The organism is Actinobaculum massiliense (assembly GCF_001457435.1).
GTDB lineage: Bacteria > Actinomycetota > Actinomycetes > Actinomycetales > Actinomycetaceae > Actinobaculum > Actinobaculum massiliense.
This window is the reverse complement of the sequence record NZ_LN881717.1, coordinates 862,785-978,127: the sequence shown is the minus strand read 5'-3', so window position 1 is coordinate 978,127 and position 115,343 is coordinate 862,785. Positions and strand designations below refer to the sequence as shown.

Sequence of the window (115,343 nt, the reverse complement as noted above, 5' to 3'; positions counted from 1 at the left end):
GGTCTCGCGGGCGGCGTGGCCTTGCGCAACGCTCGTCGCGAGCGCGAGAACGCCTAAAGGAAATCCGGCGCGGTAGCTCAACCCCGATCCCAATTTCGTGTTCGGGCCGGGGCTGAGCTACCCGGGAGGGGCGCTGAACGCGGCGCCCCTCCCCGGAAATCCCTTATTTGACTTTGCCTTCCGGCCCCTCCCCTGGCCCTCCAAGACGCATGAGGCGGTGTTCTTTGAAAACTGCGCAGCGGCTGTTCCCGAATTACCTCACCGGTTTTCTGGTTCTGCTCGGGGTGGGGCTGCTTATCTACCCGCAGGCGGCGGCCTGGTTCGCCCAACTCAACCAAACCGAGTTGACGGTGGAGTACAACAAGGCAATCGAAAACGCGGTTCCCAATGCGCGCGAGCAATTAGCGGCCGCGCGGGCCTATAACGATGCGTTGACCACCGGCACGCTCATCCCAGCCAATGAGCGCCTACCGCGCTTGGCTGGTGAAAGCTCCGATACGGTCGAGGTAAACGGCCGCACGTGGACGTACGAAGAACTGCTGAGCACCAAGGGATCGCCAATTATGGCGCGCCTGCGAATTCCCAAAATCGACGTCGATCTTCCCGTCTATCACGGAACTTCGGACGAAACCCTGCTCAAAGGCGCCGGCCACCTGGAAGGCACGGCCCTGCCGGTAGGCGGAGCTTCAACCCGGTCCGTTATCACCGCCCATCGCGGATTGGCCGAGGCCACCATGTTCACGAATCTGGACAAAGTGGAACCCGGTGACCGATTCACGGTGGAGGTGTTCGGTGAGGTCCTCACGTACGAGGTGAGAGACGTCGTCGTCGTCGAACCGGAAGAAACAGAACACCTCTCCGTCGAGGCGGGGCGGGACCTGGTGACGCTGGTGACGTGTACGCCTCTGGGAATCAACTCGCACCGAATTTTGGTGACGGGGGAGCGGGTGGTGCCGACGCCGGCGGAGGATCTGGCGAAGGCGGGCGCGAAATCTGACCTGCCGCGATTCCCGTTCTGGGCGGTCATCGGGTCGGTCACTCTTCTCCTCGTCACCGTGGCTCTCGGCCACCGCACCTACCGTGAGATTCAGAGTAATAAGGCGCGACGGGCTAACTTCTATGGCGCTGACAAAGCGTGGATATCGGAAGAGTTGCGGATATCCAAAATATCGTGCGATCCGGCGAGTAAAAGCTAGCCGCACTACTCGCTATCTAAACAAACAGCTTTACTAACTGGAGGTCCGGCTATGTTCGGAGATTTGAAAAACTGCCTGGCAAAGCGGGTCGGCGCTGTGGCCCTCGCCCTCGCCTGCGGGTTTCAAATGTTGCCAGTGCCCGCGTATTCGGCTCCCCTAGCTGGCTCCGAGGCGTCGCAGGAAAGCGACGCCGCCGCCGCTGTCGCCGGCGAATCCGGCACGGCCGAGGGGGAAGCCGCTAGTACCGGCCGGGAAGCGCCCGAGGGCTCGCAGCCCGCCGCTCCCGCAACGGACGCGAGCGAGGCCGCCCGGGCTGGCGGGAGTGGTAGCTCCGAGGTGGATGCGGACTCAGATGCGGAAATCGACGCGCGGATGATGGAACGGTCCGCCGAGCCAAGTTTTTCCGAAGACCTTTTGCGCGATGCGGTCAATGCTTCCGCGGCAACGATGCCGGTGTGCCCTGCAAATCACGGCTTTTACACCATCGGTTCGGGCGTGGGCGAGATCCACGAAATCGGGACCGGCAACCCGAACGCGCTCTCCGATAATAAATGGCACGGCAATATCGAATGGCGCGACCGAAATGTTTCTACCGTAAACCTAGGCTACGACGCACTCGGCATCGCACCTGACGGCACCATGTGGCACACCGAATTGGCCGGGCTTACCACCCCGGGTGCCAATCCGCAGACCTGGATTATGCACGGGCGAATGGACAGGGTTGGCAAGGGTGGCTATACCCCAAACGAGGGATTCGAACTGCAAAACCCGCGAATGCCGATTAAGGGTGGCACCATTGATCCGCAAGGGCGTTACCTCATGGTGGGCGACGCCCAGAATAAGGGCGCGAACCGTAAGCCCTATGAAGCTAAGCTCAAACTCCTCGCCTATGACCCGACCTCTCGGCAGGTGATTCGTCTTGGGTATATCAGCGATCCGGGGCAAGTTTCGTCTACGGTTTTCTCAGACATGTTCTTCGATGCGCAGGGAAACTTTTACATCCTCTCAATGGCGCAAGAAGGGACCATTCACAGCGGTGGTAACACGACCACGCGCATCAAGGTGTACCGCTTGACCGCTCAGCAATACGAGCAAGCCGTGCAGAACGGTCGGCGCTTCAATCCTGGTGCGACGGTGGTTCACCCCAAGCGGAAGGGCATGAGAGTCCCCCGGTTCAATATAAATGAGAATATTGACCAGGTGCCGGCGTTGAATCCGGTTCTGTTTCGTAGCGTTGATGCGGTCACTCCCCGCTTCACCCCCGCGGGCGGCGTAGCTCCTGTGCGCGGCGGGAAGATCTATGTTTCCGGATTCTTCTCTGGGCCTGGTGGCGACCGAGGAGTGATTTATTCGCTCGATCTAACGACCGGGAAGTTTGCAAATGGGGGGAATCCTGTCTTTACGAGCCCGGCTCCATCAGCGTTCGCGGCGGGTGCCGATAAGAATAATTGGAAGTGGGGAGACTCAAAGATTGTCGACCTCGAAGGTTGCCCGCAGAGCGTATCAACCCTGGCCGTGCAAAAGAATATTGAGAAGCGTATTGACGCGCGCGATCAATTCACGGTGACCGTGCGCGACGCGCAGGGTGCGGCTGGATTGACTCCGGAAGGCCAGAGAACCTCGGTGACGACGTCGGGAACCTCGACCACTTCGGGAGAATCGACCGCCATCTTGCGTCAGGATGGACGCACCTATGTGGTGGAAGAAAAGATGGCAGCAGGTTCGGCGTCGAAATTGGAAGATTACGAGCCGGTCGTGCAGTGCAGTAACGCGGATAAAAGTACGGTTGCTGTTTCAGGCGGGAAGATAAAGGACGGTGTTTTCAGTGCCCAGTTTGTTGCTCCAGAAACTTCCGGGCAACTCACCTGCACGGTAACGAACAAACCCGCGGTGAAAACGAAGCCCGTTACCTTCCTTAAATACGACGCGGACGCCTGGAGCCCTGCGCAGAGCGGAGACATTAACGTTCCGAACAGTGCGCGGCTAAAGGACGTTACCCTGCGGGTGTGCGCGGATGAAAACGCCGACAGTAAGTGCGACGGCGCTTTTGTTCCCGTACGTCAGAATGCTTCCGTAGATTCGGCAAAGACGGATCAGCGGGGCGAGGCGACCTGGGAGGCGCTAGAGGTTGGTAAGACCTACCTGGTCCAGGAGACGCCTCTCTGGGGCTATCGCGCTCCCGAGAAGCCGTTACGCTTCCAGGTAGCTGAGGATACCAAGACTGTTCTGGTAGCTAATCACCGCAAGCCGCGCACGGTAACCTGGGAAAAGACGGATTCCTCGGATAGGCACTTGGCGGGTTCTGAATGGAAGCTCGAGCTCGTGAGCGGCGGCGCGAATGGTGCCGCGGGTACCAACGGAGGCGATCCCATGGCGGGGCTAGACGCGATTGCCGACTGCGAGGCTACATCGGCTACCGAGTGCACCGGGTCTGATAAGGACCCGCGCGGTGGGTTCTTCCGGGTGGAAAATCTTCCGTGGGGTTCCTACAAGCTCAGCGAGAAGAAAGCGCCGGCTGGCTACCGCCTGACCGATGAATCCAAGTACTTTGTCGCTGATGCGAAGTACTACCTCGATGACCGCGCGAAGAATCAGTTCGCGGCCATCACCCTCGGTGGCATTATCAACTACCGCCAGGAAGGGCCGGCTTTGCCCCTCACTGGCGGGCTTGGGGAAGACATCTTCCGCTACGGGGGAGGAGCTACGCTTCTAGCGGCTACGGCCTTGGGGATCTCCCTCTGGCTGAGGAAACAGCGGCGGCGTCGTAACGCGATCGTCTAGCAGCGATCTGATCATCGAACAGTTCTGAGTGCGGGGCGGGTAAACCGTCCCGCACTCTCCTTTTGGGGAGCGCGAAGCGGCGTAGCCATTGTAGATTCCGAGTAGCCGATGAGGCTCAGGATGATTGGCCAATGCGCTTAGACATTGAGTGGCTGGCGAAAGTTAGGGTAGTTAGCCGCCGTGCCCGGATGTCGAGCGGTAGAGGAGCCTTAGGCGATCGGGCAGATAAAACAAAAAACCCGCGATTTCTCGCGGGTTTTCCAGTGGCTCCGACCGGCGTCGATCCGGTGACCTTCTGTTCTTCAGACAGACGCTCTCCCAACTGAGCTACAGAGCCAGAGAGAGAAAAACCCGGTTTCCCGGGATTTTCGTCGCGACCCTGACGGGACTTGAACCCGCGACCTCCGCCGTGACAGGGCGGCGCGCTAACCAACTGCGCTACAGGGCCATGTGCAGAAGCACCATATTACAGAAGCCGAAGCTCCTTTGCAAGACGAATCTTGCAGTACCCCCAACGGGATTCGAACCCGTGTTACCGGAGTGAAAGTCCAGCGTCCTAGGCCTCTAGACGATGGGGGCTCCACGAACCTAAGTTCGCATGTTTCCTGTCGAGGGAACGGGTAATAGCTTACGGAGAAAACTGCCGGGCGCGCAAACTTTTGCGGCGTGTTGTCCATCACCAGGCGCTGGCCCTTTATCGCCGCCAGCGACATCGCCAAATTCGTATCGGAGCGACCACCTACCATAGGGATATGCACGCAGGACTCATTTCAATGCTCAGCGGCTCAGCGGGGAGCCTGGCTTCTTTGGAGGCGGGGCCGCGAGCGGCGGTGCCCGTTTCCCTTCCGTTGCGTCAAGTGCTGGCAGAGACCCCGTCTCCTTCGGATTCTCCCAGCGCTAGCGATCTCGAGACGGCCGCGGCGGCCGCGGTAGAGAACACCGTGGAGTTCGGCCAGGTCGTCGCGGTGGTGGCGATTGGTGTAGCCGTGGGCTTGCTTCTGGCGGTTGTGATTGTTTCGATCCTGCGAGTGGCTCTGCGGCGAAGTACCGCAATGCTCATGACCGTCAAAGGTGCGCGCGTGCCGATGTTCGTCACGCTGGCGATCCTGGGCGGTTGGCTTTCGCTACGCCTCTACGGTCGGGGCCTGACGGATGCCGAACAGCCAAGCTATTACGACGGCCTCTCTCACCTCCTCCTCATCTCGCTCATCCTCAGCATTGGCTGGCTCGCGGTGGGAGCCGTCAACGGCTTTTCCCACGGCTATCTGCAACTCATTAAAGAGGTTGCCGAAACTCGCTATCGGCGCGTGCAAACTCAGCTCCAGATTCTGCGGCGGCTGATCAACGTCATCATCGTGGTGATCGCGATTTCGGCGGCGCTTCTCACCTTCCCGACGGCGCGGGCCTTTGGCGCTTCGCTCCTCGCCTCCGCCGGCCTGATCTCGGTGATCGCCGGTATTGCCGCCCAGTCCACCCTGGGCAATGTATTCGCGGGCCTGCAACTCGCCTTTTCCGATTCTCTCCGCGTCAATGACCTCATCGTCTGGAAAGAAATTACGGCAACCGTTGAAGAGATCACCCTAACCTACGTGGTGCTCAAGGTGTGGAATGGTCGCCGCCTCATTGTGCCGTCGTCGCAAATGACGACGACGACTTTCGAAAACTGGACCCGTCGCGTGCCGGAAATGACGGGCACGGTGCAATTCGATCTGGATTGGCAAGCTCCGATTAATGCCATCCGCGCGGAGCTCAATGCCATTCTGCAATCCACGGACCTGTGGAATGGCGAAACTGGGGTTCTCCAGGTGACAAGCGTGGACAACGGCATTATCAAGGTCAGCGCTCAGGTTTCCGCCAATAGTGCTGGCGAAATGTTTGATCTGCAGTTCTACGTGCGTGAGCAGCTGTTGCGGTGGTTGCAGGAGCATTCGCCAGAGTCAATGCCGCGCCAGCGTTTCTATGTGAGCGAAGGGGCGCGGCCGCGCAGTGCTGAGGAAGCGGACCACAGCCAGGAGATCTATGTACTCCACTCTGGCGAGGTGGCAGGTGAAGGGGCGGACCGAGCTGAGGTAGCCGGCGTGCTCGGCACCGGTGCGGCCGAAGGCGGGTTGGCGGGCGGCCCGGCGGACGGGTCTCTTAGTGCTTCAGCGGGTGAGCCGGCCGGCGTAGCGGAGGAAGGCCCGGCTGTGGAAGACGGCCTTGATCCTTCGTGGCGGAGGAAGATCTGGCTTTCCAGCGATGATGAGGATGAGTTGGATCTCGATACCACCGATATTGGCCTGGGCGCGGATGTCGAAGCCGTCGAGCGGCATCGGCGCTCAAAGTCCCGGCGGAAGAACGCCGCGCGCGGCAAATCAGGGCGCGGGAAGAACGCCGCCCGTAGTGCGGGCCGTAAAGCCGCCGATGGGAAGCGTAGGGGCAAGCAAGGCCAAGTAGCGCGCGAGAACCGGAAACCGCGCGGAAGGGCTGAAGAATCCCGGAGTGGCGGCAGCGCGGAGGGAGCCCGGCTCACCGCGGAAACCAAGCTCATGCGACCCTCCGAGATCATGGCCACGGCTCCTAAGCGGATCCCGATTGCCGAGCGTCACCTGCCGAGGTCTTATACGCCAGGTGAAAAGCCGCGGACCGAAGCCGAACACCAGCGCCGCCCGGAGCCAGGGCGTGCCTATGAGCTCGAGCAAGAGAACCCGCAAGGCGTGCATCCGGATTTGCGGGTTGAGGACGCCACGGCGCGCCCGGTGGCTGGCGGCCAGCCCGGATCGGAAACTCGGGCGGGAGCGTCGGGCGTGAATCAGGTGGACGCGGCAGATACCGGCCAACCGGCGGTAAAGACCGCTCCTACCGATACCCAGGTCAAGGCCGGCCACGAGGCCTCCTTGTTTACCGGATCGGAGAAGAACGAGAGCCGCGGGCGCGAGTACGCGGGTCCGGGCGAAGAAGTGCTGGAAGAGCGCGAACGCACCGCTGCGCGGCATAATGGTTTGATAGATGAATCCGGCGAGGGATTAGGCGGCCGCACCGCGGTGATGGACGCGGTGGAGCCGGAAGAGAAAAAGTAGCGCCCCGGGCGCGTGGCCTTGGGCGCGTGGCCGCGGGCAAAACTCTGGGCAGGCTTATGAATCGGCCTACCCGGGCATACCAAACCGTAGACGAGGAAGAAAGAGAGGCAAGAAATGGCAGATATGTTGCCGCAGACCGACGAGGAGTGGGCGCGGGTTCTGGCACCGGCCGAATTTGACGTATTGCGTAAAGCAGGCACGGAAGCCCCCTGGTCGGGTGAACTGCTTGAGGAGAATCGTGAGGGCGTGTACTCGTGCAAGGCGTGCGGTGCGGAGCTCTTCCGCTCGCAGACGAAGTTTGATTCTGGGTGCGGCTGGCCGAGCTTTTACGATCCTTCCAGTTCGGATGCCGTGACCACCGATGTGGACTACAAGCTGGGCTACCCCCGGGTGGAGGTGCGATGCGCCAAGTGTCAGTCGCATCTGGGGCACGTCTTCCCAGACGCCCCGCAAACCCCCACCGGCCAGCGGTACTGCATGAACTCGGTCGCGCTCTCTTTCGCGCCTAACGAGGAAAAGTAGCCGGCCATACCTGGCCGTCTTGGGCCTCCGTGAAGAATATCCGGAGCTACAAGCGGCACTACCCCGGTTTTCGGGGACGAATCGGTGCGGTCTCCTCGCTGAATTGGTCGGGTGCCCGGGTAGTTTATGAGAAAATAAACCAAATGCATCGATAGGGCGGGCTGCGCACCGCGCGGCCCGAGTTTTAAGGATGATGAGGAATGGCGAGCATTCACGTTGTTACCGCGAATCTCCAGAAGGGCACGCCGACGGCGAAAGCCCCGGGAGGAATGCACAAGGTTGCCTGGCAACGCGAACAGGTATCCTCGGCCGCGCGCGTGCTCGGGCGTCTCAACGCCGATATCCTCGCCCTGCAGGAAGTCAAAGAGCCCGTGGCCTCCGGCTCCCTCGTCAACCCCATCGTTGCGCTGGGTAAATTCACCGATGTGATCTTCCTGCCTCTCCGTGGCGGCAAAACGCTGACGGGCCAGCCGAAAAACGACGTCGACCTGAAGGGCAACGGGATCGCCCTAGCCTCCCGCTACCCCATCGGGGCGAGGGAAATGATCGAGCTTCCACTCCAAGACCCGAACGGCTCGTGGCTGAAAACCTTGCGCACCAAGATCGGCTTGGGAGAAATGCCACGGCGAGCAATTTTGGCAGAGATCCTCAGCCCCGACGGGCCGATTCTGGTGGCCGCAACCCATATCGCGTTCACTCCGGTGCTACAGGATTCCCAGTTGCGGACTGTCTCCGGGACGCTTGACGGCTTCGCGCGCCGGAACGGGAAAATGCAGGCACCGCGGCTGATCCTTGGCGATCTCAATATTCGCGGGGAGCGACCGCTCGCTCTGACCGGCTACGACTCAATGGCCGAGGCGGACACCTATCCCGCCACCGCCCCGACCGCTCAGATTGACCACATCCTCGTGCAAGGCGGCCAAGCCCGTAGCGCCGAGGCCGTATATATGGGGATTTCCGACCATCGAGCTCTACGCGCCAACGTCGTTTTCTAACCCTTGACTTGGCTCTCCGCTTGCCGTGCGATCGGCGCTGGCGTTTGGGCTCGGCGCATTTGCGGGCAGGTGCGGCGTTTCGCCACTAATTGAGATCTATTAGCTCGATCTTTAGCGCATTTGCGGGGGATATAACCGCCCAAAAGTCACCGGGCAAGTCTAGACTTTGCCGAGTATGACGAGTGCGTTGTTATCCTTCTGGATCATTATTTTCTGTATTCTCACGGGCTACCTGCTTGCCAGAGTAAAAGTGGTGCAGCCTGGGGTAGATCGCACCCTGACGCAGATCGCCTTCAATTCCACCCTGCCGGCGCTCCTCTTCATGACGGTTGGAGAATCCGACCCGAGTATGTTCTTTAGCCGCGGCTCGTTGGCAAATATTCTTTCCGCGACCCTCATTGCCTGTCTCTACGGCGTCGTTGGACGCTACCTCCTCAACATCCGCGGCACGAAACTCACTATCGGCACCCTCGCCGCCTCCTATACGAACGTCGGAAACCTCGGCATCGCCCTGCTTTTGGCGATCACGAACGACGCCTCCACCGCCGCCCCCATCTTGCTTTTCCAGATCGTGGTGATGGTTCCGGTCTTCTTCGCGATCCTCGACCACCAAACCGGTCGCGAAGGCGCGGGCATTTGGCGCACGCTCCTCACCCGCCTGAGAAATCCGCTTCTCCTGGCCGTTCTCGCCGGCCTCGTCGTGTCGGTAGCGGGTTGGACGATTCCCGACGTCGTTGCCGGGCCGGCGCGAATGCTCGGCCAAGCGAATGTGCCGATCATCCTCATGGCCATGGGGATCTCAATTCGCGGTGCCCATGTGCCGCGCCTCGGGCGAGAATCCGGCGCGCTTTTCCTCGCCGTCGCGCTTCGCTGCCTGGCCGGGCCGCTTACGGTTTTCCTCCTCGGCAGCGCTATGGGAGTTACCGGCCACCATCTGCTCTCCATCACCATCGTGGGAGCATTCCCCACGGCAAATAATATTTTTGTCTACGCGCATCGCTACAACTCTGACGTGGACCTCGCTCGCGACTCGATACTTATCACCACCGGGCTGTGCCTGGCAGTCATGCTGGTTATTTCCACCCTTTTCCGGGCCGCGGGGGTTGTGTAGAGATGGGCGAAGTTGACGTGACCGGGCAAAAGCGCCCCTGGCAAGCGAAATGGGCGCCAGCAATGTTCCTCGGCGAAGGGCTGGTGGAATATATCGGGGCCGGGATTGCCGTTACCCTGTTCGCTACCGCCGGATCGTTTTCTGTGGCCTGGGGGAGAATCGCGCTTTCGGCCCTCATCCTCTTGCTGTGGCGCCGCCCGCGCCCGCGGGGAGCGGATGGCCGAATTGACTGGCACTTCATCCGGAGTGCTTCGATTTTCGGGATCGTCCTGGGCGGCATGAACATGGTTTTCTATGCGGCCTTGGAACATATTCCGCTCGGAACAGCAGTTTCGCTTGAATACTTGGGGCCGGTGGTCCTTGCCGTGGTGGCCGGGCGCGGCTGGCGCACCTGGCTGGGGAGCGTTTTTGCGCTACTCGGTGTTTTCTCGATTTCCTGGGCGGGTGTGGATTTGACCGAAAAATCGGTGCAAATCGGAGTGGGATGCGCTTTGCTTTCCGGGGTATTTTGGGCCGGGTACATAGGGCTCGGCCGGCGCGGTGCGGCGCAGGGGAACGGGCTCAATCGCCTCGCTATCGGTATGGCGGCGGCGACGATCGTCTACGCTCCGATTGGTATTCCGGGCTTTGCGCCCCTGGCTACCGATGCGAAAGCCGCCGGGACGCTGGTGCTCGTGGCCCTGATGTCTTCCGTGATCCCCTTTGCTATTGAGCAGGTGATCCTCGCCGGAGTCTCCGCCTCGATGTTCTCACTCCTCGCGGCGCTACTTCCCGCCACCTCGATGCTCGCTGGCCTAATCACCCTGGGGCAGGTCCCCAATGTGGGCCAGCTTGCCGGCTTGACGTGTATTTCAGTGGCGGTGGCCCTGGCTTCACTTCCTAGCTCGCTTAGGCGCAAGGGTGAGCGGCGTCGTCGGCGAGGAAGGGCGAGCAGCGGCGGCGAGGAACTTTAACAAACCCGTGCGGCCGTGGATACGGGCGCCGCGCGGGTGTACACAACGTAGGATGTGAGCAGAAATGAGGTGCACTATGGGGATTTTTTCACGCGTCAAGAACGCGGTTACGCGGACCGATTCCGAGCAAGACAAGCGCGACTTCGAGCCGCAAACCTCCGCTATGGCCGCGCCGAACGCGGCTCCGGTAACCCACGTAGAAATTGGGTTTAAGGGTGTCCAGCCGGTGCTGGTCTCGTGGGGCGTCTCTGCGATTCTGCTGATTGCGGTCGGCATTGCGATCTGGGGAATCTTCCACATGGCCTCGGCGGTGCAGTGGGTGCTGGTGGCGGTGTTCCTCGCCGGTGTTATCACGGCGCTGTTGAATCCGCTGGTGCGCGGGCTGTCGCGAATTATGCCGCGCGGAGCTGCCACCGGAATCTCGCTAATTGGCTTCCTGGCGCTTTTCCTGGGCATTATCACCTGGATCGTGACCTCGGTGGCGGCGCAGTGGGAATCCATGGCGGAGCAGATGAGCCGCGGCCTGCAGGGGATCTTAGAGTGGGTGGCGGACGGCCCCTTGCCGGTGGACGCCACCGCGGAAGAGCTCTCCCAGGAGATGGACGCCCTCATTGACCGCGGCATTGAATGGTTGCAAACCAATGCGGGGACTATCGCCACCAGCGCGCTGTCCCAGGCCTCCGCGGTCTTCCTCTTCTTTACCCTCCTGGCGCTGGCGATTTTCTGCTCCGTCTTCTTTATGGCAACCGGCCGAAATATGTGGCTTTGGTTCATCAACCTGCTCCCCTCCTCGGTGCGCCTGCGCACTCACGCCGCCGCCTCGGCGGGCTGGTACACGTTCTCCGGCTACGCGCGCGGGACGATTATTATTGGCTTCTGCGACGGCGTGCTCGCCTTCATCTTGCTTCTGGCCTGCGGCGTTCCGCTGGCCGCGCCGCTGGCTGTGCTGGTCTTTATCGGCGCGTTTATTCCGATTATCGGTGCGCCGCTGGCCATGATCGTCGCCGCACTGGTTGCTCTCGCTACCCAGGGCCCCGTTATTGCCCTGGTGGTTTTGCTGGGCGTGGCGCTTATTGGGCAGGTCGAAGGCCACTTGCTTCAGCCCATCATTATGGGTCACCAGGTTTCCCTCCACCCGGTGGTGATTGCCTTGGCCGTTACCGGGGCGACTTTCGTTGCCGGCATCCTGGGCGCGATCCTCGTTATCCCGCTTATCTCGATTATTTGGGAGGTGTACAAGGTTCTTCGCCCGACGCCGGATCAAGCCCTCAAAGCGCTTCCGCGCCTGGAGCTGCGAAATATCCCGGGTACCTCGCTGGCCAAGCAGCTGGTGGACAAGGCCTCGAAGGACCTCAATGAGGCGGCGGAAGAGGCGGTTTCGCCCGTCACCGCTCGGCCGGCAAGCGAGATGCTGGGAGGTACCGGAGCGGGAGTTTCACTGGAGGGAACCGTGGAATTTGAACCGATGCATCCCGATAGCGATGCGGATGACCCGAGCGTTTCGCAAACCGACGGTATCGAGATTGGCGGTTTGGGCGGCCCCGGAACGCGGGGCGTGGCCGGATTTGAAGACGAAAGCGATGGCACCGGAATCTCGGCGCCGCCGCGCGAGGTCAAGGGCAATCGGATCGGCAACGAGGATTAGAGCTAATCGGTAGAGGTGCAAAACCGGCCGGAGTAGAGGCGAGGCCTCCACTCCGGCCGGTATGTATTTAAATCCGAAAATGCGGGCGAGCAGGGAGCAGGGCCGGCTGGCGGTTAATTGCCGCTGCCCAAAAAGTCCGGGCGAGCCGGGCGCGGGGCTGGCCCGCGGTTAATTGCCGCTACCTAAGGCTAGAGTTCTAGCGAGCCGGGCGCGGCCCCGGCCGGGCCGAGCGGCAAAATCACGGAAGCCTGCTGGTTTCCGGTGGATTCGGGGCCGGGGTCGTTATTGGAGAAACCGCCGAACATTCGAATGATGAGCGTCAGGCAGACGATTCCGAACAGCACCATGATGATGATCATGCTCCAGTGCATCGACCGCCCGCGCCCTTCGGGCGAGGGCGGTGGGCCCCAATAGGACTTGCCGCTGGAGGGATCAGTGTGCCAGCCGTAGCCGGAGATCCAGCCTTCGCCTACGCCTTCTTCGTTGTGATCTTCCTGCATGGCTCCTTCTCTCCTTGGCCGGTTGTGCCCCACTGTGAGGCTGCCAATACGCAGCTACCAACTGCAATGCACGGTTGTGCCCTCAGTTGGAGGCTAGGCAAAAAATGCCAGGTTGGGAAGCGGTTAACTAATCTTCGGTGAGGTGGCGGATCTCGTCGTCAATCCAGTCGCCGAGTTTGCCGTCGCGGATTGCGGCGTCCAGATCGTCTTGGGTGGACGGCTCCTCAATATCAATGAGGAGATTTTGCGAGGGGCTGAGCGCGGCCGCAATGACCTCGCCGTCCTCGCTACCTGCCCACCAGAATTCCGGCTGCAGATTGCGTTTTTCAAGCTCGCGCACCACTGCCTGCGCGCGGGTCTCGTATTCCTCCGTGAAACGGCCTACCGGGGTATGCCAGGCATCGGGTAGCCCATCGGGTACGCGGGGGAATTGCGCGCCGGAGTCCTCGCGATCCGCCAGTTCGGCGGGGATGACTCGCGGGATCGATCGCGCTTCGATCAAACCGGGCCGCACCGGAACGGCCTGCAGTACCGTGCCGTCGAATTTATCCGCGCGGAAACGTGCGCTTCCCAGGGCAAAAATGGCGTCTGCGAGGAAGGCCAAAGAAATCTGCTGGCCCGATTCGGGGGCGTCCGCTTCGGCGTCGTCGAAGAAACCGAGAGAAGTCTCCAGGAACGCGACCGGCAGGTCGCTCGAAAGCTCGGCGGTGTTCACCGGCGCGAGGAGAAGGCGCTGGCCGAGGTCGGTTCCGATTTCCTCAAAACCAGCGACGAGGTGGAGGTCGTTGCTAATTGTGATGGCGGGGAGCGGCGTGCTGCCCTGCGCGAGATCACGAATTTCAATGCGAGGATTGCTCATGCCGCTTAGCGTACCCGCATAACTGGCGATTCTTCCGCTGGTGGTATGCGCCGCAGGCGAGATCGCCGGCGGGCGAAAATGTTAGGGTTTCGCCCAGAGGCGTTTCCGGCCTCGCGGACGAGGGAGCAGTACCCGCACAGCGAAAAGACTGACTCGGAGCAATTTCTGCGCGAAATTGGAAAGTAATGAACTGGATCGTCCTGATTCTTTCTGGGATGCTCGAGACGGTGTGGGCGGCGGCGCTAGAGCGCTCCAAGCATTTCCGGCGCGCTTTGCCGGTGATCGTTTTCGTCGTTGCCTCAATCATTTCCGTGCTCGGGCTGGGCTATGCAATGCAAACCATCCCCACCGGCACCGCGTATGCCGTCTGGGTTGGAATAGGCGCCACCTGCACCGTGGTCTACAGCTGGGTCACCGGCCTGGAGCGTGCCAGTTGGGTGAAAGCCGCGCTCCTCGCGCTCCTCATTGGGTGCGTGGTGGGCCTGAAGGCGGTGAGCTAAATGCCCTGGGTGGTTTTATTAGCCTCGGCGGTTCTGGAAGCGGTCTGGGCTACCGCCTTGGGCCAGTCCAATGGGTTTTCGGAGTTGGCGCCGACCTTAGTGTTTGTGATTGCCATGGTCGGATCGGTCTGGGGGCTGTCCCACGCGATTCAAGAAATTCCGCTCGGCACCGCCTACGCGGTGTGGACCGGCGTTGGCGCGGCGCTGACGGTCACCTACGCGGTGATCACCCAGTCCGAAACTCTTAACCCGGCCAAAGCCGTGTTCCTCGCCGGAATTATCCTCGCCGTGGTGGGTCTGCAGCTGGCGGACCGTGGGAAACAACCAAAGGATGGCGAGCGGCGCGGCTAGAAACGCTGGAAGCTAAGCCACGTTGCCACAAAATGGTTTCGTTGGGCAAGGCTGGGGCAACGAGGAGGTCGAGAGCGAATCTCTAGGTACAACCTAAGCACTGCCTAGGCAGTCAGCACTTTTCAATGCCATGTATATGGCATGCAAATGTCATGCGGCGAAGCGCTCGCGGGTTTGACTGCCTCATTGTTGTCCCCTTTTTGTCCCCTCGGAAAGAGGCTGATTTCCGCCGTTTAAAGGCGTTTTTCCGCGGTTTCCGGAGTCCTGGTGTCTTGCTCCACATACGTTCCACGCCGGCCTTAAATGTTTTCGCCCGGAAGCACTTTTCGTTGTGTTTCCGGGCGAAAGCCTGGTAGGCCCCGTGGGATTCGAACCCACAACCCATGGATTAAAAGTCCAGTGCTCTACCATTGGAGCTAGAGGCCCACCGGACAGTTTAGCTTCTGTTCACCCGACTGTGAAAAATGTGAAGGGTTGAACCGGTCTCATTTTACGTGCACGCGAGCCGCGCTCGTGTTGTGTCGCGAGCGGTGCATCTGTGCGTTTGCGGGTAGCGCCCTCGCTCATGGGCGAGCCGCGTGAATCGCCACTGCAAGGCGGAGGTGTTTTCCGTAAGCGAGCTTGTTCAGAGCAAACTTTTGATACGTGACCGCGTGAAATGAGCGAGAATAGGGAGTGGCATAAGCGACAAAATCGCCGGGAGTAGCGCCGCGGCGCCGGCCCGGAGATCGAGTCGAGGACGCGCATAAAAATGGCTCCCGCCCAAGAATGGCGGGCGCCGCGAGTGAGGAGGCATCATGGCGAAGTTCCGCAGGCCGGCCCAGATCAAGCCGGATCAGCTCGAGTCGATTCAGGGCGAGGGGGACGTCGCCTACAACTCCGAGCTCGCGCACACGTCTGCGCAGGCCCTTCTGCCCTTTGAAACCACGGACGCCGACCGCGAAGTGCGCGAGCGGGTGCTCGAGCTTATCCGCGAGGAGGGTGTAGACGTCGTCGCCGAGTCCTGGATTCGCTCCCCCGAGGATTCGCTGCCGGGCGCGCTCTGGCGCGGCTATCTGCTCCGCGAGTGGATTCGCCGCTACCCGGATGAGGTGAAGCGCCGTTGGAGCGCCGCTATCGAGGCGCTGCGCGCGCAGGGAGCCGACGGCGAACAGAAGATTTCCATGACCCCTTCGCCGCAAGAGGTTGAAGAGGGCTGGAATGCGGTGTTCTCCGGTGGGTACGACGCCGACTTTGCCCAGCTCCTGGCGCAATCGGCACGGATTACCGACATGATTGGTGAAATCGATCCGGAGTGGATTGATGCGGATGGCCATCCGCTCGCTACTGATGTGACCCGCCGGGATCGGGCTCTGATTGAAACCAGCGAGGAGTTCCGCATTGCCGGCGCGCAGGCGGAGCGCGGATTGCTGGAGTAAAACCCGGGCAGAGCGAGTTGTTGGAATAAAACGCACTCCACCCCGGGAAACCGGCAAAAATTTAATACCTCCCAAAAGTTAGACTGTAGGAAGATCACGACCGCACCGAAGGGGTAAGCGATATGGAGATAGCATCCGGGCGAGTAACGCAGGATACGGCCCAGATCCTCAGGCATATAGCGAAAGAAGCCGAGGATGCGGACGGCGTGGCACCGTTCAACGAGCAAACGCTTTTGGATGTGGAGTCCCAGGCGGCCTCCTCAATGGTGTGGACGATTGGCGAGCCGGTGGCCGGAATCGCCCACCGCGGCCGCAACGGGACCGTGGAGCTGGCGGTGTTGCCGGACGCGCGCGGGCTGGGCCTGGGAACCGAGCTGGTGCGCGCGGCCAAAGACGCGGGGGAAACGGCGTTCTGGGCGCACGGTAACCTGCCGGTGGCGGAGCATATCGCGGAAAAGGAAGGGCTCGACGCCGGACGCACACTCCTGGTGCTCGAGCGCGCCCTACCCGGTGACGGCGAAGGAGCCGAACCTAGCCAAGGCGAAGAGTCCGGGGCATCGCAGTTGCCAGAACCGGAGCAAGTTCCGGGCGTCGTCGTCTCGCCGTTTAATTCGGCTACCGATTTCGCTTCTCTGGTGGATCTCAACGCGCAAGCGTTCGCGAGCCACCCGGAGCAGGGCGCACTAACGCGCGAAGATTTCGATGCACGGATGCAAGAAGATTGGTTCTCCCCGGAGCTACTCCTGGTGGCGAAGTCCGAAGGCAACCTCGTCGGTTTCGTCTGGCTCAAGCCGGCCGGCGAGGCGCTAGAGCTGTACGTGCTCGGCGTCGCCCCCGAATTCCGCGGCAAGGGCCTGGGCACCGCGCTTACTGCCCGCGCGCTCGCGACTGCCGAAAAGCAGGGATTCAAGAAATCGACCCTTTACGTGGACGCAGAAAACGAGGCCGCGGTGAAGGTGTACCAAAACGCGGGGTACACCGAGGCGCAGCGCCACGTGCTTTACGACGTCGTCGCTCCGCTCGCTGAATCGGCACGGCGGGCGAAGGCCGCCGAAGAAGAGGACGAGCCGGTGGCCGAAAGCTTCTCGGTTGCGGCCCGTCTCGGCTCGCCGGTTTCCACCAAATCGCTGACGGAAATGGCAAAGGAGGCCCGGGCGGAAGCCAAGCGCTCCGCTAAGGCCCCGGAGGAATCACGCCTTCCGGAAGGACGCTTGGCCGATCGCGAGCTCTCCTGGCTCGCCTTCAATGAGCGTGTGCTGGAGCAAGCCGAAGACCAATCGCTTCCGCTCCTGGAGCGCGCCTGGTTCCTCTCGATTTTCACTTCGAATTTGGACGAATTCTTTATGGTGCGCGTGGCGGGCCTGAAGCGCCGCATTCGCTCCGGCATTGCCGTCACCGCCGCCTCCGGCCTTACGCCGCGCCAGGTCATGGCCGGAATCGCGGCTCGCACCCACGATCTGACGGCACGCCAAGCGCGCGTTTTCCTCGACGACGTCGCCCCGAAAATGGCTGAGCAGGGCATCGAAATCGAGCACTGGGACGGCTTCTCGAAATCCGAACGCAAGCTCTTCTCGAAGTTCTTCCGCTCGAATATCTTCCCCGTGCTCACGCCCCTCGCCGTCGACCCCTCTCACCCCTTCCCGTATATTTCGGGCCTGTCGCTCAACCTCGCGGTGCGGGTGAAGAATTCTGCGGGCACCACGATGTTCGCGCGCGTGAAGGTGCCGGATATCCTGCCGCGCTTCATCGCGTTGGACGAGGACGGCCACGCCTATCAGCCTGAAACCGTGCCGGCGGAGAAGAACGGGCCCACCCGGTTCCTGCCGCTGGAGGACCTCATTGGGGAACACCTGGCCGAGCTCTTCCCGGGCATGGAGATTATTGACTACTCGACCTTCCGGGTAACTCGTAACGAGGACCTCGAGGTGGAGGAGGACGACGCCGAAAACCTGCTCACCGCGCTGGAGAAGGAGCTGATTCGGCGGCGGTTCGGGCCAGTGGTCCGGATGGAAGTGGACGAGAACATGGATCCGGGCGTCCTCAAGTTCCTCATGAAGGAAATGGACATCTCCGAGCGGGACGTTTACAAGCTTCCCACCCCGCTTGATTTGACCAGTCTGGAGCTGTTCCACGGCATGGATCGCCCGGCCCTGAAGTACCCGAAGTTTGTGCCGATTACGCCCCCGGGCCTCACCGATGCGGAGTCGGCGCATTCGGCGGATCTGTTCAAGAAGATACGCGAGCGCGAAGTACTGGTGCAGCATCCCTACGAGTCATTCTCTACCTCGGTGCAGGCCTTTATTTCCCAGGCCGCAGCCGATCCGCGGGTGCTCGCAATCAAGCAGACCCTCTACCGAACCTCCGGCGATTCGCCGATTATTGACGCGCTGATCCAAGCCGCCCGCGCTGGCAAGCAGGTGTTGGCCGTGGTGGAGATCAAGGCGCGCTTCGATGAGGAGCGCAATATTGGTTGGGCGCGCAAACTGGAGCGCTCCGGCGTACACGTGGTGTACGGCATGGTGGGCCTCAAGACTCACTGCAAACTGTGCCTGGTAGTGCGCCAGGAAGCTGACGGGTTGCGCCGCTACTGCCACGTGGGCACGGGTAATTACAATCCGAAGACGGCCCGCGGTTACGAGGATATTGGCCTGTTCACCTGCGACCGCAATGTGGGCCAGGACCTTACCCGGTTGTTCAACCAGCTTTCCGGCTACGCCCCGGCGGCCACTTTCCACCGCCTTCTGGTGGCGCCCACCGGCATTCGCTCCGGCCTGATTGAACGCATTGAGCGCGAAATCGCCAATAAGAACGCCGGCAAGCCTGCCTGGATCAAGATCAAGTGCAACTCGATTATCGATGAGACCACCATTGACGCCCTGTACCGAGCCTCGCAAGCGAGCGTGCCGGTGGATATCCAGGTGCGCGGGATTTGCGGGGTGCGCGCCGGCATCCCGGGCCTTTCCGAGAACATCAAGGTGCGCTCGATTCTGGGCCGCTACCTGGAGCACTCGCGTATCTACGCCTTCCACAACGACGGCGATACCGACGTGTGGATTGGCTCGGCGGACCTTATGCACCGCAACTTGGATCGGCGAATTGAAGCGCTGATTAAGGTGCAAGATCCGGATCATATTGACCGGCTAGTGGAGCTGATTGACGTTGCCACCGCGGATTCCACCAGCTCGTGGCGCCTCCGCCCCGATGGCTGGGTGCGCGTGAACCAAACCCGCAAGGGTCGCCCGCTAGTGGACATCCAGGAATTGCTCATGCGCCAGGCTCGTTCGAAGGTCTCCGGGTCGAAGAATTAGCCGAGCTCGACGAGCCAAAACCGGAAGATAGCCCGCTTCCGTTATCAAAAAATGAAAACGCTTCCGTATGGGGGAAAGTAGCGAAGAAGTGATCACAGCGGGGTGAACTGGCATGGGTAAGCGTAGCGACGCGGCGGGGTGCCTGGTGTGGCGCCACGGTAAGAAGCACCTTGAGTTTTTGGTGATAGAAACCGAGGCCGGCCTGGTGCTTCCTTCCGCTCGCCTGGAGCCCAATGAGGGTTTTCGCGACGCCGCCGTTCGTAGCGCGGCGGTACTGGCCGGGGTGGGCGTCGCGCTACGCCGCCCCCTCGGCTCGTTCTCGATTAAGGCCAGCGTGGCGCCGGATATAGCCGAGCGCATTGAGGGCAGCGAAGAAACCGAGGCCGCGCAGGCGGCGTCGGGCGAGGAAGAAGATACCCGGAAAGAAAGCTCGCAAAAACCCGGAAAACCGGGGAAAACCTCCACCTACTACTGGCTCGCGCAGGAGGTGGGGGAGGACCATCCCATCATTGCGCTACGCCGCGATCGGCCGCGTTATTTGAAGAACTCCAGCCCGGTGCAGGCGCGGTGGATTACCGCCGAGGATGCGCAGGAGGAACTGGCGCTGAAGGGCGAATCGAAACTGGTGGGTAAGGCCCTCAAGCTCTACAAACACGAGGAATTTTATACCCGGGCGGTGCTTTTGGTGCGCCACGCGCGGGCCCGTAAGCGGTCGGTGTGGAAGGGGCCGGAGGAGACGCGCCCGCTCACTCCGCAAGGGGCGGAACGAGCCGCCGAAATCGCCTATGACCTGGCAAATTACGGGGTGGAAGAACTGGTTTCCTCACCCTGGAAACGATGTATAGATACGCTGGCGCCCTACGCGGAGCGCACCGGTCTGGAAATCCAAATGGCGCCGGAGCTTACCGAGGCTTCCTACAAGAAGAGCTCGAAAAAAGCGGTGCGGAAGATCCACAAGCTGCTTGGCACCTCGGGGGTGCCCACCGCAGCTTCCCTACATCGGCCCACTTTGCCGGGCGTGCTTGACGCGGTGCTGGAGCATTCGAACTCCGCGGTGCAGAAGAAAATTCCCCGCAAGGATCCGTACCTGAAGACTGGCGAAATCCTGGTGATGCATCTGATTGGTTCGACGGTGGTGGCCGCCGAGCGCTATCGGCCGGTCTCACCCGATTAAGTGGGCGTGAAGCGCGCGCGAAGCAGCTGTTTGCGCGGGGCCGGGCGAATGCGTTGACCGCGCCGAGCCGGTGGGGCAAATTGGAGAGAAATTGGCGGAATTTAGCCGATGTGACAGAGGGAACAGCGTCGTTAACCAACTGTTTACTTTAAATGTCTCGGATCGTAACCCGCGCTTTTTACGGTTGCATTCAGCGAGCGCATAAACGGGCGCTCCCTGACACGCAAGGACACAACTGTGAAGATGAAGAAGTTTTCGGCACTTGCCGCCGCAACCGCTGTCGCTCTGACTCTTTCCGCCTGCGGTGGTAACGCAGACGGTAGTAAGGCGACCAACCAGGCCGCGACCGAAGCAACCTCTGCCGCTGCCAGCAATTCCGGATCCGGTGTTTCGGGCACGATCAACGGTTCCGGCGCTTCCTCGCAGGTCAACGCTCAGCAGGCGTGGCGCGACGGCTTCCAGGCCAAGGAAAGCGGCGTCACGGTCAACTACGAATCGACCGGTTCCGGCACCGGCCGCGAGCAGTTCCTCGCGGGCGATGTTTCCTACGCCGGTTCTGACTCGATCTTCAAGGCCGAAGAGCGTGCCCAGGTTGGCAAGAACAACCAGTGCGCTTCGGACGTTATGCTCGAGCTCCCGGTTTACATCTCCCCGATCGCGATTGCTTACAATCTCCCGGGTGTTGAGGAACTGAACCTCAAGTCTGAGACGGTTGCCAAGATCTTCGATCAGAAGATCACCAAGTGGAACGACGCCGAGATCGCCGAGGCTAACCCCGGCGTTGAGCTTCCGGATCTGGACATTATTCCGGTGAACCGCTCCGACGATTCCGGTACCTCTGAGAACTTCCAGCAGTACCTCGCCGAGGCCGCTCCGAGCGCCTGGACCTACGAGCCGTCTGACACCTGGCCCGTGACGGGCACCCAGTCCGGTCAGGGCACCTCCGGCGTCGTCACCCTCGCCTCCTCCACGGAAGGCGCCATCACCTACGCCGACTACTCGCAGATCAAGTCGCTGAAGGCCGCCAAGGTCTCCGTCGGTGATGACTTCGTGGGCCCGACCCCCGAGGCAGCCGCGGCCATCGTTGACGGTTCGCCCGCCACCGAGGACGCCACCGACACCCGCCTGACGGTTGAGTTGGTGCGCGACGGCTCCATCAAGGACGCCTACCCCGTGGTTATGATCTCCTACCTGGCAGCCTGCCAGCAGTACAAGGATGCCAACACCGCCAGCCTGGTGAAGGAGTTCTTCACCTACGTGGTTTCGGAAGAGGGCCAGAAGTATGCTGCTGAGGCTAACGGTGGTAACGCCCCGATTTCGGACACCCTCCGCAAGGAGGCCCAGGCCGCGATCGACACCATCAAGTAAGCGATTCGGTCAGCCAATAAGTGAATATCGATAGTCAATGACTGAACTCGATAACACTGCCGGGGAGGTTCCAGTGGCGAATACGCCCGGGGCCTCCCCGAAGGCCGAAAAAGGTAGTGGTGGTAAGGAACAGAAATCTACTGTTACCTTCGGCAGTCGGCGCGCGCGTGGCCGCGCTGACGCAACATTCAAAGGCTTTGCCTACGGAGCCGGCATCCTGATTATTCTCACCCTGGGTGCTGTCTTCATTTTCCTTCTGGTGGAGTCCTACCCCGCGTATCTCGCCACCTCGGAAGAGATTCGTAAGGGAGCCTCGTTCACGCAGGGTTTGAATTTCTGGCAGTACGCCGGGGCGGCGCTCTTTGGCACGATCCTGGCTTCGCTCATCGCCCTGCTGGTAGCGGTGCCGCTTTCCATCGGTATCGCTCTGTTTATTTCGCACTACGCCTCGCGCCGGTTCGCAACTGGCCTGGGCTACATTATCGATCTGCTGGCGGCGATCCCCTCCGTGGTGTTCGGCCTGTGGGGCATCCGCACACTGGAGCCGATGATTCGGCCAATCTTTGATTGGATTGAAAGCGCCCTGGGCCCAATCCTGCAGTGGTGGGTCGATTACGTTCCGTTCATGGGTGAAGAAAACGGTCTGGCCCGCTTCGACTGGTGGCCTTTGCAGCCCGATCTAGTGAACTTCGTACCGCCGGCACGAAACATCCTGATGGGCGGCCTGGTTCTGGCGATTATGATCATCCCGATCATCACCTCGCTGTGCCGTGAAGTCTTCTTGCAGACCCCGCGCCTGCTCGAAGAGGCAGCGCTTGGCCTGGGCGCGACGCGCTGGGAAATGATCAAGATGACGGTTCTTCCGATGGGACGCTCGGGTATTTCGTCCGCTTCCATGCTCGGTTTGGGCCGCGCACTCGGTGAAACAATGGCCCTGTTGATGGTGCTCTCGCCGGGCTTGGCCGTGAACTTCGCGATTATGTCTCCCGGCCAGCATTCGACCATCGCCTCCCAGATTGCGCTCAACTTCCCGGAGGCCGCTCCGGGTCTGCCGAGCCAGGTACTGGTAGGAATCGGCTTCCTGCTGTTCGTGCTCACATTCATCGTCAACTGGGGCGCGCGCCGAATCGTGGCGCGCACCAGCGTGAAGTAAGGAGGAACCCATGGCAAACGAAGATATTGCAAAGGGTTCGATCCCGGAATCTGAGCCAACGGCCCCCGGCCAGGGCGGTGCAATGCCCCCGGCCGGCGGAGAGCAGCCCGGTCTGCCCACCACCGCTTTGGCGGAAACGGCGGCTAACGACAAGGTGGCCACCGAATCCGAGCCGAAGCCGGCCGCGGGTAAGCGCGCGAAGGATTCCGGCAAGTCCGGTTCCGACGGCGTTGATTTCCGCACCGGCACGCTTAAGCGCCTCCCCAAGGGCTTCTCGCTCGGAGTACTTATTGCCTGCTGGCTGGTGACCTACCTCCTGTTCAAGTTCGCGTTCAAGACCGAATCACTGGTGGGCATCGCCGTCGTCGGCTACCTCATCTTCCTGGTGATTATGCGGATTGTTTCCTACCAGGTGGAAGGAAAGCGCGGCGGTAGCGACCGCATGGCGGGGATCGTCATTGCCTCCGCCTTTGTGATCGCGGTGGTCCCGCTCATCTCGCTGCTCTGGGCGGTGGTCCAAAACGCCATCCCGGCCATGAGCTACAGCTTCCTCAACAACTCGATGGTGGGTATGTCCGCCGCTGGCGCGCAACCCGGCCTCGGCCACGCGGTGGTTGGAACGCTCATCATTACGGGCACCACGGCCCTTATCGCGATTCCGCTCGGAATCCTCACGGCCGTATACCTGGTGGAGTACTACCGCGGCGGATGGTTCGGCAAGGTCGTAACGTTCCTGGTGGACATTATGACCGGTATCCCCTCGATCGTCGCCGGTTTGTTCGCGGCCGCGTTCGTGGGCGTGATTGCCCCCGGCCTCGGCCACCGCAACGGCCTGATGGGCGCCGTCGCCCTCGTGGTTCTGATGACCCCGATCGTCGTTCGTAACACGGAAGAAATGCTCCGCATTGTTTCCGACGAACTGCGTGAAGCGTCCTACGCGCTGGGCGTCACCAAGTCTCGCACGATCGTCAAGGTGGTTCTGCGTACCGCGTTGCCGGGCATTGTTTCCGGTTGCGTTATCGCGCTGGCCCGCGTGATTGGCGAGTCCGCACCGCTTATGATTACCGCATCGTCGCCGGACGGCTTCAACTACTCGCTGGTCAACGGACCGGTGATGACGCTCCCGGTGTTCGTCTACTCGATGTTCCAGCGCGGAATGATGGAGTACGCCTGGGGTGGCGCGCTCGTGCTGGTGATCATCGTCCTCGTACTCAACCTCATCGCGCGGATTATCGCGAAGGTGTTCGCCCCGAAGACTCGCTAGTTCCGAACCGGGTGGCTATGGTTTCACGACGACGCCGTAGCTCCCGGCACGGAAACGAAAGGACCAAAAGTGACTAAAGGAATCGTCGTCCGCGACGAAAATATTTACTACGGCGACTTTCTTGCCGTCGAGGGCGTGAACGTACACATTCGTCCGAACTCGATCACGGCTTTGATTGGGCCCTCCGGTTGTGGCAAGTCCACCTTCCTGCGTTCGCTCAACCGCATGCACGAAGTGCAGAACGGCGCTTACGTGACCGGCTCGGTGGAGATCGACGGCCAGGACATCTACGCTCCGAACGTTGATCCGGTTTCGGTGCGCGGGCACGTGGGCATGGTGTTCCAGCGCCCCAACCCGTTCCCCACCATGACCATCAAGGACAACGTTCTGGCTGGCTATCGCCTCAACAATGAGAAAGTGAAGAAGGCCGACGCCGAGGAAATCGTGGAGCGCTCCCTGCGCGGCGCCAACCTCTGGGAAGAGGTCAAGGATCGTCTGGATCGCCCGGGCGCCTCGCTTTCCGGTGGTCAGCAGCAGCGTCTATGCATTGCTCGCGCCATCGCGGTGGAGCCGGAAGTTCTTCTTATGGACGAGCCGTGCTCCGCGCTTGACCCGATCTCGACCCTGGCTATTGAGGACCTCATGATCGAACTCCGCAAGGACTTCACGATCGTGATCGTGACCCACAATATGCAGCAGGCCGCGCGTGTTTCGGAAATGACGGGCTTCTTCAATATTGAAGGAACCGGCAAGCCGGGCCACCTGATTGAGTTCGACGACACCGAGAAGATTTTCTCCAATCCGTCTAACTCTGAGACGGAAGATTACGTCTCGGGCCGCTTCGGCTAAAAAGCTCGGGTAGCACCCCAGCTACTCGTTTTCTCACGCCCGCGTAGAGGTAGTTGTGTCCCTGCCTCTACGTGGGCGTTTGTTAACCCGGGCGGGATGCCCAGAAGGCCAGCGCGCGCGAAACTTAGAGCAGGAAGAGGCGTAGCGCGAGGGTTACCAGCGCGGCAATTCCCGCGGCGCACGGCAGGGTGAAGACCCAGGCGGTGGCGATATTTCCGGCCGTTCCCCAGCGGACCGCGGCCTTGCTCTTGGTTGCCCCCACGCCCATAATCGCGGAGGTAATGGTCTGGGTGGTGGAAATTGGCGCGGCCCAGACGAACGCCGTCGTGTAAAGCACCGAGGCGGCCACCGTCTCCGCCACGAAACCGTGCGGCGGATCCAAATCAATGAGCTTGCTACCCAGCGTCTTCATAATGCGGAAGCCGCCGGTGGCCGTACCGGCCGAGATCGCGGTGGCCGCCACAAGCTTCACCCAGAGCGGGATTCCTCCGCCGGAGGGGTGGAAACCGCCAGCTACCATGGCCATTACGATAACGCCCATTGTTTTCTGCGCGTCCTGCAGGCCGTGGCCGAGGGCCACCGCCGCGGCGGAAATCGTTTGTGCGTAGCGGAAACGGGTCATGGTGTGCCCGTAGGAGGCCTCTTTTGCCTCGAGTGCGGCGAGCACCAGCTTCATTGCTACGTAGGCAAAAGTAAAGCCGACGATCGGCGAAAGGACCATCGGCAAAACGACTTTGTCTACAATGACGCCCCAGTGCACGGTCACCGCGGTGACCAGGCCGGCGCCCGTCAAACCGCCAATAAGTGCGTGCGAACTGGAGGACGGCAAGCCCAGCCACCAGGTAATGAGGTTCCAGCTGACGGCTCCGAAGAGGGCGCCGAGTACCAGGAGTAAGCCGTCGAGCTCCGCGGTTTCAGTAATGTCGACGATGCCTGAACCAATTGTTTCCGCCACCCCGGTACCCAGCATGGCGCCCACGAAATTCATGAGCGCGGCCATGGCCAGCGCCACTGGCGGGGTCAGGGCGCGGGTTGCAACCGAGGTTGCGATCGCATTTGCGGCGTCGTGAAAACCATTGGTGAAATCGAAGATCACGCAGGTCGCGATCACCACGAATACGAGGAAAATTAGTTCAGACACGCTTAGGACTCCTTGAGCGCAATCTGCTCGACGATATTAGCTAGCCGTTCGAAGGCGTCCATGGTTTCCTCGAGCGCGGTCGCGATCATTTGCAGGCGCATAACCTCCAAGGCCTCGGTGCGGCCGTCGAACAAATCGACGATCGTCTTGGCGTAGAGCCGGTCGGCCTGGTTTTCCAGCTGATTCATTTCGATCCAGTAGCTGCGCGCCTTTTCGTCGGTGGGGGAGAAGTGCGTCAGCGCCTGCACCGACTGCTCGGCGCATTTCTTCACCAGTCCCACCACGGCGATACACTCGCGCGGCAGATGGGAAGGCGAAAGCATGGTGATGCTGCTTCCCGCTTCATCCATCAGATCAACGCAATCGTCAATACGCGAGCTGAGCTTGTACAGGTCAGAGCGATCGAAGGGAAGAACAAAAGACTTGTTGACGAAGGTGAGGAGTTCGTGCGAAGCGTCATCGGCTTCGTTTTCCACCTGATGCAGGGCCTCGCTCTGGATCGTCTGCTCGGAAACGTCCGAAGTTACTATCTTTTCCAGGTAGTGAGCAGCGGATGCCAAGTGTTGCGCCTGGTTATCAATCAGTTGAAAGATCTTGTGCGACTTCGAGAGTCGATTAAAGATGCCCAAATTAACGCTCCGTTTCAACGAGGTAAACGGCAAATAAATGGTGCCGGGCCTAGCTTAGATGACGAAGCGGTAAAAAAGTAGGAATTTGGGCGGGTGAGCGCGAAGAAGACTGAGGGAAACGCGCGAAATAAATGGGCGTCGCTCGCGAAAAAGGGCATGAAAAAGGCATCGGACCCGAGAGCGCCTGACGGCGCGAATGCCGCTCGAAGCGGCTGTAGTTGGAGCCCGGGGCTTTCGTGGCCCGATGCCGTAGCTCAACTCTAACAGGGTTGCCGGCCAATCGCGAAAGCCTGCGGTCAATCGCGAAAGTTCGGCGCTTTTGCAAGAATGGCACCATGACACCGCAAGTAGAAACAAACAGTGACGGGCGGCCCGAGGAGGCTGTTCCGCTTCGGCGCACGATACCGGCAGACGCTCTGGCCTGCGCGCTCGTGCTCGGAATTGAACTGGTGTTTCTCTTCTCCCAGGTTCTCCCTGCCCCGCATCTATGGATGGGAGCGCTGGCGCTGATAGGTAGCGTGTTGGCGGTGTACGGAATCGTGAGCCGATCCCCGGTCCCGCACCCGCGCATGGCGCGCGGCGTCGGCCTGATAGGTTGCCTGGCAGGCGTCGGCATTGGCACCTTCGGCGCACCCATTCATTTGGCGTATGCCGCGGGCGTGGCGGTGCTCGTAGCTTTCTTCTCCGAGATGCTTCGTGCCAATCGCGAGCAACTGCTCATCCAGGTTTCAATCACCTACCTGGTGGTTTTGGTGGGTATTGCGGCGGGCTTTTGGCCGCACGTCATTCGCCTGGGCGAACCGGGCCGCACCGCCGGCCTGGCCATCGTCGCCGCCGTCCTGTGCATGGCGGTGGCGCGCCTGGTCATGGGCCGCATCTGGGGCTGGTGGCCGTTCGCGGTCGTCGCCTTCGCCGGCCTCATTGGCGGCGGACTCATGGCGTGGTCGCTCACCCGTGGCTTCGCCGCCTTCGCCCCGTTCGCCGGAGGCGTGCTAGCCCTGGTGGTGCTGTTCGCGATTGTTGATTTTTTCTTCGGCCTGCGCCCCGAGGCACATCTTCCCGACGCCGAAGAGTGGGCCGCTGAACGGCAAGACGGCGAGGGGATAGCCGGAGAGCCGCAAGCCGGAGACCAGCAGGCAGGCGAACAGCAAACTGCGGAGGAATCGGCGGGCGAAATTGCTGAAAGCCAAGCGCGCGGTCACGCTCCGGCGCTATTGGCGCTGGCTGGGCTCGAGCTTTCCGTGGTGTCAGCCGCGGGCGCGGCGGCGTTCGGGCTGGCGCTCGCGATCATCTAACCTGGGACTATGGTTTTCACGATTCCCACAAATCTTGCGCCCGAAACCTACCCGATGGCCTGGTTGGTTGATACGTGGCACGGCGCTGGCGTGCTTTCCTATGAGGGGGTTGAGGCGGCGCCTTTCCTGCAGGAGCTACGTATTGATAACGACGGCGGTGGCCCGTATCTGCGAGTGCTCTCGGATATTTGGCTTGCTAATGAAGGGCTCGACGCCGTCGACCAAGAAATGCCCGGTGGCCTGCAATATCAGCGGCTTAGTAAGGGGCAGGTATGGTCTAGCCTGGCTGGGTATCTGCGGGTATCGCCCGAACACGGCGAGGGTAAAGACGGGCAGTACGTGCTCGAGGGAATGGTCGCTCAACCTACCGGCCACGCGATGACTTTGGCCGGCGCCATTCAGGGGCCGCGGTTCCAGTTCTTGGCAGACGCCATTGCGGCCACACCCACCGCGCAGCGCTATGAGGGCGGGCGCGTTACGGGCGGTTACGTGGAATCAGAGCTTTTCTTCGCCTACGAGATGGCCGCGTTTGGTAGCGACCTGCGCGACTATATGTCCGCCCGCCTGCAGCGCGTTGGGGATGTGGAGTGGCCAGAAGCCAGCGCCTCCCCCGCCGCGGAATGAGGCGCGCGCGCAATCCGCTTCTTGCATTGAATGGAGCGGTTGAGGCCACCGACGACGGCACCCCGGATGGACGCGGCCTGGGCGTGGCCGCCCATTACGGGAATCCCCTGGCCGAGCAGCGCGAACTGGCTTGCGGGCGAGCGGTGGTGGATCTTTCGCACGCGCGAGTTGAGTGCCTCGGGAGTGGTGCGGGCCTAGCGAATAGCTCCGGCACTGCAGGTAGCCCAGGATTTGCGGATGGGACCGGCGCCGCGCGCAACCCAAGTCCCGTGAGTAGCTCCGGCATAGCGGCGGAGCAGAATGCGCGCCGCTGGAAAGATACGCGTCGTGGCAGAGGCGTGCGCCGCTGGAAAGACGTACTTGAAATTGACTCGACCGGGCGAATTCGCTACGGCTGGGTTCGTGCAGAGGCCCCGGGGTGCGCTTTCAAGGTTTCCTTCGCCAATTTCGTCGGGGAGGAAGTTCCGAGTAGCGACCAAAACTATTTTCTTGTGGGGGCTTCGGCGGCGCTCGCCAAAAAGCTCGAAACTATCGCCGCGCGAGGCCCGGGTGGCGAGCCGTTGGTATGGATTGATTCCTGGCCGGCAACGTCCTATCAGGAACGAACCGGCGAGAGCTGGCAAGCCGCTTATGCGCTGGTCACCGACAGAGAGGCGCTGGCGCACTGCCCGCGCGCGGAGCAGCCAAAGTCGGCGGAGCCAGAATCGGCAGTAGTAGGGCTCGCGGCGCTCGCCTCCGTTGGCTCGGAATACGGTGAGCCAGAGCTTGCGGCTTCAAAACCCGCCGGCGCGGAACGCGCCGGGCTAAAGCTGGCGGGGCTCAGCGCTTGGAGAGCACAAATGATCGCCGCCTGCCGGCCGGATCCTTGCCTCGCCGCGGCGGTGGGCGCTTACCCCGACGAGCTAGGTTTTCCGATTTTGGATCCGGAATATCGTGGCGGCGCGGAAATTCGAACCACCACCGAGAGGCAAAAGAGATCGCTCTGGCTGCTCTATCTTGAGGGCCCGGACCTGGCCGATTTGCCCGCCCCGAACTGCCCGATTTTCGTGGAAGCGCCGGGCGCCACCCAACCGAGCACTACCCAACCGGGCGCCACCCAACCGAGCCCCGCGGCGGGCCAAATTGTGGCCAGTGCGCGCGACTGGCAGGATGGCCCGCTGTCAGTGGCATTGCTGAACTCCGGCGTCGTTCGCCCGGAAAGCGCGCTGCGGGTCGGTGACTTTCGAGCCTTCGCGCAACCCATAGAGTTCTAGCCACCGCCCGCCGCGCCTGTATTTCTTAGCGAAAATTTGCGGTAATGGCGCCGAACCCGTGAGAATGGAGAGGTGATGTATGCAACCAGCACGTTAGCCGTCGCCCTCATTATCCGCCGCGTCCTCGGCCTGGCCGTGGCGATTTTGCTGACGGCCTTCATTTTGTGGGCGCTGGTTTCTTGCCTGCGCCAGCCGGAGCAACGCTACACCTACGCGCGAAAGCCGAAAAACTTCTGGTCTGGCGTGCTGGCGGTGAGCCTGGGCGTGGTGGTTATTCAGTATTGGGTGGGGTGGCGCCTGCCTTTTGGCGGCCTGCTTACCTGCTTCGCGCTGTTCGCGGCCGTTTACTATCTGGGCCCCGAGCGCCAGCGCATGGGTGTGGACGGCAGGCGCTCGCGCGGTTGGTGAGTTCAGTGCTGAACTAAGGTAGAAACCAAAAGTCGAGGGAGGATGCCCATGAGAGCGGTAATTCAACGAGTCAAGCGCGCGTCGGTGAGCGCCCACGGCGAGGTGCTCGGCGAAATCGGCGCCGGCCTGTGTGTGTTGGTTGGTGTAACGAACGACGACGACGCCGATCGCGCCAAAACCGTGGCGCGCAAAATTGCGCAGCTGAAACTTTTGCGCGCAGAAGATGGCACGGATGATGAAAAGAATCGGCTCTCGGCCGAGGAGGCGCAGGCGCCGGTTTTGGTAGTTTCTCAGTTCACGCTGTACGCGGATGTGCGTAAGGGCCGCAAGCCGTCCTGGTCAAAGGCGGCGCGCGGAGACGTGGCCGAGCCGCTCTACCAGGAAGTCGTGCGCGAGCTGCGCGAGGAATACGGGCTGGAAGTGGCAACCGGGGAATTCGGCGCAGATATGGACGTGGAGCTGGTCAACGATGGCCCGCTGACGATTCTGATCGAGGTGCCCGCGCGCTAGCGCTCCCGGTGGCGGCGATGTGCGCTACCGCGCGCGGGCCCGATCCGCCCAGGGTGTGAGATCCGCCTATTTAATTTACTCGCCGGAGTGGTAAGTTGAGTCGTCCCGGCGCAAGTTTGACCGCCAAAAACCATGCGAAAACCTTGGAATTACCGGAGAAAGTGGCGGGGGCCACGCCGCCGGTGATAAGGGCACGCCGCTGGCGAACAGAGAACAGTTTCTGCCGCGTACATCGTTACTCTCATAGGTAGTTTCCAACCAAGGAGTGTCATGTTTGAAAGGTTTACCGACCGCGCCCGCCGAGTGATTGTGCTCGCGCAGGAAGAGGCGCGCAACCTTAAGCACAACTACTTGGGCACCGAACACGTTTTGCTGGGCCTGATCCGAGAGGGTGAAGGGGTCGCGGCGAAGGCGCTCGAGGCTCTGGGTATCACGCTTGATGAGGTCCGCGCAGAGGTCATCGAAATCATTGGCGAAGGGCAGGAGCAGCCGTCCGGGCATATTCCGTTCACCCCGCGTGCCAAGAAAGTTATTGAATACGCCATGCGTGAGGGCCTGCAGTTGGGCCACTCGTACATCGGCACCGAGCACCTGTTGCTTGGCCTGACGCGCGAGCCCGACGGCGTTGCCGCGCAGGTTCTGCAAAAGCTCGGGGCGGATATGCCCACCGTGCGCAACCAGGTCAACCAGCTTATTTCCGGTTTCCAGGGCAAGGAAGCCGTGGGCGTAGGCGGGGGCCGGCGCGAGGGGCAGAAGGCTGGCTCCACGATTTTGGACCAGTACGGGCGCAACCTCACCCAAGCCGCGCGCGATCACAAGCTAGATCCGGTAATCGGACGGCATACCGAAACCGAGCGCGTGATGCAGGTGCTTTCGCGCCGCACCAAGAACAACCCGGTGCTGATTGGTGAACCCGGCGTGGGTAAGACCGCCGTCGTCGAAGGTCTTTCGCAGATGATCGCGGCGGACAACGTACCCGAAACGCTCAAGGGTAAGCAGCTTTATTCGCTGGATATGGGCTCGCTGGTGGCAGGTTCGCGCTACCGCGGCGATTTCGAGGAGCGGATGAAGAAAATCCTCAAGGAGATCAACACCCGTGGGGACATCATCCTCTTTATCGATGAGATCCACACCCTGGTGGGTGCCGGTGCCGCGGAGGGCGCACTCGACGCCGCCTCTCTGCTCAAGCCAATGCTGGCGCGCGGCGAGATTCAGGTGATTGGCGCGACCACGCTCGATGAGTACCGCAAGTACATTGAGAAGGATGCCGCGCTGGAGCGCCGTTTCCAGCCCATTCAGGTGGATCAGCCCACCGCCGAGCAGACGATCGAGATCCTCAAGGGTCTGCGTGATCGCTACGAGTCGTACCATCGCGTGACGATTACAGACGACGCCCTCGAGGCCGCGGCAACGCTTTCCGAGCGCTATATCAACGATCGGTTCTTGCCGGATAAGGCCATCGATTTGATTGACGAAGCCGGGGCACGCCTGGCGATTCGCAAGATGACGGCGCCGCCGGAATTACGCGAGCTCGATGAGAAGATTTCCAGCACCCGCCGGGCGAAGGAAGCAGCCATTGACGGCCAGGACTTTGAGCGCGCCGCCAAGCTCCGCGACGAAGAGCAGAGCTTGAACGCCGAGCGTGACGAGAAGGAAAAGGCCTGGAAGGACGGGGACATGGACGTTGTCTCCGTTGTGGATGAGGACCTCATTACCGAGGTGCTTTCGATGTCCACCGGCATTCCGGTGTTCAAGCTGTCCGAGGCCGAATCCGAGAAACTCCTGCGCATGGAGGACGAGCTGCACAAGCGCGTTATTGGTCAGCACGAGGCCGTTACCGCGATTTCGCAGGCCATTCGCCGCCAGCGCGCCGGGCTGAAGGATCCGAACCGCCCGGGTGGATCGTTTATTTTCGCCGGTCCCACCGGCGTCGGAAAAACTGAGCTGGCCAAGGCGCTCGCGGAGTTCCTCTTCGGGGACGAGTCGGCGCTCATTACGCTCGATATGTCTGAGTACTCGGAGAAGCACACGGTTTCACGCCTCTTCGGTGCGCCTCCGGGATATGTGGGCTACGAGGAGGGCGGCCAGCTGACCGAGGCCGTGCGCCGCAAGCCGTTCTCGGTGGTTCTTTTCGACGAAATCGAGAAGGCGCACGCGGATCTGTTCAACTCGTTGTTGCAGATTCTGGAAGAAGGGCGCCTTACCGATTCGCAGGGTCGCGTGGTGGACTTCAAGAACACCATCATTATTATGACCACGAACCTGGGAACGAAGGACATCGCCAAGGGTGTGCAGACCGGATTCCAGTTCGATCAGGACACCACCACGTCCTATGAGCGCATGAAGATGAAGGTATCGGAAGAGCTCAAGAGCCACTTCCGGCCCGAGTTCCTCAACCGCGTGGATGACGTGATCGTGTTCCCGCAGCTGGGCCGCGACGAGATTCTGCAGATCGTGGACCTGATGATCGGCAAACTCGACAAGCGCTTGCGCGGGCAGAAGCTCTCGATCGCTTTGACCAAGGACGCCAAGGAATTGCTGGCGGACCGCGGCTATGATCCGGTGCTGGGAGCCCGGCCGCTTCGCCGCGCGATTCAGCGCGATATCGAGGACGTCCTCTCGGAGAAGTTGCTTTACGGCGAGTTCGAGGACGGTCAGGTGATTGTGGTGGATGTGGATAAGAATGACATCCCCATGAGCTTCACCTTCAAAGGCCAGGACGCCAGCGAGCCGTTGCCGGCAGGAGTCGGCGAGGTGGAGGCGCCGCCAGAAATGGAGTCGCTGGTTTCCAAGACCAGTAGCTCCGGGCGCTTGGGCTCGACTTCTGGCCCGTCCGCGCCGAGCTCCGGCGGACTGCAGGCCGCTAACTAAATAAAACTCAGACCGCCCCGCTTTCGCCCTCTTTGTCGAGGGGAAAGCGGGGCGGTCGCATTTTTATATCTATCTTCTGCGGTGCTACTGACCGAGATTACGGAAAAATGTAGCCTTTTGGCTTTGTTATGTAGGTGTAGGCCAAGCGGCGCTATCGCGTGGGTGTAGGCAAGCCGCGCTTAGGGCACAAGGAAAAGTACGCAAGCCAAGGAAACCCCGGCAATAAGGATGCTCAGGATAATTCCGAGCAAGAGCGCGCGCCCGCCGGATTTGATGACATTGCGCAGGTTCACGCCCGCCCCCATGGCGCCCATGGCTACCGTGAGTAGCAAAGTAGCTACCGTTCCACCCAGGGTGGTGAACACCTGGCTGACGGAAGGTACGCCGGCAAAGATCGAGGCCAGACCCACGGCCACTAGGAATCCGAGCACGAATCCCGGAATGAGCGGCGGCTTCTTGCCCGAGCCGGTGGGCGCGAGCTCGTGGCGCACCTCCACCACGCGGCGCTCAATAATTCCGACCACGGCAACCACGATTGCCAGGCACACCACGCGCCCGAGCTTGGTTGCGGTAGCGAGATCGGAAACTGCGGGGTCGTAGATATTTGCGGCGGCCACCACCTGGCCGACCTCGTGGATGGAGGCACCCATCCATACCGCGGCCTGCATATCCGAGAGATTAAGCGCGTGGGCGGCGGCGGGGAGCGCAACCAGCGCGACGGTTCCAAAGAGCGTAACGCAGGCGATGGCGGTAGCAACGGCGTCGTCGGCATCCTCGTGACTACGCGCGGAAACCACGGGGGAGATTCCCGCAACCGCGGAGGCGCCGCAGATCGCGGTGCCCGAGGTGGTGAGGATGCCGGTGGCGTGGCTGACGCGCATGAAATACGTGAGGACGTAGCCGGCCAGCATCGTTACCGCGACCGCGCAAATGATCGTAATAATCGTGCCGGCGCCGAGCGCGGCGATGGCGGGGAGGGAGAGGCGGAAGCCGAGGAGCACGACGCCGGCGCGTAGCACGGTTTTCGCCGAGAACCCAATGCCCGGTTCACAGAGGGCCGGGATGAGCCCGGCGTTACGCACAATCACGCCCAGTACAATCGCGACGAGCATCGACGAAAGCAGCGGCACGAACATATTAACGAGCCAGGCGACCCCGGCGATCGCGCACGCGTAGAGAATTCCGGGTAGCGCGGATTTTAAGGTACTCCAAATAGTCACCTCATAGATATAACACGGATATGCAACATTTCGGTGACGCCGGCTCGAAGATTACGCAATGGTTTACCTAAACAGCAGTGGGTGGCGAGTGTGTTGTAAAACATAAAGAGCAGTGGCGTTCGCACCGCGTATCGGGAATGATGAATCCATGGGTGATACTTTCCTGGAATCCCTCGGCTACCTGCCTGATTGGGAGAAAAATGTCGAAGCGTTCCCGTGGTATGAGATGCCGTCCCTTCCCAACTATCGGCAGTTCGATCACATTTCGGTGTATCGAGATCCGTCTGGTTCGAATATTTGCCTGTACGGGATGGTGGGCGGTGGCCTGGGCGAAAGCGTTGTGGTTTTCGGTGAGAGCTGCGTCAACGTGAGTGCCTGGCAAGTGACCCCGGGGCTGGCCGAGGTGAGCATACTCGACGCGGGCGGCGAGGTGATGAATAAGCTCCTGGCAATGGTAGATGATCCGCATCTTTACCCGATGTATCCGGCTAGCGAGGTGGGCGAACCAGTTTTCCACACTAATTATCGGATGGGCGCCATTGCGGTAGATGTTGAGGTGTTCGACGACGTCGCCCTGTGGAAGGCTCAGCAGAAGCCCCTTCAAATCGACGGAAAGCGCGCCGCTGATGCCGATAAGCTTCGCGAGCAAACGGATGACTCGGTAACTGGAGGAAGTGGCGAAGAGCTTTATTTAGGCCCGCAATTTGCCACGAGCCCCTGGCTTTTTGAGTTCTACGCGGGCGAGGCGGCCGCGGAGGATCTCAGCGCGATTTCTGCGGTATGCGCGGTGTGTTACCAGGTTGATATTGAAACAAATGCGCTGACCGGCAGGCCCTGGTACAAGATCGAAGCGGATTGCGGTTTCCCTATAACTATTGGTCTACCGATTAATTCCCACCCGGCGCCAATGCCGGGGAGCGTGATCGACGGCAAAATGTTCATCACCGGAACCACGGGGTTCTGGCTTCCTGAAAATCTGGACAGCTAACGTTAGGCGAGTGCTTGCGGCTGGGTAATAATGCCCAGCCGCAAGCATGAGCGCGAAGCAGCCCCGGGCCCCTAGAACCGCGGCCCTAGAGTTCCGGGTCTGAGGCCCTCGCGGTGAGAACCATGAGGGCTGGACTTCGCGGAGCTAGAACTCCCAGTCCGAATCGGTGGTGTCCTCGTGCTCTCCCATGACGTAGGAGGAGCCGGAACCGGAGAAGAAATCGTGGTTTTCATCCGCGGCCGGGGAAAGGGCGGCTAGTACATCCGCGCTCACCTGAGTTTCTGCGGCGTCGAACAAGGCGGGATAACCAAGATTCATGAGCGCCTTGTTTGCGTTATAGCGAACAAACGTGGCCACCTGATCCATGAGCCCCACGGGTTCGTAAAGCGCACCCGAATATTGCATTTCCAGTTCGTAGAGGTGCTCAAGCAGCCCGTAAGTGAACTCTCGCATTTCCTCTTGCCGGGCGGGCGTGCACTTGGCCAAGCCGATCTGGTACTTATAGCCCGAGTAGTAGCCGTGTACAGCTTTATCGCGCAAAATCAGCCGGATCATATCAGCCGTGTTCATAAGCGTGCCCCGGCAGGAAAGGTAGAGCGGCAAGAAGAAACCCGCATACAGCAGAAGCGAGGAAAGCAAGGTGGAAGAAACCTTGCGCTTGAGCGGGTCGTCCCCGTAGTAATTACGGAGTACCGCGGTGGCGCGGCGCTGCAGAAGTTCGTTGTCGATGGCCCAGGTATAGGACTCCTCGATTTGAGCCGAGGAGGCGAGGGTGGAAAAAATTGAAGAATACGAGCGTGCGTGCACGGCCTGCATAAAGGCAATATTCGCGTAAATTGCCTGCTCGTGTTCGGTGTGAGCGTCGGGGATTTGGCTCACCTCGCCCACGCTGGCCTGCACGGTATCCAGCAAGGTAAGGCCGGTGAATACGCGCATCACCAAAGTTTGTTCTTGTTCGCTCAGGCCGCGCCAGGAAGGGATGTCGTTGGAAAGCGGAACCTTTTCTGGAAGCCAGAAGTTAGCCGTAAGACGTTTCCAAATCTCGAGGTCTTTTTCGTCCTCAAGATGGTTCCAATTCACCGGGCGGAAAGGGCCGGCAGGGAAAGTGGCGAACTGGGGTGGCGTGTAGGACCGCCGAGTGTAGTGAACAGGCATTCGCTCCTCGCTTTATTACTACATATAGTGGTTTGGTAGCGCTAAAAACGCTATATGTAGTGTGCCTGCTATCGACGACGGCGCAACTGTGACGCGCCGAAACAGTCCAAAAAGTGCGCCGGGAAGAGGCGTGAGAGCGCGCCGGGAAGGGGGCTTGGTTGGAATTGCGGCAGGCGGCGCGTAGGGCTAGGCGAGGTGCGGAAAACATTAACCAAGAAGGTGGCGGCGTGTTTCGAAAAACGCGCCGCCACCCTGAAGTGTCTGCTGGCATCAGACGAGTAGTTGGAGTTTTAAGCTTCAGTGAGAACCTTTGCAGGATTCTCAACGAGAAGCGTATGGATTTGTTCGTTTGTTACACCCTTGGTACGTAGAAGATCTACGAATACCGTGGGGACAAAGGCGAAGCCGTTTCCGCCGTTCTGCGTCCACATTTGCTTGAGGAACAGATCGTGGCTAAGCAGTATCTGGTTTACATAGCCAGCATTGATTAGGCCCGCAACGGCGTCGACCGTTTCGTTAACCGAAGGTGAAACACCCTCTTTGGGGAACGTGATATCCAGCCCGATCATGTCGAACTCGAGCCATACGCCGCGATCCAAAATCCGATGCTGATAATCCGGATCGTTACCAGAGGGATCGGAATGCGCCAGCGATACTTTATGGGCGGGAACCCCGACTTCGTTAAGAACGATGTCCAGAACCTCGTCTCCGCGCCGCTGCCAACCGGGCATGTGGATATTGAGAGCCACCGTTGGATTTTCCAACTGCGCGAGTGCACCCGCGCGGAGGGAAGTTCGCTCGCCGTCAGTAAAGCTAGGCGATACGCCGATTTCTCCGATCATGCCGGCTTTGATTCCGGTTTCACCCAAGCCTTCTTGAATATCCCGAGTAATGTCTTGGACTATTTCCTCGGAGCTACGAGTCGTAATACGCTCAGCTTCAAATTTTTCAAGGTAGGGACCAGTGGACATAACAACGTTAAGCCCGGTTGCTTCTGCAACTTCTTTGAGGCGAGAGGGGTTGCGACCAATCGCGGAGGTCCCGGTAGCGTCCACTATGGTGCGCCCACCCAGATCGGCGAATTTATTTACCTCAAAAGTGACCGCCGAGACGGGTTTTTCTGAGACATTATCGCGCGAACAATAGGGATCTTGGCGCAGACCCCACATGAGATCCGGGGATACTGGTTTTTCTAGTAATTGTTCAGAGAATCTGTAGAAGGGATCATCTACTACAGAAGAGAGGTCGTTAAAAAGATGTTCGTGCGGCAGGGTGACTCCCATTTCTTCGCCGCGAACCACGCCGTTTACTGTTTGCAGTTCACCTGATTTTAGTGCGGTCATTTCGTTTCCTCGCTTTGCTTTAATTCGTATTCTTCGGGCGTCATATATTCGTCATTTTCTGAGTATTCGGAGCCTTTCCCTATGGCGCGAGAGGGAATCATGGCGATTCCGGAGCCGAGCAACGCGACGAGTGCTCCCGCGACGGTGAGGCCGTAGACCTGATTGCCAAGTTGGGGGATCAGTAGGTCAATGAATACTGAGCCAATAAGTTGCCCGGCCGTCGAGGCGAGAGCGAGTAGCAACGTTCCTAGATGGCGAACCAGAAGGGCCATGAAAGCGATCGAGAGTAAACCAAGCGGGCCACCAAGATACATCCACCACACTCCCGGTAGCGAGAATGAAGCATTACCCGTTCCGAGCCGGATGAGGAACACGATCGTCAGAATCGAAAAGCCGATAATGAAGTTCCAGGTGATTGATACGAGCATAGAGCCGGAGATTTTTCCGATCTTGGAGTTGGCTGCGGGCTGCCAACCTGCGAGGAGGCCTGCTAAGAAAGGTAGCGCCGCGAGCCATAGCAGGTGCGGGGCTTGGAAATTGGGTAGTACAACGAGAACCGTTGCAGCGATTGCTAGCAACGCTCCCGCCAAGCGCGGCAGACTCAATGCCTGCTTGAATTCCACGCCAATCCCGAATCGATCGCACAGAATTCCGGAAATAATCATGGCGGAAACCAGAGTTGTCTGGAATGTGGCTACGCCGAGCGAATCTACTGAAACGCCTTCGGACAGCACCACCGCCGCTCCGCATATACCCGCGAAGAAATATGGCCAGGGAAGCGTTCCTTTACGCATTTCTCCAGGGATTGAAAAGAGCGCGGTGCGCAACTTCTTTTGGGGTAGCACAATGATGAGCATCACCATGAGGCCCACACCGAAGGAAATGCAGGCCGCGAGGTGTCCATCACCTAGATGTGCGCCAAGGTTACCGTTGACGGCGGACTGCATGGGGCTAAGAGTGCCCGCCAGAATTGTGAGTAGAACGAACACGCCTACCGAGGCAATGGCGGTGCGTTTCTTGGGACTACCTTGAGTGTTCTGTGACATTTTTACTCTCCTTTGAGCCAGGTCACGATATTGGAAAAGAGGGTTTGATAGTCGGACCATTCCATGAACTCCGCGGGGGCCCAGTGTGGGGAAATATCCGTCATGTAGGCAACGGTGCGGCCCTTACCGAAGCCCTGCGCAATTAGAAGCGGTTTACCATCGTCCACGGTGGCGAGAACATCGGCACCCTCGGCAACCGAAACATCCTGGTATCCGAGAATGTAAGGCCACTCCTCATCAAGGCCTGAGGTGATGGGATGGTCACTTTGAGTGACGACAGGTGAAACGCCCTCCGGAGTCTCCACGCGATCGTCCCAACGGCGCATAGTTACGGGAAGAATTTCCTCGATAGGAGTGCCCGCGTAATTAGCCTTTGCTTCGAAGCCCTGGAAGCTGAGGTATCCACCAGCCATCATGAGTCCGCCTCCATCGCGTACCCATTGCCGAAGTAACTTGAGTCGGTTAGGGAAGCGTTCTCCCTTTTCAAAAACTTGCGGGGGAAGGAGTAGCGTGTTGGAGCCGACGTCAGAGAGGATAACGACGTCGAACTTATTGAGTTCCTCGAGTGTGGAGGGGAAAAACTCAGCGACGTCGTGATTTCGCAAGTGCGATACTTCGTGCCCCGCGTCCTCGAGTGCTCGTATAAGTTCCGCGCAACCAATATGCACCTGCGTGTGGGCGAAAGGGTCGAAACCTTTGTGATCCACGACGTCACTCACCCATGATTCTCCGGCGATGAGAACTTTTACCATGTGAACCTCCTTGTTCTTTACACAACGTTGCGCAACGATGCGCACCGATGTTTCCTATAGTATTCCTGCTATAGAAAAAATCAAGGAGTCCGAGTGGGTACAGATGCGGGCAAACGTGTGCCGTCGCTAAGTGAAGTAGCGCGCGTTGCGGGCGTTTCGAAATCGACGGTTAGCCGTTATATCAAAGGGGAACTACGCATTACTCCGAGCACACAAAAGAAAATTGAGGATGCTATGCGGGCGCTCAATTGGAAGGCGCCAAAGAAAACAGCATCGGGATTTTCAGCAAGTGAGCTTGTGGTAGCGCTTTTGGTTCCCGGTTTGCAAAATCCTTTCTATTCGGAATTTGCTACCGAGCTATACAGTGCAACGAGTGGACGGCAGGTCACGCTTGGTGTGGATATAACCGGAGGGACCTTGCGGGGTGAAATTCTCAGTATTCAGCGTGCTCTGCGTAATCCGGCCGTAGACGCCATTTTATTACTGGGGTCAAATCTGCTTGGAGATTCGGTTTCCCCGGAGGCCTTCACGAAACCACTCATCCTTATTGACGAAGGTGTATTACCCACGGACGGAGAGAGTATTGGTTTCGTGGGAGCAAATTCGCGTGACGGCGGGTTCCAGGCAACTTCTGCCCTTATCGCGGCGGGACATAGGCGTATCGCACTCATTACCGGGCCTCCCGAGCTACCTACCGCGCAAGAACGTGAGCAGGGATATCGGGATGCTCTAGAAGTAGCCGGAATACCATTTTCCGGAGAGATTGTTTTCCGCGGTCCGTTTAGTGAAGCCTTCGGCGCGGCCGCGATGTCTGAAATGGTACGTTTTGCCGATCAACCTACCGCGGTATTTGTTGGAGCGGACTACGCAGCCATCGGGGTGTTGGCAGCGGCGCGGCAATTCGGGCTGGACGTTCCAGATGATATCTCTATCGTCAGTTTCGACGACGTCGCGCTGACGAACTGGCTCAATCCGCCGCTCACCAGCATCCGGCAACCTATTCGAGAAATGGCCGAAGAAGCAATCCGGATGGTGGTGGAAGCGGCGAATGGGGAAAAAGCCAGGCGGGTAGTTCTGCCCATTTCGATGTCGCAACGGTCATCGGTTGGCCCAGTGCCCGCCTTTTGATGCCATCTACTGCTCCTTAATGAGCCGTGCGCGGTAACGCGGGGCGGGCAGATCTGCCACGGTCAGGAAACCGGGCGAAGCGTTGATAACGTCCGGAAGGCGGTTGATCATGGCGCTCGTGGTCGTCATATCTCCGCGGATATCGTCAACGGCGATCTTTAGGGGCGGTCGCCCGGAAATCTCCCATACGGACTTTTCGGTTTCTCCCTCAAAAGTAGAAAGCCGGGCTGTGAATGTGGAAGAGAGGGTGACGCTCTCGCGCGTTTTCAGCTCCAGGGTAGCCGCGTTGCCGATAAGCTCGCCCACCGGAATTTCCCGATCCAAAGCCTTGGCGAAAAGCGGCTGATCGTGGGTTACCGGATCCACGCGAGTATCTTCTCCGGTTACGGTAAGGCCCAGGCGATCTGCCAGAGCATAGAGAGCAATCGCGCCCGGATCAAGGTGCTCGGTTTGCGGAGACTTCGCTGCCTCGAACTGTTCCATGGTCCAGCCGATGCGCGATTCTTCCATAACTACCGGGCCCCAGCCGTCCATAATCCCCACTGTGCTACCGGAAATGCGTTCAACACTGTGGCTGGCTCCGCTCAGAACCGCGGGAAGTAGCGCCCAAAAGACGTCCTGGATTCCGGTTCCGAGGATGGTAACTCCGGCTTTGCGTGCTTCGGCGTCGAGCTGCCCGCCCAGTTCCGGTTCGATGCGACGCCAGTAAAAAGCGTTTTCTGCCGAGGTTACAACATTCACTCCGTGGGTGATGGCGGCGCGAATATCAGCTTCCTGATCGGAAATTGCCGAAGCGTTAGCGAGCACTAGAACGTCTGGATGGGTCCGATCGAGAACGGCGTCGAGATCCTTTTCGATTTGGATTCCGAGTTCTGCGCGTCCGCAATGCGTGCCCAGATCGGCGCCAATGATTTTGTCCCAGCCGTCAACCGCTCCGACTACCTCGCCGTCGCGTTCAAGAAATTCGCTCACAAACTGCTTGCCAACGACGCCAAGCCCTTTGATAACTACACGGATAGGTTCTGCCATTTTTCCTCCCGGTTAGCCGCAAGTTGCGGCCCCTAGTAACGGTCAATGCGCGTTTTCGATCCGCGAGGTCAGAAGGGAGTCTACAAGGTTGATGCGTGATTGCGAGCGGTTACGCGCGCGAATGAAGGCTGTGGATACGCGCCGAGCGCTGATGCATATCTGCGTAGACTACGAGTGTAAAGGACTGGCCGCGGACGGGAAGAGCGGGCCGCGGGCGGGACAGTGCTCTGATGTCCCTCCTGAGCAGGTAGCTGAACCGATCATTTTGGCATACCGGTTACGTCGCAATGATTGAGTAAACAATCTGGTGCCCGCTCTTCTTCGCCGCGTAACCAACTAGGATGCCCAGTATTGGGAATGCCTGCGGGCATTCCCAATACTTTTGACTGTGAGCGGAGCGAACCGGGAAGGCAACCTTAATCTGCGGCCCGGGTTTGCGGCGCGGGCGCGTTACTGCGCGGAGCGTTCGGGTTTGGAGGAGCGGGTGCGGGAAAGTTTTGAGGTGCCGGGTAGTCGTGAGCGGGCGGCGCGGCGAGCGGCGCGTGAATTTGCTGAAAAATGGAAAAAACCGCGGTTACGAAAAAGGCGATACGCAACCTTTCTGGGTGGATCTTTTGCGCCGAGTTTACGGTGTGGACGACGCCGCAACCGTTGCCCGGTTTGAGCAGAGAACAAACGCGGGCGGATTTATCGACGTCATTATTCCCGAGGCTAAGACCCTGGTCGAACAAAAATCCCGGTCAGTTAATCTTGACGTCCCGGAAAAACGCCAAGGCGATTTTGTTACTCCCTATCAGCAGGCCAAGCGCTACGCGGATTCGCTACCTAACCGGGAGCGGCCCGATCACATTATTGTTTCGAATTTCCATACGTTCCGTATACATGACCTCAATAAGGCTGATCCGGAAAATAAATACGTGGAGTTTCAGCTGGAGGAATTACCCAAACAGCGCGCCCTCCTCGGGTTCTTGAATAGTCCAGAATCTGCCCGTGCGGTGCGGGAGAAAAAAGTTTCGGTTGAAGCCGGTAAGCTCATCGGCCAGCTATATGACGCCCTACGCGAGCAATACCTCAATCCGGATTCGCCCGAATCACAGCACTCCCTCAATGTGCTATGCGTGCGTCTAGTATTTTGCCTTTTTGCGGAGGATGCCGGGTTGTTCCGCAAGGATGCGCTGTGGTCGTATTTGCGCGAATATACGCCGTCGCAAACCCGTAGCGCTTTACTCAAGTTATTCGAGGTGCTTGATACTCCGGAAGCGAATCGCGATCCGTATCTGGCTCCGGAGCTCACCCAGTTCCCTTATGTAAACGGCGGCCTTTTCCGGGGCGTGGAAGAAATACCGAATTTTACCGAGGAAATCTGCGATCTACTCATTAATAAAGTCTCCCAAAGCACTGATTGGTCGCAAATATCGCCCACCATTTTCGGTGGCGTTTTCGAATCGACCCTTAATCCGCAAACTCGCCGCGCGGGTGGAATGCACTACACCAGCCCGGAAAACATTCACAAAGTGATCGATCCGCTTTTTTAGATGATCTGAAATCTGATCTGAATGCGGTCCTTACTAACGAGTCGCTCACTCCGCGTCAACTGCGCAACCGTCTGGTCAAATATCAAAATAGACTTACCTCCCTGGAGTTCTTTGATCCGGCCTGCGGCTCGGGAAATTTCTTAACGGAAACGTATATCGAATTGCGCCGCCTCGAAAACACGGTGATTAAGTACCTTGGAACCACGCGCATGGCAGACTCTTTCGATGAGCCAAGACAAAGGAATGCAAGCGAGGTGTCCCGTGCCAAAACCATCCGTGAGGATCTGCAGGGCTGGGGTGACGGCTTGGAAGGCGGCACCGCGCAACCAAAGCAATATGGCTCTCAGACGATGATCGGCCTGGGAGAAGCGCAGGAAAGCCAGGTAAAAGTGAGCTTAAAACAGTTCCACGGAATCGAGATCAATGATTTTGCGGTGGCGGTAGCGCGCACGGCCCTGTGGATTGCCGAGCTTCAGGCAAATATTGAAACCGAATCGATTGTGCTCACCGAATTGCCGAACCTGCCCCTACGTAAATCCGCGTGAATCCACGAAGGCAATGCCCTGCGCATGGACTGGGATCGCGTTATCTCGGCGACTGAATGCAATTATGTTATGGGGAATCCTCAGTTTCAAGGGTGATAACGGTGTCGAACAGGCCAACCTTGCGCAGGTCCTTGTGTGATCGAATCCCTGTATAGGAGAGTGACGCATCCTCGTAACGACGAAATGCGAACACAGCCTGGTTCATGTGGATCGAGTTGAAAACACCGAGATTGACAAGCAAGTGGAAATCCTCGACGGAGAGTCCTGTAACGACCTTGAAGAGATCGGGCTCTATTTTCGTAATGACATCCTGCAACGTGTTTTCCCGGAAATCCGTGAGATACATGAAAGCTGGAATTCGGGTTGCGAACTTTATGAGCTTTTCTTGAACTTGCTTGCGCTTGGATCGGTATTCCTTCTCTTCCTGCGACAGCTCTTTCTTTTCTTGCCGGGAGAGCTCTTCGCCCTTGCTCTTTCGTTTGTGAGAAACAGATTCACTCTTATTGATGATGGTTTCAAGGACGTTATTTCCGAGGGCGCGGAAACCCTCGATATTCATTATGGCTTCGAGCGCGCGCTCATTGTTGAGAATCCGTCGCAGAGTCGAATTATCGACGTTGACTAGAATTGCCGATTCCCACTTACGTGCGAGCAGAGTCGCAGAGGTTCCAGACATGGCGATATCGAGGATGCCGCCCGCATCGACTTGAGTCATATTCGCCCCGTCGTAAGCGAGAACGGGTAAGAAGTTCGTCAAATCCTCGACTGCTTTTTCTGGATTTGAAGCTTGAGGATGCAAACCGGAAGCATACTCGGCAACTTGCCTGAGGGCTCGGGTGGGGGCGAAGTCGAAAATGAAAGCGACCGGTTTGAGAACCTCTTCGCGTGAGGGATCGTCGCCGTCGGGATTCTTGATTGACCAGGGTGATTGCACGCGGAAAGCCGCTTGGAAGTACGTTTCCGGTTTTCCGAGATTGCGAAGCATGAGAATCGCTGACCACTGTTTTACAGTGACTCCGGTGGTGAGCTTGCCGCAAGTTAGAGTGATGGTATTTGTTTCGTGGCCATCACCAATTGCCTGACGAACTGGCGGGAGTGCAGCGACGCCGACGCCCGCAGCGGGCCCAGCGACTACAAGAACCTGGTAGTCGTGCCAATATGTGTTATTTCGGGATTTCAAGAGATTAGCCATGGCGTAGCAGGCTGCAACGCTTGGTAGGTACCACATCGAATGCTGAAGGTAGGGAAGGAGGCGTACATCTGCATAGGGCAAAGGCGGGCGCTCCCCAGCGCGCAAGGCGTCGAGTTGGGTTGGGGCGTGGTCGCCACGGATAAGGTCGAGCCATTTTTGTACCTCAGATGCATGTTTGAAACGTGCAGCTTTACCGGCGCCGGTAGCGGAAAAGAACTCGTTGAGGTCGAATTCGTCAAACTCCCCCTCGTTTGCCACTGAGATGATATCGTCGGGCATCTGATAGGTCATGAGCCGTAGTTCAGGGAGACTACGGTACGGATTTTGCTCCCCAGGATGGTCTACTTCCCAATGCTGTTTCGCGCGTTGTTCGTCTGTATAAGTCCAGTTGAAAATCTGTTCTTCGATGAATTCCCCTGTCGCGAGTGCTCGGAAGGGGGTGCCGGAAAGGTAGAGAAACGCCTTGGTGCCAATAGGGAGAAAATCGTTTTCCTTATTTCCAAGCTCATCTAGCTCTTCGTCGAAAGTGTCGAAGTCGGTCTCGAGCGACGAGGAAAACTCCTTTTGAATTTCCTCCGGATCTTCGCCCTCAAAGAGCTCTTTCGCAGATTCGCGCCACGCGCCGAAATGGTATTCGTCAAAGACTACGAGGTCCCAGTGAACGCGGTGTATCCAATCGTTCTTGGCCTTATATTTCCTGGTGTTTCTGTCTTTGCCAAGTAGATCTTGGAAGGATCCAAAGTAAACCACGGGGATTTCTGGGTCCATTTCTAGGAGGCCTCGTGACGACGACGCATTGCGATACTCCCATCCTTCAAAATCAACGTGGGATTCGAGATCCTCCTTCCAAGCATCCTGCACGGCTGGTTTGAATGTTGCGACAAGAACCCGCTTTGCGCGCATGCGCTTAGCGAGCTGGTAAGTCGTAAATGTTTTCCCAAAACGCATCTTCGCGTTCCACAGGAACCTGGGGGTTGCTGTTGGATCCTCTTCCCAAATTGAGCGGTAGTAGGTGAGGGTCTTTCTCACCGCAGCTTCCTGCTCTGGGCGCATCGCGAAACTCTGATAACGATGATGGGAGAGTGCTTTCCCGGATCTTAACTCAGTGATTGCACTAAGCACCGCCTCCGGAGTGGTGCGTACCCACTCCCTGGCGGATCCGAAATGAGGATTCTCGAAGCCCTTGGCAACAAGGCGGCGGATTACGTCAGTATCGCGAATGATCGATCCGTCGTTTCGTTCGGCTGGTTCGTCAATGTGAAGCGTGTAGGCTTGTTGCATCTGACCTTGCGATTCACGGATTCGATCATTGACGTTCTGCTTCGTGGTCTGCCCAATTTTGATAAGTCCCTCATACCCTGCTGGCGGATACTTGGGGGACCAAGCATATATCCGAAGTTGCGGGCTGGGTTTTGAAGGAAAAAGCACGTCGGGACTAGACATCGTTTCCTCCGTCCATTGGACGAATAGAGTTCTCGATCAGCTCGATCTCGCGAGCGTCTAAGTTATATTTCGAGTAGAGTTCCGTGTCTGTGTACATATGATCCCATTTTTGGATAGGTACGTAGCGGAATCTGCCCCGCGTGATGTGTTGTGTTGAAGTCCTGAGCGATATTAGAAAACGGGTGAACTTCGTGGTTACATAGCACAGGCAACTTTCCGCTGATTCGGGGATGTCGAAGGTGCCCAATAAAATGTACGTTTCAGTTACGGCAGTGTTGGGTTCTAGGATTCCGGTTCTTCCCAGCACTCGCCGCGTTCCGTTCTTGTCCGGCTGCCCAGCGTGGTCGTTAGAGGCGTTTGACGTAAAAACTTTCCACATATCGATTGTGTCAAGATTATTCAGAATCTCTGTTCGGGAAACCCATTGGACTCCAGTCTTACTGATAAGTCTTACGCTTTTTTGGGATGATTTTTTAGTGCTTCCATGGAAGTTTGTTGGGAAACCGAAAGGTTTCCTGGCACTAACCTGGCCCGCAAATTGGAGAGATTCTGGGAGAACTGTAAGTGCGTCCTCGAAGGGGACGGACATCTCCTTGGCGTAGATCTTCTTGAGTATGCGGATCGCCCTCTCGTCCCGTAGAAATATGTCATTTCCTGGTTCAAGAAGCGATCGCAGTGAAGTAGTCGTGGAGGTTCCCCTGTGAGTGGTTATTTCGGTATCTCCAGAGTGTGTTGCGGACCAAAGAAAATAGCAGATTCCTCCAGCGACATCTACCTCTGGAAATACGTCACGACTATCGGGGAAGTCGTGTAGCACGGCGATGCGGTCATCTCCTAGCATCTCCGCGCGGAAAGCATCTAAACCTTTTCCGCCTGAGAACCACCTAGCTGGTACGACCATACAAAGCATTTTCGGATCCAAGTTCTTCGCCTGCTCAATGAACTTATGATAAATGGGCTTGGCGCTCACCCCATGGCCGCTGTCAGAGAGTTGATATGGCGGGTTGCCGATCACAACGTCGAAATGCATCTCTTCTCCAAATATCTCGTTCAACCTGGCGACTACGTCGTCCGTGTGGATGAATTCGTAGGCGTGAGTTTCTAAATCTTCCGCGCGAGCGTATTCTGCCTCGCTCGCACCACAGAAGGAGCACCGACGATTCTTGTAAATGAATTCATCAGCTCCGCTACGGGGATTTACTCGCGCTTCGCGTGTACCACCGACCCACGTGTGATCGGTGCGGTCAAACCAAATGTGACCGCTTTCGCCATCAAACTCGGTACAGATTGAATGCTCACGATTTGCCCACTTTGAGCAGTAGACGCTGCGGCGTGAGAGCAGGGCGGTGAGATTAGTGATGGCGAGCCCAAAAACTTGGCGGGTGAGGATGTGATTTACGCGCTCTTGCAGATTGGGTATCTTACCGGCCAAGCCATCGACGAAGCGTCGAGTAATTTCGCGTAAGAAAACGCCAGATTTTGTGCAGGGATCGAGAAAAGTGACCGTAGGGTCCGCCCAGATATCTGCGCCGTCGTAATTTTGTCGCCAAGCATCCGCAACTTGATCAAGCATCTTGTTCGCAATCGTCGGTGGTGTGAACACCTCATCATTCGAAAGATTGGCGATACAGGTCAGGACATCTGGATTATGTGGGCGAAGTGGCGATTGGATCATTTAGTACGCCAGCTTTCAGCGAGATCTTCGACAGTCACGGGGCGATAGTCTGTTCTAGGGCTGAAGAATTTGGAGACTTCGCTCTCGCTTAAGTCGTCAAAAAGTGTTCCGGAGAATGAACTCCGTTCGGTGAGGTTTGTGTACTCGAAATCGCGGCGCTGAAACTTCCCTTTACCGAGATATCCCCATTCGGGAAACACCAGCGGGTTGCCCTCGGTTGTTTTCATCGTAAGCGCGTCTCCTCGGACGATATTGGTTGAAAGGACCGTTCGAATAGCGTCCGCCCAAACAGAATCATCCGGTTCATCAAGGAAATTGAGTATGATCCGCGCGAGATTATTTCGGCATACCTCCGCGTTGTCGGGGAGTATTTCAATTCCATATAGCGACATCAACCCGAGGAGTGCATAGTGACGCGACTCGAAAGAGTTCTTGCCGTAACGCGTTTTTACGGTGGTCAGTTTCCTTCGTAGTACCTCCATGAGGAAGATACCCTCGCCGCAGGCCGGTTCAAGCACTTTTGCGTCAATTCGTTCTGATTCGTCTTTAACCAAGTCAAGCATTGCTTCGACGATGTGCTTTGGGGTGAAGACCTCTCCGTGGTCGGATACTCGCTGTTTGGACTTGACCAATTTTTCGCTCGGTCGTGGAAATAGATCAGTCAAGCTCGGAGCCTCCTCATCTTTTGACTTGGCGTGTGAAGAACCATCGGCACATCTCAATAGATGTAGTTGAGATTACCGCCTGGTATACGGGTATTCTCAGTGTACCTGCGGCCCCAACTTTGAAACGTTTGGGACCGCGGTCCCAAACGTTTCAATGCCGTCAGTCTAAAAGGAGTCTCCGACACGGTTCCCATCACCACCGAAGTGAAGCCGTAGCTGCGGCACTACTTTGTCAAAACCTTCAAATGCGCCAAGATTTTCTTCCCGATTTTTCTTAGCCCGGATTCTACGAAGGCTGGGCCCATCACCGATTCCAGACCAGCAACCTGATCCGCCGTGTCCAGATGTTGCGAGATGACCACGAGGGCTTCTTCCTGGGCGATGGTCTCTCCCTGTGTGCGTAGCTCGAACTCTTCTTGCGTGCCACTGAGAATTTCTGTGGGCTGAGCTGCGCGGAAGGGAGTAAAGGCCGCCGAAAATCGCGAAAGGAGATTTTGCGGGTTTTCATCAGCGCCTAAGCGCTCAAATTCTGGAATGAACGCGAGAAGGGTCGCGTAGGGTGAATCGTGGTTCGAAGAAGCTGGGGCTGGGCGGTCGCTGTCGCCCGAAGCAGAGGATTCTGATTCGCTACCCCCGAGGGTGAAGACGAGGTCTTCTGGGTCGAGGTTCGCCTGTTCAAAAACCGCGCGCAGGAGCGCCATCTTCTGGAGAGTACTTGAGGAAGTTTGGACGAAAAGCCCGGGATCAAGCTCAACAAATTTTGCGTCCTCGGGGATTCCTTCGCGCGAGGTGCGTAACCCTTGGCGTACTTGAGCTAGCGCTAGCAAATCTATTCGATGATCCTGAATAAGTACCTTGAGCACTTCAGAGAGGGCTTCCGCCCAGGTATGAACCGGTTTTCTCACCTCGCCGTATTCGAATGCCGTCACCTTCACACCGGTGAGTCCATCAGATTCCGCCAGGGAACACGAGGGCCGTGGCGTGACCTCCGGCTCGAAGGAGGTCTCCGGGAGTGGCCAGAGTTGTAGTGCGGATTTCAGGAGTATTTGCGATCTTTCTTCGAGTTGCTCTTCGCCCCACTCGTCGCACTCCTTCACGAAACCGTTGAGCCGATAAGGGGAGGTGGCGAAACCGTTTGTGGCGTTTTTCTTGGTTGTGAAATCCCGATTTGAATACTCGGAGTTATAGCCGGTGACGGTCAGGTTCGCGACGCGGTTAGCCCAGATGGTGTGTATCTGTTCTGCTTCAGGGCCTAGATCCGCACGCCATTTGGCAGTGAGGGCTTGCGGCATTATATGTTCAATCGAGATAGCGCCCTTATCCAAGTTTCCCGCTATGTCTACGCGGTCCTTAGAGCCCTCATTTTCTAGTGCATCAAAGAAATATTGGGTGTTTCGTGGGCTCAAACGATAGAAGTTGCGCGTTGTGAAGGCGTCGGTGAACTCGGCGTCGTCGGGGAAACGTCCACTTGATCCATCGCGCCTGCGAAGCAGGTAAACCAAGATATCTGGATACGGCTCACTGTGCTTACGTAGCGAGACCAGGTCGGGATAAGCCGACGAAAAAATCTTATTGAGCGCATTGGAGCCTGCCGAAACCACCGTTCGGCGAGCCATATAGCTTTCGAGGATGCGTAAAATTCGAACAAAGTCAGAACCGGGTACCGTGCCGGCGTGAACGTCCGCCAGCACGGGCATGAGGAAGGGAAGGAAAACTCCGCCGAGGAGTGCGCGTGCGCGATGGAGGATGAGGTTTGCCTCGGCGATCCCTGTTTGCGCGGTGGTGATTTCTCGGTGATAGCGCGAATACTCGTGCATATCTTTGAGTACGCTCTCGATCGATGTGGGAGTTTCATCGGCGTGTGCCACACCGGCCCGTCCGGGCGAGAGCTCGCCGGTGCCTCCGGTTTGAGCGCTTCGTCCAACGCGGTCAGGCCCTTTCAGGTACTGCTTAAACGCTTCGTAAACCTCAGATTCTTTCGGGGTCTTGTGAGTCTTTACCACTAAGTACCAACGCACGAAACGGTCGGTTTCGAAGTTGACGTTCTTCTCAATCGGATTCCAACGAGTCTCATACAGCCGCTCCTGCGTATGGTGGTCGAGCCCCATCAGCACTAGGTTCCGGATTTTATCTGACTCTTTGAGCGCAAGGCCGGTCGAATTTAGAGACTCGAATATTCGCTGAGGTGAATCGGCAGGCTCAAGGTCAAGAACCATGACCTGTAGGTGGGTAATTCCTTTCTCCCAAAACACGTCACCCGGGATCGTCGTCTCCGTGAAGCGTTTCCGGAAGTACCGGTAATTTGCGGTGAGGTTGGACGTTTCGTCGTAGTCCGCTTCGGAGCCAAACAGATGCCGATAAGCACTGTCATCAGCTTTGACGGGCTTCAACTTGAGTTTCGTTCCGTCGCCGTCGTCGTCGATGAGGTAGTTCTTTCGCAACCGTCGGCTAAGGAGTGGGTCGTCGCACGCGAGCGTTCCAGCGTCGACGGCGTCGCACAGCGCCAAAATGAGCAGGCTAATGGTGGTGAGACGCTGTTGGCCGTCGATGATTACGCGCTCGCGGTAGCTTTCAAGTTGTTCGACGACGGAGCCAAAGAAATGCGAATCGCGCCCGGTGCCTATCATTTCCTCAATGTCATCGAAGAGTTGCGCGCATTGTTTCGTTCCCCAGTCATAGTTGCGCTGGTACACAGGAATGATGATCCGATTTCCGGAACTGTCGTAAATTCTCTGGATGTAATCGACGCTGCCCTTCATGCTTCCCTCTTTGCGCTTCGAGTATTGGGTAAAAGAACTTGCCCGCTCTGAAAAATCTAGTGATGTCAGATTAACAGCACACTCATGACACGAATCGGGATTCCGAGGGTGCCGCGGTTCGCCACTGCGTAAAGCGCGATCGCGCCCGGATCGAGATGCTCGGGTTCGCCCACCGCGGCGCGGTAAGCCTCTTCAAACTTCTCCATCGTCCAGCCAATCCGGGACTCTTCCATAACCACTGGTCCCCAGGCGTCCATAATTCCAAGGGATTGCCCTTCGATACGTTCGATGGCGTGGGTACCGCCGGTGAGCACTGCTGGCAAGAGCGTCCAAAAGACGTCTTAAATTCCAGTACCGAGGATGGTCACGTCAGCGTCCCACGCCGACGACGTCGACGCCGCGCCTCAAAACCTCATCGACAAACTGCTTGCCCACAACGCCAAGCCCTTTAATTACGACACGAATTTGATCTCGCATTTTTGCCTCCAGGCACTAAATGTGTTTGGTCTATTCGCGTTTTCGACCCGCGAGGTCAGGTCTAGGCTACAGGCTGGGCGCGATATGAATCCGATATTCATGCGTATAGCTAGACCCTCCATGCCGTACACATTCTGTGCATTGGTGAAGCGTTAAACAGAGAACCGGCGGCGCAGGAAAGGTGACTGCGACGCCGGCTTGGATTCTCTGAGATTGCGGGCGCGGGGCCCGCGGCTCTTGAAAAGCTCTACTTCTCGGTCAGACCCGAGAGAATGTAATTATTGATCGTGGCCTTGAGAGCCTCGAGCTTATCGGCCTTGACGGAGGCCAGGATATCCTCGTTCGGGATGTCGAGAGCGTACTCTTCAAGGTCAGCGAGGGAGGTTTCGCCGGCTGAGATCTTGGCGCCGATACCGGAGTCATACGAGCTGTAGCGATCCCCAACCAGGTTCTCGATGAACTTATCCTCGTGCATCTTCGCGGCGATCAGCAGACCGGCAGCGAAAGCGTCCATGCCCACGACGTGAGCGAGGAACAGATCCTCTTCGGAGAAGGAGGTGCGGCGCGGCTTGGCGTCGAAGTTCAGGCCGCCCTTCGGGCCGATCGACCCTTCGGCCAGAACCTCCCACATAACCGCAGTCGTCTCGTAGAGATCCGAGGGGAACTCGTCCAGATCCCAGCCGAGGAGCTTGTCGCCCTGGTTCGCATCCAGAGAGCCGAGCATGCCGGCGGTGCGAGCGACGCGAATCTCGTGCTGGTAGGTATGGCCAGCCAGATTGGCGTGGTTGCCCTCAAGGTTCAACTTGAAGTGGTCATCTAAGCCGTAGGTCTTCAAGAAGGCAATTGTGGTGGCGGCGTCGAAATCGTACTGGTGTGTGGTCGGCTCCTTCGGCTTCGGCTCGAGCAGGAACTGCGCGTCGAGGCCGATTTCCTCGGCGTAATCGACCGCCATCTGGAAGAAGCGAGCGATGTTGTCCTGCTCGCGCTTGTAATCGGTGTTCCAGAGGTTCTCGTAGCCTTCGCGGCCACCCCAGAAAACGTAGTTTTCAGCGCCCAGGCGCTTGGCGATTTCCAGGCTGTGCTTGAGCTGACCACCGGCGTACGCGTAGACGTCCGCGAACGGGGAAGTGGCAGCGCCGGCGAAGAAGCGCGGGTTATTGAATAAGTTGCAGGTGTTCCACAGGAGCTTGATTCCCGTTTCCTTCTGCAGCTCCTCCATGCGATCAACAACGCGATCCAAGTTCTTGTTGGATTCGCGCAGGTTATCGCCTTCGGGGGCGATATCGCGATCGTGGAAGCAGAAGTATTCCGCGCCGAGCTTCTGGTAAAACTCGAAGGAATAATCCACCTTGGCAAGCGCCAAATCCATCGGATCAGAGTACTTGCCGTCGAAGGGGCGCTGGGCCGTGCCGTCGCCAAATGGATCAACGAGGCGCTGATCGAAGGTGTGCCAGTAGGCAACGCCGAAACGTAGCCAGTCCTTCATCTTCTTGCCAGCGACGACGCGATCGGCGTCGTAGTAGCGGAAACCCAATCCCTGCTTGACGTCCTCAGTGCCGACAAAGGGGATCTTCTCTACATTCCATAGATCTGCCATGTAATTGCCTCTCAGTTCAGCGGTCCGCTCTCGCGGCCGCCCCAACGACTTTGTTGTGTAGCAATACTAAGTCTAATCCGAAGCATTGCTTTCGATCAAGGGTGGTCAAAAATCGAAATTATTTTCGACATTTGCACGGCTTTAAAGTACGGATTTCATTCCGGTTTCTCCATCCTAGTGTTGCGGGAAGGGGGCGCTGACGCCTTGGCGATAGTAATGTGAGTGAATGTTAAAAGTGTGAGGTGAATTGGGGCTTGACTCTGATGTGGCGGTGTTTTAGTTTTAGAGCTAAACAAAGGTGTTGCTTTAGGACGTCAAATAGTTTTCCTGGCGGTGGGTACGCGGAGGTGCTTCACGGGGAACTCGATTTGATAGGCGAAACCGCTCGGGCATTGGGAGAGGAACCTCGATCAGTTCACTACCTACTGGCAGTTGTTTTCGCGGCGATGGAAAGCTCTATTCTCCTTCGCCGCGTAGCAATGGCTCCTTAGGTGACTAAAGAGAGTAGGTTGCCGGAACTCTTCAGAGACTCGGTACTGCCGGATTGGAGCACCACGAAGAATACGACGAGTGCGAGGAGGCTCTCGTGAAGAAATCAATGAGGCGAATGCTGGCAGGAATTCTTGGTCTTCTGCTGGTGATGGCGACGGCGAGCGCGTGCTCGCCCGTTCGTGCGCGTGATCGCGTGGCGGGTGGCAACGCGGCATCCGGCAAGGTGGGCATTTCAATGCCCACAAAGTCCCTTGAACGCTGGGCTCGCGACGGCGCGTACCTGCAGCAGGTGCTCGAGGAAAAGGGCTACAAGACCTCGATGCAGTACGCGGATAACAAGGTCGAACAGCAAATTTCGCAAATTCAGAACATGATCAACGAGCGGCCTGACGTCATGATTGTGGCATCAATTGACGGTTCGGCACTGGGCCCGGTGCTATCGCAGGCGAAGCAGGCAGGCATCAAGGTGATCGCCTACGATCGGTTGATCCGCGATACCGACGCGCTCGATTATTACGTCACCTTCGATAACTACAAGGTGGGCCAAGCGCAGGGCCAGTACATTGAAAAGTCGCTTGCATTGCAGGGCGGCGCGGGCCCCTTCAATTTCGAGCCGTTCTCCGGTTCTCCGGACGATAACAATGCTCGCTACTTCTTCGAAGGCGCTTGGGACGTGCTCAAGCCCTACCTCGATTCGGGGCAGTTGAAGGTTCCGTCCGGGAAGATGCCGGCGAGCGTGGCCGACTGGCAGTCGATCGGCATCCAGGCATGGATGGGGCCGGCAGCCCAGGCAGAAATGGAAACGCGCTTGAACTCCTTCTATCGCGGAGGAACCAAGGTGGATGCGATTCTGGCGCCCAATGACGCTCTTGCTCTTGGAATTTCCCAGGCGCTGAAGGCGGACGGCTACACCCAAAACGACTGGCCGGTTCTCACCGGGCAGGACGCTGACCAGGCGAACGTCGCCAACATTCTGGAAGGCTTCCAGTCGATGACGGTGTGGAAGGACACCCGTAAGCTCGCCGAACAGGCAGCCACGATGACCGATCAGATCATTAAGGGTGAAGAGGTCGCTGTCAATGACACTGAGACCTATGACAACGGCGTGATGGTGGTTCCCACCTTCTTGCTCGAGCCGATCGTGATCGACGCGGAGAACGTTCAGTCGCAACTCGTTGATTCCGGGTATTACCAGGCGGCGGACCTGGGTCTGAGCTAAGCGGCGGCAAATCGAAAGGAGAGCATCATGGTGAAAACGCATGACATCCTCGAAATGCGGCATATCACGAAGGAATTTACCGGCGTCAAGGCGCTCGACGACGTCAACCTCACCGTCCGTAAGGGCGAAGTGCACGCCATTTGCGGCGAGAACGGTGCCGGAAAATCCACACTGATGAAAGTGCTTTCAGGCGTATGGCCGCACGGCACGTACGACGGCGAAATCGTCTACGAGGGCGAGAAAGTCACTTTCCGCAATATCAAGGATTCTGAAAAAGCTGGAATTGTTATTATCCACCAGGAACTTGCGCTGTCACCGTTCCTCTCGGTGGCGGAAAACATTTTCCTTGGCTCCGAAATCCAGAAGCACGGGATTATCGATTGGGATGAGACCAATGATCGTGCCCGCCTGCTCCTGGCGGAAGTTGGCCTCGACGTCGACCCCAATACGCTGGTCATGGACCTCGGCGTCGGCAAGCAACAACTCGTGGAAATCGCGAAAGCGCTGTCCAAGGACGTCAAGCTCCTCATCCTCGACGAGCCGACCGCAGCCCTGAACGACGACGATTCCGAGCATTTGCTCGAGCTGATGCGTAAGCTCCAGGGGCGCGAGGTGACCCAGGTGATCATTTCGCACAAGCTCAATGAGATTTCGGAGATCTCTGACCAGGTGACGATTATTCGTGACGGCCAGACGGTTGGCACCTACCCAATGAAGGGTGAGGAAGCGATTTCCGAGCAGGACATCATTCGTCACATGGTGGGTCGCGAGCTGTCAAACCGATACCCGGAGCATGAGTCCAACGCTGGGGACGTGCTTTTCGAGGTGGAGGATTGGAACGTTTTCCACCCGGTGGATACCGAGCGGCAGTTGGTTAAGGGTGCGTCGATCAACGTTCGCGCGGGCGAGATCGTTGGTATCGCGGGGCTGATGGGCGCCGGGCGAACCGAACTCGCCATGAGTGTGTTCGGAAAGTCCTACGGCTACAACATCTCGGGGAAGGTGAAGATGCACGGCAAGGAGGTTGATACCTCCTCTGTCCAGAAGGCGGTTTCCGCCGGGCTCGCCTATGTGCCCGAAGACCGAAAAGGTCTGGGACTGAACCTGATCCAGGATGTGCAGACGAATATCACCTCGGCCGGTTTGAAGAAACTGGTTCGCGGCGGCGTAATCGATGAAGGCGCGGAGGGCGACGTCGTCGAAAAATACCGCGGTGACCTCCGCATCAAGACGGCGAGCACGGCAACACTAGTTTCCTCGCTCTCGGGCGGAAACCAGCAGAAGGTAGTGCTCGCGAAGTGGATGTACACGGAGCCTGAGCTCCTCATCCTCGACGAACCCACGCGCGGCATCGACGTCGGCGCGAAGTACGAGATCTATCAGATCATCAACGAACTCGCTGATTCTGGGAAGGGAGTGCTGGTTATCTCCTCGGAGCTTCCCGAACTCCTCGGAATTTGCGACCGAATCTACACACTCAACGAAGGCCGTATCACCGGCTGTTTCAATGGCAAGGAAGCCAGCCAGGAAGGGCTCATGGAATACATGGCCGGCGATAAAACGGAAGGAAAAGTGGCATGAGCGGAAACGTGAATAAGAGCGTGAGCGGTGCCCACGCGGCCGGAGAAAACGCAACGCCGGAAGGTGGCGCGGCGGCCCAGGCGGCGGCAACCGCCACGCCGAAGATTTCCACCCCCAAGGGCGGGGTAGCAGGCGGTACCGGGGGGCCGGGTGGCAAGGCGAAGCGACGCGGTCCGAACCTGCGTCAGTACGGCATTCTGCTCGCGCTCGTAGCCATCGTTATCTTCTTCCAAATTGCCACCGGCGGCCTCCTCCTAGCCCCGAATAACGTAGCGAGCCTGGTGCAGCAGAACGCCTACGTATTCATCCTCGCCATTGGCATGACAATCGTGATCATAGCTCGACACATTGACCTCTCGGTTGGTTCGGTCGTGGCATTCGTAGGCGGCATCGTCGCATTACTGATGTCCGACATGAACTTCCCGTGGTACATGGCGGCTCTGGTGGGTTTGCTCATCGGCGTGGTGATCGGTTGCTGGCAGGGCTTCTGGGTTGCTTACGTGGGAATCCCCGCCTTCATCGTGACTCTGGGCGGAATGCTGATTTTCCGTGGCCTGGCGATCGTGCTGGTGGAGCAGACAATCTCCGGTTTGCCGGGAGGCTTCGTCAAGATCGCGAATGGATCGGTGCCGAACTTCCTCGGATACCTCCACGACTGCGACGCGGTAACGCTGTGGATTGGCGGCTTTGCCATTGCAGGCATGCTCTGGAGTGCCTTCAACAAGCGGCGTAAGGCGGTGAAGGCCGGGCGCTCGGTGGAGCCCCAGGGATCCTTCATCCTGCGCAATGTGCTACTCGTGGCCGGCCTCGCGCTGGTAACCTACATTCTCTCGCTTTCCGCGGGCGGCACCCCGATCATCCTGATCATTGTGGGCGTGCTGGTGCTGGTGTACTCGTTCGTCCTCAACCGCACCACCTTCGGACGGCACGTGTACGCGGTCGGCGGCAACCTCGAGGCGGCTCGGCTTTCTGGCGTAAATACCCGCCGCGTGGACTTCATGGTTTTCGTGAATATGGGTGTTTTGGCCGCTCTCGCGGGCATCGTCACCACCTCCCGCGCTGGCGCCGCGGTGGCAACCGCCGGCAATGCGTATGAGATGGACGCGATCGCCGCGGCCTTCATAGGTGGCGTTGCCGTTACCGGTGGTCGAGGCAAGATTTCTGGCGCCATTATTGGTGCTCTTATTATGGGCGTGCTCAATATGGGCCTGTCCATCCTCAACGTCGACTCCGCGTGGCAGCAGGCAATCAAGGGCCTCGTTGTTATCCTCGCGGTTGCATTCGACGTGGTGAGCAATAAGAGGAAGTAGGTAAAAGCGCGTAGCCAAATAGCGCTACAGATATTTCCGTAGTGAAGTAAACCCGGGCCCGGATGTGTATTATTGCGATATCCGGGCTCGGCGTTTTATTAAGACTCCGATTGCCTTACGCGGATATTCGGAAGGTAGGTCTGGACCGCGCTAGCAGGTGCGTCTATAGCAGCGACGTCCTGAACGGTTATTGTTGCAATGCGCTTGTGAGGACCTCAAGGGCTTCCGCGAATCCCGCGCCCGTCCCCGCGCCAAAATTGATCACGATGCCGTTCCGGGCGTGGGCGGCACTAGCGCCGCCCCAGTAGTCAGCGAGGGCGGTGAGACGAATTCCGCGGCGCGCGGCCGCGGCGACGATCTGCTCCGCTGGAGTTTCAGTATAAATTGCGGCGAGGATTCCGCCGTCGATCGGGCCGATGGATACCCCGGGCAGGGCAGTGAGCGCCGCGATGAGCGCCTCGCGGCGCCGGCGATAAACGCGGCGCAATTTCTCAACGCGGCGGCGCACCGCCCCGCGCGCTAGGTAACCGGCGAGTGCCTGCTGGGTAATGGCATTGACGGGCTGTCCAAAAATCTTCCGCCGTGCCACGAGCTGGGCTACGAGCGGCGCGGGCGCAACGATATAGCCGCAGGCAAGCGCGGGCGAAATGGTAGCGGAAAAAGACCCGAGGAGCACGCAGCGTTGAGGATCCAAAGATGCGAGTACCGGCAGAGGCATGCCGCGATAGCGAAGCTCGGCCTGAAAATCATCCTCCACCAGCAGTGCACCGCTCGCCCGCGCCCAGGCGATGAGTTCCCCGCGCCGGCCCGCCGAAAGCGAGCCACCATTCGGATATTGATGCGAAGGCGTAACCAGTAGCGCGTCCAAGCCGTCTGCTTTGCCCTCCGCGGGTAGAGCCGTAGGGTCAATCCCACCCGCATCAGCGGGAATATCGGCCAGCTCATGGCCCAGAGCGGGCACAATTTTCCGCAGGCTCGGGTAGCCGGGCGATTCCACTCCCACGCGGAGTGCTTGCGTCGTGCCGCTAGCTCGTGCCCCCATACCGCCAGCTTGTTCCGCTGCCACACCGCCATCTTGCGCTCGCGATTCGCCGTCGGAGCGCAGAGCGGAAAGTAGCAGCGTAAGCCCGTCACGCGCCCCGGCGGTGATCACAATGTTTTCTGGCGCCACCTCGAGCCCGCGCATATGGCGCAGGTGGTCGGCAATTTCGCGGCATAGTTCGGGGGCACCTTGCGGGTTATTCGACGACGCCGTTGCCAGTGCCTTATTCCAGGCGGCCCTCCACTCCGAATCCGCGAGTTTTCCGGTCGAGTTCGCGGCAGGAGTGAAATCAAACATTTCGATGCGTTCCTGGTTTACCTTGGGAGCGCCGCGGCCGAAAACCGTCCTGTCAGGGGCTTCGGATCGGTCTCCAGAGATCTGCCTGGGTTGCCTCATGCTGGCGCGCCCGCTTCGCACCCGCGCCAGTTCCGGATTGACCACCGTCCCGGATCCTTCCGCGGCCACCAAATAGCCCTCGCCAATGAGCTGGTCATAAGCCGTAACCACTGTTCCGCGCGAAACGCCCAGATGCTGCGCGAGGCTTCGCGTGCTCGGTAATTTATCGCCGGGGCTATAGGCGCCGTCGATAATATAACCGCGTAGCGCCTCGGAAATTTGCACTGGCAGGGAAATTGGGAGCCCGCGATTTACACGGAATCCGGTGGGGCTGAGCAACGCGCCGTCGACCCTCGCCGAAAGGTCGGAATTATCGGAAGCGGGGCGCGGGGTGCGAGGCATGGTTCTATTCTGCCTCGCGCTGGCCCAAGTGGTCTAATTAGAAACACGCAAAGCGGATCTAGGAATAGTCCAGTTCCGTGCTTACGGTATTCGGCATGGCAAACGAAACACAGAATCTATTGGAGCGGGCGATTGCTAAGGGGCAGCTCGCGGAGCAGTTCAAGGGCGGCGTGATCATGGACGTCGTCACCCCCGAGCAGGCGCGTATTGCCGAAGACGCCGGAGCCAGTGCGGTGATGGCCCTCGAACGCGTCCCCGCGGACATCCGCGCGCAGGGTGGAATCGCCCGTATGTCCGATCCGGACCTTATTGAATCGATTATCGAAGAAGTCAATATTCCGGTCATGGCGAAGGCGCGAATCGGGCATTTTGTGGAGGCGCAAATCTTGCAGGAAATCGGCATTGATTTTGTCGATGAATCCGAGGTTTTGAGCCCGGCGGACTACGCGCACCACGTCAATAAGTGGGATTTCGAGGTGCCGTTTGTATGCGGCGCCACCAACCTGGGGGAGGCGCTGCGCCGCGTGGCCGAGGGGGCAGCAATGGTTCGCTCCAAGGGTGAGGCTGGCACGGGAGATATTTCTGAAGCCGTCAAGCATCTGCGCAAAATCCGCGAAGAAATCGCGCGCGTTACCGCCATTGATGCCGAGGAACTGTTCGCCGAAGCCAAGAACCTCGGTGCTTCTTACGAACTGGTCCGGTACGTGGCGGAAAACGGAAATCTCCCGGTTCCGGTGCTCGTTGCGGGTGGTGTTTCCACTCCTGCCGACGCCGCATTGGTGATGCAGATGGGCGCCGACGGCGTATTCGTCGGCTCGGGCATTTTCAAGTCCGCGCAACCCGAGAAGCGGGCAAAGGCAATCGTTCGCGCGGTAGAAAACTTCAATGATCCAGCGGTGCTCGCCGAGGTCTCGCGGGATCTGGGCGAAGCGATGGTAGGAATCAACGTCAGTGAACTGCCCGCGCCGCACCGCCTAGCCGAGCGCGGCTGGTAAGAGGTCGCTTTAGTCCCAGCCAAATCAGGAAAAAGGTGGCCGCCGCAGGAATCCCTGCGGCGGCCACCTTATGAGCGCTCGGATTTACTCAGCGTCGGCTGACTTTTTTGAGTTCTTCCGCGCGGGCTTCTTGGCCGGCGCGGAAGTCTCGACCTCCGGCGCCTCGCCGGCGTGGACGCCACCCTCGGGCGCATCCTCAGCCGCGGTGCCCGAGATCAGACCGTGCTCGTCGGGGTGATTATCGCGATAATCCGCCGGCACCCGGCCGCGCGGCGCCGAATCGACATTCGGAAGCGGTTCGGTGGGAAGTTCCTCGCGGCCGCGCTCGCGGGCCCGCTCTTCGCGGTAATCCTCGCTGTAGTCCTCGCTGAGCTCGCCTTCACCGGTCTCGCTGCGGTCGTGATTGGCGTGTTGCGGATCTACCGCGGTGTCGTTGAGCTCAGCCGAGAGCACCACCGGCAGGCCGGAAGGAACATGCTTGTGATCCCCGGGCGCGCCCACTGCGGCCTGCGCCGCGGCAATGCCGATAATCTCCGAGGGGCGCTCGGCGGCCTCGGCGTGTACGTCAAGCGGATGGCCAGCGGCGTCGAGCACCGCGCGGTCCGGCTCGGAAACCCCGCGCATCGCGTCACCTGCCGCCAGGTTGGCCTCCCAGGCGCTCGGCTCCAGGTTCTTCTCGCAGTAACCGAGTTCGCCCTCGTAGGCATCCAAAATCAGGCGCTTGAGATCGGAAACCAGCGGCTGCACCGGGTTGGCGGGCGTGCACTGATCCTCAAAGGCGAGGTATGCCAGGCCGTCAATGGTGCGATCCAGGTGTTCACGGGTCACCCCATTTTCCTTCAGCGACATCTTCACGCCCAGGTCTTCAGCCAACTTGGTGACCTCGCGAATCATGGATTCCACGCCTTCCTCGGTAGTGGAGGCGGGGAAGCCCATGTAGCGAGCGAAATCGGCCAGGTCCTTATCTGCCCGGAAGGATTCGTACTTCGGGAACATGGCGTGCTTGTAGGGCCGGGTGGCGTTGTAGCGAATCACGTGCGGGAGGAAGATCGCGTTGGTGCGGCCGTGCGCCAGATTGAACTCAGCCCCGCACTTGTGCGAAAGCGAGTGCACAATTCCCAGGAACGCATTGGCGAATGCCATACCCGCCATTGCCGAGGCGTTGTGCATCTTTTCCTTCGCGTCCAGATCGCCGTCGAGCACCGCGGCGCGCAAGTTCTCGAAAATGAGCTGCGCGGCGCGAACCGAAAGGCCGCGGGTGTAATCGGAGGCCATGGTGGAGATGTAGGACTCGATGCTATGGGTCAGCGCGTCCAGGCCGGAATCAACCGCGGTGCGGGTAGGCACCGAATCGACGAACTGGGCGTCCACAATTGCCACGTCCGGGGTGATCGCGTAATCGGCCAGCGGGTACTTCACGTGAGTCTCGGAATCGGTAATCACCGCGAACGGTGTGCACTCCGAACCGGTACCGGACGTCGTCGGGATCGCCACGAACCGGGCCTTCGCGCCCAGCTTCGGGAAACGATAAGTTCTCTTACGAATATCCATAAACTTCTGCTTCATGCCGAAGTAAGAAGCCTCGGAATCTTCGTAGAAGAGCCACATCACCTTGGCCGCGTCCATGGGCGAACCGCCGCCGAGGGCAATAATGCAGTCCGGCTTGAAGTCCTCCATCTGCTTGGTGCCCGTGAAAACCGTATTAGAGGTGGGGTTGGGCTCTACATCGGAGAAAATGGTCCACGAAATGTCGTTCTTGCGCTGCTTGAGGTGCTGAATGAGCACGTCCACGTAGCCGTGCTTGACCATTCCCGGGTCGGTCACGATAAAAACGCGCTCGACCGCGGGCATCTTCTGCAGATACTGCACCGAGAAGCGCTCGAAGTACGTCTTGGGTGGTACCTTGAACCACTGCATATTGTTACGCCTTTCGGCAGAGCTCTTAATATTGATTAGGTCGATGGCGGACACGTTATGCGAGACGGAGTTGCGTCCGTAGGAGCCGCATCCGAGCGTGAGCGAGGGAATGAGGCCGTTGTAGACGTCGCCAATGCCGCCAATGGCCGACGGCGAATTGACGATAATGCGGCAGGCATTCATGGAAAGCCCGAACTCGCGCTCAATGAGCTTGTCCGAGGTGTGGATTACCGCGGTGTGGCCGAGCCCGCCGAAGTTCAGCATGTCGCGCGCCCGCAGGAAGCCTTCTTCCTTACCGGAGACGCGCATGAATCCGAGCACCGGGCAGAGCTTTTCCTGCGAGAACGGGTGATCGGGGCCAACCCCCTCAATTGGGACGAGCAGCAACTTGGTTCCTTCGGGCAGATCCAGGCCGGCGCCCTTGGCAATCGACATGGCGCTTTGCCCCACCAGCGTGGAGACAATTCCGCCCTTTTCATTGACCATATAAGCCTCGAGCTTGGGGCGTTCGGCGTCGGTAATGACGTGCGCGCCCATGCGCTCGAACTCTGCGATTACCTCGTCGGCAATCACGTCGTCGATCAAGAGCGCCTGTTCCGAGGCGCAAATCATGCCGTTGTCGAAAGTCTTCGAAAGCAGCAGGTCGTTGACGGTGCGCTCGATCTTGGCCGTCTTTTCGATGTAGACCGGCACGTTTCCGGGGCCGACGCCGAGGGCCGGCTTGCCGGTGGAGTACGCGGACTTCACCATTCCGGCTCCGCCGGTGGCCAGGGTGAGAGAAATGAGCGGGTGGTTCAGGAGCGCGGAGGTTTTCTCCATGGACGGTTCCTCAATCCACTGAATGCAGTGCTCGGGTGCACCGGCGGCAACGGCGGCGTCGTACATGATTTTTGCGGCGGCCGCGGAAGATTCCTGCGCGCTGGGGTGGAAGGCGAACACGATGGGGTTGCGCGTCATAATCGAGATGAGCGACTTGAACATCACCGTGGAGGTGGGGTTGGTTACCGGGGTAACGCCGGCGACGACGCCGACCGGCTCCGCAATTTCGGTAATGCCGCGCTGGGTGTCTTCTTTAATGACGCCAACGGTGCGGTCGTACTTGATGGAGTTCCACACGTACTCGGTGGAGAACAGATTCTTGATGCACTTGTCTTCGAAAAGGCCGCGTCCGGTTTCCTCTACCGCGAGGCGCGCCAGGTGCATGTGGTTCTCAACGCCCGCCAGTGCCATGGCGTGGACGATCTTATTGATCGACTGCTGGTTGAACGGAGAGAATTCATGCAATGCCGTTTGGGCGCGTTCGGCGAGTAGATCGACCGACGGAACCTCGTGCGTTCTAACTTGGGTGTTTGGCTGATTAGTCATCGATACCCCTCATCATGGGTGGTTTATGTCTTTACCACCGCTCATGACTTGGAGATTATATGAGGCCAAAATAACTTAATCGGGATTAGTTTATTTCGTGGCCAAGCGCTCACTAATGCCGATAATTAAGGGGACTTTCGGGCGAAAACTCGCGGTTTTAGATGTCGTAAACTGAGGGCCGAATTTACAATTTTTTGGCGATTTCGCGGTAGCGTTCCCAGGCCGGATTGGCCTCTCCCGGAGCGACGCTTTTGACGATTTCCGGCTCCCATCCTTCGGCGTCGACGGCGAGCCCCGCCACCAAGGCCGCTTGGCGCGCGGCGCCTTTGGCAACGTATTCGCCCGGCTGAGGTATGTCCAGAGGGGTCTCCAGGACATCTGCCAGGATTTGACTCAGTGCACCAGATTTCGTGGCTCCTCCGATAACCATGGCACGATCAATATCGATTCCGCCAGCGCGGAGCGCCTCCAATGCCCCGCGCATGAGGCAGGCCAGACCCTCGTACGCGAGGCGCGCGAAATTCCCGCGCGTCATGGCGGCGGGCGTCATCCCGGAAATACTGGCCGTAGCGTCGGGAAGGTTTGGGGTGCGTTCCCCACTGAAATAGGGTACAAGCGTCATTCCGCCCGCGCCGGGTTCGGCCTTTTGGGCCAGCTCTGCCAGTTCGGCAAAGTCCACCCCGAGGATGCGGCAGAAATAGTCCTGAATCAGAGAGCCGTTGAGGGTGCAGGCAAGCGGTAGCCACTGTCCGTTCGCATCCGAAAAGCCCGTCACTCCGGAAACGGCATCCTGGATGGGGTGATCAGAAATTGCCGCGACGACGCCGGAGGTGCCGATCGAAATGGAGGCTTGACCGGGCTGGAGGTTCAAACCGAGGGCGGCTCCGGCGTTATCCCCGGCGCCGGGCCCCAGAAGTCCCCCGCCCCAGCGGGAATCCGCGCGGCCCACTGCTTCGTACGGCTTTGCAATCCGTGGGAAAACAATTGCGCGCGCAGCCTCCTCGGAGATCCGCAGTGCGTGGGAAATAATGTCGTAGCGGTAAGAGTCGTCGGTGCAGTCGACGTATCCGGTACCCGAGGCGTCCGAGCGGTCGGTGGCGAGATCGCGAATATCGCGCGATCCGGAGATCTTCCACGTCAGCCAGTCGTGGGGGAGACAGACTGCGGCAATGCGCGCGGCGTTTTCCGGCTCATTATCCGCAATCCAGCGCAATTTCGTGACGGTGAGGGAGGCGACGGGCACCGAACCGGTAGCGGTGGCCCAGAATTCGGGGCCCAGTTCTTCGGTGAGCTCGCGTGCTGCGCCCGCGGATTTGGTGTCGTTCCACAGTTGTGCGGGGCGGATCATTTCTCCGGATTCGTCAAGGAGCACCATTCCGTGCTGTTGTCCGCCGACGGCGAGTGCGACGACGTCCTCCAGGCCGCCGGCTTCTTCGGCAGCTTGCTCAAAGGCGCGGAACCACTCGTTGGGGTGGATCTCAGTGCCGGCGGGATGCTTGGCGCGCCCCGCGCGGACAATGTTTCCAGTGGCTGAATCGATAATGACGATTTTGGTTGACTGGGTAGACGAATCGATACCGGCGACGAGTGACATTGAGGCGCTCCTTTGTGCCCGACGTGTTTGTTCTTAAGTAAAACTAATGCCTTTGGCCGAGATTTTCAACGCTGTAGGTTTATGTTTTATGATCATGCAAAGTGCGCTCTTTAGGGTGATCGCACGGCGAGCCTAACAGTGATGGTGAAGTCGAGGGAGGGACGAGTTGCTATGAAGGCTGGGAAAAATTCCACCTCGATTCGGCAAGAAAATCTGAGTTTGGTCCTCGGTGCGATTTTGGGGGCAAAAGAGGGGCCATCGCGGGCGAAACTTGCCACGCAGACAGGGCTCACCCGCGCTACTGTTTCCCGCCTGGTGGACGAGCTCATTAACGCGAGGCTTATCGACGAGTTAGATCCCGTGCGCCCCGCGGTGGGAAGGCCGGCCGCGCCACTGGTGGCGCGCGAGTATCAACACGTAATTTTGGCGGCGGAAATAAACCTCGAATACGTCGCGATCTACGCCCTCGACGTGACGGGGGCAGCCCTGGGAGAGGAAATCATTCGCATGGATTCGCGGCGATCGGATCCAAAAAAAGTCCTTTCCCGGGTGGGTGAATTAGTCGCCAAAGCTGCGGGCGAATTGCCGATGTATTCGAACCTCCTGGAGACGGTGCTCTGCGTCCCTGGCCTTATATCCGCAGACTCGCACACGATTATCACCGCGCCTAACCTCGGGTGGTCGAATGTCGACGCATTACCTTATTTCGATTTCCCCGATTTTGACCCTGCGCGTTTCCGGGTGATGAATGAAGCTGATGCCGCGGCATATTCGGTTCTTTACGATGATCCGGGAGCGCGAGCAGGAGTCGATAATTTCCTCTACATTTCTGCGGAGGTCGGGGTTGGCGCCGCCATTGTTTTCGATGGTCAGCTCTTTGCCGGCGACCACGGCTGGGCCGGCGAGATTGGGCATATGTGTGTGGATCGTTCGGGGCCAAAGTGCCGGTGCGGCTCAAACGGTTGCTTGGAGCAGTATGCCGGCGCCGATTCAATTATCCGCAATGCGGGTTACCGTCTCGATATTCCGCTCGAAAGAATCGCGGAGCTTTTTGATGCGGGAGATTCCGGTGCTCGGGCTTCAATTGACGCCTGTGCAACGGCGCTGGGAACCGCTATCGCGAATGTTCTGAATTTGCTCGACCTTGAACTTGTGGTGCTCGGCGGTAACTTTGGCCGGCTCTACGACCGCCTTGAGGTAATTATGAATGCCGAAATCGAGTACAGAGTACTCGGGCGGCGTTGGGAGAACGTCGAGGTCACGACGTCAACATACGGTGATTCGGCCTCCGCGCGGGGCGCGTGCCTCGCCGGTTTCGCAAGGATTTTCGCGAATCCCGAGATCTGGAACGAGCGCGGAATACCTATTTCTTTTGACTAGGCCCTTACCTCGGACTTTTCCTTCGGCTAGGTGGCCGCGCGGCAGGCTTTTATGCGCCTACACCCGTGGCCTAAAGCAACCGCGGACACAGGATCTAAATCGCCGCGATACGCCACCAGGCCTGGTGGCTCTCCCCGGGCTCGAGGCGGAGCAGGCCGGTTCCGGAATTAAATGCATTGGCGGGGCAAGTCATCGGTTCGATGGCGATACCCGTGCGGTCCGGGAAAGGAGGTTTTCCAATATCGGCCGTAAATACCTGGACCCACGGCAAAGTTTGCGGGTCCCAGATCAGCTCCGCGCCCCGGCCTGAACCGTCGGTGATTCGCGCGTGGGCAAAGCCGTCCTTTCCAGCCCGCAGTCCCGTAAAGGCGTGATCGACTTTGGCGCTCCCGATGAGGCGCGGGTTGCGGTAATCAAATTCGCCGTCATTCCACGAGTCGATGCCGTGCGAGGCAACCGGCAACATCTGATCCGTGCTCGCCTCAATCACTTCGGTTGCGGGTAGTTCCAGCTGCCAATCGTCCGCGATTCCTTCGGGAGCGCAAAGATACGGATGGATTCCCGTTCCGTAAGGGGCTGGTCGAGTCCCGATATTCGTCGTCGTCACCGTCCACAGAAGGCCGTTCTCCCCGAGCTCGTAGCGGGTTTCAACGGCCAAGGCGCTGGGGTATCCCGGTTGGGCCGGGATACGGGTTCGCCAAACCATGCTGGCCCGCCCGTCCGAATCGCTTTCTGTTACGGGTGGGGCGTCGTCGGCGGCGACGTCGGAAAGCTCCCAATCGAGCCAGCACGCTAAACCGTGGAGCGCGTTGTTTAGTTCCGGCTCATTAATTGCGGCCTGGTAGACCTCGTCGTCGAACTCGTATTTTCCGCCCGCCAGACGGTTGGGCCAGGGGACGAGCACCGCTCCCTGAAAAGCCGGGCGCGGGGAGGTGGGGTCCCAGGATGAGACGAGGTCCGCGCCCTGAAAAGTGAGACTGTGCAGGGTGGCGCCCACGCTAAAAACTTTGGCCTGGTAACCCGCGGCGGAAATGGTCGCGGAGGTTCCGGCGGTGGGTACGTGCTCGCTACTCATAAATGCTCTCCCGATTGCGTCGTTGCGTTCCTGGTATGAGATTATTGCAGGTATGGCAAGTGAGCACGAAGATCAAGTGAATCCGATCGTGGACGGCGCAACGCCCTCCGAAACGTGGAAGCGAATGACAAGCGGCAAGCTGTACGTTGCGAATGACCCGTATCTTAATGCGGTCCGCGAGGAGCATTTGCCGTACCAGGAAAAAATGAATGCGATGGCCTCTCATCGCAACGCCGACATACACGCGGTGGCAGAGAAGCTTTTCGGGAATTTTCCGGCTTCGGCGACGATTGTTCCGCCGGTTTCTTGCGACTATGGCGCGAACGTGCTCATTGGCGAAAACTGCTTCGTGAACTCGGGAGCGACTTTCCTGGACGTCGCCCCAATTCGGCTCGGTAACCAAGTGCTCGTGGGACCGAACGTCACGTTCACGACGGCGTCGCACCCCATCCATCCACTCACGCGCAATTCGGGGCTCGAGTACGGCTTGCCAATTACCGTCGGTGACGGAGCCTGGATCGGAGCCAGTGCGACCATTGGGCCGGGCGTGCAGATTGGTGAGAACTCGATCGTTGGTGCGGGAGCGGTTGTTATGCGCGACGTCCCGGCCAACGCAATCGTGGTAGGCGTACCCGCCCGCGTGCTGCGTTACTTTGACGACGCCGACTACGAAAAGGCTCTGACCGATATTGCCGACTATGAGGACGCTATGGGACCGGTGCCGGGGTTGGATCGGAGCCTACTTCAATGGAATGTGAGATAACAGCGTAGCTGCATTGGGTGGCGTACGCGTTCAGGCGTTCAGGAACTACGCCCGCCGGCTGATATCGGTCCCGAGCGCGTGCGCGTTCAGTCGGTAAAATCCTTCTAAAGAAACTTTTCCAGAGAACGCGGTAAAGATGGACCTGTTTGCCAAAGAACTACCAACAAGAAAGCCCGGCAAACGCTCGGCTTTACGGGATGATGTCTATGTGCAAATTCTCGACCGGCTTCTGGGCGGAATGTACAGCCCGGGCGATCCCCTTACCATCGACCAACTAGCCAGGGAGTTCGAGGTTTCGCAGACCCCTATTCGAGAGGCATTGGTTGAACTGGAGAAAACTGGGCTGGTTGAGCGTGCTGCGCGCCGGGGCTATCGTGCCGCCGCTCCTCTAACTAGTAAGCAGATGGAGGATCTGGTAGAGGTGCGGATTCTGCTTGAGACCGCGGCCGCCCGGAAAGCTTTTGAATGCCGAGAGTTATTGGTCCCGGAATTACGCGAAGCGCTACAGAAACAGCAGGCCGCCGTGAGTTTTCTTGAGGCTTCAGAAGGGCCCTTTGAACTTAGTCAGCTTCGTTCCTATTTCGAGGCCGATTGGACTTTTCATGAAGTAATTCTTCGTCATTCCGGTAATCCATATTTGCGCTCTTCAGTTGATGCACTTTCTTTCCAGGTGCATCGGATGCGGCAAACGTTGGGGACGGGAAGTTCGGATGGGCCCGATGCTTTGCGCGAGCACGCCGAGATCGTGAGGGCATATCAGGAGAAGGATGAAGGCGCCGTCGTCGAGGCGCTCTCTGCGCACCTTGGGAAAGTTCTCGAACGGTCGCTCTCCGGTCGATAAGAGCGCGGCAGTAGGTCTTTCCGATTTAAAAGAGTCGTAATTAGAAAAACCCTTGCGATAAATCGTATAGGATATATTATGGACTCATTCCGCAATGGCGCGCGAAGGAGTATTAATGTATACGGCAGAGAATTGGCCTATTGCCGCGAAAATGAACTTCGGGAATCGAACCCACGATGGGGTTAAGATGAACGATGCAGATATTTCTGAGTGGCGAGAATGCTTTCAGCAGATCGTAGATTTAGGTTTCACTGCCTATGATCCAATTGATGATTGGATCGAGCTAGCAAATCTGTCCGAGACGCGATTCGCTGAGTTCAAGAATCTTGCACAGGAAATGGATCTGGAATGTCCCGCTATTTCCATTGGTCGTCGGTCGATTGTGGATGTTGAAAATGGTGAGAGGAATCTTGATTTCGTTCACCGAACCATTGAGCGTGCTGCGGAATTGGGCGCGGAAATTGTGGATATTGGGTTCATGCAGGCGCTTACTCCGGCGCAAGAGAAGGCACTGTGGTTCTGGTTGGAGCCAGGGCATGTCGATGATCCGGAGTTGCGTGGTCTAGCCATTGAACGAGTTCGTGAGTTGGCGGATCATGGCGCATCACTGGGTGTCTCTCTGAGCCTTGAAATGTATGAAGACACGTTCATTGGCACACCCGACGAAGCGGTCCACTTCGTCGAGGACGTGGATAGGGCAAACGTTGGTTTGAATCCTGATATCGGGAATTTGGTGCGGTTGCATCGCCCGATGCCCAGGGGAGAGGAAATGTATTCGCGGGTACTTCCTTATTCAAACTTCTGGCATATCAAGAACTACTTGCGCGATGAGGATCCGGCTACCGGCTCCTACATGTCCGCACCGATCCCCCTGAAATTCGGAATCATCAACTACCGAACGGTGATTCGTGAGGCAGTTCGTCTCGGGTATTCGGGGGTCTTCCAGGTGGAGCATTACGGATCTGACTGGCTAGGCGTCGGCGCGATGAATCGTGACTACATTCGGGAGGTGCTTTCGTCAGCATTGAGATAAGTGGGGAAATTTCGTGGTCGTGATTCATCTCGGTATAGCGAGTGCGCTTTAGATGTTTTTTAGAAAGGGCGAACAATGGCTGTTCCAAATTTGACTGTTACCTTGGGTGATCTTTCGGGTATTGGTCCCGAGCTTGCCGTGAAGTTGTGCGCGAAGGAAGAGAATCGGCAAAAGGCGAATATCCAGCTGATAGCTAGCAAGGCTGAGGTTGAGCGGTACTCGCAGGAGGCGGGGGTTTCTTTCCCGTATAGCAAGGAGTGTGTGCCGGGGGAGGTTCGCCTAATTGATTCTGATCTTCCCGATCAGGTGGTTGAGCGCGGCGTGCCGTCGTTGGCGGGCGGTCAGCGTGTAAAGGCAGATCTTCTCAAGGCCATACGGCTATACAAGGAAGGGAAGACAAACGCAATTCTCTTCACTCCGTTGAATAAGACTGCGTTGCATGATGCGGGGATGGATGAGGAAGATGAGTTGCGGTGGTTTGCCAAGGAGTTGGATTACCACGGCTTTACTTCCGAGTTGAATTTCATTCCGGGGTTGACGACGTCTCGAGTGACTTCTCATATCGGCATCAAGGATGTTGCGGCCCGGATTAGTGCCAAGGGTGTTTATGACGCGATTGTGCTCCTCAACGAGACGATTAAGGGTATTGGCGTTGAGAAGCCGCGCATTGGAGTGTGTGCTTTGAACCCCCACGGTGGGGAGAATGGACAGTTCGGGCGAGAAGAAATTGACCATATTGAACCTGGCGTGCGCCTCGCTCAGTACGAAGATATTGATGTTAGTGGTCCATTCCCGCCGGACACGATGTTTATGCGTGCGAAGAACGGTGGGTATGACGGCGTCGTGACGATGTATCACGATCAGGGTCAGATTGCATTGAAGACGATGGGATTTGATCAGGGCGTGACGGTGCAGGGCGGTTTGCCGGTGCCGTTGTGTACGCCGGCGCATGGTACGGCATATGAGATTGTGGGCCAGAACAAGGCGTCTCTTGGACCTTCACAACGTGCTTTTGATATTGGTGTGGGACTCGGAAAACAGAATATGGAGGCGTGAATAAGGCACTAAGAGTTGTCGGGGATAGGTAGCCTGCTACGTGCTGAGCCTGTACGAGCGAGGCTACCAACCTCCCGCTCGGCCAGAACGGTCGATTCGGAAGAAGGTGCCAGCGTGGTCACCTTGGAAGTGAGGGCGAAGAGGCCACTCGCTTATCAAAAACTCATCGCACCGCATTTTCTCGGTGGCGCATATGGATGAAGCAGGTAATTAACAGTGGCTTTCCGCTGGTAAAAACGTTACGCAATGAAGCGTATGGGGGCTTTTATGCAAAGTTCGAAGAGTCAGGCTGTCCAGCCAAAGAAAGCTGAACAGCCAGCGCTCGAAAAAAGCGTGGTGAAGCGCGATCCAGGGCAGTGGATAGCCCATTTTGTTCTTCTCGGAATCGGCATTTGCGTGTTTGTTATGGCATTCGGATACGGATTCTTTGAGGAGAATGGCGAGGTTGGGCCAGGTCTGGTTCCTGGACTTGCAGGAGGAGTGATCGTCCTTGCCACCTTGTGGGATATGTGGAAGAGCTACAAGGAAGAAAAAAAGGCCCATCCTGTGGGTGAGGCTAAAGCTGATGGCGAGCAGGATGTGCTCGACGCGGAGGATGGTAGCGAGTCCCAAACTCGCACGGGTGCGGTACTTGCCGTTTTTGGCGTACTTCTCGCGGCGGTTGTGCTCACCCGATTCATCGGGTTGTTGTTGTCGCTCGTCGTCATGGTCTTTGTGCTAGTGACGTTCGTGGAACGTAAGAAATGGTGGCAGGGCTTGCTCGAGGCGGGTTGTGTTTTCTTGATGGGCTACGTGGTATTTATCGTCCTCCTGAATGTTCCGCTTCCTAGCGGCACTCTGGGTCTGATTTAGGAGTTCAGATGCTAGAAAATCTTGCGATAGGTTTTGCAACCTCATTCACACCAGACAATTTATTGTGGTGCTTTATTGGTGTTCTGCTCGGAACCGTTATCGGAATGTTGCCGGGACTTGGAGCGACGACGGGCGTGGCGATCATGATTCCGCTAACGCTCACGATGGAACCGGTGACTGCGCTCATTATGCTGGCTGGTATTTACTACGGTTGCCAGTACGGCGGAACAATAGCCGCGGTTCTCATTGCCACTCCCGGAGATGCTAATGCGGTGGCAACGGTAGTCGATGGATATGCACTGGCGAGGAAGGGACAGGCTGGAAAAGCACTTGCAATTGCTGCGATCGGATCGTTTATCGCTGCGATCGTTTCGCTCCTTATTCTCTGCTTGATCGCGACGCCGATCGCCGCTCTCACTGTGACATTCGGGCCAGTGGAAATGCTGGCAATAATGATCATGGGTCTACTCACGATTATCTCGTTTGCTGGTCAGAATCTCGCCCGAGGCTTGATTATGGCAGGTCTGGGAATATTCCTATCGACGGTGGGCATGTCTGCGGGCTTCGCCAGTTCGCGGTTTACCTTCGGGAGTATTGACTTGCTTGCCGGAATCGACTTTGTGGTCGTGATGATTGGCGTCTTCGCGATTGGTGAAGTCGTGAGCCAGATCGGACAGGGCAATGTGAAGCCAATTCGAGTTCGAATGAAGGATACGGTCATTCGCGGCAAGGACGTCAAGCAGTCACTGCCAGCCATCGGGCGCGGAACTATCTTCGGGTTCTTGCTGGGATGCTTGCCCGGTGCGGGCTCTACTCTCGGATCCCTGGTTTCATATTCGGCCGAGAGTCAGATCTCCAAGAACCGGAAGAATTTCGGAAAGGGAGCGATTGAAGGTGTTGCCGCTGCGGAATCAGCTAATAATGCGGCGGCGAATGCGAACTTTATTCCAACGCTGACGCTAGGTGTGCCGGGTGGTTCAACCACGGCCGTGCTCCTGGGTGCATTCGTGATGTATGGGATTCAGCCGGGGCCGTTGCTTTTCGAAAACCAACCGTCGCTCGTGTGGGGCTTGCTCACCTCTTTCTTCATCGGCAACGTGATTCTTCTCTGCCTTAATCTGCCGCTGGCGCCGGTTTTTGCGCAGGTCCTTCGCCTGAACTACTCGTACCTCTACCCCATCATCCTGTTCTTCAGTGTTATTGGGGCTTATGCGGTCGCGAATGACGTCTTCGCTCTGACGGTTGTTTTCATCGCTGGGGTGGCTGGCTTCTTCGTCAAGAAGTTCAATTATCCGACGGCGCCGCTCATCCTGGGGCTCGTGCTCGGCCCGATGTTCGAGCGTTATTTGGTGCAGACTTCGGCTTTCGCTTTCGGAGACCTCACGGTAATTATCCGATCCCCAATCGCTGTGGTAATTCTGCTTGCCACCGCCGCACTTATGTTGGTTCCCCGGCTGGTTCGCCGGTTCACGGCGCGCGGCAAGGAGCATGTGGAAGAGAACATTATGGCTACTTCCGAAGAACTACGGACTTCTTCTGACGAGGATGGTAGTTCCGCGGTGGTGGAGAACGCCGACGAGCCACAGTTGGTTTTGGCGGAGCAGGCTCGCGAAAGTGATGCCTCAGATAAAACGACAGTGAATAATCCACGTTCGGAGCCTGACGGCCAGGGTGTGGGTGAATCTCGGCGCGAATAGCGTGCCGGCAAAACAAAAATATTCAGCTCAAAATCATCAAAGGAGATGTTATGAAGCGCAATAAATTGGTCGCAATTGCAGGATCGGTTTTGGCGGCCGGTTTGGCCCTCAGCGGCTGTAACGGAGGAAACAAGGGTAACGTCGATGCCGACGGAAATTTTTACCCCGGCGATAAAATTACAATGATGGTTCCCATGGGTCCTGGCGGTGGATCAGATATGTTCGGCCGCGCCGTTGCCTCCGGTCTGGAACCCATCACCGGAACGACGATTAGCGTGGAGAATAAGGCGGGCGGCGGCGGGGCTGTAGGATATGGATCTTTCGTGTCCAGCAAGGGTGATTCCAGTCGGCTGGTCGCCTCAGAAACCGCACTTATCAATCTCGCTATTACCGAGGATGTTCCGTTTAGCTGGCGTACCTTCACCCCGATCATGAAGGTCGGCCAGGATCCTTCCGTCATGATTGTTCCGAAGGAATCGAAGTACAGCTCGTGCATGGACGTAGTGACTGAAGCAAAGTCCCGCTCGGACGTTCAGGTCGGCGTTTCAGGGGGCGTGACAGGCAATGATGCAATTCAATTTGGCCTGATCGAGAAGGATCAGGGAGTCACGTTCAACCGCGTTCCGTATGAGTCCGGTGGCGAGGTTATCACCGCGCTACTCGGTGGGCACATCGATGCGGGCTTGTCTAACCCGTCAGAGGTTGCTGGTCAGCTCGAGGCTGGGAATCTGAAGGCGCTGTGCGTTCTATCGGCGGAGCGGCTTGAGTATCCCGAGGTATCTGATATTGAGACTTCGGTTGAACAAGGCGTGAATGTTACATTCTCGCAGTTCCGCGGTATCTTCGCCCCTGGTGAGATCAGCGATGAGGCGCGTCAGTATTGGATTGATGCCTCGAAGAAGTACATCGAGACCGATGCATTCAAGGAGTACATGTCCTCTAACTACATGCAGGTTGACCCGCTTTTCGGAGATGACTTCTCGAGCTACCTAGAGCAGTACGAAAAGGATCTTGCCGCTGGACTCGGTAAGGAAGTTTCCAAGTAGTAAATAGGCGGCGATGGCGCGCGTTCTTGGTAGCAGTGCCAGGAACGCGCGCCTTCTCATCTCTGGCACTTCCTTTTAATGTGAAAGGATATGGCGGGCGCCGATTGCTGTATTGAAAGTAGATAGAGGTGCGGATGGAGAATTTTGGAAGCGCTCTGCTCTTCGCGACGATGTGTATGAGCGCATCCTCGATCGTCTCTTAGGAGGCCTGTATGGGCCCGATGACCTTCTGAAAATTGACCAATTAGCGCGTGAGTTTGGGATTTCTCAGACGCCTATTCGAGAGGCGCTGGTAGAGCTTGAAAAAACTGGCTTAGTCGAACGGATGGCGCGCAGGGGAAACCGGGTGGCTCCGCCGTTTACAAACGAGCAAATGCACGATCTGATTGAGGTTCGGATCATTCTGGAAGGCGTAGCTGTGCGTCGAGCATACGCGCAGAAGGCCAAGGTGGTTCCGGAGCTTCGCGCAGCTATGGAGAAACACCGTTGGGCGGTTCGAAATCTTGAAATTGCTGATGGTTCATTACGATTTGGAGAGCTTCGTTCATACTTTGTAGCCGATTGGAACTTTCATGAAATAATCCTTCGGTACGCGGGTAATCCCTATATAAGCGCTTCGGTAGATGCGCTTTCGTTTCAGGTTCATCGGATGCGACAAGCCCTCGGGACGGGCACTTCCGATGGGCCGGATGCTTTAGGAGAAAATGCTGAAATTCTGCAGGCATTTGAATTCGGCGCCGTAACGGAGGCTGAGCGTGCCCTGGAGGATCATCTTGCCCAGGTCTTGGGTCGGTCACTCTCGGGGCGGTGAGTTTCGAGTCAACGGCTCGCCTCGCGCGGGTTAGTTAAATCGAGAAGTTGCTTTGTGAAATATCCTATAGGATATATCATGTATATATTCCGCAAAGATGCGTGAGGGGAGAGCGTATATGCGTCGCGGAGTTGCGGCGTTGCCAGTGGTGGCGTTCTAACGCAAAGTCCATACGGCAATTCGGCGAGTCTTCGCGATTTTATCCGTTCCACTCGATCTTCGGGAGCGGAAATCAGGGGTTTGGCGCGTGTCTTTGACGCGTGCGAACAATGGGTTTCCAAGCTTTAGGGGAGGAAAAATGAAGTTTTTTGACCAATATCGGGTAGTGGATTTATCGATGCTGATTGAGCCACATTGGCGTTTTAAGCCAGAGTTCGGATTTAAAGAGATTCCGAAACCAGAATTTAGTTTTAGGTCAACCGTTCTGCAAAGCTACGGAGCTCACAATTTTTCGCATTGTGATGCTCCGCAGCACGTCGATAGGAGCATGGAGACCATTGAGCAGATGGATATCCGACGCTTCGCGGGGGAAGCATCCTTAATCGATGTCAGCGATCTAGGGGATAACGCACCGATCACGCGCGAGATTCTTGCTGATCGCGGGGGGCATCTCCGCGAAGGGGACATTGTGCTTCTGCGGAGTAATCAGGCGTTGCGCCATCCCACCACGGATGAAAAATACTGGACGTTATCTCCCTGGGTAACGAAGTCTGGCGCGCAGTTCCTACTGGAAAAGAAAATTAAGGCAGTTGCTTTTGATTTTCCACAGGATCGCGGAATACGTGAGGATTATGATCCCGAGTTTGAACCGAGCGAGGAAAGTGTTGAGGATTGGGCGTGCCATATGGTCCTGCTGACTCAAGGGGTTGTGCAGGTGGAGTACCTCAGCGGCCTTGAGGCGTTAAACAAAGAACGGTTCCTATTTTTTGCGGCACCATTGAAGATCAAGGGATCCGATGGTGGGCCCGCTCGCGTCTATGCCTTGGAGGAGAACAATGACTAGCGGGCTTAACGAGAAGATTGAAATTCCAAAATCCCCTAAGCGGCGCTGGAAAATCCTCATTCCCATTATTATTACGATCTACATCATTGCGTATATAGATCGAGTAAACATTGGTTTCGGAATGGAGGGTATCCGAGAAACCCTCAATATGGATGCCGGGCAAGCCGGTTTCGCCGCCGGTATTTTCTTTATTGGTTACCTGGTTCTCCAGGTCCCTGGCGGCTACTTGGCACAGAAATATAGTGCGCGCACGGTTGTTTTCTGGCTCATGATCGGTTGGGGCGTGACTGCTGTTGCAGCCGGATTTGTACAGTCGTACGCCCAGCTTTGTACCGCCCGCTTTGTGCTAGGGGTTTTTGAGGGCGGAGTTCAGCCCGCGTTGATGGTGTTGATTAGTCGGTGGTTCTCAAAGGAGGAACGCGGAAGAGCTTTCTCACTCTTTATCATGCATAATCCGATCGCGACGGTTATCACCGGCCCATTCGCGGGTTTGATCCTGATGTACGGAAACTGGCGCGAACTGTTCATTATTCAGGGAGCGTTGCCGCTGGTTATTGGAGTAGGGCTCTGGTGGTACTTCGCTGCCGATAACCCCGAGCACGCTCGCTGGATTGACCAGAGCGAAAAGGATGAGATCCGCGCCCTCCAGGTTCTCGATGGTCGCGATAAGCCAGTGGAGTCGGATTGGCGTGTGGCTGTCCGAAATCCCTATGTTTGGTACCTCGCGTTCCTCGGAATGTTTGTATGGCTGGGCTTCTATGGTCTGCAGATTTGGCTTCCAACCCTTCTCAAGCAGTCTTTCACCGGCAGCCTCACGGTAGGACTAGTATCGGCAATCCCTCCGATCTGCGCTGCGATTGCAATCTGGTACAACGGCCGGGCATCTGACCGGGATAAGCAGTACACGATTCGAGTTGCTGTTCCGCTAATTCTCGGGGGAATTGTGCTGGCTTGCTCCTCGTTTGTTACTTCAGAGCAACGTTGGCTCGTGGTGGCGCTTTACGCGTTGGCAACCGCGTGCCAGCTTTCCTTCTTCTCCCCGTACTGGACCATTAATTCCATTATGCTTCCGCCAGCTGCGATTGGCGCGGGATACGGAATTATCAATGGGATCGGGAATCTTGGTGGAATGCTTGGTCCGTACATTGGAGGCTGGCTACAGGATGCAACCGGTGGGAACCTCTTTGCGTCGACGATCTTCTTTGGCTCATCTGTCATCATCGCTGGTTTAATGGCCCTAGCGCTAACGTCACGTGTGAGGAAGCAGGTGGCAGAAGATGAAAAGCGCCGCGAGAAGCTTACGGATTCCGGTAGCGCCGCGGTTCGTCGCGATGAGGGAGATGCGGCCTAGAGCGCGTACCGTTTCCAGGTTCCTACTTAACTAACCAGCAGATTTCGTGTAACCCCGAAAATAGAAATGCAATGGAGCAGACATGACATATATTTTCAATGATCCGAAACGGTTTGCGGCGGATGCTGTGGAGGGCTTCGCGGCCGCGTATCCCCAGTACGTGATGCCGGTGCATGGAGGTGTTGTCCGCTCTACCGCGAGCCCGGACGGCGAAGTTGCCCTCGTCATTGGAGGCGGTTCGGGCCACTATCCGGCATTTTCCGGATGGACTGGGCCGGGCATGGCGCACGGTACCGTGTGTGGAAATGTGTTTGCTTCACCCTCAGAATCCCAAGTGGTATCCGTTTCTAGAGCAGCCGATAACGGCGGCGGAGTGCTGATCGTCTTCGGAAACTATGCCGGGGATGTGTTGCATTTCGGAGCTGCGGCGAAAGACCTGCGTGAAGACTACGGTCTGGACGTTCGAATCGTCACCATTACTGATGACATCGCTTCCGCACCAGCTGATAAGCATCGTGAGAGGCGAGGAATCGGCGGCGACGTCTTCGTTGTCAAGGTGACGGGTGCTGCGGTTGCGGAGGGTGCAAGTCTCGATAAAGCGGAGGAAATCGCTTGGCATGCCAATGATTCGGTTCGCACCCTCGGGGTTGCCTTCACGGGTTGCACCTTGCCCGGATCCGCTGAGCCTCTCTTCACCGTGCCGTCGGGTAGGATCGCGCTCGGATTGGGAATCCACGGTGAACCGGGAATTTCCGAGCACGAGCATATGACCGCAGATGAGCTCGCTGAGTTGCTGGTTTCTCGAATTATGGAGGAGGAACCGGAACGGACGGAGGATGGTTACCGCGGCCGGATCTGCGTCGTCGTGAACGGACTCGGGGCCACAAAGTACGAGGAACTCTTCGTATTCTTCGGCTCGGTGCTCAAAAGCCTTGAAAGTCGGGACGTTGAGGTGGTGGCATCGCTCGTTGATGAGCAGGTGACTTCCCTCGATATGGCGGGAGCCTCTCTGTCGATCGCCTTTCTCGACGACGAACTTGAGCGCTACTGGCTCGCGCCCGCGGATACACCAGCTTTGCGGACCGGCAACGTTGGTGCGCAGGAGCGGCGTACGTGTGCGGTGGTGTCCGACGAGGAGAGCGTGCTTAAGCCAGGAAGCGAAGATTCCGCGAAGCAGGCCGCGAAGATTGGCAAGATAATTGAGGTACTGGCACAAACTGCAATCGCTGCTGAACAGGATCTTGGAAAACTTGATTCCATCGCGGGCGACGGTGATCACGGGCAGGGCATGGTGCTTGGCTCGGTGGCGGCACGGGATGCGGCACGGCGTGCGGTCGAGGCGGGCTGTGGCGCACGAACATTGCTTGATGAAACCGGTAAGGCATGGGCCGAGGGGGCTGGCGGAACCTCTGGAGCTCTGTGGGGCGAGGCGATCCGCGCCGTCGGGAAGAAACTCGACGACGCGAAGGCGTGCGACGATAAGGCACTCGGCACCGCCGTTGCGGCGGGCGCGAGGCACGTTGCAGAGCAGGGCGGAGCGCAGGTAGGCCAAAAGACGATGGTGGATGCCACCGAACCGTTTGCCAAGGCGCTTGAAGAAAAGTTACAGGGCGGAGCATCGCTTGGCGACGCTTGGCGAAAGGCAGCGGAAGTTGCAACCAAGCAAGCCGAGGCAACGAAGGATATCGTCGCTACGAAGGGCCGGGCAAAGACTCACGGGGATGCCTCGCTGGGTTACCCGGATCCGGGCGCGGTGTCCTTTGCTCTGCTGATGACGAAGGCGGGTGAAGCACTCGGGTAAATTGACCACTCCAACCGCTAAAGTGCGCATGTGCGCGAAAAGTCGGAGAAACGCGCCGAGATAATAGGCTGGTAGTGAGCGTTTCGGGTGTTGAGATTCGAACGGTAGCTGAGTCTGACGCAAAGACGGTGCGTGAACGGATTTGATGTACTTGAAATTGGTGTACATAGAAAGGGAGACCAATGGGATACCGGGTTGTATTGGTTGGCGATTCTGCTGGCTACGGATATAAAAATATGATCAAAGAGATGCTCGAGGGAGATGATCGCATTGACGAGATCATCGACGTCGGGCTGAACGACGGCGATGAGGCTGAACTCTACCCCAATCTCGCCACACACGGTGCGGAAATCATCGCGCGCGGGGATGCCGACCGCGGAATCTTCATCTGCGGAACCGGAATGGGCGTGGCGATGTCAGCCTGCAAGGTAAAGGGAATCCGCGCCTCGGTGGCCCATGATTCCTATTCGGTGGAACGTCTGGTTCTATCCAATAACGCGCAGATCCTTGCCATGGGCCAGCGCGTGATTGGGCCGGAACTCGCTAAGCGCCTCGCTTCGGAATTCTTCAATTACGAATTCGATCCGGCTTCACATTCGAAGGCGAACGTGGACGCCATCTGCGCCTACGACGGATCCTTGGAGGAGTAGCGCCATGCTATGGGTTGGAACCAGCTGGAAAATGAACGGAACGCGGGCCTTTGCCGCTGATTATGCGCAAAAGCTTCACGATGCCGATCTTGCTCCGATTGTGGAGGCGGGGATCCAGCCGTTTATCATCCCCTCCTTTACCGCGATCGATGTGGCGGCTGGGATTCTCACTGATTCGTCGCCCGTTATAGTGGGTGCGCAAAATGCGCATTGGGAGGAAAAGGGCGCGTGGACCGGCGAAGTCTCGATGGTGCAAGCTAAAGACGCCGGAGCAAAGATCATTGAGATGGGTCACTCCGAGCGCCGGCAGTACTTTGGTGAAACCGATGAGACCGTGAACCTGAAGGTGAAAGCAGCATTGCGCGAAGGCCTTATCCCGCTCGTGTGTTTCGGAGAATCTGCGGAGGTTTTCGAAGCTGGGGAGACGGTGGAGTTTATTACCTCTCAGATCGACGCGGCGCTCGACGGTGTAGTTGACACGTCACGGGTGATCCTCGCCTATGAACCGATTTGGGCAATTGGCGAGCATGGGCGTCCGCCCGAGCGCGAAGATCTGGCCCGCACATTTTCCGTGCTAGCTGACCGCTACGTGGGCCGTGTTCAGGCGATTCTCTACGGGGGATCCGTCAATCACGACAACATCAAGGACATCCTCGGAATCGAGGGCGTTGGTGGTCTATTTATTGGGCGTTCCGCGTGGACTCCGGAAGGCTACCTAAAGAATCTTGAGCTGGCGGCCGAAACTCTGCACTAAATAATCGGTCGACCTCCTTCCGGGTTCCCTTGCTATCACCGCGGGGGAACCCGGAAGTTTTATCTAGTTTTTTTAGATTGGGGCGAAACCAAATATCGCAAACGCGCGGAGGTATCTCATCATCACCGGGGGCGATTTCACCCGCTAATCGACGACGATCACCTCTGTGGCGCCCGAGTTTCGCATGTGTTGCAACGTGTGAAGCGAAGCTTCGCTAGTTGTGATAAGCGTCCATTCAGGTGGGAATGGGGACCAAAACTGCTCCACTGGTTCGCGGAATTTTGAAGCATCAGCCAGAATGAAAACCCGTTCGGCATGCTGCATCATGAGCGATTTCAAGCGAGCCTGCTCGAAGCTGAGCGAAGCAATCCCCCGTTCGGCGTTTAGATTCTGAGCTCCTAGGAAGGCGTAGTCCCCCCGTACATTCTGCAACATCTGCTCCGCGGCGGGTCCGCAAATCATGTCGGTTGTCGGATGCAGGGCTCCGCCCAAAACAATTGTTTGTACATTTGCCTGGTTAGCCAGTTCGTGCATTGGACGGATGCCGTTAGTGAAAACGGTGAGATGGAATTTATTGTCTAGAGCGATTGCTACCTGCTCCGCCGTCGTCCCTGCATCGAGAATAAGGAGCGATTCGTCACGTAAAAACCTAATTGCGCGGGAGGCTATCGCTCGTTTTTGTGAGATATGTTCGTTCTTTACCTTCGAGATCTTGGCAGTCGGGGAGCTAAAGAGATGAACGTGACCGTGGGATCTTACGACTAGATGTTCTTCTTCGAGGCTCGCCACATCTCGGCGGATAGTAGCCGCTGAAACATTGAGGAATCGCGCGAGGGCTTCGTTCTCTAAGGTCCGTTCAGGCGCTCTCTCTAAAATATTGAGGATTGCCGCGCGCCGCTCGACCACGCTTCGGTTTTGGGCTCGTCGCTCAGTTGCCATGAGATCCCTCGGGTTTTCTGCTTAGTTGGAAATGTTCCTTAACAGTATCGGCGAAAGTAAATAAAAGCGGGTACCTGGACGCTTGAGAGAGTGTCCAGGTACCCGCGCGAGGGGGCGAAGCCTGTTATGCCCGTACCGCCGGACGCTTAGCGCTCGCGGCGTTCCCTTCCGCGCAGGAGCTTAAGACCCCACTCGGCGCATACGCGAGTTGCCTCTACCATCGACCCGTGCTGCGCAACTCCCTTGCCTGCAATATCGTAGGCGGTTCCGTGATCAACAGAAGACCTCATAAAGGGCAAGCCCAAAGTGAGGGTAATAGCCTTCTCAAAGTCCAGGGTCTTGCAGGCGATATGCCCTTGATCGTGGTACAGCGAAAGAATTGCATCGTGACGACCGTCGAGTGCAAAAGCGAAGATTGAATCGCCCGGGAAGGGGCCGCGAGCATTGATTCCTTCAGACTTAGCTTGTTCGACGGCGGGTTCGATCTCCTCAATTTCCTCGCGCCCGAACATTCCATTGTCGCCATTGTGGGGGTTGAGGCCCGCGACGGCAATAGAAGGATTGTCAAAGCCAAGAACCTGCAGTTCCTTATCAATATTGCGGAGGAAATCGAGTACGTGATCCTTAGTCACATATTTCACGGCATCTTCCATGGAGACGTGCCGCGAAAGGAAGAATACCCGCAACTTGTGCACGTGGAACATGGTCAAGGCATACGGAGAATTCGTCATCTTTTCGAAAATTTCCGTTTGCCCGGGGTACTTTACGCCCGCGGCTTTCATACCCTCTTTTTGAGTAGGAGCGGTAGACACAGCGTGCAGACGGCCTTCGTTACCAAGTTCGATTGCCTTCTGTAGATACGAGTAGGCCTGGCGCTGAGCAGGAAGCTGAATCGAACCGTACTCAATCTCGGCATCGGACTCGACACCAGTATCGAGCAAATCAACGGTGCCGAATTCAAACTTCGCTTCCTCGGGTTCCGAGATTTCGTTGATCACGATTTCCTTGCCGAGGAGCTTCGCTGCCTTCTCGAGCGCCTTGCGGTTTCCGATCACGAACGGGCGAGCAATCTCGTAGATCGCGGGCGTTTCCATTGTGCCAACCACGATCTCGGGTCCCACACCAGCGGGGTCTCCCAGAGTAATGGCGGTAATTGGGCGGATATTAGTGTCAGTCATGAATGTGCCTTTCGTCGAAGAGTCTATTAACAATGTGGACGGCGGTTAGTTCGTTTCCTGTGAGTCCTCCCTTAGACACAATGGGTAGGCCGTCAAACGGCCCTCCCACAATTCTGCCTTGATCCGATTGCGCGATCACGTATCCCTCTAGAGCAATTCCCGCAACCTCATTGGCTTCGCAGGTATTGATGAGAGTGTCTCCGCCGGTGACGTATAGCCCAGCTACCCGGGCACAGTGATCCTCGAGAAGTTGCCGGGCAACCTTGCCGAGGTTCTTTGCCAGATTCCGGGACCCTTGCCCAGAAATGAGGTTTTTGCGAAGCTCCATTTCCGTGATATCAATATCGATCCCGTGAACGGTGGTGTCGAGAGTTATTACAACCACGCGTGGTTCGCCTTTCGCGTACGCTTTGGAAAGCTGCGCCCGTGCGCTCTCGATTTGTTCGTCTGCCTTGTTGTCAATCAGAGCCTCAGAGCTTGCTTGGACAACGACGGTGCCATCTACCGCGGCGAGGTTACGAAGCTGATTGCGCGTCACTTCCGTTGCCGATCCGGCCACAACGAAAACGGTGCCGTTGTCGGTTGCTAAGGAGTCGGCGCGCAATGCTGATTTCTCAGATTGGCGGGTGGTGGCGATTCCCTGGGATATGGCGTACTCGGTGGTGAAAGGACCTGGGTCTACGCAGAGAACCTTCCAACCCAATTCGGTAACTGCTGCCGCAATCAGCTGCACGTCCTCGTTCGATACTGCATCGCACAGAATGGCTCGGAAGCCATTTTCTTTGGCCTCCCGCAACCGCGCCTTGACCGCTTCCTTCGAATCTATGATTGTCTCCAATGAGATAAGCGAGAGCGGTTGGCGAAGTTGCCCGTTGAGGAGCCGTGGTAAATACGACTCGCGCACGGGATTGAGGATATCGTTTGCGACGCCGGTGCGAGAGAGCAACACCGAATCGATGAGCGAAAAACCGCCCACTACAATGTGGCGTGAGGGAGGCATAGCCGGCACAATGACTGCCGTGTATTCCTCGCCGAGAACGTCCAGCATCGCATCGATTTCGTAGCCGATTCCTCCGCGCATCGTGGTGTCTGTACGCTTAGAGAAATGTGTGCACCCTATGTCTAGAAGGGCCTGAGTCGCTTTCCGAACCCGAGTTTGTGCCTCATAGGGAGGAATCGTGCGCGAGTCGGTTGAGCGGAGCACCGCATCCGATGAATCGGGAACCTGGGAGAGATCCTCACCCACGACCACAACATTGTTTACGCCTCGCGCGGCGAGTAAAGCTGCGGTAGTTGTTGCCCCGGTCAAATCGTCTGCGACGACGGCAGATCTGACATTTCCCGTCACTGTTCTCACCTACTCGGTGTCCGCGGTAATCGCGGCTTCAACGACGCCGTCGTTCGTTTGGTTGCGTTCGCGGATGGTAAGCAGGAGAACCAGCGCGATGACCAGCACAACTACGAAGTAGCTGAATGCGACATTGTAATTTCCGCCGGTGCGGTCAAGGAGCATACCGATGATTAGCGGAGCGAAGAACCCGCCAAGGTTTCCACCGGTGTTGATGATGGAAATTGCGAAGGGATAGGTATCCGTGGTTGTCACGTTCATGGCGTAAGACGTGAACATCGGCCACCCTAGGTTGAGGCAGAAACCGGTAAGGACCAGGACGGTTGCCAGAAGAGCGGTGTTGTTCGGAACCGTGAGAACAACAACGAACATAACGGCGGTTAGGAAAGCGGTCAAGATCATGGTCGGCTTGCGACGGCCGAAGAAGATCTTGTCAGACACCCATCCGCCGCACATGGCGCCAAGTACACCTCCAGCGGGAGCGGCTGCGGCCATGAATCCCATGCCCATTGCGTCGTAGCCACGGGCGTTGAGCAGGTAAGCCGGAATCCAAGTGAGCATGCCGTACAGGACGTTATTCATGAAGAAGTAAGCGAGCATATCGCCCCAGATGTCCCAAGACTTCAGGACCTTGGCGTTGGAATCCAAGGGCGCGAAGTTCTTCATCCGGATACCCTTGTCAACGGAGGCCATCCAACGCGGTTCAACTCGAGGCTTCGCGTCAATCTTTTCCCCGGAGCGAATGTAGCGGATTTCAGCTTCATTCACCCACTTCGACTCGTGTGGGTGGCTTCGCACCAAAATGTGCCAAAGCACGGCCACCACGATGCCAAAGACTCCGAGGACCCAGAAAACGTGCCGCCATCCCCAATTGGTCGCCAGGACAACCACGATTGGCGGAATAATCATCGGGGCAACCTGGGTGGACGCAATGTAGAGACCTGTGGCGGTTCCCTTTTCTTTTGGTGGGAACCAATTATTGATCGTGGTTGTCATGCCGATCGGGGTGGGGCCTTCGCACAGTCCCAACAGGAGTCGCATGATGATCATCGCTGCTGCCGTCGTGGGATAGCCCATGAGGAATGTGATGAGGGAGAAGAGCCCGACGGCCATGGTAACCAATCGCCGAGTACCGACTTTCTCCATGAAGAGTCCGGCTGGGATCTGCGAAATGGCATAACCCAGGAAGAAGAACGAAGAGATCGCGCCAGCTTCGGTAGCTGTAATGTGGAAGTCTTCGCGGATGAACGGAAGAAGAGTGCCGATGTTGGATCTATCGGCCATGCAAACCAAGTAGGTGAAGAACACCGCGCCCATGACCACCCAACGGTAGTTAGTTGGTTTTTGAGTAGTGGCGCGTGGAGAGCTGATGCTACCCATGATGAACTCCTCAATGTGATTGAGCTTCAGTCGGCTTTGGCTGAAACGCGTCTGGGATGTTGAAGTGGATGCAAGCAACACTGCTTACATAAACGAAATGTGCCTCCAATGTAAAAAGAACGCGCAAGAAGATCAATAAAAATCCACAACTTGATCGAAATGCGCAAACTGTAATGAATTTGAGGCTCCAGTTAGGCGGTGCGGCAATCCATCCCGCACCTCGCCTACAATCGTTTCTATGAGCGAAATTCGACCCATTGCCGAGGTGGCCCGCGCGGCGGGCGTGCCTGATGAAGCTTTTATTCCTTACGGGCGCGACCGCGCGAAGGTGGATCGCGCGTGGGTGGAGTCTTCGCGATCTCGCGGCAAACTGGTGTTGGTGACCGCGCTCAACCCCACTCCTCCGGGTGAGGGGAAGACGACGACGTCGATCGGCCTGGCGGACGGCCTGCGCCGGATCGGAAAACGCGCCACGCTAGCTTTGCGCGAGCCGTCGCTGGGCCCGGTCTTCGGCATTAAGGGCGGCGCTATCGGCGGCGGGAAGGCAAGGGTCGTGCCCGCCACGCAGATCAATTTGCATTTCAACGGTGACTTCGCGGCAATTGCGGCGGCACAAAATCTGCTTGCCGCTATCGCCGAAACCGCGGCCCGCTTTGGTACGCACAATATTGATCCGAGCAGCGTGAACGTGCATCGTGCACTCGACGTCAACGACCGCACGCTGCGGCAAATCGTGACCGGCCTGGGAGGGAAAACAAACGGTATCCCGCGCGAGGCCGGGTTTGATATCACCGCCGCTTCCGAGGTGATGGCCGCCTTCTGCTTGGCGGCAGATTTGGCGGACCTGCGGCGTCGCATTGGGCAGATTGTGGTGGCAAAAAATATGGACGGCGAGCCGCTTACCGCGAACGACGTCGAAGCAACCGGCGCCATGCTGGCCCTGCTGGTGGAGGCATTTTCGCCGAATCTGGTACAGACCCTGGAAGGAACGCCCGCATTTATTCACGGTGGCCCCTTCGCCAATATCGCTCACGGGTGCAATTCGGTGATGGCTACCCGCGCGGCGCTTGCCACTGGCGAGATCGCGGTTACCGAAGCCGGCTTCGGGGCGGACCTTGGGGCGGAAAAATTCATCGATATTAAGTGCCGCCAGACCGGATTGCGGCCCGACGCCGCTGTCTGCGTCGCGACGATTCGTGCCATTAAATACCACGGCGGTATGGGGCTGGCGGATCTGGAGACCGAGGATTTGCAGGCGCTCGAACGCGGGCTTCCGAACCTTCTGCGGCATGTGCACAACATGCAGGATGTTTGGGGTCAGTCCGTAGTGGTGGCAATTAATCGCTTCGCATCGGATTCAGATGCGGAAATCGCCGCCGTGCAATCGGCTCTGGCGGAACTTGGCGTCCGGGCTATCCCAGCCAATCATTTTGAGCTGGGCGGCGAAGGCGCGATTGAGCTGGCCCGCGGCGTCGTCGACGCACTGGAAACCCCCTCGCAAACAACGTTTACCTACGAGGACGATGAGACCCTCGAAAACAAGGTAAACGCGGTGGTAAAGCGTGTTTACGGCGGAGCGGGGGCGAGCTACAAGCCCGCCGCGCGCAGGGAACTCGAGCGGTTGCAGAACGCTGGTTACGGCCGCCTTCCTGTGTGCATCGCAAAAACCCCGGCGAGTTTTACCGCCGAGGCCGGCGTGCTCGGGGCCCCGGAAGGATTCGATATTCCGGTGCGCGAGGTGCGGCTCTCCTCGGGTGGGGAATTCGTGGTGGTGATTGCCGGGTCAATTATGCTCATGCCCGGGTTGCCGAAGCATCCGTCCGCGGCTGACGTGGACGTAGACGCGGACGGAAATATCACCGGAATGCATTAAAAGCGGCGAGACCGCGTGAGCGGGTCGAGTGTGCTTTAGCGTGGACGGTCTGGAGCAACCGGGCGGGCCGGCAATGGCGGGTCCGGCCCGCACTACCCGCGCCGCCCCGCATTAGCGGAACGAAATCTGAAAATAACGCCGGTTTCCCAATGTCCTAGCTTCTGTATCGGATTCAAGTGCTAGCCTTTGTGATGGTGGAAACGCCGGGCGCGTGACGATGCGCGCCGGAAAGCTAAAACTGAATTTCGCAAAGGCAATAATGAAGTTGCCAGACGTGGAGGCGGGAATGACGAAATACGTTTACTCCTTTACCGAGGGTAATAAGGACATGAAGGACCTGCTCGGCGGTAAGGGTGCGAACCTGGCGGAAATGGTGGGAATGGGGATGCCCGTCCCTCCGGGTTTCACAATTACTACGGAAGCGTGCCGCTACTACTTGGAAAACGGTCTGGAGCCCGATGAGCTCGCGGATCAGGTCACCGAAAACTTGGCCGTCGTCGAAAAGGAAATGGGCAAGAAGCTGGGCGATCCGGATGATCCGCTCCTGCTTTCGGTGCGTTCGGGCGCAAAGTTCTCCATGCCGGGCATGATGGACACCGTGCTCAACATTGGTCTGACGGACGAGTCCGTGCAGGGCCTAGCCAAGCAGTCGGGCGATGAGCGTTTCGCGTGGGATTCCTACCGCCGCCTCATTCAGATGTTCGGCAAGACGGTGCTTGATATCGACGGCGATCTTTTCGCTGAGGCAGTCACGGATTTGCAGCAGGCGCACGGATACTCCGGCGACCTCGATATGACCACCAATGATCTGCGCGAACTCACCTCGATCTTCAAGGGCATCGTGCGGCGTACCACCGGGCGTAACTTCCCGCAGAATCCGCGCTCGCAGATGAACCTGGCGATTACCGCGGTGTTCCGGTCCTGGAATACCGAGCGCGCCACGATCTACCGCCGTCGCGAGCACATTCCGGATGATCTGGGAACCGCCGTCAACATCCAGACCATGGTCTTCGGAAACCTGGGTGAAACCTCCGCCACCGGCGTGTGCTTCACCCGCGACCCTTCCACCGGCCACTCGGGCGTCTACGGCGACTTCCTCCCCAACGCCCAGGGCGAGGACGTTGTTGCGGGTATCCGCAACACGCACCCGCTCTCGGATCTGGAAAACTTCGACAAGCCGGCGTACGACCAGCTCGTCGGCATTATGCGTGAGCTTGAACAGCACTATAAGGATCTGTGCGATATCGAGTTCACCATCCAGGAGGGCAAGCTGTGGATGCTGCAGACCCGCGTCGGCAAGCGCACCCCGGCCGCGGCCTTCCGCGTGGCGGTGCAGCTGGTTGAAGAAGGCTTGATCGACAAGAAGGAATCGATTACCCGCGTAACCGGCGCTCAGCTCACCTCGCTCCTCTTCCCGCAGTTCAAGCGGGAAGGCATCGCGGCTCCGATCTGCATTGGCACCCCGGCCTCCCCAGGTGCGGCCGTGGGCAAGATCGTTTTCGATAACGCCTCTGCCTCCAAGCACGCTGCTGAGGGCGAGAGCGTCATCCTGGTTCGCCGTGAAACCAACCCGGACGATCTTGAGGGCATGGTTGCCGCGCAGGGCGTGTTGACCGCTCGCGGTGGAAAGACGTCCCACGCGGCCGTAGTGGCCCGCGGCATGGGGCGCACCGCCGTCGTCGGCGCGGAAGACCTCGTGATCAACGAGGCCTCCGGAACCGTCTTCATCAAGTCGAAGCACCGCACGCTCCACGAGGGCGACCTCATCTCCATCGACGGCACCACCGGCGAAGTGTTTGAGGGCGCGGTACCGGTGGAGGATTCCCCGGTGATGGTTTACGTTTCTTCCGGTTTGGAGGCCGGCCTCGCCGCCGCCACCGACGACGACGCTCGCGACTTGGTCAACGCCGTCCACAAGATCCTCACGGAATCGGACGAGGTTGCGCGCATGAAGGTGCGTGCAAATGCCGATACCCCGGAGGACGCGGCCAAGGCCCGCGCCATGGGCGCCACCGGTATCGGTCTGGTGCGTACCGAACATATGTTCCTCGGTGACCGCCGCGAGCTGGTTGAGCACGTGATTCTGGCCGAGGACGACGAAGAGCGCGCGGCGGCTCTGGCCACCCTGCGCCCGCTCCAGAAGTCGGACTTCCTGGGGATTTTCGAGGCGATGGACGGCCTGCCCGTGGTGGTGCGTCTGATTGACCCGCCGCTGCACGAGTTCCTCCCGGATCTGACGAAACTCTCGGTGGAAATCGCGGTGGCGGATGCGAAGGGCGAAAAGGTATCCGAGCGGCGCCGCCAGCTCTTGGCAGCCGCGGAGGAGCGCCACGAAGCAAACCCGATGCTGGGCCTGCGCGGCGTGCGCCTCTCCATTGAAATCCCGGGCTTTGTGGAAACTCAGGTGCGAGCGGTGGCGGAAGCTGCGGCCGAGCTACGCGCCAAGGGCCTCAACCCGCATCCGGAAGTGATGATCCCGCTGGTCGGTTCCGAGAAGGAACTCCAGATCGTGGCCGATCAGGCACGCGAGGTTATTGCGGATGTGGAGAAGGAAAATAAGCTGGCCGCCGGCGAGCTGGGAATCTCGGTCGGCACCATGATCGAGCTCCCGCGCGCGGCCATCGTGGCGGACAAGATCGCGAAGGACGCGCAGTTCTTCAGCTTCGGCACCAACGATCTGACCCAGACCACGCTCGGCTTCTCGCGTGACGACGTCGAACACGAGTTCATCCCGCTCTATATCACCAAGGGCATCTTCCAAGAGTCGCCCTTCGGCACCATCGATCAGGAAGGTGTTGGCGAGCTGGTTCGCATCGGTGTGGAGCGCGGCCACAAGGGTCGCCCGGATATCGTGACCGGCGTTTGCGGTGAGCATGGCGGTGATCCGCAGTCGATCCACTTCTTTGAAGCCTGCGGTGTGGACTACGTATCCTGCTCGCCGTTCCGCGTTCCGATCGCCCGTCTGGAGGTCGGCCGCGCCACGGTCCGCAACGAGTCCTCACTCGCTGAGCACGGAGCGGCTGGAGCGACCGCCTAGGGCGGAGCTCAAGCCGAGGTAGGTCAAAACTTCGGTCTAGGTTTCAATCCTGAATACAACAGCCGGGGAGCCCGCATTTGCGGACTCCCCGGTTAGTTTTTGCGCGGAAATTTGGATAACTACGGTGTACCTCATACGGTTGGGGGAGCGCTATTTTCAGGTAGGCACCATAGAATGGCAATCAGGGTTACACGGGTACTCGCGGAAGGGCGGCTATGGCGGTTTTTTCTCTGGAAAATGGCGATCTGAGGCCTGCCGCCCCGCATCAAGATATTCCCCGCGAACTGGCTGAAACCATCCTTCGCTCGCTCCGGGAAAATGCCACAGACATTATCCGCACACCGCTTTTTCCGGTCGCGTGGGTATCTGAGCCTGATACCCCCGGTCCCGATATCTCCGCCCGTGATGCCTCCGAGAAGCGTTCGCCCCGTCGCGGGCGGCGCCGCCATTTTGGCCGCGAAGCGGAAACCGAGGCTCGCCCCGCCGCAAAGAGCACGCTCGTGGGGCTCGATGCGGCTGGGAAAGTCTGCACCGTCGCCGTACTTGCAGATCTTTCCGCGGTTTCTTTAATGGAGGCCTTGACCGCGTCGGGTCGGCACAGCCGCTTCGACCGGCAGGAAATCCTGCGGCTCTACTCGGGAACCGAAACTGATTTCACTCGCGAATGGGACGCGTTCCGCGCCATGAATCCGCCTGTGGCCCAGGCGGGGCCGCGGCTGACCGTGATCACGCTTAATGTTGCTCCGAACGCGCGCAACGCGGTGACGGCCCTGGCTGGCGGCGGAGTGAGCGTGCTTCACGCATCCGTTTTTGAATCCGCGGGTTCAACGCTTCTGAGCGTCGAAGAAATTAATGACCTGGCGTCGCGCGGGGCCCTGACCGCTCCAGCGCCCGTCCGCGCGGTCAGCGGACCGAAGGCTGATGCGCCCCACGGGGCGACGCCGCCGTACGCGGCTCAGCCTCCGCGCGCGGCTCAGTCCCCGCACGATGTCTCGAAGCGGCACCCTGAATCGGCCGCGCACGCGCCTGCGCATCGCGGCCCGGCCGGCCACCACGCTCCAGCTTCGCAGAGCACTTCCGCTTCGCAGGGCGCCCCGGCGGCCCAGAATGTTCCGGAGCCGCAAAAAACCCCGGCGGCCCAGAATGTTCCGGAGCCGCAAAAAAACCCGGCGGTACCTAGCACCTCGACCCCGCTGAGCTCCCCGGCGGCCCCGATCCGGAACTCTGCCGCAAAAGCGCCCGTTCCGAACAAGCCGGACGTAGCGAATAAGGCCGAAGCTCCTAGCTCTCCGGCAGGGGAGAAGCCAAAGGCCCAGCAGGCGCGCGGGGCGGATAGTATTTCGCCGTCGCGCACCAAGCGGCGCGCGGGCCACGCGGCACTGGCCGAAGGGCCGATAGCGGCGGAATTTGGAATTTTCACCCCGGTTTCGAAGCGGAACGCGAGCGATCCCACCTCAATTGCGCGGTTGGCGCAGATTGCCCGTTCAGGCCCGGTGGAAGTGCGCTGGGTGTTCCGCCGGCGCGGAGTTGACGCTCGTGGACGGGTGGAATGGCCGGGCGTGCTACGCGTCGAGGGCCACGGAAACTTTACCGACCCCACCGCGGCTGCCGAGGTAATTGGCGGAGTTGAGAACGCCAATGGCTGGGAGCTGTGGCGCACCATTGACGGGCGCCGCCTCGGCGATCTTTAGTTCAACCCATGCTTTCCCGCGATTCGCGGTGCTCGAACCACAGCGGGCAGGCATAAGCGCTCACGAAGCGCTCGATCTCGGTGAAGGCGCGCTCGCGGACGGGAGCGCGGGACATGGTGACGTCGTGAATCGCGGCATCGAGCTTGGCAATGGTGACATGGCTACCCAAGAAAGGCGCGCGTTGCCACATTTGCTGGACGTCAAGCACGATATCCGCCGCGCGCATTTCCTCGCTCCAATTGGCTGAAAAAATCGTGCGAGCCGAGGTAAGCATAAGAATTGGCGCATCAATCGATAGACCCGCGGCAACTCGCTGTTGGGCATCGAGTACCGCGCGCAGCCAGCCGCCGCGAACTGGGAATGGGTTGCTCACGCGCTGATCGAAGTCTGGGATCCAACCGCCGTTCCAGAAGGGATCGTGCGGGTCCAGGGCTCCCGGCGGGAAGCGCATTCCCGCCGGAGCCCAAGCGGTGGTGGTGCGCGAATAAAAGTCGGCCTCCGGGAGGGGAATGGGTTGCTTAGGGGCGTAGCGGCGCAGGACTTCAGAAATGGGCGCCGCCACCGCACGCACCACTCCATTGCCCTGCAGATCCAGCCAGGGAGAATTGAGCACCAGGCCAGCGAAGGTTCCCGGCCGCGCGTTGGCGTAAAGGCAGGCGGTCAGGCCGCCGGTGGAGTGACCGTACAGAATAAGAGGCACATCAATCTCTGCGCGTAGCGCCGCGACCGCGGCGTCAAGATCTTCAAAGTAGGTGCGAATATCGGTGATATAGCCGGGAGTTTGCCGCTCGCGATCCAGGCTTCGGCCGTATTTGCGCAGGTCAATAGCGTAAAAAGCGCCACCCATCCGCTCAATCGCCTGCGCCAGGGCCACCTGGATAAAAGAATCGTTCCAGCCGTGCACGGCGAGGAAGGCAAATTTCGGGGCCGAAGGTGCCGGCTTCTTGCGGATGAGGGTTGCCCGCACGGGACCTTCGTCATCTTCGCCTAGATCAAGCGGTGCCTGTTCATACTCGTCGCCCAGAGGATCGGGGCTCCATTCCGCTGTTTCCATGGGCCAATTCTTGCAGAAGTGGCGTGTTTTAGCGAAAGCCGGAGCGGCGTCATCGCCGAAAAAACTTGAAAAAGGTGGGGTTGCTGAGGAAAATGTGACAAACGAGTAAAGATAAAAAGGTGAGTGTTTTGGAAAAAATGTTCCTTTTTTTACAAATGTGGGGTAGCTTCATAGCAGTTGCGTCACGGACGTCAAGGCGACACGCCGTCCGTGACACCGTCGTCAGGGCACTGTTCTAGTCGGTGCTCACTTTTTATGGAGGCGCCGTGCAGTTGCGTAAAGGGAAGCTCATAGGAGCCGCGGTTTCAGCGGCTTTGGTTGTGTCTCTTGTTCCGTCCGCTTACGCGGAGAACGGTCCGCGAGGGGTGGACGATCGCGACGTCGCTGCCGCCAAGGCCGCAGAGGATGAAACCTCGAATTCTATTGCTGGCCTGGAATCTAAGCTTTCGCAGCTCGGCGCCGAAGCCGAGTCGGCGCGCACCGACGTGGCGAAGAAGCAGGCGGAGGCCACGCTGGCGCAGCAGGATCTCGCGGCGTCGATTACCGAAGCGATGGACGCGCAGGATCAGGCCAATATTGCCCAGGCGCAGGCCGATGAGGCGCTCGACGATCTCGGCCAGATTTCTTCCGCCATGTATCGCGATGGCTCGACTAGCCTCGGCGGTGCGACGGCGTTGCTGGGTGCTGATTCACTCAAAGATGCAGCGGACCGCGAGCGCGCTTTCAACGTGCTAGGCCAGCAGACGGATAGCAAGCTCCAGACGTTCCAGGCCTCGCGCGATATCGCGAAGACTCTGCAGGGAGATGCGGACGCGAAGGCGCAGGCGCAGGCCGAAGCGGCAGCGGTGGCGGAGTCCACCCTCGATGACGCGCAGAGCGCGGCCGCCAATCTCGATTCGACGATTTCGGGCATTGAAGATGAGCGCGAGGAGCTCTTCACCCGCTTGGCTGCCCAGAAGGGTACGACGGCGGAGCTCGAACGCCAGCAGCAAGAAGGGAAGGAAGCTGCGGCCCGCCAGGCGGCGGAAGCTGAACGGCAGCGGATCCTGCAGGAAGCAGAGGCGAAGGCCAAGGCTGAGGCGGAAGCACAGGCTCGGGCAGAAGCTAATGCGCAGGCTCGGGCTCAGCGCGAGGAACAGGCGCGCCAGGCGGCAGCGGAGAAGGCGGCACGCGAACAGCGCCAGCAAGAGTCTCCCGCTCCCGGCCGCACCACGCCTGCCCCGGCGCCCGCACCTGCTCCGGCTCCTGCACCTGCACCGGCCCCCGCTCCTGCACCCAAGCCCACTCCGGCTCCGGCCCCCGCTCCTGCACCCAAGCCGACTCCGGCCCCGAAGCCGGCGGCGTCCTCGAGTGCTTTGCGCCAGCAGGTCGTGGCATTCGCGCGGCAGTTCGACGGCAAGGTTCCTTACGTGTGGGGCCAGGCTTCTCCGGAAACCGGTTGGGACTGCGTGGGCTTCACGTACTACGTTTTTAAGCAGTTCGGTTACACCACCCCGCGCCGCACCGGCCAGTCGGTGGGCCAGTTCTGGAGCGGCTACAAGCAGGTTCCCGCCTCCCAGGCACAGCCGGGAGATTTGCTGTGGTGGCCCGGGCACGTGGGGCTGTACACCGGCAACGGAATGCATATCGCGGCCTGGAATCCCTCGATGGGAACGCAGGAGCGCGCGGTCTGGGGTAATCCGGTTTACCTGCGGGTTTTGCCCTAAAAGTCGTTTCCCGCCGGCTGGGCACGGCCGGTAGGACTTTACGCGGTCAGGGGCGCCGGCGCACGAGGGCAGGCGCTGAATGCTGAAAGCTTCGAGCAAACCGCGAGGGGTCTGAATCGCCAAGCGATTCAGACCCCACTTTTATGCACTAAATTATTGGCGTACTTCGGGCCGGGCCGCAAAGCCCAGCCCGCCGGGCTGGCGATTCCCGGAGCGCCCGCTCGGGAGCCGCAACCGTGCTAGCTCTCGCCAGACGCCCGCGCGCTAAGCTAGTTCTTGGCCTTGGCGTTGCGCTTCTTGCCGAGCTCGGTGGTGTAGTAACCGGCCTCCTTAGCGCGATCGTAAGAGGCTTGGATTTCCTCTTCAGCGGATTCGCGGCCCACCCAGTGCGCGCCCTCCACGGACTTGCCGGGCTCAAGGTCCTTGTAAACCTCGAAGAAGTGCTGGATTTCGAGGCGATGGAATTCGGAGACATCCTCGATCTCTGTACGCCAGGAGGCGCGCTGATCGGTGGCGGGCACGCAGAGCACCTTATCGTCGCCGCCCTTTTCGTCGCGCATACGGAACATCCCGAGGGCGCGGCAACGAATGACGCACCCGGGGAAGGTCGGTTCTTCAAGCAAAACCAGAGCGTCCAGCGGATCGCCGTCCTCGCCGAGCGTGTCGTCGATGAATCCATAATCATCGGGATAGCGAGTCGAAGTGAAGAGCATCCGGTCCAGGCGGATGCGCCCGTCCTCGTGGTCCACCTCGTACTTATTACGGTTTCCTCGCGGAATCTCGATGGTCACATCAAATTCCATCATGCTGGTATGCCTCCTTGGTTCGCGTGTGCATGCGCCCTAAGTCCTATTATTGCCCTCTTTGGCTTCGTCACACCATTATGGCCGTTCGCGTGCCGCTTTTCATCCGTTCGGGCACAACGATTCCTCAGCGCGCCGGCGCAGCCGCTTTGTTCGCCGGCTCGGCCGTGCGAGAATGACCGGGTGCGTGGGAAGAGATTTATTGCCTTGGCGGCGGTGTTTACCTTAGCCGGAGGCTATGCGGTTGCGGATGCGGCGGATGTACTTCCCGGTCCGCTCGATTTTGCGCCCGCTGTCTACCCCGCGCCCTATCCGGTGCCGAGCGCCATCGCTCCCGCCCACTCGCCGCTTCCCGCGCGCCCCGCCGCACCGCTTCCTTCTGCTGCCGAGGTGTCCGAGCTTGCCCGCGCCCTCGCGGAGGATCCGCGCACGGGTGGCGAGGTTTCCGTGCTCGTGCGCGATGTGGAAACCAAGCAGGTCCTCGCCTCGATTGCCCCGGATCAGCCGCGCGTTCCGGCGTCAAACCAAAAACTTCTTACCGCGGTGAGCGCGCTTCACGTGCTGGGTGGTGATCGTCGTTTCCCGACGACGGCGCAGCTCTCGGGCAATACGCTCTACCTCGTCGGCGGGGGAGATAACCTTCTGGCGCCCGATGCCGGCGACCCGCATTCGGCCCTGGGGCACGCCGGGCTGGGTGATCTAGCAGACCAAGTGGCGGCATCCTTACGCGAGCGCGGGATTGTGGGGGTGGATCTGCGCGCTGATGCCACTCTGTTTTCCGGGCCCGCCTACGAGCCGTCAATGAATGAGGCGAAGCGGCACTACATTATGGAGATGGCGCCGCTGGGGGTGCTTGCCTCGCGCGATACAGATAAAGGTGGCTATCATCCCGATCCGGCCGGCTACGCGGCCGAAGTTTTTGCGCAGCGCCTGCGCGAACGCGGCATTGAGGTGGCCTCGGTTGCGCCGGGGGCGCTCGGCGGCGCGGAAAGTGCTGAGGTGGGCCGAGTTGAATCCGGAACCGTGCGTCAGCTCCTCGAATACATGCTCACGGTTTCTGATAACACCACCGCGCAAACCCTCGGGCACCTGCTGGCTCTAGAAAGCGGGGAACAGGCGAACTTCGAGGGGGCGGCGAAGGCCACCCGAAAAGCGCTAGAAGAACTCGGATACCCGCTCCAGGGCGTGAACCTGGTGGATAATTCGGGACTCTCGGATGACAACAAGGTCACCGCCGCACTGCAAATCGCAATTGTGCATGACGTCGCCACTCTGGCGAATCCAGACTACGGGGCAATTGGCGCGGGTTTGCCGGTCTCCGGCCTCAATGGCACGCTCGATAAGCGGCTGGGTGGGGACACGGCCGGGAAGATCCGCGGGAAAACCGGAACGCTGGCCAATACGGTTTCCCTCTCCGGAGTGCTGACGACGCACTCGGGCCGCGTGCTCGAATTCTGCGTTCTTATTAATGGCCTGGAGGACGGCAGTGCCTTTGAGGCGCGTGCCGCCGAGGATGAGTTCCTCAGCCAACTTGTGGCCGCGAATTAGCTACCGCCCGGCGCCGCGTAAGGTTGTCTGAAGATAGAGGCGCCTGCCGAATTGGGAAACGCGAAAGCCCTTGGGACTCGAAGCTACGCGAAAAACGTGTGCTCGTCGGCGATAATGGCGAATTTGAACTGATGTTCAAAAACGGATGCGAGGCCAGTGCCGGTCTTGTATTCTCGTATTTGTCCGACGATTTGCACGGTCGGGCACAGGCGAGGCAACGATGCCTCAGCGGCAATGACGCCAACAAGAAGGAAATACGCCAATGAAATTATTGCGTAAAGGGCGCGTGTGGAAAGGGGCAGTCACTTTGCTCTCCGCACTGGCGCTGGTAGCTACGCCGTCGATCGCAACGGCGCAACCCGCGGAAGAATCCGCGCCGCAGGAGTATATGACGCTCACCCTCGAGCGCATTGATGATCTTGAAGGGCCGGCTCATCCCGGAGATACCCTCAAGTTCCGTATCACATACAAGAACATTTCAAGCCAGACGATCACCGCATTCCCGTCGAAAACCAATCTGGAGAATGTGCTGACCACGGCAGCTAAGAATTGTCGCTGGGCGAACCTGGCGCCGGGAAAGTCGGCGTCGTGCGAATTTGGCTTCCTCAAGGTGAGCGAGGCGGACGTTGAGGCGGGCAGCGTGGAACCGTACGTGACCTACAAGGCCACCAAGGAACGCGCCGGCACCACGGTGCTACAGGACAATATCACCGCCAAGGAAGACCCGGTGGAGGTTGTGCCGGGCGTGCGGGAGAAGGAAGATCCGGCCGCAATTGCAAAGGACCGCGGTGATATGGAGCCGGTGCGTCTGGCTCGCGCGGGTGACAAGTACACCTGCTACCGCATTCCGGCGCTCGCCCAGGCAAATAATGGTTGGCTGTTGGCCGCCTACGATGGCCGCCCGAATTCTTGCGAAGATTCTCCCAACCCGAACTCGATTGTGCTGCGAATTTCCAAGGACAACGGAGCCTCGTGGGAAAAGCCGACCGAAATTGCCACCGGTCACGGCGCTCGCCACGCTAGCGATAAGTACGGCTATTCGGATCCCTCTTTCGTGGTGAACCGGGAAACCGGACGTATTCACGCCTTCTTCGTGAAGTCCTACGATGTTCGATTCCAAGATTCCCAGCCGGGCACTGATGAGGGTCAGCGCAATGCGCTTCACGCCGCCGTCACCCATTCGGATGACAACGGCGTTACCTGGAGCGAGCCGCGCGAAATCACCGCGGATATCACCAATGATCCAAGCATTCGTTCCCGCTTCGCCGCCTCTGGCGCGGGAATCCAGATGCGTTATGGCAAATACGCTGGCCGCCTCGTCCAGCAGTACACCATGACGGAGGCGAACCGTAATTACGCCGCGGTTTCGGTGTATTCCGACGACGACGGCGAAACCTGGAAGGCCGGCAAGCTGGTCGGCACCGGCATGGATGAAAACAAGGTTGTGGAGCTTTCCGACGGCCGCCTCATGCTGAACTCGCGGCCCTCTTCCGGCCCCAACTACCGCAAGGTAGCTATCTCCGAAGACGGTGGCGAGACGTACGGCGAGGTTTTTGTGGAACAGCAGCTTCCCGATCCCCGCAATAACGCCTCGATTATTCGCGCCTACCCGAACGCTGAGCAGGGTAGTGACGATGCGAAGATCTTGCTTTACTCGTCCTCTTCTGCGCAGGGGCGAGTTAACGGCCTGCTACGAATTTCCTACGATGACGGACAGACGTGGTCGGACGGAAAACTCTTCGCGCAGGGGCCGATGGCCTACTCGACCCTCGCCGCGCTGAAGGATGGTTCGTACGGCATTCTGTACGAGGGCCCAAATAATGACATTATGTTCGCCAAGTTCGGGATGTCCTGGATTGAGGGTCTGCCCGTGCGAGCGGCGGCGTCGGAAGCGAACATCCATCGCGGCGAGGCGAAAATTACCTACAACCTTGTGAACAGGGGCGATCAAGCCCTCACCGGGCTGACGCTGACGCCGCAGGTGCCGGCCGGTTGGCCGCAGGTTGGGGCGGTGGAGCTTCCTGCGCTCGAGCCCGGTAGGGTGACGCCGGTTGAGGTCACCGTGCAGGTACCCGCGGGTGCGAGCGACGGCGACTACAGCTTCCCCGCCACCGTGACAAGCGGTGATCTTTCCTCGAAGGTGCGCGCTACCGGCAAGCTGGCGGTGCGCGAGGGCGAGGTAAATCCGGAGGCGACGCAGGTTGAACTTGCGTCAAATCCGCCGGCCGAAACCTCTGCCGAAAATAATTCCGCCGCGAATTTGGTGGACGGAAACCGCTCCACTATTTGGCACACGCCCTGGGGTCGGACCGCAGAACTCCCCATTGACGTGGACCTCAAGCTGGCCCAGGCCGAGCGCATCGTGCGCGTGGACGTGGCGCCGCGTCAGGATGCCAGCAACGGGCGCATCCGCACCGCGGAGCTGTGGGCTGGCGATTCCGCCGATACTCTCGAGAAGGTCGCGGACGGTAGCTTCGCGGACACGCCCGAGGTGGCCAGCTTCTACCTAGATAAGGAAGCGGCTTACGTGCGTGTGCGGATCACCGGCACCTACGGAGATGCGCAAGATAAGTACGCTTCGGGAGCCGAGGCGCAGGTCTTTACTGCGCCGAAGCCCGAGCCGCAGCCGGAACCCGAAGAGCCGAAGGTTGCCAAGCCGCAGGTTTCTTACGCGGCGGTTGAGGCTGCTCCCGGCCACCTCGCGAAGGCACCCGTCGCTTTTGCGAACGAAGCCGGCGAAGCTGTGGAGGCCCCGGAGGGCACGCGGTTCGCACTGGAGGATGTTGATCCGAGCGCGGTGCCCGAGTACGCGGCAATTAACACCATCACCGGACGGGTGCTCGTCGAGGTTCCCGCTGAAGCCGAGGTGGGCTCGGAAATTTCCGTGCCGGTGCGCGTTACCTACGCCGACGGCGAGGTCGCTTCGGCCAAGGCCATCGTCAAGATCGTGGCTCCGGCGGAGCCTGATCCGATCGAGCCCATCGAGCCGAGCGAGGAACCGACCACGGTTGAACCTACGCCGGAGCCGAGCGACGCCGGCGAACCTCAACCTACGGTCGAGCCGGAGCAGGCCAAGCCTGCTCCGCTCAACCCGCGTGGCATTCTTTCCACGAACTCTTGGACCGGGGGACAGGCGGACAGCTCGGTGTTCTACGGCAACGCTGGCGATGAACTGTTCTACGGCGATTGGGATGGCGATGGAATTGACACCCCGATGGTGCGCCGTGGGAACACCTTCCTCGGCACGAACGCCCGTACCGGCGCGGCGCAGTTCGAATTTGCCTACGGCAACGCGAACGACGCTGTGCTGGTCGGTGACTGGAATGGCGATGGCCGCGATACCGTCGCCGTGATGCGTGGAAACCGCGTATTCGTCAAGGATTCGCTGACCGGTGGCGCGGCGGACTACGTTGTCGCCTATGGAGAAGCTAGCGACCTGTTGGTTACGGGTGACTTCGACGGCAACGGTTGCGACGAACTGGCTGCCGTGCGCGGCAACCACTTCTACCTCCAGTCCACCATTCGCGACGCCGTCTCTACGCGCGATTTTGCTTACGGGCAAGCGGGCGACCGCGTGATCGCTGGTGATTGGAATGGCGACGGCGTCGATGGCATCGGCGTGGTTCGTGCTAACCAGTTCTACCTTCGCAACACGCTCACCGGCGGAGTTGCGGAAGCCGTGTACGCCTACGGCAACGCGAACGATCGCGTGCTGGTGGGCGATTGGGACGGCGATGGCGTTGATACACCCGCGGTAGACCGGCGGTAGCGATTGCGTTCCAGCTCCTGAGGAACCGGCATCGGCCGGGCGCCAGTGCGTTTCGTGGTAAATCACGGTTCCGCTGGCCTCAGTGAGGAATGCGTAAGGCTCCCTGAGAGCAGAGCTCAGTTAAATGCCGCCGCAGCGTGTATGACTGCTTGAGGGGTTAGAGCCGAGCACATACAAAAGGAGCGCGCCAGCGGGGTAGCTGGCGCGCTCCTTTCGCAATTGTGCTAGCGAGGCAAGTTGCATCGCTAACTATCATGACGGCATGCGCTCGCGAGGGTTCGCGGCGACCTTAGCGCGAGGCAACGAGCTTGCGCTTAGTAAGGCGAAGCGAAACGTCGGCCGAGCGGGCCACCTGCTTCGAGTGGGTAACGACCAAAACGCATTTGCCCTTCTCGTGGGCAGCATCGCGCAGGATCGTAATCACCTCGTCGGCGGTTTCCTCGTCTAGATTGCCGGTGGGCTCATCGGCAAGGATAACGGGCGCTCGCGAAACGAGAGCGCGGCCAATTGCTACGCGCTGTTGCTGTCCGCCGGAAAGATGCATTACGTTTCGGCGAATCTCCTCGGGGGTCAGGCCAAGCGAAGTGAGCGTATCGGCGCTTGCCTTTGAATCCACCAGGCGCAGGTTTTCCAGCGGCGTGAGGTAATCAATCAAGTTGTAGCTCTGGAAAATCAAAGAAATCTGTTCGCGGCGGTGGTGGAAGTATCCGGCTTCACGGATATCTTTCCCATCAAACCGCACCTCGCCTTCGGTTGGGGTGTCGAGCCCTGCCAGCAGACTGAGAAGAGTGGACTTTCCGGCACCGGAAGAACCCTCAATGGCGTAAATCTTCCCGGCCTCAAAATCGGCGCACACATTGGAAAGAACCGTTGTGGGCATGCCCTTATAGCGATAGCTGACGTGATCAAGTTGCAAAATCGACATGGTTGAAAATTCCTAACTAAGTTGGGAAAGAATGCTTTTTGGTGTTTTAGTGATGATTGGCATAAGCGCGGCGGCAAGTGCGGCGAGAACCACGAGGTATCCCAGCCCGACGCCGGCGACCATACTGAGTATCTGCGGGGAAGAAATGCCGATACTGGAAAGAGTTGCGTCGCCAACCCGCGAAATAATGAACGCCCCGAGTTGCCCACTCAGCGCATTTCCGGCCAGCATGGCCAGTAGCGTGGCTATCGCGGCCAGCCCGGAGGCTTCGAGCACGAACTGGCCCACCAGCTCCCGCTTTGAGCAACCGATACTGAGCAGGATTCCAATTTCGTGAATTCTTCCGCGAACCCAGAAAACCAAGACGAGCACAGCCATTCCGAGCCCGCCCAAGCAGATGCCAAAAAGAAGCATTCGTAGCATCTGGTTGGCACTATCGACAGCGGCAAGAACGCCCGCAAATTGTTGTGCGTTATCGGTGACGACGAGGTCTGGAGCCGTGCCTCGTGCCTGCGCCAGGGTGGTGGGAAGCGATTCAGCGTCGTTCACTAGAAACCGCGCCAGCGTCACGTCCTCGCTCCCGTTTAGCTGCTGGGCGGCCCCCAGATGCGTAAACACCTGATTTTCTGAAGCACCCGACGGTAAGCCGGTCTCATTTTCCGCAATGCCGCTGAAAATGCCCGTCACGGGGACGCGAATTCCCCGGCCGTCCTGCGCGAGCGTCAGCTCGGAGCCGATAGTCAGGTTGTTCTGAGCGGCAAAGGCTTCATGGATGAGCGCGCCGGGGCGGTCGCCCGCCAGGTGCTCTCCCGACTGAAGCGAGTAGATCCCGCCCTGGAAAGCGGGGATTAGACTCGAATTCGTGGTCCCCGTCAGGGTTACCGCGCTTTCCACTCCTTCATCGAGCTGGATCCCGCCTGCCGCAACTGCCGCGGCGCCGACCGGAGTAGCTTGCGTCATCGTTTCGAAGGCGTGCGCGGAAATGCCGGGTAGCGCCGCGAGCGTATCCGCCAGCGAGACCGGAACCTGCCCGGTGTCCGACGTCGCCGTAAAACCCGCCCCGACGTTCCGGGAAATGCTCTCGCGCACCTGCGCCATGGTGGAGCGGACTCCGGATTGGGCCACAATCGCCGTGAAAATAACCCCCATGACCAGCAAAATCGCGATGCTCCGCGCGGGGCGGCGCGAGACCGCTAGCCCGGCGCGCTGAGGAGTACTCATCCGCTTCATCGCGCCCGCCGTATCCATCCCGTTCGTCGCGCTCATCGTGCATCCACCAAAAGCGCGCGCGGGGATTTGCGCAGGCGCGGGATAGCGGCCACCGCCACGCAGGCGACGATCACAACGAACAAGGAGATCGCTACCGGCACGAAGAGCCGAGGATCGACCACGGTCGAAAGCGAATCGAGAGTCTTGGCGGACATCGACGATTCAATATCCGAGGCAATCTGCTGCCCGCCGGTGAGCTCCTTGGTCAGGGAGGCGTTGGTGGAGCTCAGGACGGCGGAGCCGAACCCGCTTGCCACCAGGCGCGCCAGGAAGAAGCCGCCCACCACCGCGGGGATCGCGATGAAGACCAACTCGGCCAAGTATTGCGAGATGATGCTTGCCTTGGTGCGCCCAATGGCGAGCAAAACGCCGGTTTCTTTCTTGCGCTCGTTGAGCCAGAGGAAGAGCACCAGCGAGAGAATGGCAAAGGTGAAAACAAACGCGGCAATGGTGGTCGCGTTCATTACCGAGCGCACGCCCTCAATGGAGTTGGTAATTCCCGAAAAGTACTGCATGCTCTTGGAGAGCTGGTATTTCTTCCAATCAATATTCTGCGCGGCCGCTTCCTTCGCAACCGACTCGAAATCTGCATTGTTGGAAACGTAGAAATTAGCGTCCTGATAGATCTCGTTTTCGGGGGTCATTTGGTACAGCGCGCGGGTGGTGTCGACGTCCGTGTAAACAATGTTTCCGTAGAGTTCGTTGCGCTGCTTCGCCTGACCGGTATTTGAGCCAGAAACGATTCCAACGATCTCGGTGGTTACCTCCGCGGTGGATTTATTCTGATTGTCGGCGTCGTACGGATTTCCGCGAAGCGTGAGCTTATCGCCGATTTTCAGCCCGTTCGCGGCGGCGAGCTCCTCATTGATCACCGATTTATTGTGGTCCTCAGCGGTGAGGTGGCGCCCGGCGGTTAGCGTGAGCGCGCCGGAGCGGAAGTTGTTATCCAGTTCTGTGGTATTCACGCCCCACACGTTCACGGCGTTCCCAAACTGCTCGGCGCGCTTGGCGTCATAGTCCTGCGCTCCCGTTGTCAGTGCTTTCGCGTCCACCAAGTCCGCGGTGACGTTCTGCCGTTTCACGTAATTCTCGACGCCGTCTAGCGCGGCAATTTTTTCAATGTCCGTTCCCTGAACATTGCCGGCGCCGCGGGGAGTGCCCATATTCGTGCGGGGATTGATGCCTAGAACGAATCCCTTCCCGGTTTTGGCCGCCACCTGGTCGGCGGCCGCGGCGGTGGCGGATTTAATTGCCAGAGTTGAGAAGAGCAGGGTGGACATGGTCACTAAAATCCCCAAAATAATCAGGGTCTTCACCCATTTGCGGGTGACGTAGCGCCACGCTCGTCCGATAAAAGACACGTCGGTGTCCTTCCGTTGTCAGAGGTCCCCGCGAGGGGATCGAAAATTCTTGTTAAGTCCCCGAGGTGGGGGAATATAAAGTGGCCAGAAAAGCTGCATTGAAATAAAACAGGCAATGCTGGTGCCGACCAGAGGATATTAGACCGGCGGAGGCTGTGGGTCCGCTGGGTAAATCGTGGGCTACGCCTAGGAAGAACTTGTTCTAGTTTAATTGAAATTTGTTATTAGCGCTCGTTAATGCGAATGGTTGTCGTTTTCAGTAGAAACCAGTAATCTGTCATCGCAACCAAGGTAATGCACCCCTAACCCAGGGCTTACGGGTAGGGAAAGTTGAAAGGAATCGCATGAAGTTGCCACTCAAGCTTGCCGCCGCCGCGACGGCTACCATGCTTGCATTAACATCGCTCTCCGGCTGTGCCACGAACGATGCCTCGAAGGGCCCCTCCGCGGAGGGAAGTTCCAGCGCCGCCACCTCGCTCAAGGTCGTTGCCACCACGGGCTACCTTGAGGATGTGGTCAAGAACGTCGCGCCGGATGCCAAGGTCACCACGCTCGTCAAGCCGGGCGGCGATCCGCACACCCAGGAACTCACCACCAAGGACACCGAAGAAATTGAAAAGGCTGATCTGGTTGTGTGGACCTCCCACGATATGGAACACAAAATGATGGATCAGCTCAGTAAGCTGGGCGATCGTCAAATTCCCGCGGCTGAGGCTATTCCGGAAGACCAGCTCCTGCCTTGGGAAGAGGACGGAAAGATCGAGGGGCATGATCCGCACGTGTGGAATTCCCCGGATAACTGGCAGTATGTGGTGAGTGCGACGGCGGAGAAGTTGGGCAAGATCGATCCGGCGAATGCTGAAACCTACAAGAAGAACGCCGATGCTTACAACGCCAAGATCCAGGAGGCCGAGGCCAAGGCGAAGCAGAAGCTGGACGCCATCCCGCAAGAGCGTCGCGTGCTTATTACCGGCCACGATGCCTTCAACTACCTAGGTAAGTCTTTCGGTATCGAAATCCACGCTACCGACTTTGTTTCCTCCGAGTCGGAGATGTCCGCCGTCGAACTCAATGAGCTGGCAGACCTCATCGCCTCCAAGAAGGTTCCGGTGATTTTCCAGGACAATCTGAAGAACCCCGAGGTCATCAAGCACCTGCAGGAAGCCGTAAAGGAAAAGGGTTGGCACGTGGAGATTTCCGATAAGGAGCTCTTCGCGGACACGCTCAGCTCCGAGGCTCCTACCAATACCTACCTCGGTGCCTTCGAGTACAACGTCGACGCCATTGTTGAGGCGCTAACGCAGAAGTAAAAACGGGAGCCATCAACACTCCCAAACCGACTACCAATGGAAGAAACAAAATGACCAACGTCCATCACCTGGCCTGCGAGATTCAGTATCTCGGTGTTGCCTATCGAGAACGCGTCGTTGTGGACGATTTCTCGCTGAGAATTGAACCGGGCCAGGTGATGGCGTTGCTAGGCCCGAATGGTGCGGGTAAATCCACCATTATTAAGGCTTGCTTCCAACTGATCCCCAAGCTTGCCGGCAAGGTGGAGTTTTTCGGCCAGCCGCTGCAGAAGGTGCGCTCGCGAATTGGGTATATGCCGCAGGCTGCCGAGGTCGATTGGGATTTCCCGACGACGGTGGCTGACGTGGTGCTAATGGGCACCTACTCTCGGCTCGGCTGGTTGCGCAGGCCGGGCAAAAAAGAAAAGGAGATCGCCGCCCGGGCGATGGAACGGCTGGGTATTGCCGAGCTGGCGGATCGGCAAATTAGTCAGCTTTCTGGCGGGCAAAAGCAGCGCACGTTCGTGGCGCGCACGCTGGCGCAAGATCCGGATTTCTGCGTCATGGACGAGCCCTTTGCGGGCGTGGATATCGCCTCGCAGCAGGCAATTATGAAGATCCTCAAGGAGCTGGTGGCAGAGGGGAAAACCGTGCTGATCGTGCACCACGATTTGCAGACGGTTCGCGATTTTTGCGACTCGGTGGTTTTGCTTAATTCGGGCAAAATCGTAGCCGCCGGGCCGGTGGACCACGCCTTCACCTCCGAAAACGTGGCGGAAGCATACGGGCTCGCAATTAATGTGGACGCGATTGGCGACCGCGCAACAAGTGCTGATGCAACAAATGCTGACGCGGCGCGCCTCGCTCCGGCGCGTGCCCCCGAGGCGAGGTAGCGCAAGGAATACATGTTATGACGCTTCCTCTCTTCGATTTCATTCCGCCCGCTGAGTTCTTCAGCGCATACATATTCCGCACCATGCTGATCGGCACCGTGCTGATCGGATGCTTCTCGGGAGCCATGGGCTGCCTGCTTTATCTGCGCAAACAGGCTTTGGTCTCCGACGTTATTGGTCACAGCTCGATCCTCGGCGTCGTCGTCGCCTTCACGGTTGCCAGCGTGGTTTTCCACGCCGATGGTCGCTCGCTCACCGTGCTGGTTATTGGCGCCGCCATTGCCGCCACCCTCGCCGCGATTCTTACCAACGTCATTGTGAGAATTTCAAAGATCAAGGCCGACGCCGCCATGGCTATCTGCCTCTCGCTTTTCTACGGCGGCGGAATGGTGGGGATGCGAATGCTCACCCACTCAAGCCTTCCTAACCGCGGTGGTATTGAAAGTTATATGTTCGGCAACGCGGCGAATTTGCGCGGCGTGGACGTGCGAACAATCCTGATTTTCGGCGCCCTTGTGGTTGCGGTTTTAGTGCTTGCGTTCAAGGAAATAAAACTCCTGCTTTTCGACCCGATTTCCGCTCGCGTGCAAGGCTTTTCCCCGCGCATCCTCGACCCTCTCATTATCGGCATCGCCACCCTCGCCATCGTGATCGGGATTAAAGGTGTGGGCCTGATTCTCATGGTCGCCTTCGCAATTATGCCGGCCGCGGCCGCGCGGCAGTGGACGAACAAAATGTCCCACATGATCATCTTGGCCGGAGTGTTCGGCGGCCTGGCCGGCGGGGCGGGCGCCTATGTTTCGGTATGCCTGGGCAAAGTCCCCACCGGCCCGGTGGTGGTGCTCTGCCTTTTCACCGCCGTCCTCTTCTCTCTGTTCTTCGCCCCGCAGCGATCGGTTTTTGCCGTTGCGCGCCGCCGCAGGCGTCTGCAGAGCGCGGGCGCGAAAGAGGAAAGGTAGCGACATGAGTTTTATTGTCTCGGTGATGCTCCTCGCCGTCGTCACGGCCGTCACCTGCTGCTTACCCGGAGTTTTCCTCGTTCTTCGCCACCAATCCATGCTGGTGGACGCGATGTCCCACGCGGTTTTACCCGGAATCGTTGTGGGGGCAATCCTCTCGGGCACCACGAGCTCACCCGTTATGGCGATCCTTGCCGCGCTAATGGGAATGCTCGTGGTGCTCGGGGCGGATAAACTACAACGCACCGGCCTGATTACCGGCGACGCCTCCCAGGGCCTTATCTTCCCGGTGCTTTTCGCGCTCGGTGTGCTTCTTTTGTCGACGACGTTGGCGAATGTGCATATTTGCCAAGACACGGTTCTCACCGGGGATCTCAACCTCATGGCCCTTACCCCCGAGCACATTATTATTGGCGGCTACGACATCGGTCCGCGCACCATGTGGCACCTCATTGTGGTTATGGCCTTGAACGCCAGCTTCATCGGCGTCGTCTACCGAGTCCTGAAAACCTCCACTTTTGATCGGCAGTTCGCGGTCACTATTGGCTTCCCGGTACGGGTGGTGGAGCTCGGCTTAATGCTGTTGGTCTCGCTGACTGTTGTGGTGGCATTCAATGCCGCCGGCGCGGTGCTCGTGATTGCCCTGATGATTGTGCCGGCTTCCGCGGCGCTCCTTCTCACCACGTCCCTGCGCTCCACTATTTGCGCCACCATCGCCATCGCTGCGCTCTCCGCGCTCGCTGGCTTCCTTATCGCCTGGCAGTTGGACCTGGCTACCTCGGCGGCCATGGCTTTCGTGGACGGCGTGATCTTCTTGCTGGTGCTCGGCGCGGTCAAGCTTTTTCCAAGGGTGCGGAGGCACCCGGCGAAGGTACGGGCCCCGCAAAGCGCCTAACGCCGCGCTACTCGCGTAAGGCGGTGATCCGCGCTTGGTTGTGCCGGCTCCTTGTCAGCGCAACGCGCTCGGCCCTGATCCTCGGGCCTGATGCTCGCGGGCAGTTTGAGCAGGCGAGCGGTCTCGGTTTGTTCGCGGGAAGTGCTTGGCTAATGGGCGGGGAGTTCCTGGGTCGGGCAGGCCTCGAGCACGGAAACCATGGCTTGCTTTTCCGCGGCGCTGGCACCGATGTCGTACTTTTGCTTCACCCCGACTTGGCGCGCCACGTACTCGCAACGGAAATTCTCATTGGACGGGAGCCATTGGGACGCATCCTGATGGCCCTTATCGTCGTTTTCGGCCTCGGACACGGCGAGTAAATTCAACGGATCAGTGGCGAAGGCGAAGCGCTTGGCCGGTTGCCAATCGTCGGCGCCTTTTTGCCAAGCATCATAGAGTGCCACCACGTGGTCGATCTGCACCGCGTCCGGATCGGCGGCGCGGTCAAAATCCACCTCCCGGCCCGAATACGGATCGTGAAGCACTCCGGTTCCTACCACGCAATGCGGCGGATTCTTCCCGCCTTCCCAGAAGGTGGTTCCCGCGAGGTCGCGCGCCAGGATTTCATTGCGCTCATTGCAATCGTCGCCGTCCAGATCCGGCCAACCATCGTCGGTGAATCCGAATTCCTGACGCCGGTATCCCACCCCGTTCGTCGGTTCGGTTTCCCGCAGGTTTTTGGCCGCGGAAAGAGCTTCGCCGGAGGGTGCGGAGGCGGAAACATAGTCTTGGGGTTGCTCGAATTGCTCGGCCTGTTTATCCCAGTTAGCCGAATCGATAATGAGGTAGACGAATATTGCGGCGACCACGACGAACATGATGATCCGGTTGCGTCGCTGGGTCCGCCGTTGCTGTTCGCGCGAGGGCGGTTGCATCCATTTGGGGCGATTGTTGCCGGAGTTTGCCGAGGCTCCGGTCCCGCCCGAAGTGGATTTCCCCGATCGATATCCGGAAGGGCCATCAGAGTTACCGCGGAAAGTTTTCGCCATTGCACCAGGATATCGATTTCTTGGCCGTTCGCGCGCGGGGGTTGGTGGCGTGCGCGGGGGCAGAAGCTGAGATCGCTCACTATCAAAGCCCAGTTCCGGCCCGGCGCGGCGCAACGGATTAGACTGGCCACTGTTTGCGCCTCCGCGCGCATTGCCTGGCCCAGCCGCGGCCGGGCACCGCGAAGCGGCGGCGTCGTCGGTAATAAAACCAAAACACGGAAGGTGGACCATGGCGCAGGCTCTTAGCCCGGAAGTCATTCAGAATTTTGCGGAGAAGTTCGAGGCGGATCCGGCCGCGCGCATCGCGCAGAACGCGGTGACGCAAACGCCGATTACTAAGGTTGCCGAGGATCGCGAGGTCATTAACTCGATCGACCCCACGATGTCTGTCAAGGTGGACAAGTGGCCGATTACCAACCAGAAGAAATCGGGGCGGTGCTGGCTTTTCTCGGGGCTCAATAGCCTCAAGAACGCTGTTTACGAAGAGACTGGGCTGGAGAAGTTCGAGTTCTCGCAGGCTTACCAGCATTTCTGGGACAAATTGGAGAAGGCGAACTACTTCCTTTCCTCGATGATCGACCTGGCCGAGGAGGATGTGGATAACCGCACCGTCCACTACCTGCTTTCCGATCCGATTGGCGACGGCGGGCAGTGGAATATGTTCGTGGCGCTGGTGGAAAAGTACGGCGTGGTGCCCAAGTACGCCATGCCGGAAACCGAGTCGAGCTCCAATACCTCGGCGATGAACCGCACCCTGGAGATGCTGCTGCGCCGCGGAGCGCGTGATATTCGCGCCGCCGAGGCGGCCGAGCGCGATGCCGTGCGCGCTTCGGTGATGGAGCAGATTTACCGCGTGCTGGCGATTCACCTGGGCACCCCGCCCCAGAAGTTCGTGTGGCAGTGGGAGAACAAGGACGGAGAATTCCACCGCGAGGGCGAGATGACGCCGCTCGAGTTCGCGCATAAGTACCTGCCAGATCTGAGCGAACTGGTGTGCGTGGTCAACGATCCGCGCAACGAATACGGCAAGCTCTACACAGTGGACCGTCTGGGCAATGTGGTGGGCGCCAAGCCAGTGACGTACCTGAACGTTCCGATTGAGGTTATTCGCACCGCCGTGATTGAGCAGCTCAAGGAAGGCCACCCGGTGTGGATGGGCTGCGATACCGGCAAGCAGTCCGATCGCGACCGCGGTATCTGGGACGGCAAGCTCTTCGACTACGAGGGTACCTACGGAATTGACCTCGAGATGTCCAAGGCCGATGAGCTACGCTTTGGCGAATCCATGATGACGCACGCTATGGTGTTCACCGGCGTGGATCTGGACGAGGCCGGCTCCCCGCGCCGCTGGCGCATCGAAAACTCGTGGGGCGACGGCATGGGCGATAAGGGTTTCTGGACCATGAACGATTCCTGGTTCGACCAGCACGTCTTCGAGATTGCTGTGCCCAAGAGCCGCCTGCCCGAGGAATACTTGGCGGCCCTCGATTCCGAGCCGGCGGTGCTCCCGGCCTGGGACCCAATGGGATCGCTGGCCTAAGGTTCCGCGACTAAAACAAACGCCGGTGGGGCGGGTTGCTTGCGGCCCGCCCCACCGGCGTATTCATTACGGCGTCGTGTTCCGCAGAATACTTCGCGCCCCGGAGGTAATCGCGGCCTATTGCGGGTGCTTTTGGATCCAACGCACGGTATCCACAATGGTTTCTTCCACCGGGCGCGTGCTGTAGCCGAGCTCAGCTGAGGCTTTGGCATGGCTGAACTGTGCCGGGGCCTGCAGGGTATAGAGCGAATAGCGGGTGTAAAGCGGCGCGGTTCCGCGCAGTTTGTACCAGAGCTCAGCCGCGGGGGCGGTGAGCTTGGCAAACCAGGTGGGCAAAACGGTGGGAGTGCGCTTCCTGCCAATTGTCTTGCACACGAGGTCACTCATCTCGCGAATCGAAGTTTCGGTGCCGTTGAGGATGTAGTTTTCTCCGTTGCGCCCGCGGTAGGCGGCGGCAATGCACGCATCCGCAATATCCCGCACATCCGCAAAGTCGTAACCGCCGTTCACAATCGAGGTGAGCCGGCCGTTCATAAGGTCGCGAATGAGGCGAGTGAGATGACCGTCCCCATAATCACCCGGGCCAAGGATCCCGGAGGGGTGAACAACGACGCGATCAATGTTCTCCGCATCGAGCACCAGCCGCGTGCCCTCGGCCTTTGTCTTGGCGTATTCACCCACGACTTGCGCGGGCGTAATGTCCTTCGTTTCGGTGATAATGCCGTCATCCTCGGGCAAAGCGTGGACGCTACTGGTGTACACCAGTCGCGCTACGCTGTGCTCACGGCAGGCGTAAACAATGTTTCGGGTTCCGCCAACATTGACTGAGCGCACCTCGCGGCGCACCTGATTGGCAATGGAAACAATGCCCGCGCAGTGGATAATGAACGTATCTGCGCCGGCGCCGTCGAACAGCCGCGCAACGTCTGCGGGATCGGTGATGTCTGCGTAGAACTTTTCGCACTCGATGCCCGCGAGCGATTCCGGCTCGCGGTCCGGGTAAACCCCCGCGCGCACGCGGGCCCCCGCTTCGAAGAGGCGCCGCACGATTGTGTTGCCGAGGAACCCCTCCGTGCCGGTCACGATCCACTTGTGTTGCGTTATCTCTGCGTCTTGCATCCAAACCTCCCTCGCGGCGCGCGCCTTCGTTTGTTTCCCGACGCCGCCGCTCGGCCACGGCTGGAGTGGAAATGCCTCAATGTGCGGCTGGCACGTATGGAATTGCGGAAGGCGCGCCCTGTGTTGGGATCAAGTTGAGGAAATTATTCTCTGAAAAAACCGAGAACCAGGCGGGCGGCCTGAAAGACCGGGCGGGCGAGTGCAGAGCCAATCCGGTAGCGGATCGCGGCGCCAAAGCGGCAGCGGAGTGCTTCGCGAAAGCGTGAGAGTGCGCGCGATCCAGACGATTCGCTTTAGGCTGTCGGAGCTGCGCGGTACCATGCCAGTGCGTTTCAAGAACCGCGCGGCAGAGCGATTGAGTCGCGCGGCGTCGGCGAAGAACTAGTAAACGGAGGCATATATGGGCGCCCAGCAGAGCGCAAACACCGCAATTACGAGCACGCAACTTGAGGCGTGGGCGGAGGCATTTTCCGCGGATCCGCAGGCGCGAATTGCCCAGAACGCGCTCACCCAGAATGCGCTTGCCGATGTGGCTCAGGACCACGCCAAGGCCACCGCGCTCAGCGGCGCCAGTTTCTCCCTAAAAATCGACGCCTGGGACGTGACGAACCAGGAAAAGTCCGGCCGTTGCTGGATGTTCGCGGGTTATAACGCGGCCGGTCGCCCCGAAGTTTTCAAGGAAACCGGCCTGAAGAAATTTGAGTTTTCCTTCGCCTACCTGCAGTTCTTCGACCTTCTCGAAAAGGCGAACGTCTTCCTGCGCAATATTTGCGACCTCGCGGACGCACCTTTCCCCGGTGAGTTTTTGGTGTCCGACGTCGGAGCGAAATTCGCCGGGAAGTCGGCCAACGAAATTGAGCCGGGCGCCGATAACGCGAGCGGCAATTGCGCCACGGATAGCTGGATCGAGCGCGCCGCGCGGGTTGTGGCCACGATTTTGGAAAACCCTGTTTACGACGGCGGCTGGTGGGAGTCCTTCGCCGCGCTGGTGCAAAAGTACGGCGCTGTTCCGAAGTACGCCATGCCGGAAACCGAGTCGAGCCCGAACACCACTGAAATGGATAGCGTGATTTGCCGCCGTCTTCGC

At 58.8% G+C, this 115,343-nt stretch carries 89 protein-coding genes, 4 tRNA genes, 1 pseudogene and 1 riboswitch (2 of these 95 cut by a window edge); of the genes and pseudogenes, 58 read left to right on the top strand and 36 right to left on the bottom strand.

The features are described from left to right. From BN2664_RS06145 to BN2664_RS06135, 3 genes are all read left to right on the top strand, one after another. Positions 1–57, top strand: the 3' end of a protein-coding gene (locus BN2664_RS06145; RefSeq protein WP_007001072.1) for a SpaH/EbpB family LPXTG-anchored major pilin. 1,476 nt of this gene lie to the left of the window's left edge; the window shows 57 of its 1,533 coding nt (coding positions 1,477–1,533); its start codon lies beyond the left edge, outside the window; its stop codon occupies positions 55–57. Positions 58–224: 167 nt separating this feature from the next. Continuing rightward, positions 225–1,196 carry a class C sortase gene (locus BN2664_RS06140; protein WP_231723451.1) on the top strand — a complete coding sequence of 324 codons (972 nt, stop codon included), beginning with the start codon at positions 225–227 and terminating at the stop codon, positions 1,194–1,196. A gap of 51 nt (positions 1,197–1,247) precedes the next feature. After that, complete coding sequence (locus BN2664_RS06135) at positions 1,248–3,977, top strand: MSCRAMM family protein (protein WP_007001074.1); 2,730 nt, start codon at positions 1,248–1,250, stop codon at positions 3,975–3,977. A 264-nt stretch (positions 3,978–4,241) separates the two neighbouring features. Here the strand turns inward: BN2664_RS06135 and BN2664_RS06130 are convergent. The 3 genes from BN2664_RS06130 to BN2664_RS06120 form a co-directional block, all read right to left on the bottom strand. Beyond that, positions 4,242–4,314: transfer RNA gene (locus BN2664_RS06130), tRNA-Phe, on the bottom strand. Positions 4,315–4,351: 37 nt separating this feature from the next. After that, positions 4,352–4,425, bottom strand: a tRNA-Asp gene (locus BN2664_RS06125). Between the two features lie 58 nt (positions 4,426–4,483). Further along, a tRNA-Glu gene (locus BN2664_RS06120) sits at positions 4,484–4,556 on the bottom strand. Between the two features lie 173 nt (positions 4,557–4,729). Here BN2664_RS06120 and BN2664_RS06115 point away from each other — a divergent pair. From BN2664_RS06115 to BN2664_RS06090, 6 genes are all read left to right on the top strand, one after another. Beyond that, positions 4,730–7,036 carry a mechanosensitive ion channel family protein gene (locus BN2664_RS06115; RefSeq protein ID WP_051014110.1) on the top strand — a complete coding sequence of 769 codons (2,307 nt, stop codon included), beginning with the start codon at positions 4,730–4,732 and terminating at the stop codon, positions 7,034–7,036. A 114-nt stretch (positions 7,037–7,150) separates the two neighbouring features. Beyond that, positions 7,151–7,558: a peptide-methionine (R)-S-oxide reductase MsrB gene (gene msrB, locus BN2664_RS06110; RefSeq protein WP_007001076.1), complete on the top strand. Its 408-nt coding sequence runs from the start codon at positions 7,151–7,153 to the stop codon at positions 7,556–7,558. Between the two features lie 200 nt (positions 7,559–7,758). Next, positions 7,759–8,553: an endonuclease/exonuclease/phosphatase family protein gene (locus BN2664_RS06105; protein WP_007001077.1), complete on the top strand. Its 795-nt coding sequence runs from the start codon at positions 7,759–7,761 to the stop codon at positions 8,551–8,553. A gap of 175 nt (positions 8,554–8,728) precedes the next feature. Further along, the gene (locus BN2664_RS06100) at positions 8,729–9,664 is read left to right on the top strand and encodes an AEC family transporter (protein ID WP_007001078.1); all 936 of its coding nucleotides are present in this window, start codon (positions 8,729–8,731) and stop codon (positions 9,662–9,664) included. A 2-nt stretch (positions 9,665–9,666) separates the two neighbouring features. Further along, on the top strand, positions 9,667–10,617 hold the full coding sequence (locus tag BN2664_RS06095) for an EamA family transporter (RefSeq protein WP_007001079.1): 951 nt from the start codon (positions 9,667–9,669) through the stop codon (positions 10,615–10,617). 76 nt (positions 10,618–10,693) lie between these two features. Beyond that, positions 10,694–12,262: an AI-2E family transporter gene (locus BN2664_RS06090; protein WP_007001080.1), complete on the top strand. Its 1,569-nt coding sequence runs from the start codon at positions 10,694–10,696 to the stop codon at positions 12,260–12,262. A 188-nt stretch (positions 12,263–12,450) separates the two neighbouring features. Here the strand turns inward: BN2664_RS06090 and BN2664_RS06085 are convergent, their stop codons facing one another. Then, a complete protein-coding gene (locus tag BN2664_RS06085) occupies positions 12,451–12,762 on the bottom strand; it encodes a hypothetical protein (protein WP_007001081.1) in 312 nt (103 codons plus the stop codon). 127 nt (positions 12,763–12,889) lie between these two features. Next, positions 12,890–13,621, bottom strand: a complete 732-nt coding sequence (locus BN2664_RS06080; RefSeq protein ID WP_007001082.1) for a hypothetical protein — start codon at positions 13,619–13,621, stop codon at positions 12,890–12,892. A gap of 93 nt (positions 13,622–13,714) precedes the next feature. After that, a riboswitch (guanidine-III (ykkC-III) riboswitch) is annotated at positions 13,715–13,779 on the top strand. A 27-nt stretch (positions 13,780–13,806) separates the two neighbouring features. On the opposite strand from BN2664_RS06080, the gene BN2664_RS06075 reads away from it, so the two are divergent. Then, on the top strand, positions 13,807–14,121 hold the full coding sequence (locus BN2664_RS06075; protein WP_007001083.1) for a DMT family transporter: 315 nt from the start codon (positions 13,807–13,809) through the stop codon (positions 14,119–14,121). Beyond that, positions 14,122–14,472 (top strand): DMT family transporter, encoded by a 351-nt coding sequence (locus BN2664_RS06070; protein ID WP_007001084.1) that lies wholly within the window; start codon positions 14,122–14,124, stop codon positions 14,470–14,472. A gap of 350 nt (positions 14,473–14,822) precedes the next feature. Here BN2664_RS06070 and BN2664_RS06065 read toward each other — a convergent pair. Beyond that, positions 14,823–14,898, bottom strand: a tRNA-Lys gene (locus BN2664_RS06065). Between the two features lie 371 nt (positions 14,899–15,269). Here BN2664_RS06065 and BN2664_RS06060 point away from each other — a divergent pair. The 7 genes from BN2664_RS06060 to pstB all read left to right on the top strand — a co-directional run bounded on the left by BN2664_RS06060 (position 15,270) and on the right by pstB (position 25,006). After that, positions 15,270–15,890 (top strand): hypothetical protein, encoded by a 621-nt coding sequence (locus BN2664_RS06060; protein WP_007001085.1) that lies wholly within the window; start codon positions 15,270–15,272, stop codon positions 15,888–15,890. A 122-nt stretch (positions 15,891–16,012) separates the two neighbouring features. Further along, on the top strand, positions 16,013–19,198 hold the full coding sequence (locus BN2664_RS06055) for an RNA degradosome polyphosphate kinase (RefSeq protein WP_007001086.1): 3,186 nt from the start codon (positions 16,013–16,015) through the stop codon (positions 19,196–19,198). A gap of 112 nt (positions 19,199–19,310) precedes the next feature. After that, on the top strand, positions 19,311–20,372 hold the full coding sequence (locus tag BN2664_RS06050; protein ID WP_007001087.1) for a histidine phosphatase family protein: 1,062 nt from the start codon (positions 19,311–19,313) through the stop codon (positions 20,370–20,372). A 243-nt stretch (positions 20,373–20,615) separates the two neighbouring features. Then, entirely contained in the window at positions 20,616–21,740 is a 1,125-nt protein-coding gene (gene pstS, locus BN2664_RS06045; RefSeq protein WP_040317245.1) for a phosphate ABC transporter substrate-binding protein PstS, read from the top strand. A gap of 73 nt (positions 21,741–21,813) precedes the next feature. Further along, complete coding sequence (gene pstC, locus BN2664_RS06040; protein WP_007001089.1) at positions 21,814–22,893, top strand: phosphate ABC transporter permease subunit PstC; 1,080 nt, start codon at positions 21,814–21,816, stop codon at positions 22,891–22,893. Positions 22,894–22,903: 10 nt separating this feature from the next. Next, positions 22,904–24,157, top strand: coding sequence for a phosphate ABC transporter permease PstA (gene pstA / locus BN2664_RS06035; protein ID WP_007001090.1), 1,254 nt, complete (start codon positions 22,904–22,906; stop codon positions 24,155–24,157). Positions 24,158–24,226: 69 nt separating this feature from the next. Continuing rightward, on the top strand, positions 24,227–25,006 hold the full coding sequence (gene pstB, locus BN2664_RS06030; protein WP_007001091.1) for a phosphate ABC transporter ATP-binding protein PstB: 780 nt from the start codon (positions 24,227–24,229) through the stop codon (positions 25,004–25,006). Between the two features lie 124 nt (positions 25,007–25,130). Here the strand turns inward: pstB and BN2664_RS06025 are convergent, their stop codons facing one another. Together BN2664_RS06025 and BN2664_RS06020 are read right to left on the bottom strand one after the other, a co-directional pair. Beyond that, positions 25,131–26,147: an inorganic phosphate transporter gene (locus BN2664_RS06025; RefSeq protein WP_007001092.1), complete on the bottom strand. Its 1,017-nt coding sequence runs from the start codon at positions 26,145–26,147 to the stop codon at positions 25,131–25,133. 2 nt (positions 26,148–26,149) lie between these two features. Then, on the bottom strand, positions 26,150–26,776 hold the full coding sequence (locus tag BN2664_RS06020; protein WP_007001093.1) for a DUF47 domain-containing protein: 627 nt from the start codon (positions 26,774–26,776) through the stop codon (positions 26,150–26,152). Between the two features lie 335 nt (positions 26,777–27,111). Here BN2664_RS06020 and BN2664_RS06015 point away from each other — a divergent pair, with 335 nt between their 5' ends. The 6 genes from BN2664_RS06015 (at position 27,112) to BN2664_RS05990 (ending at position 33,737) form a co-directional block, all read left to right on the top strand. Then, complete coding sequence (locus BN2664_RS06015; protein WP_007001094.1) at positions 27,112–28,071, top strand: hypothetical protein; 960 nt, start codon at positions 27,112–27,114, stop codon at positions 28,069–28,071. 9 nt (positions 28,072–28,080) lie between these two features. Beyond that, positions 28,081–28,695 carry a heme-binding beta-barrel domain-containing protein gene (locus BN2664_RS06010; RefSeq protein ID WP_007001095.1) on the top strand — a complete coding sequence of 205 codons (615 nt, stop codon included), beginning with the start codon at positions 28,081–28,083 and terminating at the stop codon, positions 28,693–28,695. Between the two features lie 26 nt (positions 28,696–28,721). After that, positions 28,722–29,948, top strand: coding sequence for a hypothetical protein (locus tag BN2664_RS06005; protein ID WP_155856479.1), 1,227 nt, complete (start codon positions 28,722–28,724; stop codon positions 29,946–29,948). A gap of 75 nt (positions 29,949–30,023) precedes the next feature. Further along, positions 30,024–30,356, top strand: coding sequence for a DUF2516 family protein (locus tag BN2664_RS06000; RefSeq protein WP_007001097.1), 333 nt, complete (start codon positions 30,024–30,026; stop codon positions 30,354–30,356). Between the two features lie 48 nt (positions 30,357–30,404). Then, positions 30,405–30,866 (top strand): D-aminoacyl-tRNA deacylase, encoded by a 462-nt coding sequence (gene dtd, locus BN2664_RS05995; protein ID WP_007001098.1) that lies wholly within the window; start codon positions 30,405–30,407, stop codon positions 30,864–30,866. Between the two features lie 270 nt (positions 30,867–31,136). Continuing rightward, on the top strand, positions 31,137–33,737 hold the full coding sequence (locus BN2664_RS05990) for an ATP-dependent Clp protease ATP-binding subunit (RefSeq protein ID WP_007001099.1): 2,601 nt from the start codon (positions 31,137–31,139) through the stop codon (positions 33,735–33,737). Between the two features lie 179 nt (positions 33,738–33,916). On the opposite strand, the gene BN2664_RS05985 is transcribed toward BN2664_RS05990, so the two are convergent. Then, entirely contained in the window at positions 33,917–34,957 is a 1,041-nt protein-coding gene (locus tag BN2664_RS05985; RefSeq protein ID WP_007001100.1) for a YeiH family protein, read from the bottom strand. A 148-nt stretch (positions 34,958–35,105) separates the two neighbouring features. Between BN2664_RS05985 and BN2664_RS05980 the strand changes: the two genes are divergently transcribed. Next, positions 35,106–35,945 carry a hypothetical protein gene (locus tag BN2664_RS05980; protein ID WP_007001101.1) on the top strand — a complete coding sequence of 280 codons (840 nt, stop codon included), beginning with the start codon at positions 35,106–35,108 and terminating at the stop codon, positions 35,943–35,945. Positions 35,946–36,089: 144 nt separating this feature from the next. Here the strand turns inward: BN2664_RS05980 and nrdF are convergent, their stop codons facing one another. From nrdF to BN2664_RS05960, 4 genes are all read right to left on the bottom strand, one after another. Continuing rightward, entirely contained in the window at positions 36,090–37,100 is a 1,011-nt protein-coding gene (nrdF, locus tag BN2664_RS05975) for a class 1b ribonucleoside-diphosphate reductase subunit beta (RefSeq protein ID WP_007001102.1), read from the bottom strand. A gap of 290 nt (positions 37,101–37,390) precedes the next feature. After that, positions 37,391–38,443 (bottom strand): phosphotriesterase family protein, encoded by a 1,053-nt coding sequence (locus BN2664_RS05970; protein WP_058120647.1) that lies wholly within the window; start codon positions 38,441–38,443, stop codon positions 37,391–37,393. Further along, positions 38,440–39,489, bottom strand: a complete 1,050-nt coding sequence (locus BN2664_RS05965; RefSeq protein ID WP_007001104.1) for a DMT family transporter — start codon at positions 39,487–39,489, stop codon at positions 38,440–38,442. Before BN2664_RS05965 ends, BN2664_RS05970 begins: the two co-directional genes overlap by 4 nt. A gap of 2 nt (positions 39,490–39,491) precedes the next feature. Then, positions 39,492–40,241, bottom strand: a complete 750-nt coding sequence (locus tag BN2664_RS05960; protein WP_007001105.1) for a glutamine amidotransferase — start codon at positions 40,239–40,241, stop codon at positions 39,492–39,494. A 93-nt stretch (positions 40,242–40,334) separates the two neighbouring features. Here BN2664_RS05960 and BN2664_RS05955 point away from each other — a divergent pair, with 93 nt between their 5' ends. Next, a complete protein-coding gene (locus tag BN2664_RS05955; RefSeq protein ID WP_007001106.1) occupies positions 40,335–41,369 on the top strand; it encodes a LacI family DNA-binding transcriptional regulator in 1,035 nt (344 codons plus the stop codon). Between the two features lie 6 nt (positions 41,370–41,375). Here BN2664_RS05955 and BN2664_RS05950 read toward each other — a convergent pair whose 3' ends face one another. Then, positions 41,376–42,398, bottom strand: coding sequence for a hypothetical protein (locus BN2664_RS05950; RefSeq protein ID WP_007001107.1), 1,023 nt, complete (start codon positions 42,396–42,398; stop codon positions 41,376–41,378). Positions 42,399–42,913: 515 nt separating this feature from the next. On the opposite strand from BN2664_RS05950, the gene BN2664_RS05945 reads away from it, so the two are divergent. Then, positions 42,914–43,933: a type IIL restriction-modification enzyme MmeI gene (locus BN2664_RS05945; RefSeq protein ID WP_007001108.1), complete on the top strand. Its 1,020-nt coding sequence runs from the start codon at positions 42,914–42,916 to the stop codon at positions 43,931–43,933. A gap of 5 nt (positions 43,934–43,938) precedes the next feature. Beyond that, positions 43,939–44,574, top strand: a pseudogene (locus BN2664_RS09480) (DNA methyltransferase). Here BN2664_RS09480 and BN2664_RS05935 read toward each other — a convergent pair. The 6 genes from BN2664_RS05935 to xylA all read right to left on the bottom strand — a co-directional run bounded on the left by BN2664_RS05935 (position 44,546) and on the right by xylA (position 54,286). Next, the gene (locus BN2664_RS05935) at positions 44,546–47,113 is read right to left on the bottom strand and encodes a DEAD/DEAH box helicase family protein (protein ID WP_007001110.1); all 2,568 of its coding nucleotides are present in this window, start codon (positions 47,111–47,113) and stop codon (positions 44,546–44,548) included. The pseudogene BN2664_RS09480 and the gene BN2664_RS05935 sit on opposite strands and share 29 nt — an antisense overlap. After that, the gene (locus BN2664_RS05930; RefSeq protein ID WP_007001111.1) at positions 47,106–48,788 is read right to left on the bottom strand and encodes an Eco57I restriction-modification methylase domain-containing protein; all 1,683 of its coding nucleotides are present in this window, start codon (positions 48,786–48,788) and stop codon (positions 47,106–47,108) included. The genes BN2664_RS05935 and BN2664_RS05930 overlap by 8 nt, the downstream gene beginning before the upstream one ends. Then, complete coding sequence (locus tag BN2664_RS05925; protein WP_007001112.1) at positions 48,785–49,453, bottom strand: N-6 DNA methylase; 669 nt, start codon at positions 49,451–49,453, stop codon at positions 48,785–48,787. Before BN2664_RS05925 ends, BN2664_RS05930 begins: the two co-directional genes overlap by 4 nt. Before the next feature lie 224 nt (positions 49,454–49,677). Then, entirely contained in the window at positions 49,678–52,212 is a 2,535-nt protein-coding gene (locus tag BN2664_RS05920; protein WP_007001113.1) for a DUF262 domain-containing protein, read from the bottom strand. A 65-nt stretch (positions 52,213–52,277) separates the two neighbouring features. Further along, positions 52,278–52,535 carry a hypothetical protein gene (locus tag BN2664_RS05915; protein WP_155856482.1) on the bottom strand — a complete coding sequence of 86 codons (258 nt, stop codon included), beginning with the start codon at positions 52,533–52,535 and terminating at the stop codon, positions 52,278–52,280. 401 nt (positions 52,536–52,936) lie between these two features. Beyond that, complete coding sequence (gene xylA / locus BN2664_RS05905; protein ID WP_007001116.1) at positions 52,937–54,286, bottom strand: xylose isomerase; 1,350 nt, start codon at positions 54,284–54,286, stop codon at positions 52,937–52,939. 586 nt (positions 54,287–54,872) lie between these two features. Here xylA and chvE point away from each other — a divergent pair. The 3 genes from chvE to mmsB are packed head-to-tail and all read left to right on the top strand — an operon-like array spanning position 54,873 to position 58,888. Further along, positions 54,873–55,997 (top strand): multiple monosaccharide ABC transporter substrate-binding protein, encoded by a 1,125-nt coding sequence (chvE, locus tag BN2664_RS05900; RefSeq protein WP_007001117.1) that lies wholly within the window; start codon positions 54,873–54,875, stop codon positions 55,995–55,997. A gap of 27 nt (positions 55,998–56,024) precedes the next feature. Then, complete coding sequence (mmsA, locus tag BN2664_RS05895) at positions 56,025–57,578, top strand: multiple monosaccharide ABC transporter ATP-binding protein (RefSeq protein ID WP_007001118.1); 1,554 nt, start codon at positions 56,025–56,027, stop codon at positions 57,576–57,578. Continuing rightward, positions 57,575–58,888, top strand: coding sequence for a multiple monosaccharide ABC transporter permease (mmsB, locus tag BN2664_RS05890; protein ID WP_007001119.1), 1,314 nt, complete (start codon positions 57,575–57,577; stop codon positions 58,886–58,888). The genes mmsA and mmsB overlap by 4 nt, the downstream gene beginning before the upstream one ends. A 187-nt stretch (positions 58,889–59,075) precedes the next feature. Here the strand turns inward: mmsB and pdxR are convergent, their stop codons facing one another. Next, positions 59,076–60,668: a MocR-like pyridoxine biosynthesis transcription factor PdxR gene (gene pdxR / locus BN2664_RS05885; protein ID WP_007001120.1), complete on the bottom strand. Its 1,593-nt coding sequence runs from the start codon at positions 60,666–60,668 to the stop codon at positions 59,076–59,078. Between the two features lie 95 nt (positions 60,669–60,763). Here pdxR and pdxS point away from each other — a divergent pair, with 95 nt between their 5' ends. Further along, the gene (pdxS, locus tag BN2664_RS05880; RefSeq protein WP_051014170.1) at positions 60,764–61,663 is read left to right on the top strand and encodes a pyridoxal 5'-phosphate synthase lyase subunit PdxS; all 900 of its coding nucleotides are present in this window, start codon (positions 60,764–60,766) and stop codon (positions 61,661–61,663) included. 84 nt (positions 61,664–61,747) lie between these two features. Here pdxS and adhE read toward each other — a convergent pair whose 3' ends face one another. Together adhE and xylB are read right to left on the bottom strand one after the other, a co-directional pair. Continuing rightward, the gene (adhE, locus tag BN2664_RS05875) at positions 61,748–64,945 is read right to left on the bottom strand and encodes a bifunctional acetaldehyde-CoA/alcohol dehydrogenase (RefSeq protein WP_058120646.1); all 3,198 of its coding nucleotides are present in this window, start codon (positions 64,943–64,945) and stop codon (positions 61,748–61,750) included. 184 nt (positions 64,946–65,129) lie between these two features. Next, positions 65,130–66,539, bottom strand: a complete 1,410-nt coding sequence (gene xylB, locus BN2664_RS05870) for a xylulokinase (RefSeq protein ID WP_007001123.1) — start codon at positions 66,537–66,539, stop codon at positions 65,130–65,132. A 171-nt stretch (positions 66,540–66,710) separates the two neighbouring features. Here xylB and BN2664_RS05865 point away from each other — a divergent pair, with 171 nt between their 5' ends. Then, a complete protein-coding gene (locus BN2664_RS05865) occupies positions 66,711–67,919 on the top strand; it encodes an ROK family transcriptional regulator (protein ID WP_007001124.1) in 1,209 nt (402 codons plus the stop codon). A gap of 94 nt (positions 67,920–68,013) precedes the next feature. On the opposite strand, the gene BN2664_RS05860 is transcribed toward BN2664_RS05865, so the two are convergent. Continuing rightward, on the bottom strand, positions 68,014–68,994 hold the full coding sequence (locus tag BN2664_RS05860) for an aldose 1-epimerase family protein (protein WP_007001125.1): 981 nt from the start codon (positions 68,992–68,994) through the stop codon (positions 68,014–68,016). Between the two features lie 52 nt (positions 68,995–69,046). Between BN2664_RS05860 and BN2664_RS05855 the strand changes: the two genes are divergently transcribed. The 13 genes from BN2664_RS05855 (at position 69,047) to BN2664_RS05795 (ending at position 82,652) form a co-directional block, all read left to right on the top strand. Beyond that, positions 69,047–69,757, top strand: coding sequence for a sugar O-acetyltransferase (locus tag BN2664_RS05855; RefSeq protein WP_007001126.1), 711 nt, complete (start codon positions 69,047–69,049; stop codon positions 69,755–69,757). A 136-nt stretch (positions 69,758–69,893) separates the two neighbouring features. Next, positions 69,894–70,598, top strand: coding sequence for a GntR family transcriptional regulator (locus BN2664_RS05850; protein ID WP_007001127.1), 705 nt, complete (start codon positions 69,894–69,896; stop codon positions 70,596–70,598). Between the two features lie 115 nt (positions 70,599–70,713). Then, on the top strand, positions 70,714–71,631 hold the full coding sequence (locus BN2664_RS05845; protein ID WP_007001128.1) for a sugar phosphate isomerase/epimerase family protein: 918 nt from the start codon (positions 70,714–70,716) through the stop codon (positions 71,629–71,631). 75 nt (positions 71,632–71,706) lie between these two features. Then, positions 71,707–72,687 (top strand): 4-hydroxythreonine-4-phosphate dehydrogenase PdxA, encoded by a 981-nt coding sequence (locus BN2664_RS05840; protein ID WP_007001129.1) that lies wholly within the window; start codon positions 71,707–71,709, stop codon positions 72,685–72,687. Between the two features lie 336 nt (positions 72,688–73,023). After that, positions 73,024–73,539 (top strand): tripartite tricarboxylate transporter TctB family protein, encoded by a 516-nt coding sequence (locus BN2664_RS05835; protein ID WP_162137567.1) that lies wholly within the window; start codon positions 73,024–73,026, stop codon positions 73,537–73,539. An 8-nt stretch (positions 73,540–73,547) separates the two neighbouring features. Beyond that, the gene (locus BN2664_RS05830) at positions 73,548–75,236 is read left to right on the top strand and encodes a tripartite tricarboxylate transporter permease (RefSeq protein WP_007001131.1); all 1,689 of its coding nucleotides are present in this window, start codon (positions 73,548–73,550) and stop codon (positions 75,234–75,236) included. A 50-nt stretch (positions 75,237–75,286) separates the two neighbouring features. Beyond that, positions 75,287–76,282 carry a tripartite tricarboxylate transporter substrate binding protein gene (locus BN2664_RS05825; protein WP_007001132.1) on the top strand — a complete coding sequence of 332 codons (996 nt, stop codon included), beginning with the start codon at positions 75,287–75,289 and terminating at the stop codon, positions 76,280–76,282. Positions 76,283–76,454: 172 nt separating this feature from the next. Next, positions 76,455–77,093, top strand: a complete 639-nt coding sequence (locus BN2664_RS05820) for a GntR family transcriptional regulator (protein ID WP_007001134.1) — start codon at positions 76,455–76,457, stop codon at positions 77,091–77,093. Positions 77,094–77,391: 298 nt separating this feature from the next. Then, positions 77,392–78,096 carry a cyclase family protein gene (locus BN2664_RS05815; RefSeq protein ID WP_007001135.1) on the top strand — a complete coding sequence of 235 codons (705 nt, stop codon included), beginning with the start codon at positions 77,392–77,394 and terminating at the stop codon, positions 78,094–78,096. Further along, positions 78,089–79,447 (top strand): MFS transporter, encoded by a 1,359-nt coding sequence (locus tag BN2664_RS05810; protein ID WP_007001136.1) that lies wholly within the window; start codon positions 78,089–78,091, stop codon positions 79,445–79,447. Before BN2664_RS05815 ends, BN2664_RS05810 begins: the two co-directional genes overlap by 8 nt. Before the next feature lie 82 nt (positions 79,448–79,529). Then, the gene (locus tag BN2664_RS05805; RefSeq protein ID WP_007001137.1) at positions 79,530–81,248 is read left to right on the top strand and encodes a dihydroxyacetone kinase family protein; all 1,719 of its coding nucleotides are present in this window, start codon (positions 79,530–79,532) and stop codon (positions 81,246–81,248) included. Between the two features lie 182 nt (positions 81,249–81,430). After that, a complete protein-coding gene (locus BN2664_RS05800; RefSeq protein WP_007001138.1) occupies positions 81,431–81,898 on the top strand; it encodes a ribose-5-phosphate isomerase in 468 nt (155 codons plus the stop codon). Positions 81,899–81,902: 4 nt separating this feature from the next. Continuing rightward, entirely contained in the window at positions 81,903–82,652 is a 750-nt protein-coding gene (locus BN2664_RS05795; protein ID WP_007001139.1) for a triose-phosphate isomerase, read from the top strand. Between the two features lie 144 nt (positions 82,653–82,796). On the opposite strand, the gene BN2664_RS05790 is transcribed toward BN2664_RS05795, so the two are convergent. The 4 genes from BN2664_RS05790 to BN2664_RS05775 all read right to left on the bottom strand — a co-directional run bounded on the left by BN2664_RS05790 (position 82,797) and on the right by BN2664_RS05775 (position 87,497). After that, positions 82,797–83,591, bottom strand: a complete 795-nt coding sequence (locus tag BN2664_RS05790; RefSeq protein WP_007001140.1) for a DeoR/GlpR family DNA-binding transcription regulator — start codon at positions 83,589–83,591, stop codon at positions 82,797–82,799. Between the two features lie 146 nt (positions 83,592–83,737). Beyond that, a complete protein-coding gene (pdxA, locus tag BN2664_RS05785; protein ID WP_007001141.1) occupies positions 83,738–84,769 on the bottom strand; it encodes a 4-hydroxythreonine-4-phosphate dehydrogenase PdxA in 1,032 nt (343 codons plus the stop codon). Next, positions 84,762–86,117, bottom strand: coding sequence for a four-carbon acid sugar kinase family protein (locus BN2664_RS05780; protein ID WP_007001142.1), 1,356 nt, complete (start codon positions 86,115–86,117; stop codon positions 84,762–84,764). The genes pdxA and BN2664_RS05780 overlap by 8 nt, the downstream gene beginning before the upstream one ends. Positions 86,118–86,126: 9 nt before the next feature. Next, positions 86,127–87,497 (bottom strand): MFS transporter, encoded by a 1,371-nt coding sequence (locus BN2664_RS05775; RefSeq protein WP_007001143.1) that lies wholly within the window; start codon positions 87,495–87,497, stop codon positions 86,127–86,129. A 238-nt stretch (positions 87,498–87,735) separates the two neighbouring features. On the opposite strand from BN2664_RS05775, the gene BN2664_RS05770 reads away from it, so the two are divergent. The 3 genes from BN2664_RS05770 (at position 87,736) to BN2664_RS05760 (ending at position 94,098) form a co-directional block, all read left to right on the top strand. Then, positions 87,736–89,370: a formate--tetrahydrofolate ligase gene (locus BN2664_RS05770; protein WP_007001144.1), complete on the top strand. Its 1,635-nt coding sequence runs from the start codon at positions 87,736–87,738 to the stop codon at positions 89,368–89,370. Between the two features lie 286 nt (positions 89,371–89,656). Further along, positions 89,657–92,407, top strand: coding sequence for a pyruvate, phosphate dikinase (gene ppdK, locus BN2664_RS05765; protein WP_007001145.1), 2,751 nt, complete (start codon positions 89,657–89,659; stop codon positions 92,405–92,407). Between the two features lie 215 nt (positions 92,408–92,622). After that, on the top strand, positions 92,623–94,098 hold the full coding sequence (locus BN2664_RS05760; protein ID WP_007001146.1) for a DUF4357 domain-containing protein: 1,476 nt from the start codon (positions 92,623–92,625) through the stop codon (positions 94,096–94,098). Between the two features lies 1 nt (position 94,099). Here BN2664_RS05760 and BN2664_RS05755 read toward each other — a convergent pair whose 3' ends face one another. Beyond that, a complete protein-coding gene (locus tag BN2664_RS05755) occupies positions 94,100–95,152 on the bottom strand; it encodes an alpha/beta hydrolase (RefSeq protein ID WP_007001147.1) in 1,053 nt (350 codons plus the stop codon). Positions 95,153–95,418: 266 nt separating this feature from the next. On the opposite strand from BN2664_RS05755, the gene BN2664_RS05750 reads away from it, so the two are divergent. Next, positions 95,419–96,858: a C40 family peptidase gene (locus tag BN2664_RS05750; protein WP_007001148.1), complete on the top strand. Its 1,440-nt coding sequence runs from the start codon at positions 95,419–95,421 to the stop codon at positions 96,856–96,858. A gap of 269 nt (positions 96,859–97,127) precedes the next feature. Here BN2664_RS05750 and BN2664_RS05745 read toward each other — a convergent pair whose 3' ends face one another. Further along, complete coding sequence (locus tag BN2664_RS05745; protein ID WP_051014171.1) at positions 97,128–97,661, bottom strand: inorganic diphosphatase; 534 nt, start codon at positions 97,659–97,661, stop codon at positions 97,128–97,130. Between the two features lie 183 nt (positions 97,662–97,844). Here BN2664_RS05745 and dacB point away from each other — a divergent pair, with 183 nt between their 5' ends. Further along, the gene (gene dacB, locus BN2664_RS05740; RefSeq protein ID WP_007001150.1) at positions 97,845–99,209 is read left to right on the top strand and encodes a D-alanyl-D-alanine carboxypeptidase/D-alanyl-D-alanine endopeptidase; all 1,365 of its coding nucleotides are present in this window, start codon (positions 97,845–97,847) and stop codon (positions 99,207–99,209) included. A gap of 83 nt (positions 99,210–99,292) precedes the next feature. Here dacB and BN2664_RS09170 read toward each other — a convergent pair whose 3' ends face one another. After that, positions 99,293–99,472 carry a hypothetical protein gene (locus tag BN2664_RS09170; protein WP_155856485.1) on the bottom strand — a complete coding sequence of 60 codons (180 nt, stop codon included), beginning with the start codon at positions 99,470–99,472 and terminating at the stop codon, positions 99,293–99,295. On the opposite strand from BN2664_RS09170, the gene BN2664_RS05735 reads away from it, so the two are divergent. Next, positions 99,472–102,978: an exo-alpha-sialidase gene (locus BN2664_RS05735; RefSeq protein ID WP_007001151.1), complete on the top strand. Its 3,507-nt coding sequence runs from the start codon at positions 99,472–99,474 to the stop codon at positions 102,976–102,978. The genes BN2664_RS09170 and BN2664_RS05735 overlap by 1 nt on opposite strands. A gap of 289 nt (positions 102,979–103,267) precedes the next feature. Here the strand turns inward: BN2664_RS05735 and BN2664_RS05730 are convergent, their stop codons facing one another. Genes BN2664_RS05730 through BN2664_RS05720 form a run of 3 tightly spaced genes read right to left on the bottom strand, consistent with a single transcriptional unit; the run spans position 103,268 to position 106,533 of the window. Then, the gene (locus tag BN2664_RS05730; RefSeq protein ID WP_007001152.1) at positions 103,268–103,903 is read right to left on the bottom strand and encodes an ABC transporter ATP-binding protein; all 636 of its coding nucleotides are present in this window, start codon (positions 103,901–103,903) and stop codon (positions 103,268–103,270) included. A 12-nt stretch (positions 103,904–103,915) separates the two neighbouring features. Further along, positions 103,916–105,169 carry an ABC transporter permease gene (locus BN2664_RS05725; protein WP_007001153.1) on the bottom strand — a complete coding sequence of 418 codons (1,254 nt, stop codon included), beginning with the start codon at positions 105,167–105,169 and terminating at the stop codon, positions 103,916–103,918. Then, positions 105,166–106,533, bottom strand: a complete 1,368-nt coding sequence (locus BN2664_RS05720; protein WP_007001154.1) for an ABC transporter permease — start codon at positions 106,531–106,533, stop codon at positions 105,166–105,168. Before BN2664_RS05720 ends, BN2664_RS05725 begins: the two co-directional genes overlap by 4 nt. A 344-nt stretch (positions 106,534–106,877) precedes the next feature. Between BN2664_RS05720 and BN2664_RS05715 the strand changes: the two genes are divergently transcribed. The 4 genes from BN2664_RS05715 to BN2664_RS05700 are packed head-to-tail and all read left to right on the top strand — an operon-like array spanning position 106,878 to position 110,569. Then, positions 106,878–107,843: a metal ABC transporter substrate-binding protein gene (locus tag BN2664_RS05715; RefSeq protein ID WP_007001155.1), complete on the top strand. Its 966-nt coding sequence runs from the start codon at positions 106,878–106,880 to the stop codon at positions 107,841–107,843. Between the two features lie 50 nt (positions 107,844–107,893). Further along, positions 107,894–108,715 carry a metal ABC transporter ATP-binding protein gene (locus BN2664_RS05710; RefSeq protein ID WP_007001156.1) on the top strand — a complete coding sequence of 274 codons (822 nt, stop codon included), beginning with the start codon at positions 107,894–107,896 and terminating at the stop codon, positions 108,713–108,715. Between the two features lie 17 nt (positions 108,716–108,732). After that, positions 108,733–109,674: a metal ABC transporter permease gene (locus BN2664_RS05705; protein WP_007001157.1), complete on the top strand. Its 942-nt coding sequence runs from the start codon at positions 108,733–108,735 to the stop codon at positions 109,672–109,674. Positions 109,675–109,678: 4 nt separating this feature from the next. Then, positions 109,679–110,569: a metal ABC transporter permease gene (locus BN2664_RS05700; RefSeq protein WP_007001158.1), complete on the top strand. Its 891-nt coding sequence runs from the start codon at positions 109,679–109,681 to the stop codon at positions 110,567–110,569. Between the two features lie 149 nt (positions 110,570–110,718). Here the strand turns inward: BN2664_RS05700 and BN2664_RS05695 are convergent, their stop codons facing one another. Continuing rightward, the gene (locus BN2664_RS05695) at positions 110,719–111,597 is read right to left on the bottom strand and encodes an HNH endonuclease family protein (protein ID WP_051014117.1); all 879 of its coding nucleotides are present in this window, start codon (positions 111,595–111,597) and stop codon (positions 110,719–110,721) included. Between the two features lie 229 nt (positions 111,598–111,826). On the opposite strand from BN2664_RS05695, the gene BN2664_RS05690 reads away from it, so the two are divergent. Continuing rightward, positions 111,827–113,137 carry a C1 family peptidase gene (locus BN2664_RS05690; protein ID WP_007001160.1) on the top strand — a complete coding sequence of 437 codons (1,311 nt, stop codon included), beginning with the start codon at positions 111,827–111,829 and terminating at the stop codon, positions 113,135–113,137. A gap of 117 nt (positions 113,138–113,254) precedes the next feature. Here the strand turns inward: BN2664_RS05690 and BN2664_RS05685 are convergent, their stop codons facing one another. Further along, complete coding sequence (locus BN2664_RS05685) at positions 113,255–114,256, bottom strand: NAD-dependent epimerase/dehydratase family protein (RefSeq protein ID WP_007001161.1); 1,002 nt, start codon at positions 114,254–114,256, stop codon at positions 113,255–113,257. A 400-nt stretch (positions 114,257–114,656) separates the two neighbouring features. Between BN2664_RS05685 and BN2664_RS05675 the strand changes: the two genes are divergently transcribed. Beyond that, positions 114,657–115,343 carry the start of a C1 family peptidase gene (locus BN2664_RS05675; protein WP_058120643.1) on the top strand. The gene runs 759 nt beyond the window's last position, so the window shows 687 of its 1,446 coding nt (coding positions 1–687); it begins with the start codon at positions 114,657–114,659; the stop codon falls past the right edge of the window.

What these genes read in the sequence shown, in the direction of transcription:
- BN2664_RS05970 (WP_058120647.1), bottom strand. Translation starts at nt 38,443, where the DNA reads ATGACCGCACTAAAATCAGGTGAACTGCAAACAGTAAACGGCGTGGTT.
- BN2664_RS05950 (WP_007001107.1), bottom strand. Translation starts at nt 42,398, where the DNA reads ATGGCAGAACCTATCCGTGTAGTTATCAAAGGGCTTGGCGTCGTTGGC.
- BN2664_RS05860 (WP_007001125.1), bottom strand. Translation starts at nt 68,994, where the DNA reads ATGAGTAGCGAGCACGTACCCACCGCCGGAACCTCCGCGACCATTTCC.
- BN2664_RS06100 (WP_007001078.1), top strand. Translation starts at nt 8,729, where the DNA reads ATGACGAGTGCGTTGTTATCCTTCTGGATCATTATTTTCTGTATTCTC.
- BN2664_RS05935 (WP_007001110.1), bottom strand. Translation starts at nt 47,113, where the DNA reads ATGTCTAGTCCCGACGTGCTTTTTCCTTCAAAACCCAGCCCGCAACTT.
- BN2664_RS05855 (WP_007001126.1), top strand. Translation starts at nt 69,047, where the DNA reads ATGGCAAGTGAGCACGAAGATCAAGTGAATCCGATCGTGGACGGCGCA.
- BN2664_RS05930 (WP_007001111.1), bottom strand. Translation starts at nt 48,788, where the DNA reads ATGATCCAATCGCCACTTCGCCCACATAATCCAGATGTCCTGACCTGT.
- BN2664_RS05690 (WP_007001160.1), top strand. Translation starts at nt 111,827, where the DNA reads ATGGCGCAGGCTCTTAGCCCGGAAGTCATTCAGAATTTTGCGGAGAAG.
- dtd (WP_007001098.1), top strand. Translation starts at nt 30,405, where the DNA reads ATGAGAGCGGTAATTCAACGAGTCAAGCGCGCGTCGGTGAGCGCCCAC.
- BN2664_RS05730 (WP_007001152.1), bottom strand. Translation starts at nt 103,903, where the DNA reads ATGTCGATTTTGCAACTTGATCACGTCAGCTATCGCTATAAGGGCATG.
- mmsA (WP_007001118.1), top strand. Translation starts at nt 56,025, where the DNA reads ATGGTGAAAACGCATGACATCCTCGAAATGCGGCATATCACGAAGGAA.
- BN2664_RS06060 (WP_007001085.1), top strand. Translation starts at nt 15,270, where the DNA reads ATGGCGAAGTTCCGCAGGCCGGCCCAGATCAAGCCGGATCAGCTCGAG.
- BN2664_RS05815 (WP_007001135.1), top strand. Translation starts at nt 77,392, where the DNA reads ATGAAGTTTTTTGACCAATATCGGGTAGTGGATTTATCGATGCTGATT.
- BN2664_RS05920 (WP_007001113.1), bottom strand. Translation starts at nt 52,212, where the DNA reads ATGAAGGGCAGCGTCGATTACATCCAGAGAATTTACGACAGTTCCGGA.
- xylB (WP_007001123.1), bottom strand. Translation starts at nt 66,539, where the DNA reads ATGTCACTCGTCGCCGGTATCGATTCGTCTACCCAGTCAACCAAAATC.
- BN2664_RS05710 (WP_007001156.1), top strand. Translation starts at nt 107,894, where the DNA reads ATGACCAACGTCCATCACCTGGCCTGCGAGATTCAGTATCTCGGTGTT.
- BN2664_RS05770 (WP_007001144.1), top strand. Translation starts at nt 87,736, where the DNA reads ATGAGCGAAATTCGACCCATTGCCGAGGTGGCCCGCGCGGCGGGCGTG.
- pdxS (WP_051014170.1), top strand. Translation starts at nt 60,764, where the DNA reads ATGGCAAACGAAACACAGAATCTATTGGAGCGGGCGATTGCTAAGGGG.
- BN2664_RS05760 (WP_007001146.1), top strand. Translation starts at nt 92,623, where the DNA reads ATGGCGGTTTTTTCTCTGGAAAATGGCGATCTGAGGCCTGCCGCCCCG.
- BN2664_RS05695 (WP_051014117.1), bottom strand. Translation starts at nt 111,597, where the DNA reads ATGGCGAAAACTTTCCGCGGTAACTCTGATGGCCCTTCCGGATATCGA.
- BN2664_RS05990 (WP_007001099.1), top strand. Translation starts at nt 31,137, where the DNA reads ATGTTTGAAAGGTTTACCGACCGCGCCCGCCGAGTGATTGTGCTCGCG.
- BN2664_RS05865 (WP_007001124.1), top strand. Translation starts at nt 66,711, where the DNA reads ATGAAGGCTGGGAAAAATTCCACCTCGATTCGGCAAGAAAATCTGAGT.
- BN2664_RS06085 (WP_007001081.1), bottom strand. Translation starts at nt 12,762, where the DNA reads ATGCAGGAAGATCACAACGAAGAAGGCGTAGGCGAAGGCTGGATCTCC.
- BN2664_RS06115 (WP_051014110.1), top strand. Translation starts at nt 4,730, where the DNA reads ATGCACGCAGGACTCATTTCAATGCTCAGCGGCTCAGCGGGGAGCCTG.
- BN2664_RS05700 (WP_007001158.1), top strand. Translation starts at nt 109,679, where the DNA reads ATGAGTTTTATTGTCTCGGTGATGCTCCTCGCCGTCGTCACGGCCGTC.
- msrB (WP_007001076.1), top strand. Translation starts at nt 7,151, where the DNA reads ATGGCAGATATGTTGCCGCAGACCGACGAGGAGTGGGCGCGGGTTCTG.
- BN2664_RS06000 (WP_007001097.1), top strand. Translation starts at nt 30,024, where the DNA reads ATGTATGCAACCAGCACGTTAGCCGTCGCCCTCATTATCCGCCGCGTC.
- ppdK (WP_007001145.1), top strand. Translation starts at nt 89,657, where the DNA reads ATGACGAAATACGTTTACTCCTTTACCGAGGGTAATAAGGACATGAAG.
- pdxA (WP_007001141.1), bottom strand. Translation starts at nt 84,769, where the DNA reads ATGACTGACACTAATATCCGCCCAATTACCGCCATTACTCTGGGAGAC.
- BN2664_RS05725 (WP_007001153.1), bottom strand. Translation starts at nt 105,169, where the DNA reads ATGAGCGCGACGAACGGGATGGATACGGCGGGCGCGATGAAGCGGATG.
- BN2664_RS06010 (WP_007001095.1), top strand. Translation starts at nt 28,081, where the DNA reads ATGGTTTTCACGATTCCCACAAATCTTGCGCCCGAAACCTACCCGATG.
- BN2664_RS06075 (WP_007001083.1), top strand. Translation starts at nt 13,807, where the DNA reads ATGAACTGGATCGTCCTGATTCTTTCTGGGATGCTCGAGACGGTGTGG.
- BN2664_RS05790 (WP_007001140.1), bottom strand. Translation starts at nt 83,591, where the DNA reads ATGGCAACTGAGCGACGAGCCCAAAACCGAAGCGTGGTCGAGCGGCGC.
- mmsB (WP_007001119.1), top strand. Translation starts at nt 57,575, where the DNA reads ATGAGCGGAAACGTGAATAAGAGCGTGAGCGGTGCCCACGCGGCCGGA.
- BN2664_RS06105 (WP_007001077.1), top strand. Translation starts at nt 7,759, where the DNA reads ATGGCGAGCATTCACGTTGTTACCGCGAATCTCCAGAAGGGCACGCCG.
- BN2664_RS05825 (WP_007001132.1), top strand. Translation starts at nt 75,287, where the DNA reads ATGAAGCGCAATAAATTGGTCGCAATTGCAGGATCGGTTTTGGCGGCC.
- BN2664_RS06135 (WP_007001074.1), top strand. Translation starts at nt 1,248, where the DNA reads ATGTTCGGAGATTTGAAAAACTGCCTGGCAAAGCGGGTCGGCGCTGTG.
- BN2664_RS05735 (WP_007001151.1), top strand. Translation starts at nt 99,472, where the DNA reads ATGAAATTATTGCGTAAAGGGCGCGTGTGGAAAGGGGCAGTCACTTTG.
- nrdF (WP_007001102.1), bottom strand. Translation starts at nt 37,100, where the DNA reads ATGCCTGTTCACTACACTCGGCGGTCCTACACGCCACCCCAGTTCGCC.
- BN2664_RS05745 (WP_051014171.1), bottom strand. Translation starts at nt 97,661, where the DNA reads ATGGAATTTGATGTGACCATCGAGATTCCGCGAGGAAACCGTAATAAG.
- BN2664_RS06090 (WP_007001080.1), top strand. Translation starts at nt 10,694, where the DNA reads ATGGGGATTTTTTCACGCGTCAAGAACGCGGTTACGCGGACCGATTCC.
- BN2664_RS05775 (WP_007001143.1), bottom strand. Translation starts at nt 87,497, where the DNA reads ATGGGTAGCATCAGCTCTCCACGCGCCACTACTCAAAAACCAACTAAC.
- pdxR (WP_007001120.1), bottom strand. Translation starts at nt 60,668, where the DNA reads ATGCCTCGCACCCCGCGCCCCGCTTCCGATAATTCCGACCTTTCGGCG.
- BN2664_RS05795 (WP_007001139.1), top strand. Translation starts at nt 81,903, where the DNA reads ATGCTATGGGTTGGAACCAGCTGGAAAATGAACGGAACGCGGGCCTTT.
- BN2664_RS05755 (WP_007001147.1), bottom strand. Translation starts at nt 95,152, where the DNA reads ATGGAAACAGCGGAATGGAGCCCCGATCCTCTGGGCGACGAGTATGAA.
- BN2664_RS06095 (WP_007001079.1), top strand. Translation starts at nt 9,667, where the DNA reads ATGGGCGAAGTTGACGTGACCGGGCAAAAGCGCCCCTGGCAAGCGAAA.
- BN2664_RS06080 (WP_007001082.1), bottom strand. Translation starts at nt 13,621, where the DNA reads ATGAGCAATCCTCGCATTGAAATTCGTGATCTCGCGCAGGGCAGCACG.
- BN2664_RS05960 (WP_007001105.1), bottom strand. Translation starts at nt 40,241, where the DNA reads ATGGTAAAAGTTCTCATCGCCGGAGAATCATGGGTGAGTGACGTCGTG.
- BN2664_RS05850 (WP_007001127.1), top strand. Translation starts at nt 69,894, where the DNA reads ATGGACCTGTTTGCCAAAGAACTACCAACAAGAAAGCCCGGCAAACGC.
- BN2664_RS06070 (WP_007001084.1), top strand. Translation starts at nt 14,122, where the DNA reads ATGCCCTGGGTGGTTTTATTAGCCTCGGCGGTTCTGGAAGCGGTCTGG.
- pstA (WP_007001090.1), top strand. Translation starts at nt 22,904, where the DNA reads ATGGCAAACGAAGATATTGCAAAGGGTTCGATCCCGGAATCTGAGCCA.
- BN2664_RS06015 (WP_007001094.1), top strand. Translation starts at nt 27,112, where the DNA reads ATGACACCGCAAGTAGAAACAAACAGTGACGGGCGGCCCGAGGAGGCT.
- BN2664_RS05800 (WP_007001138.1), top strand. Translation starts at nt 81,431, where the DNA reads ATGGGATACCGGGTTGTATTGGTTGGCGATTCTGCTGGCTACGGATAT.
- BN2664_RS05805 (WP_007001137.1), top strand. Translation starts at nt 79,530, where the DNA reads ATGACATATATTTTCAATGATCCGAAACGGTTTGCGGCGGATGCTGTG.
- BN2664_RS05715 (WP_007001155.1), top strand. Translation starts at nt 106,878, where the DNA reads ATGAAGTTGCCACTCAAGCTTGCCGCCGCCGCGACGGCTACCATGCTT.
- pstS (WP_040317245.1), top strand. Translation starts at nt 20,616, where the DNA reads ATGAAGAAGTTTTCGGCACTTGCCGCCGCAACCGCTGTCGCTCTGACT.
- BN2664_RS05845 (WP_007001128.1), top strand. Translation starts at nt 70,714, where the DNA reads ATGTATACGGCAGAGAATTGGCCTATTGCCGCGAAAATGAACTTCGGG.
- BN2664_RS05980 (WP_007001101.1), top strand. Translation starts at nt 35,106, where the DNA reads ATGGGTGATACTTTCCTGGAATCCCTCGGCTACCTGCCTGATTGGGAG.
- BN2664_RS05965 (WP_007001104.1), bottom strand. Translation starts at nt 39,489, where the DNA reads ATGTCACAGAACACTCAAGGTAGTCCCAAGAAACGCACCGCCATTGCC.
- BN2664_RS05705 (WP_007001157.1), top strand. Translation starts at nt 108,733, where the DNA reads ATGACGCTTCCTCTCTTCGATTTCATTCCGCCCGCTGAGTTCTTCAGC.
- adhE (WP_058120646.1), bottom strand. Translation starts at nt 64,945, where the DNA reads ATGACTAATCAGCCAAACACCCAAGTTAGAACGCACGAGGTTCCGTCG.
- BN2664_RS05840 (WP_007001129.1), top strand. Translation starts at nt 71,707, where the DNA reads ATGGCTGTTCCAAATTTGACTGTTACCTTGGGTGATCTTTCGGGTATT.
- BN2664_RS05685 (WP_007001161.1), bottom strand. Translation starts at nt 114,256, where the DNA reads ATGCAAGACGCAGAGATAACGCAACACAAGTGGATCGTGACCGGCACG.
- xylA (WP_007001116.1), bottom strand. Translation starts at nt 54,286, where the DNA reads ATGGCAGATCTATGGAATGTAGAGAAGATCCCCTTTGTCGGCACTGAG.
- BN2664_RS06055 (WP_007001086.1), top strand. Translation starts at nt 16,013, where the DNA reads ATGGAGATAGCATCCGGGCGAGTAACGCAGGATACGGCCCAGATCCTC.
- BN2664_RS05810 (WP_007001136.1), top strand. Translation starts at nt 78,089, where the DNA reads ATGACTAGCGGGCTTAACGAGAAGATTGAAATTCCAAAATCCCCTAAG.
- BN2664_RS05830 (WP_007001131.1), top strand. Translation starts at nt 73,548, where the DNA reads ATGCTAGAAAATCTTGCGATAGGTTTTGCAACCTCATTCACACCAGAC.
- BN2664_RS06050 (WP_007001087.1), top strand. Translation starts at nt 19,311, where the DNA reads ATGGGTAAGCGTAGCGACGCGGCGGGGTGCCTGGTGTGGCGCCACGGT.